A 111,539-nucleotide genomic window follows, 5' to 3' on the forward strand; every position below is an offset into this window, starting at 1 on the left:
ACAAGAACTCGAATTCGAAATACGCGGTGAGCAAGGCCGAGGGCGAAGCGGCCGTGCTCGCGGAATTTCCGTCCGCGATCATTGTCCGCCCGTCGATCGTCTTCGGGCCTGAGGATCAATTCTTCAACCGGTTTGCGGCGCTCGCACGCGTAAGCCCCGTCCTACCGCTGGTCGGCGGCGGGCGGACAAAGTTCCAGCCGGTCTTTTCAGGCGATGTCGGCGAAGCTGTCGCAAATGCCGTGACCGGCAGCGGCAAGGCGGGCGAAGTTTATGAACTCGGCGGCCCGCAGGTCGTCACGTTCCGCGAGATCCTCGAATCAACGCTGCAGTATTCCGGACGCCAGAAAATGCTGTTGTCGGTGCCCTTCTGGATGATGAAGCTCCAGGCCTTGCTGACCTGGCCGCTGCCCAACTCGATCCGTCCGGTAACCGTCGACCAGCTGCGGCTGCTGAAGCTCGACAACGTCGTCTCGGATGCGGCCAAACGCGAGGATCGTACCATCGCGGCGCTCGGCGTTCCGCAACCGGCTTCGATCGAGGCGATCGTTCCGCAATATCTCGAGCGGTTTAACCCGAAGGGGCAGTACGCGAGCTATCGCGTCTAAGCTCGTAAGCTCACCGGAAAAACGTCGAGCCGCCCGATGACGAGCGGCTCGTATTGCACGGCTACTTTGAAGCCTATCGCGCGGTTAGTTCAGCGGCGCGATGGCAAGTTCGTCCTCGTGCGCATGACCGATGGCGGCCTGCAGCGTATCCGTCAGCGCGATCGGCGTGCCGTCGGCGGCGTGCAGCGAGAACAGCGGAATGCCCTTCGGCAAACCTTCGATCTGCGGAAACATGTTCAACGCCTCGTCCGAGGTCAGCGTCTTGATGTACGCAACCTCACCGCCGCCGAGACGTGCGAGTTCCAGCTCGGTCATGACGGGCGGCACAACATGGTCAACTGTGGCTCTTGCGGTGGTCTTGTTATTCATGACGCTCTTCCTCCTGGTGTCGAGGCCGGGCTCCAATCACATATCCGGGAGTTGCTGCCATTTGCTCAGGCTGGCCGGATAGCTCGTGTTCCCTGATCCTCCGACGATTCGGTCGCGAGGGCTGTGACGAGAAAGACTCTCTAGGTCCGGGTTTTGATCCGTCCAGGCGGTCCGATCTCTATTCGTCTAACGAGCCGCTCAGGCTCCAACCGTTGCAAATCGATCGCCAAAAGGCCGTTTGCCAGATCCGCGCTTTTGACTTCGATGCCGTCGGCAAGGACGAAAGTCCGCGAAAACTGTCGCGCCGCGATCCCCCGATAGAGGTACTCGCGCGTCTTGTCGTCCTGCTGCTTGCCGCGAATTGTCAGCTGCTTGTCCTCGATGGTGATTTCGAGATCGTCTCGAGTGAAGCCTGCAACCGCCAGCGTGATCCGCAACAGCCCGGCCTCTTCGCCGTCCGCGGCAATGCGTTCGATGTTGTAAGGCGGGTAACCGTCGCTTCCACCTTTGGCGGCGCGATCGATCAGTCTTTCGATTTCCTCAAAACCCAGCAAAAGCGGGTTTGAAAGCGTAGCCATGCGTGTCATTCGAAGGCCCTTTTCTAAGCGACCGTCTTCGGGGCGCCGAACCGGCCGCCCCTTCGGGCCCTAGCATCGCTGCCTAGGACCGTTTGATGAAGATATGGGAGGCGATGGGCCGTCTTCAAGCGGCAGACACAACTCTCTGAGAGCATTGCCACAATGGCGGCACGGTGGGGCGGCGTTTCGCCTTAGTCCCGCCCGTCTGCGGGGGCATCAAGCAGGCCTGATTTGGACCGTCAGCGAGGGATTTTCGATGGCCGCGACGAAGAAGCGTGGGGCGCTACGCACAGGACTTCTAGTGCTCGGAATGGCGATGGCCGTGGCAGCCAACTCGGCGGTTGCAGCGGACCCAGATAAGTCGATCGATGCCGACGTCAACCTCACGCCGCAGGAAACGGCGGAGAAAGAGGCGCGCAAGGCGTGCAAGGTCGACATCTGCAAGGCGCTGCATTCGAAGGACGCGTCCGGCGATATCGCCTGCCATGTGATCAAAAGCTGGCGCAAGGAACAGCTCGTCAAGCTTGTCGGCAAGCTGAAGGTCACCTGGCCTTACGACGGCGCGCAATGCGCGATGCAACTCAGCGTAAAGCGCGATGACCTCGTCCGCGCCATGACGGAGCCGAAGGTCGAAATCGAATTTCAGAAGCACACCGTCACGTGCACGATCGCGAGCGAGAAAAAAGGCGCGACGGATTTCAAATTCGATCTGACGCCGAAGGTGACGTTCGAGAACGGCAAGGCGACGAAGGCACGTGCGAACTGGGGCAAGATCGAAGCGCCGACGTTGATCAAGAGCGCCATGTGGACGGCGACCGCCGCCGACAACACCGTCAATCTGCTCTCAAGCACGATCGTCACGGAAGTTAACGACTTCGTGTCCAGGCGTTGTGATGAAGTGAAGGATCAGTGGGCAGCGCAGCATTAGCGCAAAATCGCTGGCGGAGAATGAACCGTTATATTGTTATTAGCCCCGCTTATCGCGCGGTAACGCAAATACGATTGGCGTTTATTTCACAAGCCAATTACATAAGGCGCCGTAGTGAAGCTTTGCACTGACACTCTTGGAGGAACCCATGAAGACGTGGTCGAAGCCTGAAGTACGCGAGCAGGAAGTTGGTCTCGAAGTGACCAGCTATCTTCCGGCTGAAATCGACGTCATCTGAATTCGGATGGTGTTGACCTAACGGTCGAATATCGGGCGGTGACCGATCCTTCGGTCACCGCTTTTTTATGTCCGGCTTCGACTGCGATTATCCCGCGTTCTCGATTGCGGCGCGCTTTTCTTCGAGTTCAAGCCACTGCGTCTCGGCGGTTTCGAGCTGCTGCTGCGCATCCGCGAGGCGTGCATTCGTCTTTTCGAATGCGGAACGGTCACGCGTATAAAGTCCTGCGTCCGCGAGTTTTGCCGACAGCGTTTTGATTTCAGCTTCGAGCTTGGCGATTTCATCCGGCAATATCGAAAGCGCGTGCTTTTCCTTGTAGGAGAGCTTGCCTTTCGCGGCGGCCGGTGCGCCCGCCGGAGCATCGTCAGAAGCTTTGCGCGCCACCGTCGTTGCTTCTTGTTTCGGTGCCTTTTTCAGATCCTCGCCATTGCGCTGGGCAAGCATGTCGGAATATCCGCCCGCGTATTCCGTCCATCGGCCGTCGCCGGTCGGCGCAAGCACGCTCGTGACGATGCGATCGAGAAAATCGCGGTCGTGACTGACGAGCAGCAGTGTCCCCGGATAATCGGCCAGAAGCTCTTGCAGCAGATCGAGCGTCTCAAGATCGAGATCGTTCGTCGGTTCGTCGAGCACGAGCACGTTGGAAGGTTTTGCAAGCGCGCGCGCCAGCATGAGCCGAGCCCGCTCGCCGCCCGACAGCACGCGGATCGGCGACAGCCGCTGCTCCGGCAAGAACAGGAAGTCCTTCATGTAGCTCGCGACGTGGCGCGCCTTGCCGTTGATGACCACCTGATCGCCGCGCCCGCCCGTCAGCGCATCGGAAACGGTCCAGTTCGGATCGAGTTCGTCGCGCCTTTGATCGAGCGCGACGATTTCGAGATTGGCGCCGTGGCGGATCGTGCCGCTGTCCGGCGCGAGCTGCCCGGTCAGCAGTTTGATCAGCGTTGTCTTGCCGGCGCCGTTCGGGCCGACGATGCCGAGCCGGTCGCCGCGCATGACGCGCAAGTTGAGGTCGGACACGATCTCGCGACCGTCATAGCCTTTCGAGACGTTCGAGGTTTCCACGACGAGCTTGCCGGAAATATTGCCCTCCGCCAGGTCGAGACGGGCTGCGCCGACGACGAAGCGACGGTCGCGCACCTCCTGCCGCATCGCACGAAGCTCGCGCACGCGCCGGACGTTGCGTTTGCGACGGCCCGTGACGCCGCCATGCATCCACTGATCTTCGCGCACGATTTTGCGGTCGAGCTTGTGGCGTTCGATTTCTTCTTCTTCGAGAACCTTGTCGCGCCAGTCCTCGAACGCTGCGAACCCCTGTTCCAGACGGCGCGTCTTGCCGCGATCGAGCCACACGGTCGCGCGCGACAGCGTTTCGAGAAAGCGACGATCGTGGCTGATAAGAAGCAGCGCCGAGCGGCTCGCCTGCAGCGTCTTTTCAAGCCACTCGATAGCGGTGAGATCGAGATGGTTCGTCGGCTCGTCGAGCAGCAGAACGTCGGGCTTCGAAACCAGAACGCGTGCCAGCGCGGCGCGGCGTGCTTCGCCGCCCGAGAGCTGGTCCGGATTATCGTCGCCCGAAAGCCCAAGCTCGCCGATCAGATATTCCGCCGAATAGGGATCGTCCGTCGGGCCGAGACCGGCTTCGACATACGCGCGAACCGTATCGAAGCCGTTGAAGTCGGCTTCCTGCGGCAGGTAGCGGATGCTGGCGCCCGGATGCGCGAAACGCTCGCCGCGATCCGGCGTCACGAGCCCCGCCGCGATCTTCAGCAACGTCGATTTGCCGGAGCCGTTGCGCCCGACCAGACAGATGCGGTCGCCGGGCGCTGCAGTCAGCTCCGCGCCTTCGAGCAACGGCGTGCCGCCGAAGGTGAGATGAATGTCTTTGAGCGTCAAAAGAGGAGGTGCCATGCCGGACCTCGTAGCGGTCGCGGAAGGCGCAATCAACTGCGACCGAACGGAATCAGCAAAACGCTGCAGGGATCAGCAGCAGCGGCTGACCTTGCCGCCGTTTTCGCCATACCGGCTCGCCTGGCGTTCGCGGAAGAACTCTTCGTAGGTCATCACCGGCTCGCCCGGATGCACTAGCCGCCGATGTGCAACATAAGACTCGTAATCCGGTACGCCGACCATCAGGCGCGCGGTTCGGGCGAGCGTCGTGCGAAGCATGCAAAATAGGGATGTGTCGGATTTCAGCATCGTTCACTCCGCCGCCACGATGGCGGATTCGCGAGCAGATATATTCGGGTTCGCCAGCGCCTTCGAAATCGCAGCCACGGCAAATCCGAACATCGCGATGACCAGCGCGATCAGCAACGCGGTCAACGTTGCGTTGACGTAATCGTTGAACACGATGCGGCTCATGTCGGCCATCGACTTCGCCGGAGCGAGGATCTGGCCTGCGTCCGACGCGGCACCGAATTTCTCCGCATGCGCCAGAAATCCGATGGCCGGGTTATCGCTGAAAATCTTTTGCCATCCGGCCGTCAGCGTGCAGATCGCAACCCAGACGGCGGGCAGAATGGTCACCCATGCGTAGCGCTCGCGCTTCATCTTAAAGAGCACGACGGTGCATAGAATGAGCGCAATGCAGGCGAGCATCTGATTGGCGATGCCGAACAGCGGCCACAGCGTATTGATGCCGCCAAGCGGATCGACGACGCCCTGGTAGAGAAAATACCCCCAGCCCGCGACCGCAATCGTCGTCGCCACCACGTTCGCGGTCCACGAGCGCGTGTCGCGAAATACGGGCGTAAACGTGCCGATCAAATCCTGGATCATGAAGCGCGCGACGCGCGTGCCGGCGTCGATCGTCGTCAGGATGAACAATGCCTCGAACAGAATGGCGAAGTGATACCAGAAGGCCATCATCGCCTTGCCGCCGATGGCGCTCGAAAGAATTTCTGCCATGCCGACGGCGAGCGTCGGAGCGCCGCCGGTGCGCGACAGGATCGTGCTCTCGCCGACGTCCGCCGCCGCTTGCCGCAGCATGTCGGGCGTCACGGTGAAGCCCCAGCCGGAGATCGCGGCTGCGGCCGTTTCCGGCGTCGTGCCGATGATCGCCGACGGGCTGTTCAGCGCGAAATACAAGCCAGGCTCTAGCGTCGTCGCTGCGACGAGCGCCATGATCGCGACGAAGCTTTCCATCAGCATCGCGCCGTAGCCGATGAAGCGCGCGTTGATCTCATTGTCGAGCATCTTCGGCGTCGTGCCGGACGAGACGAGCGCGTGGAAGCCGGAGATCGCGCCGCACGCGATGGTGATGAACAGGAATGGGAAAAGATTGCCAGCGAACACCGGCCCCGTGCCGTCGACGAATTTCGTCACGGCGGGCATCTTGAGATCGGGCAGGACGAAAAAAATGCCGAGCGCCAGGCACGCGATCGTGCCGATTTTGAGAAACGTCGAGAGATAGTCGCGCGGCGCAAGCAGCATCCAGACCGGCAGCACGGACGCGACGAAGCCATACGCGATCAGCATCATCGAAAGCTGCTCGCCGGAATAGTCGAACATCGCAGCGAGCGCCGGATCTTCCGCAACGTGACGGCCGTAGACGAGCGACAGCAACAGCAACGCAAAGCCGATGAGCGACATCTCGCCGATGCGGCCTGGACGAAGATAGCGGCCGTAGACACCCATCAGCACGCCGATCGGGATCGTCATCACGACGGTGAAGGTCGCCCACGGACTTTGCTTCAGCGCCTTGACGACGACGAGGGCGAGAACGGCGAGCAGAATGACCATGATCAGCAGCACGCCGATCATCGCGACGGTACCAGCAAGCTCACCAAGCTCCGAGCGGATCATGTCGCCCAATGAGCGGCCGTCGCGGCGCGTCGACGCCCAGAGCACGATGAAGTCCTGAACGGCGCCCGCGAACACGACACCGATGACGAGCCACAGCGTTCCGGGCAGGTAGCCCATCTGCGCCGCGAGTACGGGGCCGACGAGTGGGCCTGCGCCCGCAATCGCCGCGAAGTGGTGGCCGAAAAGAACGGTGCGATCCGTCGGACAGTAGTCGAGCCCATCGTTGAAGCGCTGCGCGGGCGTCGGACGGCTGGCATCGAGGCGCACGACGCGGTCGGCAATGAACAGACTGTAAAACCGGTACGCGAGCAGATACGAGCAGATCGCAGCGAGGACGAGCCATATGGCGTTGATCGTCTCTCCGCGTGACAGAGCGACGATGCCAAGCGACATGGCCCCGAGGATCGCGATCGCCGTCCAGGCAAGTTTCGCTCGAATGCCGGTCATCGCGTTTTGTCCCCCGGTGCTCATGTTTTTGTTTGGCGCACGTCTGCTGCGCAACTCAGTCCGGCGAAGACTACCCAAAAAGCTTCCGCTGGTCAGCCGCTCACGACAGCAACGCTGCGCGATTGGCAGCTGCAGGACGGCGGATTCTCAAGAGCGGCGCTCCATTTACGGTCTTCCTTAGCGGCTTGGTAACTGCAACCGGCTGACAAACAAGCATGGCCAAAAAACCTAGCATGCTTGACGACTATCATCGGCAAGGTCAGGAAGCCGCCGCTCGACGCAACCAATCGTCGCTTGGATTGGCGAAGGCGCGCTTCTCCTTGCGCGCACTGAAACCGTATCTCCTCAGCCGTTGGACGGCTTGGGGGCTGATGATCGGAACCTTGCTCGGTCTCGCATCCATTTCACCTTGGACGCCGACGCCCCCGCTTCTTCATGCACTCGCTCGGAGAAATTGCGCGACTGCAAGCGAACTTGGCTTGGCGCCGGCACAGCGTGGCGAGCTTGGGTACTGGGAAAGTAACGACAGGGACGCCGATGGCATCGCCTGTGAAGCGTGGCCGCGTCGGCACAATTAAAATCGCACTGTGGGTATGAAGTCGCGCTGCGAGGAGGGGATCAGTCCGCCTGCGTCGCCTTTGGCAACTTCGGCGTGACATCCTTCGCCCTTCAGCCTCGGCTCGCCGAGCCGAAGCCCGCAGGGCGTAACGCGCGCAGGGTTGGCGTGGCGGCTGCGCGCCAAAATAAAATTGGTGGAGCCAAGCGGGATCGAACCGCTGACCTCTTGCATGCCATGCAAGCGCTCTCCCAGCTGAGCTATGGCCCCAAACCTTTGGGAGCGTAGGAACGTGTCAGTCCGCTACGCAGAACCCGCCTGATAAGTCGTTCAGCGGGAAACTTCAAGAACGTTTGTTGACGGCGATCAGGGCTCTTCGTCGCCCTCACCCGCCGGGCCGCCGATGATGTTGGAAACATCGCCGCCCTCTTCCTCTTCTTCCTCGAGGAAGGTCTCATCGTCGTCGGTGCCGCCGGCATCATCGGTCTCGACGTCGGCGAGCGCCTCTTCGCCCTCGACTGCCGGCAATTCGCCCTCGTCATCAGCCGGAACCGGCTTCTTTGCCTTCTTGGCTGCGAGATCGCGCTGTTCCGCCTGCAGCGCCGCAAGGGCCGCCGGTGACGAGGCGATCACATATTTGCTGCCGCAGAACGGGCAGACGATCGGATCGTGACCGAGATCGTAGAACCGCTCGTCGCAGCTCTGACAGGTTCGCTTCGTCCCGCGCGCTTGCTTGGTCGCCATTAGTCGTGCCTCGAAACTCAGGAATTGAGGGAGCCCGTCTGCCATAGCCGGTGCGGGCTGTCAAAACGAAAAGGTGGAGATTGTCCGGCGTGCGTCAAGGACACCTTGACCCGAGCGCGACAGGAGCGTTGACAGGGCGGCGCGGCGCAGGCCCATATCGCCCGCAAATCATGCGCCCGTTCAGCGCGCCAATCATCTCTTAGCCTGGATTTTCCATCTTGAAAGCCATGACTGCGAAGCCCCTTGCCGTGATGCGTGCGTCTCCGTTGAAGGGCCGCATCCGGCTTCCCGGTGACAAATCGATTTCGCACCGCGCCCTGATTTTCGGGGCGTTGGCGACCGGAACGACACGCATTCGCGGCCTTCTCGAGTCCGAAGACGTCGTCAACACGGCGCGCGCTGTCTCGGCCTTGGGTGCGCCTGCGGAAAAGCGCGGCGACGTGTGGGAAGTGAAGGGGCGCGGCCCCGGCGGACTTCGCCAGCCCACAGAGCCGCTAGATTTCGGCAATTCCGGCACCGGTGCGCGGCTGATGATGGGCGTCATCGCCGGGCATCCGATCACGGTCCAAATGACAGGCGACGCCTCGTTGTCGCGGCGTCCGATGCGTCGCGTGCTCGGGCCTTTGATGCAAATGGGCCTTGAGGTAATCGAAACCGGCAGGGAAATGCTGCCGTTGACGCTGCGCGGAACCAGCGAGCTGATCCCGATCGTCTATCCGTTGCCGGTGCCATCCGCGCAGGTGAAAAGCGCTGTCCTTCTTGCCGGTCTGCATGCGGCGGGCGAGACCACGGTCATCGAGCACGAAGCGACGCGCGATCACACCGAGCGGATGCTTCGCCACTTCGGCGCCAACGTCCGGATCATGGACAAGGAAGGCGGCCGCGCCATCACGATCAGAGGCGATGCCGAGCTGTCCGGACGCGACATTCTCGTGCCTGGCGACCCGTCGTCCGCCGCGTTCCTGGTGGCCGCCGCGTTGATCGTGCCCGGCTCCGACATCACGATCGAAGGCTTGCTCATCAATCCGACGCGCACCGGGCTTTACACGACGTTGCAGGAAATGGGCGGCGACGTCACGCTGTTGAACCAGCGCGAGGAGGGCGGCGAACCCATCGCCGACATTCGCGTTCGCGCGTCCGAGCTGAAGGGTGTCCGCGTGCCGGCCGAGCGTGCGCCGTCGATGATCGACGAATATCCAGTGCTCGCCGCGATTTCGGCGTTCGCGAAGGGCACGACGCAGATGGATGGCCTCGCCGAGCTCAAAGTCAAAGAGAGCGACCGCCTGCAGGCGACGGCGACGGGCCTCGAAGTCAACGGCGTCACGGTACGCATCGATGGCGATAGCCTCATCGTCGAAGGCAAGCAGCGCCTCAAAGGCGGCGGCCTCGTCGCGACACACCTCGATCATCGCATCGCCATGGCGTTTCTGACGGCGGGCCTCGCGAGCGAAAAGCCGATCACCGTCGACGATACGACCATGATCGCGACCAGCTTCCCGGAATTCCGCGGACTGATGGAAACGCTCGGCGCGACGTATCAAGAGGCGCCGGAGCAATGAGGCCTCGCCTGGTCATCGCGATCGATGGGCCGGCGGCGTCCGGCAAGGGAACGGTCGCCAAGAAGCTCGCCGAGCATTTGGGCGTGCCGTATCTCGATACCGGATTGCTGTATCGCGCCGTCGCCCGCGACGTCGAAGCACGGGGCGGCGAGCTTGAAGACGCGGCAGCAGCGGTCTCAGCCGCTCAGTCGATCGATGCGCAGAGCCTGGGCGATCCGGGCTTGCGCGGGCCGCTCGCGGGCGACAAGGCCTCGATCATCGCGAAAATTCCCGCCGTCCGCGCAGCCTTACTGGATTATCAGCGCAACTTCGCCAGAAGCTGCGGCGAGGGCGCCGTCCTCGACGGACGCGATATCGGAACGGTGGTTTGCCCTGAAGCCGACATCAAAATTTTCGTAACGGCCTCGGACGAGGCACGTGCTCAGCGGCGCTATCTGGAACACCAGGGTCGCGGCGAGAATGTCGCCTATGAAGTTGTGCTTGAGGATTTACGCCGTCGCGATGCGCGGGATCGCGATAGAAGCGTGGCGCCGCTCGAAGCCGCAAGAGATGCACTTCACCTCGATACCACCACTCTCGATGCGGATGCCGCATTTGCGGCGGTGCTCGCGTTGATCGCAGCGCAAATAACACGCTAGTCAAACAAGAAGGCGCCCCGTAGGGCGCCTATCCGTTATTTTCCGTTTTCTCTCTTGTACTGGGCGATGTCCTCAGCGGTGACTTCGCTGGAATTGCCGAGCGCTTTGATGCATTCCGACGCGAGCTTATGGCGGTGCTCGCGCATGCACGACTTGAGAGCAGGTGTGCCAAGTTTGAAATTGCTGCAAAACGCAACATAGTCTGCGCTGCAAGCGTCTCTTACGACTTTGCTCACTGCGAACGCCGAGCCCGTAGAAAGCAAAAGCGTGACCGCCGCGAAAATCGCGACTTTCTGCATATCCGTCTCCTTGGAATAAATCATGGCCCTTAACGCCGGCGCGGCGACCGCGGTTCCCCTCGATGCGAACGCACTTTGCAGTGATTCAGATGCATTGCCAAATTACTTTGTGAAATGACGGCGATGAGTTTTATGCAAGCATGTCCGAGAGTTCGCGCGTGCGAATGACTGGCCGATGCCGTCGCCTTTGCGCGTCCAGCCGACGCCCGCGAAACTGATCGCGCACCGCCCCTTGGCTCGATTTCTCGATGCTCGCACATGCAGCGAGTTTTGCTTCAGGTGCTGTCGTGGGGCCTGCTCGTCTTCATTGCGGGACATGCTCATCGCGACGTCGAGCGCCTGGGATGAGCGGCCCGAAAGCGAGCGGCAATTCGCGAAGTGATGGATTTTTGCAACGGCCTCCGGGTGAACCTTGTTTTGATGGTCCGTAGGCGGAATATCGGGGATCAGAGACGTTTCATCCGCTGGGAATCGATAAGTAATCACCCTTTCGAGCTAAACGCATCCGCTGAGTAAGCAGGCGGATAGCGTTCGATCGAGGGGGTGGGCAATGAAGCGCGTGCTTTTATCGATCTTCCTAGCCTGCCTCGCTCCAGCGGCCGGTCTTTGCGATACGGCGGCCGACGATCTGAAGCGCTTCGATCGGTTCGCGACTTACGATTTCAAAACGCAGGAATGCGACGCCGACGAACAGGGGCGATTCCAGTACTCGTGCAAGAACATCGAAACCGGTGATCTCAGCGGCTATCTCAACGCCGACACATTCAAGAAGAGCGCGACAGGCAGGTTTCTCGAAAAATATTGGGGCACGGGAGATCGCCTCAAGTTCATCGGCATCGCCTGCGGTCGCGGCGACACCGAGAGCGACGCCAAGAAGACGGCGACCTTCCGCGCGCACGAACTGGTGCGCCACGCCATCGAAGGCATGGAAACGAATGTTCTCATCGGAGACTTTCAGCCGCTCGGATACCGCAAGGACGAGGAGCGCTATCGCTGCGTCGCAGTCGAGCGCGGGAAAGATACAGCAAGCAACGAGTCGCCGCCGCCAGCCGCTGATACGTCATCGGATGCCGATGACGACACCTCAGCTGCCGACGCGGAAGCCGAGCGGCTCGCAAGCCAGCGCAGAGAGCGTGAGGAACGCCAGCGCATCGCGGCCGAGCGTGAACGGCAAAGCACGACGCTCGTGTTCGACGTCAAAAGCCTCGACAAATATGCAGTGGAATTGTCGTTTTTCTCTGAAACCTATCGCAATCGCGTCTGGCCCGGCGGCTCGCAGATCTACCTGCTGAAAGACAGCAACGTGCACACCTACCGGCTCAACTGCCGCAAGGGAGAAAAGATCTGCTATGGCGCATGGCGGCGCGGCAATCCCAACTCGTGGTGGGGCACAGGCTATGGCGGCCAGAAGGGCTGCACGAACTGCTGCCATATCTGCGGCGGGTCGGCATTTCATACGCTGATGGCCGGGGCCGAAACGCCGTCCGGCGGCGGTTCCGGTGGCAACACGGCGAATGCCCTGGTCGACATCCTGGGCGGTGTCGCCGCTGGTATCGGCGCCGCAAACGCCGTTCGGCCGCAATCAGCTCCTGTTTATCGGCCAACGCCCGCGCCGACGCCCCAGGGCTTGAACCGGCGGCAAAGCACGATTTCGGGCGGGCGCTGAGGCCCGTACTATAAGCCTCAACCCGCCGGATGCCCCTTGCGCGGGGCTACCACCTTCGCTATACCCTCGCGCATTCGACGTCGCCGTCGGATTGGTCATGAGGAAGATCAGCCGGTTGGGACCTGTATAGCAGGCCCGAATTTTGACCGGCAGGGCTGCGGCCCATCACGGCGGCATCATACATCCGACATCCGCGCCCATCGAACAGGCATCGCGCTCGCGCGGGTCTGCTTATTGGCGTTCCAACTGCAATTCGCAGCCTGTTCAAGCAGGCAGTTCAACAACCAGGAGAACGAATGTCCGCCGAAGTATCACGTGAGATGAACCCGTCGCGCGAAGATTTTGCCGCGCTGCTCGCCGAGAGCCTTGCCAAGGACGACCTCTTCGAAGGTTCCGTCGTTAAGGGCAAAATCGTCGGCATCGAAAAAGATATGGCGATCATCGACGTTGGCCTGAAGATGGAAGGCCGCGTCGCGATGAAGGAATTCGGGATCGGCGGCAAGCCGGGCGATCTCAAGGTCGGCGACACCGTCGAAGTCTACCTGGAGCGCGTCGAGAATGCGCTCGGTGAGGCTGTGCTGTCGCGCGACAAGGCCCGCCGTGAAGAAAGCTGGACGCGCCTCGAGCGTCTTTATGAAAAGGGCGAGAAGGTCACCGGCGTGATCTTCAACAAGGTCAAGGGCGGCTTCACAGTCGACCTCGACGGCGCCGTTGCGTTCCTTCCCGGTTCGCAGGTCGATATCCGTCCGGTTCGCGATATCGGGCCGCTGATGCATCAGCAGCAGCCGTTCCAGATCCTGAAGATGGATCGCCGTCGCGGCAACATCGTCGTCTCGCGTCGTTCGGTTCTCGAAGAGAGCCGCGCCGAGCAGCGCACGGAGATCGTCGCGCGTCTCGCCGAAGGCCAGATCATCGACGGCCTCGTCAAGAACATCACCGACTACGGTGCGTTCATTGACCTCGGCGGCATCGACGGCCTGCTGCACGTCACCGACATGGCATGGCGTCGCGTCAATCATCCGTCCGAGATCCTGAACGTCGGCGACACGGTGAAGGTGCAGATCATCCGCATCAACCCGGAAACGCAGCGTATCTCGCTCGGCATGAAGCAGCTGCAGTCGGATCCGTGGTCGTCGATCGAGGCGAAGTATCCGGTCGGCGCACGCGTCAAGGGTACCGTCACGAACATCGCTGACTACGGCGCGTTCGTTGAGCTGGAGCCGGGCGTCGAAGGCCTGATCCACGTCTCGGAAATGAGCTGGACGAAGAAGAACACGCACCCTGGCAAGATCGTCTCGACGAGCCAGCAGGTTGAGGTCCAGGTTCTCGAGGTCGATCCGCAGAAGCGCCGCATCTCGCTTGGTCTCAAGCAGACGCAGGAAAATCCGTGGGATGGTTTCCTGACCGCGCATCCGAAGGGCTCGATCGTCGAAGGTCCGATCCGCAACATCACCGAATTCGGTCTGTTCATCGGCCTCGACAACGGCATCGACGGCATGGTCCACCTTTCCGACCTCGACTGGCAGAAGGCCGGCGACGAAGTCATCAAGGACTACAAGAAGGGTGACAACGTCAAAGCCATCGTGCTCGACGTCGACGGCGCTAAGGAGCGCATCTCGCTCGGCATCAAGCAGCTTGCCGGCGACCCGGCCGATGCCATGGCGAAGTACAAGAAGGGCGACGCCGTGACCTGCACGGTGACGTCGGTCAGCGAAGCCGGCATCGAAGTGAAGATCGCCGACAGCGAATTGACGTCGTTCGTCAAGCGGGGCGACCTCTCGCGCGATCGTTCCGAGCAGCGCCCCGAGCGCTTCAACGTCGGCGACAAGGTCGATGCGGCCGTTATCTCGGTCGACAAGGCGGCACGCCGGATCGCCGTTTCGATCAAGGCGCTCGAGCTTGCCGAAGAGAAGCAGGCGGTGGCTCAGTACGGATCGTCGGATTCGGGCGCTTCGCTCGGCGACATCTTCAAGGCCGCCATCAAGAAGCGCGAAGGTGCTGAAGACGGCGAGTGATCGTTGCCTCTTCAACTGAATTACAAGGCGCGCGGCAATCTTTGTCGCGCGCTTAACTTTATCCGCGGGGCTTCGAGGCGCCTCGGTTGCCCGCGGCCTGAACCTTGCCTACCTTTCGCTCCTTAGAGCGCTTCTTTTATATTTTGCCACGAAATGACGCGTCGTCCGTTGATGGAAAGGCACTCCCCCAATGCTTGAGACGGAAACAGTTTTGGATCGCCGCAGGCTGCGCCGTTCGGTGTCGCTGTGGCGCGCTGCCGGACTAGCCGCGGTTCTCATTGCCATCGGCGCGCTGACGCTTGGCGGCGACAAACTCGCGACGCTCGCCGGCGAAAAGCAGATCGCGCGCATCACGATCGAAGGCACGATCTCGGAAGACCGCGATCAGCTCAAGATGCTCAAGGACATCGCCGATGACTCCAGCGTCGCCGGCGTGCTCATGTATGTGAACAGCCCCGGCGGCACGACGACGGGCGGCGAGGCACTGTACGAAGGCCTGCGCGCGCTCTCGGCAAAGAAGCCGATCGTCGCCCAGTTCGGCACGGTCGCGGCATCGGCCGCCTACATCGCTGGCATCGCCACCGACCACATCGTGGCGCGTGGCAACTCGATCACCGGCTCCGTCGGCGTCATCGTCCAGTGGCCCGAATTCGTGCAGCTCCTCGACAAGGTCGGCGTCAAGGTCAACGAGGTGAAGAGCGGCGTGCTCAAGGCGTCGCCGTCGCCGTTCGAGCCGCTGACGGAAGGCGGCAAGCAGGTTGCGCAGGGCATGGTCAACGACGGCTTCAAATGGTTCGTCGGCCTCGTCGAAACCCGCCGTGGCGTCAAGGCTGCCGACATTCCGGGCCTTCTGGACGGCCGCGTTTTCTCGGGCCGCGAGGCGCTGCAGGCCAAGCTCGTCGACCAGATCGGCGGTGAAGACGAGGCCGTTAAATGGTTGAAAGACGAGAAAAACGTGCCGCAGAGCGCCAAGCTCGTCGACTGGAAGCCCTCGACCCCCAATAGCTACGGCTTCGCCGGGATGTCGGGCCAAATCGCCGGATTTTTGCTCGGTTCCAGCGCCGGAGACCTGGTAAATTTCCTCAGCCAGGAGCGCTCGTTTTCGACGCTTGGTCTTGACGGTCTTCTTTCAGTTTGGCATCCTTCTGAAAAATAAGGAGAAATGATCGCTGTTGCTGGGGAGCGAGACGTGATCAAATCGGAACTCGTACAAAAAATTGCGACTGCAAATCCGCATCTTTATCATCGCGATGTGGAACGCATCATCAACGTGATCTTCGATGAGATCGTTGACGCGCTGTCGCGAGGAGATCGCGTCGAGCTGCGTGGGTTCGGTGCTTTCACGGTGAAGCATCGCGCGTCTCGTCAGGGACGCAATCCGCGCACGGGAACGACCGTGGCGGTGGCTGAAAAGTTCGTGCCGTTTTTCAAAACCGGCAAAGAGCTTCGCGATCGTCTGAATACGCTCAACGGTCAACACGCCGCGTAAGCTGACGTCGAAAGTAGCGAGGTAGAATTGTGGTCAGGCGTTTATTGGCGCTCTTCGTTGCGTTTCCTCTTGGGGCCATTCTCATCGCGATCGCCGTTTCGAACCGGCAACCGGTCGCGCTGATCCTCGATCCGTTTGTGCCGGAAAATCCCGCGCTTTCGATCGAGCTTCCGTTCTATGCTTATCTGCTCGGCGCGCTTGTCGTCGGCGTCATTCTCGGCGGCGTCGCGACGTGGATGGGACAGAGCCGTTGGCGCCAGACGGCTCGCGCGCAAGGTCAGCGCGCACAGCGCTGGCAAGCCGAAGCCGATCGTCTGACGCGCGAGCGCGACACCAGCGCCACCGCAACGAGATCCGACCTCGCAATCGCGGGCCGGTGAAGCAGTGAGACTTCCATGACGTTCGACGCGTTGACGCTGTTCGGTCTCGTCGCCGTATCGTTGATGCTGCTGTTCTACACGTTCGAGGAGAGCAGCCCTTGGTGCATCTTCGGTTTTGCAATCGCCTGTGCGATGGGATCGATCTACGGCTTCCTGCAGGGCGCGTGGCCGTTCGGACTGGTGGAAGGCGTTTGGACATTCATCGCACTGAAGCGCTGGCAAAAACGTCGCCTGGTCGGCGCGCCCGCCGCGTAACGGCTGACTTATGACGACCGAAGCCAAGATTTGCGGAATCAAAACGCGCGAAGCGTTGACGGCTGCCCTTGACGGGCACGCCGATTACGTCGGCTTCGTCTTTTTCGCGCCGAGCCCTCGCCATCTCGATATCGCGACGGCGCGACGCCTCGCGGACGAAGCACGTGGCAAAGCCAAAATCGTTGCACTGACGGTCGATGCGGATGACGCAACGCTCGACGAAATCTCGAACGCAATCGCGCCGGATTTCTTCCAGCTTCACGGTCACGAAACGCCGGAACGTGTCGCCGGCGTGAAAACGAAATTCAGACGCAAGATCATCAAGGCGATTCCCGTTCGCACGTCGGAAGACGCAGCACGCGCCGAAGCTTATACGAAAGTCGCTGATCTGATCCTTTTCGACGCCAAGGCGCCAGCCGGTGCGACGCGGCCCGGAGGACACGGACAGGTGTTCGATTGGACGCTTCTCGACGCCGTTTCCCGTGATATGCCGTTTATGCTGTCGGGCGGCCTCACGCCCGGCAACATCCAGGAAGCGATGCAGGCGACACATGCGCAAGCCGTCGATGTTTCCTCGGGCGTTGAATCGGCGCCGGGCATCAAAGACGCGGAGCTGATCCGCCGCTTTCTTCACGCCGTAAAGACGGCTAAGCAGGGCTGACAGGATCAACGCGATTTCGCGGCTTAGGTAGGTTGATGGCGACGACGCAAAAGAAGGCCGAGGAAGCGAAGCTCAACAGCTACGCGACCGGCCCGGACGACAAAGGCTTCTTCGGTATTTTCGGCGGCCGCTTCGTGGCTGAAACCTTGATGCCGCTGATCCTCGATCTCGAGCGCGCCTACGACGCCGCGAAGGCCGATCCCGAGTTTCAACGCGAGATCGATTTTCTCAATCGCCATTACGGCGGCCGCCCGAGCCCGCTCTATCACGCCGAGCGTTTGAGCGCCGAGCTTGGCGGCGCAAAGATCTATTTCAAGCGCGAAGAGCTGAACCACACGGGCTCGCACAAGATCAACAACTGCCTTGGGCAAATCCTGCTCGCGCGGCGCATGGGCAAGACGCGCATCATCGCCGAGACGGGGGCCGGTCAGCACGGCGTCGCCGTCGCGACCGTTTGCGCCAAATACGGAATGCCGTGCGAAATCTACATGGGCGCGACCGACGTCGAGCGTCAGGCGCCGAACGTCGCGCGCATGGCGTTGCTCGGCGCGAAGCTCAACCCGGTGACGTCCGGAGCAGGCACGCTCAAGGACGCGATGAACGAAGCCTTGCGCGACTGGGTGACGAACGTCCGCGACACTTATTATTTGATCGGCACCGCAGCCGGTCCGCATCCTTATCCGGCGATGGTTCGCGACTTTCAGGCGATCATCGGCAACGAGGTTCGCGCGCAGATGCTCGAAGCGGAAGGGCGTTTGCCGGACACGATCGTCGCGTGCATCGGCGGCGGCTCGAACGCGATCGGAATTTTCCATCCCTTCCTCGACGACAAGGACGTCGCGATTTACGGCGTCGAAGCCGGCGGTCACGGGCTGAATGTCGAGAACGGGCACGCCGCGTCGATGAACGGCGGATCACCGGGCGTTCTGCACGGAAACCGCACCTACCTTTTGCAGGATGGCGACGGGCAGATCCTCGAAGGCCATTCGATTTCGGCCGGACTTGATTACCCGGGCGTCGGACCGGAGCACGCCTGGCTGAAGGATATCGGCCGCGTGACCTACGTTCCCGCAACCGACACGGAAGCGCTCGACGCGCTTCGGATTTGCACGCAGCTCGAAGGCATCATTCCGGCGCTGGAGTCGAGCCACGCATTGGCCTACGTGATGAAGCTCGCGCCGACGTTGCCGAAAGACAATCTGTTGGTGGTCAACATTTCGGGCCGTGGCGACAAGGACCTGGCCACCGTCGCCAAACACCTCGGCATGAAGATCTGAATGATGACCCAACCCACTCGCATCGACGCGCGCTTCGCGGCGCTAAAGACAGAGAAGCGCCCGGCTCTGATCACCTTCGTCACGGCGGGCGATCCCGATCTCGAGACGAGCAAGACCATCCTCGCGGGGCTCGCGAACGCGGGCGCCGACGTCATCGAGCTGGGCATGCCGTTCTCCGATCCGATGGCGGATGGACCGGCGATTCAGGCCTCCTCGCAACGCGCGTTGAAGGCCGGCCATACGATGGTCAAAACGCTGCAGATGGTGCGCGACTTCCGCGCCAAAGATGATGCGACCCCGATCGTATTGATGGGCTACTACAACCCGATCTACGTCTACGGGAATGAACGCTTCATCGCCGACGCGAAGGCTGCGGGCGTTGATGGCTTGATCGTCGTCGACGTGCCGCCAGAAGCGGACGACGAGCTTTGCCTGCCCGCGCTGCAGGCCGGGCTGAACTTTATCCGCCTCGCGACCCCGACGACCGACCAGCACCGTCTGCCGACCGTCCTCCAGAACACGTCCGGTTTTGTATATTATGTCTCGATCACCGGTATTACCGGCGCCGCCGCCCCTGTCGTAAACGACGTTCAGAAACAGGTTGCCGCGATCAAAAGCGCCACACCGCTGCCTGTGGTTGTAGGATTTGGCGTCAGATCCGGCGATCAGGCCCGCGCCCTGGGACAAACCGCCGATGGCGTCGTCGTTGGCTCGGCAATCGTCTCGAAAATCGAGAAATCCTTGGGGGCAAAGGGCGAAGCCACCCCCCGGACGACCGAAGATGTGCTGGAACTGGTGAAAGAGTTAAGCTCAGCCATACGCGGCGGCTAGCACAGCGAGGCGTTTGGCTCTATTGGAAGGCCACCGCTGAGACCCCATTTTTGTGCAGTGCCCTAGCGCAAGCGGAACGTGTGGCGCTAAATTAAAGCTGCCGCCCGGCCGAGAGCCTGCCAAACGCGCTCTGAGCAGAAAGGCGCTGGGCACACTGCATAGGACGACGAGGAGCCTACCCGCGTGAATTGGATCAACAACGTTGTCCGCCCGAAGATCAGCGGGCTGTTGTCGACAGCAAAGCGTGAAGTGCCGGACAATCTTTGGGTGAAGTGCCCAGAGACGGGAGAGATGGTCTTTTACAAAGACCTCGAGGCCAACCAGTTCGTCGTTCCGGGCTCCAACTATCATATGCGGATGGATTCGCAGCAGCGCCTGCGCCATCTGTTCGACGGCGGCGACTATCGCACAGTCGCGATCCCGGCCGTGCAGCAGGACCCGCTGAAATTTCGCGACGGGCGGAAATATACCGACCGCCTGAAAGACGCGAAGGCAACGACGAAGCTCGAGGATGCAGTGCTCGTCGGCGAAGGCCAGCTCGACGGGCAGCCGGTCGTATCTGCCGTCCAAGATTTTCGCTTCATGGCCGGTTCACTCGGCATGGCGGCGGGCGAAGCTCTCATCACAGGCATGCTCCGTGCCGTTGAATTGAAGACACCCTTCATCCTGTTCGCCGCGTCCGGCGGCGCGCGCATGCAGGAAGGCATCCTGTCTCTCATGCAGATGCCGCGCACGACGATTGCAGTTCAACGCCTGAAAGATGCGCGACTGCCCTACATCGTTGTGCTCACCGATCCGACGACCGGTGGCGTAACTGCTTCATATGCAATGCTCGGCGACGTCCACATCGCGGAGCCGGGCGCGCTCATCTGCTTTGCCGGGCCGCGCGTCATTCAGCAGACGATCCGCGAGCAATTGCCTGACGGCTTCCAGCGCGCCGAATACCTGCTTTCGCACGGCATGGTGGACATGGTCGTGCATCGCCACCAGTTGCGCGAAACGCTGTCGCGCGTCTGCAAGCTTTTGATGGGCGGCACGCAGTTGGCGAAAGCCAAGGACACGCACAAGATGAACGGCAAGCCGTACATGAATGGCTCGCCGGTCGACAGCAAAGTGGTCGAGACGGCTGCGCGCGAAAGCGGCGCGGTGGTCGAGCCCGAAGCCGTCCCGAACAGCCAGCGCTTCGAGCCCGGCAAATCCGACAAGAAGCGCGACGAGCCAGCCTCGTCGCAGCAAACCTCCAAAGACGCGCCGCACGGCGCCTGATCCGGACAACAATCAGCAGAACACGCACGGCAGCCATCATGACCTCGTCGAAGACCCGTCCGTCGAGCGACGTTCTGCTCGGCGATTTGATGCTTCTCCATCCGAAGCTCATCGATTTGTCGCTTGGCCGTGTCGAGCGCTTGCTCGCCAAGCTTGGCCATCCCGAGAAAAAGCTGCCGCCGGTCGTCCACATCGCCGGCACGAACGGCAAAGGCTCGATCACCGCGTATCTCCGCTCGTTCATGGAAGCCGCTGGCAAGCGCGTTCACGTCTATACGTCGCCGCATCTCGTTCGCTTCCATGAGCGCATCGTGCTCGCAGGACCGGACGGCACCGCGCGTGCGATCGACGAAGACTCCCTCGTTGATGTTTTGATGCGCGTGCAGGCCGTCAACGACGGCGAGGACATTACTCAGTTCGAGATCACGACGGCGGCAGCATTCCTCGCGTTCTCCGAAACGCCCGCCGACATCCTGCTGCTTGAAGTCGGTCTCGGCGGCCGTCTCGATGCGACCAACGTGATTTCCGATCCGGCGCTGACGATCATCACGCCCATCTCGATGGATCATGCCGAAAAGCTCGGTCCGACGATCACCAAGATCGCGTCCGAGAAGGCGGGCATTCTGAAAAACGGCGTCGAAGGCGTCATCTCACAACAGTCGAACGAAGTCCTGTCGGTCATCGAAGCGCGCGCACGCGCCGTCGGCGCACAACTGACGATCTTCGGACGCGACTTCGACGCCTATGAGCAGACCGGCCGTCTGGTCGTTCAACGTCATGAGCGACTGCTCGATCTGCCGCTTCCCGCGCTGGTCGGAAGACATCAGATCGGCAATGCTGGAACCGCTGTCGCGGCGGCGCTGGTTCTCGGCGAACGCGTCCCGGCGCTGAAGCTCGACGAGAAGGCGATTGAAATCGGGCTCAGAACCGTCGAATGGCCTGCGCGCATGCAGCGGCTGTCGTCTGGCCCGCTGCCTGCCATCCTCGGCGAGGAAGCTGAGTTGTGGCTCGATGGCGGCCACAACCCTGCTGCTGGCGATGTGATTGCCGACACGCTCGCCGCGCTGGACGAGAAATCTCCGAAGCCGGTTTACCTCGTCGTCGGCATGATGGGGCAGAAGGATGCGCTGGGCTTCCTGGCGCCGTTCCGCGGCCTGGTGCGCGCCATCTATACCGTGCCGATCCCCGGCGCCAACGAAGCCCCGCACACGCAAGAAGACCTTGCCGAAACCGCACGGGTCGCGGGCATGCAGGCGACGGATCGCGAAAACGTGATCGACGCCCTCAATACAATTGCTGCACTGCCGAAAGGACCGAAGCGCGTCCTCATCTGCGGCTCGCTTTATCTTGCCGGCCACGTCCTGGCGCTTCAGCAGCAGTCATAATAGCGTCGCATCGCGAACCGTTTATACGCGTGGGCGCAGCATCTTCTTGTCAAATGATGCAGCGCAGCCTTTTTGCGGCACTAATCTGCGTCTGGCGCAAGCGTAGAGCTTCGCCCTACTAATGAACAAGACGGCCGCTATGGCTTGACGAGGCGCGCCTGGGTTATCACTTCGCTCAAGAAGCTGCCCCAAGCACAATCAATCGGAGGAGACCAGCGATGCAGCACGTTGCTATGGATAAGCTCAAAGGCCGCCAGGTCATCAAGGCGCGCTACGACAACTTCATCGGCGGCAAGTGGGTTGCCCCCGTGCGCGGGCAATATTTTACCAACGTCACGCCGATCACCGGTCAGCCCGTTTGCGAAATCGCACGCTCGACGGCGGAAGACATCGAGCTGGCTCTCGATGCGGCTCACAAGGTTCGTGAGTCCTGGGGCAACACTTCGCCCGCAGAGCGCGCTCGCGTCCTCGCGAAGATCGCGACGCGCATGGAAGAGAACCTCGACGTTCTCGCCCTCGTCGAGACGATCGACAACGGCAAGCCGATCCGCGAGACGACGCACGCCGACGTGCCGCTCGCGATCGACCACTTCCGTTATTTCGCGGGTTGCCTCCGCGCGCAGGAAGGTTCGATTTCAGAAATCGATCACGACACCGTCGCGTATCACTTCCATGAACCGCTCGGCGTCGTCGGTCAGATCATTCCCTGGAACTTCCCGCTGCTGATGGCCTGCTGGAAGCTGGCCCCTGCGCTCGCCGCCGGCAACTGCGTCGTGCTGAAGCCCGCCGAGCAGACGCCGATGTCGATCATGGTTCTGATGGACATCATCGGCGACCTTCTTCCCGAAGGCGTCCTCAACGTCGTCAACGGCTTCGGCGTCGAAGCCGGCAAGCCGCTCGCACAGAACAAGCGCATCGCCAAGATCGCCTTCACCGGCGAAACGACGACCGGCCGCTTGATCATGCAGTACGCGTCCGAAAACATCATTCCGTGCACGCTCGAACTTGGCGGTAAGTCGCCGAACATCTTCTTCGCGGACGTGATGGACGCTGACGACGAATACTTCGACAAGTGCCTCGAAGGCTTCACGATGTTCGCTCTCAACCAGGGAGAAGTCTGCACCTGCCCGAGCCGCGCGCTCGTCCAGCGTTCGATCTATGAGAAATTCATGGAGCGGGCTCTGCAGCGCGTCGTGAAGATCAAGCAGGGCCATCCGATGGATGCCACCACGATGATCGGCGCCCAGGCTTCGAACGACCAGCTCGAAAAGATCTTGAGCTACGTCGAAATCGGCAAGGGCGAAGGTGCTCGCGTTCTGACGGGCGGCAAGCGTGCCGACCTCGGCGGCGAACTATCGTCCGGCTACTACGTTCAGCCGACGGTTCTCGAAGGCCACAACAAGATGCGCGTCTTCCAGGAGGAAATCTTCGGGCCGGTTCTCGCGGTCACGACCTTCGAAGACGATGCGGAAGCGCTCGCGATCGCCAACGACACGCTCTACGGTCTGGGTTCGGGCGTGTGGACGCGTAACGGCACGCGCGCGTATCGCATGGGTCGCGCCATCCAGGCTGGCCGCGTGTGGACGAACTGCTATCACGCCTACCCGGCACACGCCGCGTTCGGTGGCTACAAGATGTCGGGTATCGGCCGTGAGACGCACAAGATGATGCTCGATCACTATCAGCAGACGAAGAACCTGCTCGTCAGCTACAGCCCGAAGGCGCTCGGCTTCTTCTAAGGCTTTAGCACGCTGGAGTTTTGGCGGGGCGCGTTCGGTCATCGGATGCGCCCCGCTTTCGTTTCGGTTTCAGGAATTGAGCGGTTAGTATCCGTCAGCTCTGCGAGCCCATCGGAACGCGAGGCGCGAATGTCGCCAGTTCAGATCTCAGCAACTCCCGAGGCATGCGCCGCCTTGCGTCGCGCCGCGACGGAGCATGGCCCGCTGATGTTTCACACCAGCGGCGGCCGCGTCGGCGGGCGGCAATATCCGATCTGCCTGCCAGCAGAAGCCTTGCGTCTCGGCGCGCGCGATCATCTGCTTGGAGAAGTCGAAGGCGTTCCGGTTTACGAAATGGAAGACAGGGATGGCAGCGTCGCGTGCCGCGCCGCCGCCTATGTGCTGGACGTCGCCGCTGGGCCGGCGATCGGATTTTCGATCGGAGCGGCGCCAGGCAGGCGCTTTACCCTGACGCCGGTTGCAGAAAGCGCCTGCACCGATCATATCAAGAGAGAAAAATCGTGAAGTTGCTCGATATCGCGAACCGAAATCTATCGTTTGCCCGGACATTCGCGATGCAAGGCATCCTTGGAGGAAGCGCATGTCCGTTGTAACCCCGGAAAAGTCCGCGACGACGGCGACGCGAGTCTCGTGCACTCAGCCGTCGCAAGATCTGATCAAGAAGCTCGAAGGGCTTCACGGGCCGTTGTTGTTCCATCAGTCGGGCGGCTGCTGCGACGGCAGCTCGCCGATGTGCTATCCGCGCAAGGAATTCAAGGTCGGAGCGCAGGACGTTTACATGGGCGAGATCGGCGGTCAGCCGTTCTACATGGGCCGGTCGCAGTTCGAATACTGGCAGCACACGCACCTGATCATCGACGTCGTTCCGGGACGCGGTTCCGGATTTTCTGTCGAGTCTCCCGAAGGCGTTCGTTTTCTGACGCGGTCGCGCGTATTTACCGATGCGGAGAACGACGAGCTTGATGCCCAGGGCCCCCCGCCGACGGGCGCAGAGCATCCGCCGGTCTGATTTGGCGGCGAGCAATTATTGAGAAAACAAATAACTAGGGAAGTAACGCATGACTGCTTCAAAGACCCTTCGCGAGATCACGGGCATGGGCAATACGCCGACGACCGTTGGAAAATCCGCCCTTGTGCTGATCGATTGCCAGAACACGTATCGCGAAGGAATCATGCAGCTTGAGGGCGTCGAGCCCGCACTGGTCCAGTGCGAGAAGCTTCTCGCGCGCTATCGCGATGCGGGCCGGCCCGTCATTCACATTCAACACGACGCCGGCGCTGGCACGCCTTACGACGTCAAAGATCGCATCGGCGCCATTGCCGACCCTGTGAAGCCGCGCGACGGCGAGCCGGTCATCGTCAAGAACTATCCGAGCTCATTCGAGAAAACGAACCTCGACGAGATTCTCAAGGGCTATGGAGTTGAGGACGTTGCGCTCGTCGGCTTCATGACGCACGTCTGCGTCAACTCGACGGCGCGCGCCGCCTTCAATCACGGCTATCGCCCGACGGTCGTCGGCAACGCCACGGCGACGCGCTCTCTGCCGAGCCCGACCGGAGGCGTCACGTCAGCCAAGGACTTGCACGAAGCAAGCCTGACGGCGCTGAACGACATCTTCGCCGTCGTCGTGCCGAGCGCGGACGACATCTCGAACTAGCTCCGAAACGTTCGGAAGCATCCCCAAAAATGAAAAGGCCCCGCACCTGCGGGGCCTTTGTCGTTCTGCGGAACGTCGCGCGGATTTATACGGACGCTGCAACGCTGGAATTGATCCAGTCTTCGAGCTTCTTCTTCTGGACGATCGCGCCGGTGTGCTGCGCGGCGACCTTGCCAGCCTTGAAGATCAGCAGCGTCGGCATGGCCCGAATGCCGTAGGTGCCGGTCACGCGCGGATTCTCGTCGACGTCGACTTTGACGACCTTGATCTTGCCGGTCATCTCCTTGGCAACCTGATCGAGAGCTGGAGCCATGGCCTTGCAGGGTCCACACCACGTGGCGTGGAAGTCAACGAGCACCGGCTCGTTCGACTTTAAGACTTCGTCGTCGAAGCTTGCGTCTGTTACTGCGTTAGCCATTGTTTATTCTCCATTTCGGGCCGGGGGTTGGGGGAAACCGGACCCGCTTAGTAGCGCTCGCGCGTACCCTTAAAACTGATCCCAGAGGTAGGTACTTCGTTAGGAAGCGTCAAGACTCTGGACATCGAGGTCCCAAAGCCGTGATTGGTAACCGTCGAGCACATCGGCGGGAACTTCCATGAGGCGCGGCCCATCCGTCCAGAGCAGCGCTGCCTTGACGCGGCGGCCGGGATAAATCTCCCCAAGCGCCAGCCTGTAGGCCGCTAGCTGGTAGAGATAGGCAGGCGCGACAAACCGGACTTCCGAGGGCGGCGGACGGTTGGTTTTATAGTCGACGATCAAGACCTCATCGTCGGTCACGGCCAACCTGTCGATCTGGCCCGAGAGGTCCAGCGCCGGCCCCGAGCCGCTAGGACGCGGAATGACGGCCGCGATCGGAACCTCGGCCATGCTGTTGGGGCCGAACAGGGGCGCGAAATCCGCCGACGACAGAATAGCCAGCGTCTCGCGGACGATGCCGTCGCGCGCCTTTCGCGACAGTACAGCGCCGCGTTTGGCGACGAACGCGGTTGCGATGGCCTCGCGTCCGCTCGCTGCCACGGACGGAAGATGCTGCAACAGCGCATGCGTCAGCGTCCCGCGCAGGAAGCGATGCTCGCTGTTTCCAGCGAGCGGCGACGGTGCATCGTACGTGGCGGCGGCATCGGCTTTGGCTGGCATCACTGGCTCACCTTCCGCATCCGGCGCGTAGGGCTCGAGACGCGACGGCGCGAGTGGCACCGACAGTTTTGGTTCCGGCCGCGCACGCTCCGACGCGAAGGCAGGTCTTTCCTCGCTTTCGAGCTGACGAGTTTTCTCGCCGCGCGATTGGTCGAGTTCGGCGGTCTGCGCCGTTTCGATGCGCCACACCTTTTTGCCGTTGTCGTCGATCTCTTCCGCGACAGGGAGGAGCGCTTCCGAAATCGCATCGTACCAGCAGGACTCGGCGCGGCCTTTCTTGCCTTCGAAGCCCGCGATGTAGAGCCGGTCGCGCGCGCGCGTCATCGCCACGTACAGCAGACGATTGCGCTCCTCGTGCTCGCGCGCTTCGCGTTCGCGCCGCGCGATGGTGACGGCTTCAAGCCGCGACGTGCCCTTGACCGTCCACACGATCGGCTCAGGAATGTGGTCGGGCCGCGGAAGGCCGGACAACCGAACGAGGCTCGCGGCCGAGAGGTCGCCGGATGCCGTCGTGCATGTGTCGGGAAGGAACACGATCGGAGCTTCGAGACCTTTCGCGCCGTGCACCGTCATGACGCGAACTTCGTCGCGGCCATGATCCATGTCGCGCTTCACTTCCGGCGCGATGGCGCGCAACTCGGCAAGAAACTGCGTAAGCGACGGCGGCGTGCCGTCATCATAGCTCAAGGCAAGATCGAGAAACTCGTCGATGACGTCGGCGGCTTCCGGCCCGAGGCGGCGCAGCATCTTCTCGCGCGCCCCGTCGCGATCGAGCACGCTCGAGAAGAACTCGAACGGCGGCGTGAAGTCGGCCTTGGCGCGCCATCGCTTCAAGGTCTCCGCCGCATCCTTGTATTCGGGTTTGACCCCGGTGCTGTCGAGCAGGGCCGACCAAAGCGTCTTGCTTTTGCGTCCCGGCGCAATCGCCAGCAGATCATCGTCATCAAAACCGAAGATCGGACCTTTCAGGACAGCCGCGAGCGCGAGATCGTCTTCGGGCAGGATGAGAAAGTCGCCGAGTGCCATGAGATCCTGCACGGCGATCTGATCGGTGAGCGCGATGCGATCCGATCCCGCCACTGCGATGCCGCGCCGCTTCAAGGCCGCGACCATTGGCACGGCGAACGGATAGCGCTTGCGCACCAGGATCAAAATATCGCCGGCACGGATTTCGCGTCCCTGCGACTCCAACCGTTCGCCGCGATCGAGCCAGCCTTTGATCGTGTCCGCGATGCGTTCAGCAAGCCGGTTGGCGGGCGAGTGCTCGCTCGTGTCCGACAGCGGCGCCCACGGATCGGCGGCGTTGAGGTCGTCGGGTTTTTCGGTCGGCCACATTTCGACGAGACCGGCATGGCCAAGTCGAATGGCGTTGTGCTTCGGCGGCGGTCCTCCGGCCGTCAGTCCTGGCGTCTTCGCGGCGTCGGCGAACACCGCGTCGACGGCCGCCAGAACCGGCGTCACCGTGCGGAACGACATCGTGAGTTCGATCGGCTTCCAGATGAGGCCGGCATCGCGCGCAAGAGCTGCGAATCGGATGCCCGCGTCGGCGAACATCTTCGGATCGGCGCCCTGGAACGAATAGATCGACTGCTTTTCGTCACCGACGGCGAAGACTGTCCGAGGCGAACCGTCACGCGTGGCGGCTCCCATAAAGAATTCGTGCGCCAGCGCTTTGACAATGTCCCATTGTTCCGGGCTTGTGTCCTGCGCTTCGTCGACGAGGATGTGGTCGAGACCGCCGTCGAGCTTGAAGAGCACCCATTGCGCTTGCCCGCCGTCGCCTTCGAGCAGCGATTTTGTCTTCAGAATGAGATCGGCGAAATCGAGCGCACCCGCGCTGCGGCGCGCTTCCGTGTAGCGGTGCAGGATGATACCGGCAACGACGTAGAGCGCCATCGAGGATTCGACGAGCGACAGAGCTTTCAGTTCTTTAGAAAGCGCGAAGAGACGCTGCTGCGCGGCGAGACAGCGATCGTTGAGGCCGGGTTTCGCCGACGCAAGCGCCTTCGTCATCAGCGATTTGCGCGGCTCGCCGGTCGCGGTGAGAAAGTATCCGGAAAGCGCTTCGAAGCGACGCTGCGCATCCGTCAGCCCGGCAGCCATTTGCAGCGTCGGCACGTGGCCAGTATCGTTCGCCTTGCCGGTCGCAAGGTGCTCGGTCAGCTCCCGCAGATCGCTTTCGGAAAGAACGTACGCGCATTCCTCGTGCAGCTCTCGAACCGCAATTGCTGCGCGGACGCCGAGACTCTGACGCAGATGCCTTTCGATCTCCGCGACGTCGGCGAGCGTCGCGCCAGCTTTGGCCTCGCGCCGGTTCGCGACGTCCAGCCAGCGGCGTTCCTCGACGGCATTGCTGATCAGCTTGTCGAACTGCGTATCCGTCGCATAACGCACGATCACGTCGAGCGCGCGTCCGAGCGGCGTCTCAGGCTCGGACGTGGCGTCGAGCAGTGTCTGCTCGATGGCGCGCGCCTTGAGATCGCCGGCGGCGGCGTCATCGAGAATTTTGAAGTCGGGCGGCACACCGGCTTCGAGCGGAAACCTTTGCAGCAAACGTTCGGCGAATGCGTGGATCGTCTGAACCTTGAGGCCGCCCGGCGTTTCGATCGCGTTGGCGAAAAGCCGCCGCGCCAGTTGCAGCGTTTCGACAGACACGTCGCCGCCGGTCACTTTGCGAATGTCTTTTTCCAACTCTTTTTCGTCCGCCGTGACCCATCCGGCCAGACGATCGAAGACGCGGCGCGACATCTCCGCCGCGGCGGCTTTCGTATAGGTGAGGCAAAGAATTTTTTCGGGCGACGTTCCGGCGAGGAGCAAGCGCAGAACGCGCAACGTCAGAACGTGCGTCTTGCCCGTCCCCGCGTTGGCCCTGACCCACGCGGAGGCGAGCGGATCGGCGGCGTTGCCCTGGTGGCGGTCCGTCTCTGCGCGCAACGCATCGAGCGAAAGACGTTTGGTTTCGAGGTTCATTGTGCCGCCTCCTCATCGACATGGGCGGACCATTCGGCGACGCGCGCCAATTGTGCGTAGGCATCATAGTCGTAGCTGTAGCTTGGACGGCGAAGCGCGCGATAAGGCGTCGCCGGATCGTCGAATTCGGCAATCAAACGTTCGAGACCTTGGCGCGCTTGCGCCGCGAGCGTTCCGATATCGTTCGACTTGATTGCGCGTTCTTCGCCCGCCGGTTCACCACCCGACGCGCGAATGTAGCGAAGCGCCTCGACCGTGCGTCCCGCGAGATTGGGAAATCCGGTTTCTCCAAGCGCGATCGCGGCTTCGAGCGGCAACTGCGGCGAGCGTCCATTCTCGACCCACTCCTGCTTCGGAATGGCGCCGGTCTTGTAATCGGTGATGATGACGGCCGAGCCCGTGTCGTCGATCCTGTCGGCGCGCGCCGTGAGCGTGAACGGTTCCGGCGTCGGCGCAAGCACGAGGGCTCCGGAGATTTCGGCGATGACGCTGCGAACGCCCTCGCGCCGTTTCTCTTCGCCCTCCGCGAACCACGAGAGAAAGCGTTTCAGCCGCGGCATCCAGAACGCGGCGATGCGCGCGTTGCCCGTGTAGGTTTGCAGCACGTCCGCCGCGATCTTTTCGAGTTCCGCGAGCGGATCGTCCGGCAGACGATCCGGAAACGCGTTGGCGAACTGCGAAAGAACGTCGTGCACGAGCGCACCGCGCAGGCTCGCGTCCGGCGACGCGCCGAGAGGCGGCAAGGGTTCGAGCTTCAGGATATGGCGCGCATACGTCGCGTAAGGATTTGCGATCCAGCGTTCGATGTCGGTGACGCTCATCCGGCGCGGTCTGAGCGCCAGCACGGGGCGCGGTTCCGGCGGCTTGATGGCGATGCGCTTGCCAACGATCCGGTCGCGCGCGCGCGCCCAAGCAAGCCAGGGCTTGTCGGCGGCGAGCACGCTCTCGAGCTTCATGCCCTTGAGCAGCGCGCGCATGCGCATCAGCCAGCGCGACGGCACGGTCGGCACGCCATCGACCTTTTCGGCGCGCGTCAGATAGATCGTTTTCGCTCCGAGCAGCGAGGTGAAATCGTGCGCGGCGCGGCCGATCTCTTCTTCCGGAGACGGCAATCCGAGATCGCGCCGCATCGGACGATTGAGCCACGCGCCGGGCTCCGCGGCTTCCGGCCAGGTTCCCTCGTTGAGCGAACCGAGCACGAGAACATCCGGTTGCTGCAGACGCGCCTCGAACGGTCCCCAGATGGAAATGCGCGGATGAACCGCCGTCCGCTCGCGTACGTTCTCGCGGGCCAGCAGCGTCGCGTAGAGATCGGCATAGTCGGCTGCCGAAATGGCGACGGCTGGCGTTGCGTCATCCAGAAGCTTCGCAAAAAAGCGCGACGCCGTATCTCCGGCCTCGCCTTGCCAGAGCGGATTGGCGGATGCCTCTGCCGCAGCGTCGTCATCCGGCAGCTGCGCAAGCGCCTCCGCGGCTTCGGCATGCGCACGCGCGAATTCCGCTAACGTCCGCTCGCCGCTCGCCGCATATAGGTCGGCCAAGGGTTGAAACGCAGAGGCCAAACGCGCGACAAGCTCGCGCGCGCCGTCGCAATCCTCGGCCCAGAGCCTGCGCGCGGCCGGGTGCATGCGTTTCTTTTCCGCGCGATCGCGGTCGGCAGTTTCGAGCGCCGCCTGAATGCCGTCGAGTCCATGCCCGAGGTACGACGTCCGGAACGCGCTGATCTCCAGCGCCCGCGCATATTTGCGGATGTCGAATGCATTGAATTTCAGCCTGCACAACGGGTGCCGGAGCAGGGCCATCGTTTCCGCCGGAGCGAACTCGCTGACCATCGCGCCGATGACGAGCGCCAGGAAAGCTCCGGGCGCCGTTTTCGCGAATGGCCGTCCGGCGCTGTCGTCGACGCGGATGCCCCACGCTTCGAGTCGGATCGCGACACGCCGCGCAAGAAGACGATCGGGAGAAACGAGAGCGGCAGTCTGGCCAGGCGTCTCGATAGCTTCCCGCAAAATCAGCGCAACGGTTTCAGCTTCATCCTGAGCCGACGGCGCTTCGATCAGAGATATCCCGGCAAGGGCTTTCTCGAGCTGCGCTTTGTCGGCGGTCGTCGCATAGCGATGCCATTGATCGGTCGAAGACGACGGACGCATGGATTCGCTGACGAAGGCCGAGCGCGTCCGGTCAACAGCGCCAGCCTCAAATCCCGGTAGCGTGAGCACCGCGCCACGTTCGACGTCGAGCCCGTCCAACAATTTCTTCAAGCCGAATTGCGGATGCTCAGGATGGCCGGAAACGATCGCGTTCCAGCTGGCATCGTCGAGCGATTGATCCAGCGCGGGAAGCACGATGGCGCCCGACGGACGAGCGGCTACCGCGCGCATCAATTCAACGGTCGCGGGTATTGACCCCGTAATGCCGGCGACGATTACGATCTCGTCCGGCGCGAGCTTCGTGATGCGCTCGGCCTCGGCGAGGATCAGCGCGTTGCGGCGTGCTTCGGGCGAGGTCATGCCGCTGGCTTCGAGATGCGCTGGCCAGAACTCGGTCACGATCTTGAGAAAGTCGACAGTCTTCTGCCAGTGCTCGGCGTAGGTTTCCGGAACCAGATTTTGAATGTCCGAGAGCGAGACGTTCTCACGCTCGATGTCGTCCATGAGCTTGCCGAGTTCGGCCGCGAGACGCGCAGACTGGGCTGGCGTCGAGCCAGAACTTCTGTCGGCATCCGACTGCGCCATCGTCGCGCGCCAATGGCTGATCAGCTGCATCAGAATCAGCGTTCGGTCGAGCGGATCGATTGCGGGCGGTTGATCGAGCGCCGAAGCACTCGACAGACCATCGCCTGCGAGAGACGAGATCAGCGAACGATCGTCATCGCCTTCCGAGATCGGCCGGATGCGCGGCATGATGATCGCAGGCGTGTTCGCGACCGACAGAAACGCGTCGCGTGCAGTCCGGGCGGCGCGCCGCGTCGGCAGAAGCAGCGTGATGTTCGGCAGCTTGAGCAGATCGGGTGCGGCGCCGCCCGGTGCAGGAAGGTCGCCGTTCAGGATAGCGCGTGCGACGGCCTTGAGGAACGGCACGCCGGGAGGCAGCGTGAAAATGTTCGCAGCCATCAGTCTTCTCCCGGAAGCGTCGAGCCTGCCGTCATCGAATTCGCGATCGCATTTTCTGCTTCGGCGATTGCGGACGGCGTTCCGACGTGCATCCAAATTCCTTCGAGCCGCACGCCGAACAGTCGACCTTTCTCGATGGCGGTATTCCAGGGCCGGTTGAGCGAGAATGCGCTCTTCGGCGCGCCGTCGAAAAGCCTCGGATGCGCAATCGAGACGCCCGCAAAAACGAACGGCGCGAGACGCGCGCCGGTCTGCCGCGTCAGTCGTCCGGAAGCGTCCATCTGGAAATCGCCAGCGCCGTCGTAACCGACGCTCGTTGCGATCGGCGCGACCAGCATCAGGCTGTCCATCGTCGCGTCATCCCAGGCGTCGATCAGACGGTCGAGATTGGACCCCATGCCCTCGACCCAGATCGAGTCGGAGTTGTGAATGAGGAACGGTGCGTTGCCCAACTTCGGAAGAGCCTTTGCGACGCCGCCTCCGGTATCGAGCAATTCGCCGCGTTCGTCGGAGATGGTGATCTTGGGAGTCTTGCGGGTTCGAAGATGGTCCTCGATCTGATCGGCGAGGTAATGGACGTTGACGATCGCGTCCGTGATGTGCGCATCGGCCAGACGATCGAGCACCTGATCGATCAGCGGCGTTCCGGCAACCGGGACGAGGGGCTTCGGCCGTGTCTCCGTCAAGGGCCGCATCCTCTCGCCTTTTCCGGCGGCGAGCACAAAGGCGCTGGTCGGGCGCTTCGTGGAGGTCATCGGCGAGTTCTCCGGAATTCGGTTAAATCGTCAGTGGTTGCGCCCTGAGCTTCGGAGGCAGGTTCCGGTCATACCACGCCAAAAGTGTCAGCAACCCCTCATGCCGGAGATCGCGTTCGAGATACCCCCAGATCCTTGGCAGATGCGCGAGGTATTGCCGCTTGCCGTCACGCATCGCGAGGCGTGCGAAAATGCCAAGGATTTTCGTGTTCCGCTCGGCGCCGAGGGCCGCATAGGCGAAACGGAATTCCTGCGAATCGAAAGCGGCGTCGCGTTTCGTCATCGCCGCGAGATAATGCTCGAGCAGATCCCGTTCGATGTCCTCGGCAACATCGATTCGCGCGTCCTGCAGCAACGAGACGAGGTCGTAAGCCGCCGGTCCGCGCATCGCGTCCTGGAAGTCGATGATTCCAACATCGCGCGGCGCTGCGCGGTCATCGAGCGCGATCAGGTTCGGCGAATGATAATCGCGCAGCAGCCATGAGCGCGGCTGTTGCAAGACGCGTTTGAAAACGCGCCGCCACTCGGCGGTGAATTCATCTCGTGCGGCTTGAGGCGCCGGGCTTCCGTGCAACGCGGGCCAATACCAGTCGAGCAGCAGTTGCGTTTCGATCTCGAGCACGGCTTCGTCGGCGTCGGGCAGCGTGAAGCTGGAGCCGTCCAGCAAGCGAATGTGTTGCTGTGGCGGAACGGCCTGCAAAGCTATCAGCGCATCCGTTGCGCGCCGCCACAGAGCTTTCTGGTCCGCGCCACGCTGCACTTCCGCACCGAAAACCTTGTCGCCGAAATCCTCGACGATCAGCAGACCTTGCGCATAATCTTCGGCGAGGATTTTAGGTGTCGAAACTCCAGCTTCGCGCAACGCATTGGCGATGGCGACGAACGCCGTCACATCTTCCGCGAGATGCGCGATGGCGCTGTACGGCTTTCCGTCGCGGATCGGTGGGCCATCGGGGCGGCGAGGGGAATCGACGAGAAGCGCGCGTGCGCCATCGGCCTTGGTGAGGCGCGCATAACGCCGGGGCGAAGCGTCGCCCTGCAAGTAGACGAGGCGCGTTTCCGGTCCGCCCCATCCCGAGACTTCGACGAACGCGCGGATCGCAGAGAGCCGCTGTAGCCGTTCGATGAGCGACGCTGCCGACGTGATGGTAACCGTTCGCAGAGTTTCGCTGTCGCCTTCTTCGAGCAGCATCGCGACGTGATCTTCTGGGATGCGATCGCCGCCGCGCGACGGCCATTCGATAACGGCAACGCCTCGGGTCAACGCGGACTCGAGTCCAAGCTCGTCGATGTCTTCCGGATCGGTGAGGCGGTAGAGATCGAAATGCGCGACTTCGAAACGCGGCGTCTCGTAGCTTTGCGTCAACGTGAAGGTCGGGCTCGGAACGTCGAGCGAGGGATCGCCGGACAACGCGCGGATCAGAGCGCGTGCGAACGTGGATTTGCCCGCGCCGAGGTCGCCTTCGAGACACAGCGTATCGCCGGGCTGAAGAAAAAACGCGATCTCGTCGGCGAGGCGGACGACATCGTTCTCGGACAGATCGCGAAACTGAAATGAACTCATCGGACCTTGAACTTAAGCTGCGCGCCCGCCGCCTGCCAGCCACTCCGGAACGTCGCCGGTCGGACTGACCGGATGTTCCGGAAGCCGCACCGTTACGCGCGTGCCGCGGTTTTCCTCGGAAAAGACTTCTATCGTGCCGCCGTGCAATTCCACCAGGCTTTTGACGATAGAAAGGCCGAGACCTGCGCCGCGATGATCGGAGCCGTGGCTTTGACTTTCGAAGCGGTCGAAAATGCGGCCGATACGGTCTTTCGGAATGCCGACGCCGTCATCTTCGACCCGGAAGATGATGGTGCCGTTTTCGCTCCAGCAGGCGAGCCGTACCGTGCCGTTAACCTTCGAAAAGCCGACCGCGTTCGAGAGCAGATTGTAGAGGACCTGCCGCATGCGTGCTTCATCGGCGACGAATTCGTTCACTTCGTCTGCGACTGCGATCTCTATGGTGAGGCGGTTGCGAACGGCGCGCTCGCGGATGCCGAGGATGGCGGCGTCGATCAACGCGCGCACGCCGACGGGTGTCGGCTTCAGCTGCAGCGCGCCGGCGTCGATGGTCGCGAGATCGAGAATGTCGTTGATGATCGCGAGCAGCGTCTTCGACGACGACATGATGTCGGCGAGATATTCGCGCTGCTTGGCGTTGAGATCGCCGAAAAGCGGACTCGCCAGCATGTCGGAAAATCCGATGATGCTGTTGAGCGGCGTCCGAAGTTCGTAAGAGATGTGACCGATGAAATTCGTCTTCAGGCGGTCGGCGGCAACGAGTGCTTCGTTGCGTTCGACGAGGGCGCGTTCGGCGCGCTTCGCGTCGGTCACGTCGGCGAACGTCATGAGCGTCGCGCCATCGGGGAGAGGCATCAAGGCGTAATCGACCACGACGCCGTCATCGCGCGTCATCTGTCCTGAGAACGTCTCGCGTTCGTCCAGAAATGCCGTGACCGCGTGTCCGATGCGCCGCCACGTATCGTTATTGGGATGAAGCGTCTGCGCGGCGGCAATGACTTCGCCGACATGCGGTAGCTCGGCGAGGCGCTTCTGCTGCATGTGCCAGATGTTGCAGAAGGCTTTGTTGAACAGCTTCAAGCGGCCGTTGGTGCCGAACACCGCAACGCCTTCCTTGAGGCTGTTGAGTGTTTCGCGCTGCACGTCGATCAACGCGTTATAACGGCTTTCGAGCGACAGGCGTTCGGTTTCGTCCGCGAACAGGAACGTAACGCCGCCGTCCGGGCGCTGTTCGGCCATGACATGAAGAATGCGGCCGTCCGTCAAATTCCAGGTGTCGTCGAACGGCGTTCCTGTCTGGTAGCAGGCGAGGACTTGCGCCTTCCAATCGCGATGATTGACGACCGGTTCGAGCACGCCGATCTCGCGCAGCCGGTCGAGAATGACGTTGTCGCTCGGATGCGACGCGAGCCAGTCCGTATCGAGCGACCAGAGCTTTGCGAAAGCGGCATTGTAAAATGCGAGCTTGTGATCGGGGCTGAAAATCGCGACGGCAGTCTCGACGCGATCGAGCGTGCGGTCGTAAGCCGAGCTTTGCCGCTCCAATTCGCCTTGCGCACTTTCGATGTCCGTGACGTCGACGGCGGCGCCGGCGGTCATGCCATCGACGGGAAGCACGACGACCTCGTGCGCCTTGCGTTCGCCGCCCGACACGAGGTGAATGCGCGATCGGTACGTCTGCCCAGCGGCGAGTGCGCGTGACACCGACTTGCGCTGCCGGCCTTCCAGTAATTCGATTTGATGTTCGAGGACTTCGATTTCGCTCTTGGCGTCGACAGCCTGGACGTAGGCGGCATTCACCCAGATCAGGCGGTTATCGACCCCGCGCAGCCAGACGGGCATCGGCAAGGTGTTGAGAAGCGCGCGGCTCGATCGGATATCGCGCGCAAGCGTTGCGTGCTGATCTTCGATGCGAGCGATCTCGAGCTTGTAGCCGGAGACTTCCTTGAGGCGCAGAACCGCCCGACCGCCCGCCGCCCGTCCTTCAGCCTCGATGATGCCGCCTGCGATCGTCTTCAGAATGATGCTGAATGAGCGGCCGTTGACGAAAAGCTTGTCGAGCGCGGCTTTGAGCGAATGCGCCGACGTGCTTTCGAGCCACTGACCGAAACGCAGGATCTCCGCGTGATGCTCCGGCAACCCTGGAACGCTCGCGAGCGTATGCGAAACGATGCGGACCGCCTGTCCTTGCTCCCAGAACACCAGTACTTGCGGCTCGGCGCGGATGATCGCATCGGCGGCGGCAAGATTTCGGCGCAGGTGCACGCTTTCGGACTTCGCGGCTCGTGCCTCGCGCCGCGCGACGCTGCCCATGCGCCAGATGACGCCGATAGCCGCAAGCGCGCCGACAGCGACCGTTAGGAACAACCACGTGTGACGGAAATCGAAGTCGACCGAGCCGATGCCGTGCCCGTTCACAAAACCCGCCAGCATCATCGCGACACAGGCCATGGCAGCGATGAGCAACAGCGCCAGCTGCAGCCGCGTGGTCAGCTTCGGATCTTGAGGGTATGAAAGGCGCATCCGTCCCACTGCAGCCGCATAGGCGCCCGCGCGCCTGAGATGGGCGGCACGAACGCTTTATCGCTTCGAACGACGCAGTACGAATCAGCGGCAGTATGGGGCGCGCCGGGCGGTATCGCCAGCGCGGTCAAGCCGTTAGGACGAAACGGTTCTTAAGTGTTTCCCCCGCGCCGCGATGGCCGAGTGCGGCTGGCGGCTGCAAAAGAAAAGGGGCTTCAGCAGAAGCCCCTTTTCGAAGTCTGATGCGGATCACCCGGCGCCCCGCTTGGCCTTAGTAGCGGTAGTGGTCGGGCTTGAACGGGCCTTCCGTCTTGACGCCGATATAGGCCGCCTGATCGGGACGCAGCTTGGTGAGGTTCACGCCGATCTTCGACAGGTGCAGCATGGCGACCTTTTCGTCGAGGTGCTTCGGCAACGTATAGACTTCCTTGTGATACTTGCCGTGGTTCGTGAACAGCTCGATCTGCGCCAGCGTCTGGTTCGTGAACGACGCCGACATGACGAACGAGGGATGTCCCATCGCATTGCCGAGGTTCACCAGCCGTCCTTCAGACAGGAGGATGATGCGGCGGCCCGTCGGGAACTCAATTTCGTCGACCTGCGGCTTGATGTTGTTCCACTTGAAGTTTTTGAGACCCGCGATCTGAATCTCGTTGTCGAAGTGGCCGATGTTGCAGACGATCGCACGGTCTTTCATCGCCCGCATGTGGTCGACCGTGATGATGTCCTTGTTGCCCGTCGCGGTCACGAAGATGTCGGCGCGCGGCGCGGCGTCTTCCATCGTCACGACCTCATAGCCTTCCATCGCCGCCTGCAGGGCGCAGATCGGGTCGATCTCGGAGACCATGACGCGGCAGCCGGCGTTGCGCAGTGATGCGGCCGAGCCTTTGCCAACGTCGCCGAAGCCCGCAACCATGGCGATCTTGCCGGCCATCATGACGTCGGTGCCGCGACGGATGCCGTCGACGAGGCTTTCACGGCAGCCATACAGGTTGTCGAATTTCGACTTCGTGACGCTGTCGTTGACGTTGATCGCCGGGAACAGCAGCGTGCCGTTCTTCTGCATTTCGTAGAGACGGTGCACGCCCGTCGTCGTTTCTTCCGAAACGCCCTTGATGTTGGTTGCAACGGTCGCGAACCAGCCCTTGGGCTTCTCTTTCAGCGTCTTCTTAATGAGCGCGAAAAGAACCTCTTCTTCTTCCGAGCCCGCCTTGTCGAGGAAGCCGGTATCGCCGGTTTCGGCGCGCAGGCCGAGGTGGACGAACAGCGTCGCGTCGCCGCCGTCGTCGAGGATCATGTTCGGCACGCCGCCGTCGCCCCACTCAAAGAGCTTGCGCGTGTAATCCCAGTATTCGACGAGGCTTTCGCCCTTCCAGGCGAAGACCGGAATGCCGGCGGCGGCGATCGCGGCGGCCGCATGGTCCTGGGTCGAATAGATGTTGCACGACACCCAGCGGATGTCGGCGCCGAGGGCTGCGAGCGTTTCGATCAGCACGGCGGTCTGAATCGTCATATGAAGCGAGCCCGCGATGCGAGCGCCCTTGAGCGGCTTCGAGGTGCCGTACTCCTCACGCGTCGCCATGAGGCCGGGCATTTCCGTCTCGGCGATCGCGATTTCCTTGCGGCCCCACTCCGCCAGGCTCAGATCCTTGACGATGTAGTCCGTGAACTTCGAACTCATGTGTGCTCCTCAGCGCGGTGGCCGGACCGGACGCTTGAAGCGCGCGGCCGTGATGATCCTCTCGCCGCAAAAATGTCGCATCCGCTTTTTTTTGGGGCTGGTCGGAGCACCGTATACCGAACTCGGCCGGATGGCGCAACAACATATAAACAAGTCTTTATGTCTCTGCGAGCCCCGGATCAGACCGACGACCGCTCAGCATCAAATTTGTCAGTTGGGCCAAATGATTGTTTTTATTTTACTATGCAGTAATGATGTATTTTAAGTTATATAAAAGTATAAAATTTGAAATGAATTGTATTTAACAGGATATCCGGCTGTTAAGCTCACTCTAATGGTGTATTTTCGTATTAATTCGCTTTAAATGACTTCGTCGTTAGCCTCCGCGAAAGTAAAACGCTTAGGAGACGGCGATGACAAGCGGTCGTGGTTCCAGGTGGCCGGCGCGAAAACCGTATGCCGCCATTGTTGGTTTGAAAGTTGCGGGCAGCCGCGCGATGGAGAAGTTCTCGCGCGATACGCGCGGTGACGTTGCAATTCTTTTCGGACTAATGGCGCTCGTCCTGTTTGCGATGATCGGCCTCGCGGTTGATTACGGACGCTTCGTCAACGCACGTAGCCAGACGATCGCGGCGACCGACGCGGCTGTTCTTGCGGGCGCCCGCGCACTGCAGACGAATGGCGGCGATCAGGCGGCGGCTCTCAAGGTCGCGCAAAGCTATTATGCGCAGGCGACGAAAAATCGCCTCTCCCTGACCAACGACACGATCAACTTCGCCATTGCGGACAATGCCACAGCAATGGTGACGACGGGCAATGCGGTCATCACCACGCCATTCATGGGGCTAGCCGGTACAGGATCGCTGCCGATCCTGCGCAAGGATGGGTCGGATTATTCGAAGGCCGTTCTCGCAGTCGGCGGCAACGCCGAACTCAATCTCGAGATCGCGATGATGCTCGACATCACGGGCTCGATGAGGGGGCAGAAGCTGACGGATATGAAGGCCGCGGCCAGCGACTTGCTCAACATTGTTGTCTGGACGGACCAAAGCAAATTCACGTCCAAGGTCGCAATCGTGCCCTTTGCCTACGACGTGCGGCTTCCCGCTGCCGCCTTCAAGAAGGCGACCGGAACCACCTCGACAACGTATCCGTGCGTGGTCGAGCGCACTGGAACTGAAAAATATACCGACGCCGCTCCGGCTTCGGGAAAATACGTGATGGTGCACAACACCAGCTCGACGAAAAATGGCAAAACGACCTACAGCCCGACCTGCGACGTGGCATCGAGTGCCGAAGTCCTGCCCCTGACGAGCGATAAGTCGACGTTGCTTTCGAAAGTGAACGGCTTGTCGACCGCTGGCAGCACGGCGGGGCACATCGGCACGGCCTGGGCCTGGTACATGCTTGCGCCGAACTGGTCGTCGCTGTGGCCCTCGGCGTCCAGCACGCCGGCGGCGTACAATACCGACAACCTGCGCAAAATCGCAGTGCTCATGACGGACGGTGAGTATAATACTCAGTACACGACCAACGGCGTGCCGGACAATTCCAGTTCTCTGACGAAATGTCCGAGTGCCGCGAACGGTGTTTGCTCCAGCGCGCAGGCCATTTCTCAGTGCACCGCTATGAAAGCCAAAGGCATCGAGGTCTACACGGTCGGATTCCAGCTCGATAACCAGACCGCGATCGACACGCTGTCGAAGTGCGCCACGGACTCATCGCACTTCTACAACTCGACGACGGGCGATGCCCTGAAAGCCGCATTCCGCGACATCGCGTTGAAAATTTCGACGCTTTATCTGTCGCAGTAATCCGGAAGCACACGAAACAAAAACAAAAGGGACGCTCATCGGCGTCCCTTTTTGTTATGTGAAGCTTCGCGTGGCATCAGGCGTCGCCGACACACTCCTCGTCGAAGCCCGCTTCGACAAGACAAACGAGCGCCTGCAGAGCTTCCGGCCCTTGTGGGCCGATGGCGACGATGTGCAGTTCGGAACCCGGACTTGCGGCCAGCATCATCAACCCCATGATGGAGGTTCCGCCAACCGATTGCCCGTGATGCGTGACGGTTACGGTCGCATCGTAGCGCTCGGCGCATTTCACGAACTTGGCCGATGCGCGGGCGTGCAATCCCTTGATGTTGCGAATAGTGACGACGGCTTCGGGTCTAAGGGTATTGGACAGTTCGGGCATTGTTTTCTCGCGCATCAACCGCCGGAAAGCTCTTGGCTCGCGACCTTGATGTATTTCTTTCCGGCGTCGCGCGCCATGATCACCGCCTCGGGCAGTGGGACCTCGCCGCGGACGCTGGCCAGTTTGACCAAAATCGGAAGGCTGATGCCTGCGATCACCTCGGCCTTCGCTTCATCCATCACCGAGATCGCAAGATTCGATGGCGTGCCGCCGAACATGTCCGTCAGGATGATGACCCCGTCGCCGCCGTCGACCGAGCGCACGGCATTGAGAATATCGATCCGGCGCGCCTCCATGTCGTCCTCGGGGCCGATCGCGATCGTTTCCATCGCGGTTTGCGCGCCCACCACATGTTCCAGCGCGTTGCGGAATTCCTGGGCAAGGCCGCCATGCGTGACGATGACAAGTCCGATCATGAGCGCCGGCCGTTAAACCTCATTCGGCGACAGCTTCGTATGCTTCGCCATATGGCGCGGAAGGTGGCAACTGTTCGCCCCCCGCGCAAGGGCTTTGTAGGCGAACTTACTCCTTAACCTCGATACGTGGCAGGCCGGCCATGTCAAGAGCGGCGAATATTTTCAGCGGCGCTGAGCTTTCAAAAGGTAAAAGCCGGATGGCGGGGACTTTGACGCCGCACAGCACGACCGTGGGCCACGGGTCCGGATACCGCTCGATCGAGCCTTCGCGCGCGATATCGGCGATCAACACGATGTCGACTGCAGCGCGGACAGCAACCTCCAGGATGCCGACGCCACGAACTTCGATCTTGCCGCGAAGTGTCTGAGGGGCCGTCGCGCAAAGGCGTGACGAACCGTGCGACCAATCGCTCTTTAGAATAACCTGGTCGTCAGCGACGAGCTGCACGGGATCGCGCAGCAGCGCCGAGGGGCCGTGCGCGAGACATCGAAGTGCGAGGTCGGATTTCCCGGAACCGGACGGGCCGCGGATCAGCACGCCGCGATCGCCGACTGCGATAGCCGTGGCATGCACGCGATCAGCTTCGTCGCGCAAGGCCGTCTCCAACATTCGCGATGAGCGGCAAGCGCACCGTGAAGCGTGCGCCGCTCATGCTCGCCGATCCGTTCTGTGCCCGGTTCTCCGCGAAAATCTCGCCGTGATGACTGACGACGATCTCGCGCGAAATCGAAAGCCCGAGCCCCGAATTCTTGCCGCGCTTCGCATCGGTTTGCGGCCGGTCGCTGTAGAAGCGGTCGAAGATCTGACCGAGTTTGTCGGGAGGAATGCCGGGCCCTTCGTCTTCGATGGTGATCTCGATCTTGCTCCCGTTCGGGCGTGCGCGCACGGTGATCTTGCCGCCCTCCGGCGAGAAGGACAGCGCGTTGTCGATCAGGTTCGTGAAGACTTGGCCGAGCCGGCCGTCGTTGCCGCGTACCTTGTAGGAGGACGGTGGCGCCGGATCGATGATGAGGGCGATCTTCCGGTTGTCGTCGGCAAGCATGTCGGTGAACAGGCTGTTGACGCTCTCCAGGACGCCACGCACGTCCACGGTTTCCATATGCTGGCGCGCCAGCTCTGCATCGAGCCGCGATGTGCTCGAGATGTCGTTGATCAGCCGGTTGAGGCGCTTCAGCTCGCTCTGGATTTCGGTGACCAGTTCCATCCGGTCGGCATCGGTCTTGGCGTAGGCCATCGCTTCGGCAGTCGATCGGGCGGCGGCCAGCGGATTTTTCAGTTCGTGCGCCACGTCGGCGGCAAATCTCTCGCTGCCCTCGATGCGCCGGTAGAGCGCGTTCGTCATCGCCACGAAGGCACGGCTTGTCTGGCCGACCTCGTCGCGCCGTTCCGTCAGATCAGGAATCTCCTGACGCGCAGAAATGTTCTGCGTCACGTCATACGCGGCTTCCGACAATCTCCGCATCGGCACCGCGACCGTTCGTTCGAGCACCAGCGAGCTGCCGATAGCGACGAGCAGCGCCATCGCGGCGATCTGAAGGATCAGCCAGCGCTCGTCCCAGAGAACGTCGTCGATGTCGCCGGGCTTTGTTGAAACGAGCAGCACGCCGAGGATCTTGTTGCCGCGCTTGATCGGCTCTGCCATCGACACGATCTGCTGCCCGCGTTTGTTCAGCAGCAGAATCGGCGTTTCGACACCGCGTTGCGCGGCGTTCTTGACTTCCGGATAAAGGAAGCCGTTCGTCGTGCCGAGTTCGCGGTAGACTTTCAGTTCCTTGTTGATCACCCAGTAGTTGAGCCGCGTCCAGAAGTTCTTGAGACGCGGCGTCTGGCTGTTATCCGCGCCCGTATTGGATTTCGGATCGTCGGAGAACAGCGTCTCGCTGTTGAGGATCAGCGTGCCTTTCGTGGAATAGATGCGCGCCTTGAGGCTCGCCGGTCCCACGAGCTTTCTCAGCACGACGGCGGCCTGATGCGGATCGATCGGCAACTCGAACGCGGCAAACGCGTCGTCGCGCTGCGCCCACGTCGTCGTCTTTTCCGGCAGCCGGTTCGGATCGAAAATCGCGCGCTCGTTGACTGCGCGATACGCAATCGCCTCCGACGTGATGCGCGACACCGTTTTGACGACGTCGACTTTCGCATCAAGAAGCCAGCCGTGATGCAGGCTGAGATAGAGCATCGCGAACAGCAGGCCGGCAAGGCCGAGCAGGTTCGCGAGCAGGATGCGCCGCCGCAGGCTCTTGCCGATGGCGCGTGAGATCCACCCGCGCGAAATCAGCCGGCCCGCGCCGCTCAGCGCCGACTTGAAGACTTGGCGGGCGTCGAGGCGAGGCTCAGCATCGGTCGCGGACTGCTGCGGCGCGTTAGCGCCGGCAATCGTCGCGCCTACAGCTATGTCATTGCTGTCGAGCGCCATCCAATCCCCATTGACGGCGGCGTGCCCACTATTCTTTGAAGCGGTAGCCGACGCCGTAAAGCGTCTCGATCACGTCGAAATCGTCATCGACCTGTTTGAACTTCTTGCGCAGCCGCTTGATGTGGCTGTCGATCGTGCGGTCGTCGACATAAACCTGATCGTCGTAAGCGGCGTCCATCAGAGCGTCGCGCGTTTTGACGACTCCCGGCCGTGTCGCGAGTGCCTGCAGAATGAGGAATTCGGTCACCGTCAGCGTGACGGGCTTGCTGTCCCAATGGCAGGTGTGACGCTCCGGATCGAGCTTGAGCTTGCCGCGCTCGAGAACGCGCTTGGCCTCGTCTTCGACTGTCGCACCATCCTTGGGAGAAACGCGGCGCAGAACGGCTTTCACGCGCTCGACGATCAGGCGCTGGGAAAACGGCTTGGCGATATAATCGTCGGCGCCCATCTTGAGGCCGAACAGTTCGTCGATTTCCTCGTCCTTCGAGGTCAGGAAAATCACCGGCATCGTCGACTGCTGACGAACTCGGCGGAGCAATTCCATCCCGTCCATGCGTGGCATCTTGATGTCGAAGATGCCGAGATCCGCCGGTTCTTCCGTCAGCGCTTCGAGCGCCGAAACGCCGTCGCCGTAGGTCCGAACCTTATAGCCTTCCGCTTCCAGGGCCATTCTCAACGACGTCAAAATATTCCGCTCGTCGTCGACGAGTGCGATGGTGCTCTTTTCCTTCATATTTTCCTCTCAAGCCCCGGAGCGGTGGTCCTCGCCGCGCCGCATCTGGCGCTTATGGCGGGATGGTGGACCAATTGTGGCGCTACGTCCAATGGACGCCAAAGGCTGAATGCGACCTGAATATGCGACCTAAGTCGTAACCGCAAGCAAAGCCGAACGAATTCTTGCGCAAAATTTTGCAGTGACCAAAACATTACTCGCTGCATTGCGCCTGTTGCTCGACATACAGTCTTCGAATATTTTAAGCGGTAACATAGTGTTACATTTTCTGTCATGCGGCAGGACGGCTAAGACCATCGCACAGCTTGAGAATGCCGTTTTGGTTTCTTAAGCAGCTGAACTGTCTTGTTAGGCCCGTAGCACACGCACCAGCGTTCGAACCGAATGCATCCGTGTCATTTGCGAAATGATCGTCCGGCCGGCACTCCGCCGTGTTCGGACTGGCAGGGGTAAACTCCGTAATGACTATCCAATTGTTTCCGATCGCGCCAAGTCAGAAGATTCGTCGGAATTTGCGCGAGGCGGAGCTGATCGAAGCAATCATCCGGCGAGATGAAGGACGTTTAGCTGCCAGCGGGGCCGTCGTCGTCGAGACCGGCCAGCACACCGGACGCTCTGCCGAAGACAAATATATCGTGCGTGATCGCGAGACCGATCAGGCGATCTGGTGGGACAACGCCAAGGCAATGACGCCGGAGCAATTCGACCGTCTGCTCGCGGATTTCATCGCATTTGCCGCCCATAAGGAAATTTACGTCGAAGATCTGTTCGCAGGCGCCGATGCCGGTCATCGTCTGAATACGCGCATCGTGACGGAATACGCGTGGCACTCGCTTTTCATTCGGCATCTGCTGCGCCGACCGGAAGCCTCCGAACTTGAAAGTTTCGTTCCCGAATTCACCGTCGTCGATCTGCCGAGCTTCCGCGCCGCGCCGCTCTATCACGGCACGCGAACGGAAACCGTGATTGCCTGCGATTTCTCGCGGCGCATCGTTCTGATTGGCGGCACCAGCTACGCTGGCGAAATCAAGAAGAGCGTGTTCTCGTTCCTGAACTACATTCTCCCGTCCAAAGGCGTCATGCCGATGCATTGCTCGGCGAACGTCGGCAAGGACGGCGATTCCGCCGTGTTCTTCGGCCTTTCCGGCACTGGCAAGACGACGCTCTCCGCCGACCCGCGCCGCGAGCTTTTAGGCGACGACGAACACGGCTGGTCGGAAAAAGGCATCTTCAATTTCGAGGGCGGCTGCTACGCCAAGACCATTCGCCTGTCGAAATCCGCCGAGCCCGAGATCTGGCAGGCATCGAACCGTTTCGCGACGGTGCTCGAAAACGTCGTCATCGATCCGGTCACGCGCCTTCCCGATTTCGACGACAATCGGCTCGCTGAGAACGCGCGATCGGCCTATCCGCTCGAAGCTATCGCCAACGCCAGCCCGACGGGCACCGCAGGCCATCCGAAAAACATCGTGATGCTGACCGCGGACGCGTTCGGCGTGCTGCCGCCGATCGCAAAGCTGACCCCAAGCCAGGCGATGTATCATTTCCTCTCGGGCTTCACGGCGAAGGTTGCGGGGACCGAGAAAGGCATGGGTAACGAGCCCAAGCCGACGTTCTCGACGTGTTTCGGCGCACCCTTCATGCCGCGCCATCCGAGCGTCTACGGCAACCTGCTGCGCCAGCTGATCGCCGACCACAAGGTCGACTGTTGGCTGGTCAACACCGGTTGGACCGGCGGCAAGTACGGCGAAGGAACGCGCATGCCGATCAAGGTCACGCGTGGGCTCCTCGATGCCGCGCTCTCGGGCGCGCTCAAGGATCAGCCGATGCGCGTCGATCCGGTCTTCGGCTTCCAGGTGCCGCTCACTCCTCAGGGCATCGACCCGAAGGTCATGACGCCGCGCGAGACCTGGGCCAATCCGAAAGCCTATGACGAGGCCGCAGCGAAACTCGCGGCGATGTTCCATGAGAACTTCGCGAAGTTTGCCCGTCACGTCGGTGCCGACGTTCTCAACGCGGGACCATCCGTCGGCCGCGCCGTCGCTGCGGAGTAAGTTCCAAGATCGATCCCGTGGCCGGGCTTGACCCGGCCATCTTGCGTCCAAGGCCGTACGGCCGAGCAACTTGCTCGCTGTACGTTGATCATTGCCGCTGTCGCGAATAGAAAATCCGCAGACGACGCAGCGGCTTGGAGACAGCGGCAATGGGTACTCGGATTTCCTTCACGCGCCCCGACGGCAAGACGGGCGACGGCTATCTCGCGAAGTCGGCGGCAGCGAATGCGCCCGGCGTCGTCGTCATCCAGGAATGGTGGGGACTGCAGGACCAGATCAAGGGCATCTGCGATCGCTTTGCGCTGGCGGGCTACGATGCGTTGGCCCCCGATCTCTACGCCGGCACGGTCATTCCCTATCACGACACCGACGCCGCCGGCCGCGAGATGAACTCGCTGAACTTTCTCGAGGCGACCGATCAGCTCGTGCGTGGCGCCGCGCAGTATCTCCTGGTTTCAAGCCCCAAAGTCGCGGTGTGCGGCTTCTGCATGGGCGGCGCGGTGGCCGTGCTCGCCGCCGCGCGCGTACCGGAATTTTCGGCCGGCATCGCGTTTTATGGATTGCCGCCCGACACGGTCGCAAAGCCGGCCGACGTCAAAATTCCTCTGCAGGCGCATTTCGCGAGCGAGGATGATTTCGTCACGCCCGAAAAAGCCGATGAGTTCGAGGCGGGCATGAAGGCCGCCGGTAAACCGTTCGAGGCCTTCCGCTACGATGCAAGCCACGCCTTCATGAACGAGCAGCGCTCAGTGCACGACCGCCAGTCGGCTGAGCTTGCCTGGGGCCGCGTCCGCAACTTCCTGACGAAGCATCTAGGCTAGCGCGGCGCCGCTTGCTTCAATTGGAACCTGACTAGCTTAGCCAGCCCAGCGAGCGGCTCAATTCCCCTCCCCAACGGGGAGGGGCCAGGGGTGGAGAGAAGATGCAGACGTGATCGTCGAGTTTGACTCCGCACGCCGCTGGCGCATTTCGATGAGCACACCCGGCCCGACTTAGCTGCGGAAATCTTCCAGCGTCAGAAGTGGCGTGAACAAAAAGCCCGCGTCGGAGAATGTCTGCATCGCGCCGTCGAGCCGATCGACAATGGTGATGACGCGCACGACCGTCGCGCCCTCCGCCTTCAGCGCTTCCGCAGCCTTGAGGGCCGAGCCGCCCGTCGTCGTGACGTCCTCGACGACGATGACCTTCTTGCCTGCCAGATGCTCGGTCTTCGCGAGACCTTCGACCAGCGCCCGCGTGCCGTGCTCTTTCGCCTGCTTCCTGACGAAGAACGCCGGCAGCTTGCGTCCGCGCGTATGGGCGATGGCCGCAACGCTCGACGCGATCGGCACCGCGCCCATCTCGAGCCCGCCGATCAGGTCCGCGTCGACGCCTTCGATCTCGTCCAGGATCAGAGACGCAATCAGAAACGCGCCCTCGCTGTCGAGCATGGTCGGCTTCATGTTGAAGTAAAACGGCGAGGTCTTGCCGGACGCCAGCTTGAACGCCGGCCCCTCCTGGAACGACCGCGACTTTATGAGCTCGATCAGGCGCGCGCGCTTGCCCGCGGCGTCAGACGGTTTTTCTGCCATGCGATAGAAGCGCCTCTTGCGTTTTTCGGTTCAGGATGCGCAAACAGCCCGGATCGAAAAGCCTGTCAAGATTTGGGAGAATATTGTGGTGGAGCGTCGCCGCTCGTTAACCGACGGATGGGCCGCGCTGGCCTCACGCCCGCAGGCGGCGTCGATGGTGCTTCTGCTGCTGTGTCTCGCCGTTTATCTCCCAGGATTTGTCCGCCTTCCGGCCGTCGACCGCACCGAAGCCATATATGCCGAGACCACGCGCGATATGGTTGCGCGCGGTGACTGGTCCGATCCGCGCTACGGCAGCGCGGTTCACCAATATCGCCCGATCGGCACGTTCTGGGCTCAGGCGCTGAGCCGGTCGGCGGCGGGAGAGGAAAACGCCCGCGACATCCGCGTCTATCGGCTTCCCTCGCTGATTTTCGTGACGCTTGCGGTGCTGGCCGTCTTCTGGCTCGGAAGTCTCATCATCGGAGCGGAGGCGGCGCTCATCGCTGCGGCGCTGTTCGCAGTGGCGCCGCTGACCGTGCTCGTCTCGCAGCTTGCAATCGCCGAAGGGCTGTCTCTGCTTCCGGCAACGATCGCCATGCTGACGCTTGCATGGTTTTACGTGACGGCAGGGCCGCCGGTTGCTTCTGAGGCTCTCGCCAGCCATCCACGCCGGTTCTCCGCGCGCGGAGAAACATGGCTCGCGCTGCTGTTCTGGACAGCGGTCGGCGCCGGGATGCTGATCAACGCGCTGCTGGTTCCGATTCTCATCGTCTCAACGCTGGCAGCGCTCTTTGCATTCGATCGTGATTTTTCGTGGCTGAAGCGGCTGCGCCCTCTGTTCGGCGTGCCGATCGCGCTCGCCATCGCAGCTCCCTGGCTGCTGGTGCGCGCGCATCAGGACGGAACGCCGTTTGCGGGATTGAGCTGGCCCGAATTCCTGGCAGCGCTCGGTGGCGCGCAGGACATGAAGCTGCGCGCGTTTCCGGGCACGTTCGCCCTTGCTCTGCTGCTCGGCTTTCTGCCGGGCACGGCGCTGCTCGGAGTGGTGTTCAAGCGTTTCTGGCCCGCGCGCGACCAGCGATTGCCGAGCTTCCTGCTCGCTTGGGTGATCGGATATCTGATTTATCTCGAAGCCCTGTCGTCGAAGCCCGGCACTTACATGGTTCAGACGATGTTTCCGGCGCTGGCGCTCGCCGTTGCGTCGGTCGTCGTCAGCGAGACGGGGCACGGAAAGCGGCCGGAAGGCGGCCTGCTCGTTTGGCCGACGGCTCTCGCGGCGATACCGCTCGCCGTGTTCGCGGCCGTCTACGGCTTCGCGAATGAAGCGCCGGACATCGTGCCGGCCGTGCTCATCGCAATCATCGCGGCGCTGTTCATCTGGAGCGGCCGGCTGATCCACGAAGGACTGTTGCGTGGCTGGGCGACCATCGGCGTCGCGGCGCTGGGATTGTTCGCGATTACGCTTCTCGGATTTGTGCTGCCGTCGATCGACAAGATCTGGCCGTCGGCCGAACTCAAGCGCGCCGTCGCGGCGTGCCCCGCGCATGACATCGATCTCGTCGGTTTTCGCGAGCCGTCGAGCCGCTTGCTGCTCGGAGTTTCGCCCGACCGCCAGGCCCCGGAAGCCATCGCCAGCGAGATATCAGGCTACGGTGCGAAACTTTTGATCGTCGAGGATCGTTGGAGCAACCGCATGAACATGGCCCTGACGACCAGCTCGAAGCCTCCGCTGCCAAGTCCGAGCGGCTGCGTGTCGGCATACAACGTGATGCGCGGATGCCCGGTTCATTTTCGGATTTACGATTTGAATCCCGCTCAGCCTTGTAAAATTCCGGCGAACTTCGCGTGCGCGCCAGACGCTGCGCCCGCAGGTCCGCAGAAATCTGGAAATTGTGATTGATTGCGTGCGGGCCGACACGCCTGCACTTCAGCCGTCGCGACTGCTATATACCGTTAAGGTCATTCAAGGATCATTCGATGTTCAACCCCGAACACCCGCCCGAGATCATCGCGCAACGCTGGCTGAATTCCGACAAGAAGCGCACGCTGAAGGCGGAGAAGGGCAAAGTCATCGTCATCGCGATCTGGCAGCTGGAATGCCCCGGCTCGCAGAAATTCGGCTTACCGCAGGCGATGCGGCTCCGGCGTGCATTCGAGGAGGACGAGGTCGCCGTCTTCGGCCTGCATATGCCGTTCGAGAAATTCGCCGAGCAGACGCCGGACAAAGTCGAAGCCTATCTCAACGAGAACGAGATCACGATTCCCGTCGCGCTCGACAAACCGAACGGCGAAGAATTGCCCGAGACGATGAAGGCCTACGAGCTTCAAGGCACGCCGGCGCTGCTGATCTTCGACCGGCAGGGACGCCTGCGCCGCCACTATCTCGGCGCGGTCGACGATCTGCGCCTCGGCGCGGAAGTCATGGGGCTGCTCATCGAGGACAAGGACAGCCCGCGCGAGATGGCGATCGCGATCGAGCATAAGCTCGGCGCGGCGCTCGTCGATCCGGAAGCGCATCACCATCACGAGCACGGTGAGGCGTGCGGCTGCGGCCACGATCACAGTCATGACCACGATCATCAGCACGACCACGGCGCCGCCCACGGCGAGCCGGGTCACGTGCATGGTCCGGGTTGCAAGCACTGATGGCCGAAAAAGCGCCGAAGGACGGCGCGTCGGCAAAGAAGGACGAGCCTGGAACTTCGGCGCAAGACCCGCCTCCGGGATCGGGCCTCAGCCGCAAGGAGCGGCAGCAAGTCCGCGAGGGCGTCCGCCATCGCCCCGCGGTCGTTTACGAGATCATTCGCGTCCAGGGCGAGATCGAACTCCGGCGACCGTCGTCGGCGCTCTGGTGGTCGGGCGTCGCGGCTGGCATTTCCATCGGCTTTTCGTTTTTGACGGACGCGGTTCTGGCCGCGCATCTCCCGGCGTCCGAATGGTCGCCGCTGATCGCTAAGCTTGGCTATGCCGTCGGCTTCCTCATCGTCATTCTTGGACATCAGCAGCTATTTACTGAAAACGTTCTGACGGCCGTGTTGCCGGTGATGGCGCGCAAGCAGGTGCATTGGCTGCTGAAGATGCTGCGGCTCTGGGGCATCGTGCTCGCCGCGAACATCGCCGGATGCCTCATCTTCGCGTCGGCGATTGCCTACTTGCCCGTCGTTCCCTCGAACGTCACCCCCGCACTCGCCGACATCGTCACCAAGGTGATGAGCAACACGCCGTGGGAAATGTTTGCGAAGGGCATCGGCGCGGGCTGGCTGATCGCGGCGCTGGTCTGGATTTTGTCTTCGACCGAGCATGTCGAGTTCATCGTCATCACGCTGCTGACGTATCTGATCGCACTGTTCGGCTTCACGCATATCGTGGCGGGCAGCGTCGAAGCGATCTACGGCGTCGCGACGGGCATCATCAGCCTGGAAACGGCGGTGTTCCGCTTCTTCCTGCCGACGCTGGCGGGCAACGTGTTCGGCGGAACCATCCTGTTCTCGGTGCTGAGCTACGCGCAGGTGCGCGAGGAAATTTACGCCGACACCTCGGAAAGCTGAACCGCCCGGACTTACGAACGCCACCCGAATCACGCTTTTCTCCGCCCTACAAGTCGAGGCGGAAGCGAGGCGGCCGATGGTCGAGCGGGTCAACAACAAACAACGTCGTCGTACAGGCAGCGACAGCGCTGGCGGCCGGCTCGCGGAACGCGAGTCGCCAGCGCCAAATGATGCTCCCGCTCATTCGCTCGGTGTCCGTAGCAAGCCCGGCGCTGGCGGCCGGCTCCGCGAAGCGGAGTCGCCAGCGCCAAATAAAAAAGTCATCGCACTTGTCTACGACTTCGACGGCACGCTCTCGCCGAAGCCGATGCAGGAATATGCCTTCCTGCCGAAACTCGGCATCGATCCGAAATCGTTCTGGGCAGAGTGCACGCGCGTCTCGCAGGCCGAGCGCGCCGACGCGCTGATCACCTACATGCATTTGCTCTACAAGAAGGCGAAGGAGAAAAACGTGCGCATCGACCGCGCCGATCTCGTCGCGCAGGGCAAGCTCGTCGAGCTGTATCCGGGCGTCCCGACGTGGTTCGACGCAATGCACGCGTACGTGAAAAAGCGCGCGGGCGACAGCGGCATCACGGTGAAGCACTATCTGATCTCGTCGGGTCTGACCGAGATCATCGAAGGCACGAAAATCTACCCGCACTTCGCCAATGTGTTCGCGAGCGAATACTGGTTCGACGCCTATGACCTGCCGTTTCCGAAACGGGTCATCTCGGACACCGGCAAGACGCAGTTCCTCTTCCGCATCAACAAGGGGCTGGAGGACTTGAGCCAGAGCATCAACGCGCACATGCCCGAGGCGCAGCGGCCGATCCCGTTTTCGAATTTCATCTACTTCGGCGACGGCGACACCGACGTGCCGTCGATGGCGCTTCTGAAAAAGAACGGCGGGCAGGCGATTGCCGTGCACGGCCCCGACGAGAGCGAAGCGAAATGCGTCGAGCTTTTCAAAGCCGGCCGCTGCGATTTCTACGCCGTCGCCGACTACCGCAAAGGCTCGGATCTATGGAAACGTACGTGCCTCCTGCTCGACCGCATCATCGCGGACGTGCGTGTGCGGGAAGAGGTGAGGGGGTTGGGTTGAGGAACGTCGAAACGACGCTGTTTCAACAATGGCAATTCGCGATTGCGACCGTCGTTAAGGCCATTACAGTCCCACGTCGTCATCCCCGCGTAGGCGGGGATCCGTCCAGCCAAGCGACTGTTCATTGGCGGACTTGGACAGATCCCGGCCTTCGCCGGGATGACGTCCTCTACCGGTTATGTTGCTCACGTCGTCGAACTAGGACGTCTCGGCCCATGAAGCGCCCGTGTGTCTACATCCTCGCAAGTAAGCCATATGGGACACTCTATGTAGGTGTGACCAGCGATCTGCCACATCGAATGGCGCAGCACGACCAAGGTCTAATCGACGGGTTCACAAAGAAGTATTGCGTTAAGACGCTCGTCTACTACGAGATGCACGAAACTATGGATGCTGCGATCGTCCGTGAAAAAAGACTAAAGCGCTGGCAGCGTACATGGAAGTATCGACTTATCGAGCAAATGAACCCGGAATGGGCCAATTTGTTTGATCCAGCGACAGGTGAGATTGAGTTCGGTTCGATAGATGCACCAAACTTAGTTCCAGACTCGTCAAGTAACCTGGATAGATCCCCGCCTACGCGGGGATGACGTTTCGAGCGATGGCTTTCGTATCGACGGATGCGGCGATCTCCGGAATTTTTTCCGTCATCCTCAGCCGAGTGAGCAGCGCGAACGAAGGCTGGGGATCCAGCGCAAAGCGCGTCGCAGACGCAATATTGAGCCTTCGGCAATTGTAATGCTGGATCCCCGAACGGCCTCGCAGGCTCACCCGTTCGAGGATGACGGTCGTGTGCAAACAGCGCGCATCATTCAACGCAATAACGCATCTCGGCAGCGCCGCTCACCGACCCTCGATCTTCACTCCGGGCAGATCGATCTTCACTTTGGTCTGGTTGGCGTCGTAGAGCAGGTAGCTCAGCACGCCGACGGCGACCAGAAGCACGCCGATGATGAGCGATTTCGTATCCATCGTGATGGGCCTCCACGCCTTCGTCCGAATCCAAATTCGATATTCAAACGCCACGCGGACAATGCCAAGTCAAGCTGCGCCGCCAGCACGGTGCCGCCGCCGTCGCGTCCGCAGCTACGGAAAATGCCGTCCTCATCATTGGTCTGATTGCTGGCGGTCAGCGAGGCCGCGGCCGGATCACCTCAGCGTCTGCACTTCGCGGTGAGAAGCGGAACCGCGCCGAGCGCCACGAGCGCGCCGCCGCCACCCGCCAGCGCCACGTTGAGCTGCCCGTCTCCCAAGGTCGCGACGATCGCCGAAAACACCAGCGCGAAGATGGCCGCATCGGCCATCGCGTAGGCCAGCGGCCAGGTACGCATGTCGGCGGCATCGAACGGTTCATCGAGGCGCATCAGTCGCAACTTGCGTAGAATGACCCACGCGCCGATGCTGAGCAGCATCAGCACGGGAACGATGACGGCGCTCTGCAGCAGAAATCCATGGATGACATCGAGCATGGCGGCTCTCCTTCGCGAGCGCATATCGGAGCCCGCGCGAGGAGCAAGACTTGCACCATCGCCGTCCCGCCGCTGTTCCTCAGGGAACAGGCGAGCGAACGATAGAGATAGGTCAATTCGCCGGAGGTGCGTGCGCGGGTTCCTGCTGAGCATGCTGCGGAGGCGCGGCACGCGGCGGGGAATCGTCCACGAAAACATATTTCGAAAGCCGTTCGCGCGCCTGGATCTGCCGCGCCTGATCGATTTCATTATTGCTGTCGGCCTCGATCAACGCCGACATGACGGTGTCGTAGTACTGCGCGGCATCGGAAAGCAGCAGCAAGTCGACGCCCGCGTTGACGGCTTTGACCGCCGCACCGCCGAGACCGTCCTTCGAGCGCGTCACCGCGCCCATGCCCAGGTCGTCGGTGATCAGCAGAACGTCGCCCTCCGTGCGGGCACGAATGAACGAGTTGATGACTTCGCCCGAATAGGACGCTGGCGTGTCCTTGTCGGCCGCGGTGACCCGCACATGCCCGATCATCGTCGCGATGCCGGGCTTGCCCATGAGACGGCGGAAGGGAAGCCAGTCGCTGAGTTCGAGCTGCGCGGTGGTCGCCGAGATTTCACCCGTCACGACATGCGTATCGCGCGCCACACGCCCCAAGCCCGGGAAGTGCTTCAGCGTGCAGATGATGTCGAATTTCGTCAGCGTGTCGCAATACCAGCCCGCGACTTTGGCGACGAGATACGGGTTGCTGTCGATGGCGCGCCAGAAGAGCTGTGTTTCGCCGTCGTTGCGGCGTGACGTTCCAAGTCGGAGGTCGACGACGGGACCGAAGTTCATCGTGACACCGAGCCGCTCGAGCCCCTGCGCCTGCACTTCGGCATAAGCGCGCACGGCCTTCTCGCGGTCTTCGTCGTTTTTCAGCTTGGCGACGAGCGTGCCGAGCGACGGCTGCTGCTTCAACGGCGGCGACAGGCGCGACACGTATCCGCCTTCCTGGTCGGCGGCGACGATCAGCCGAGGCAGTCCTTGCGCTTTGCGAATGTCCTGGAGGCTCTGAATGTCCTTTGCGACGTCATCGGCCTTGCGACCGCGAACATTGTGATCGGTGATGAAGATGCCGGCGATGCCGCCCTTCTCAACCAGCGGCCGCACTTCGTCGAAGCTTTGGAAGCCGACGATGATGCGCCGTCCGAGACGTTCGAGCCTGGCCGGATCTGATCCGAGAATGTCGGCGCGCGTCAGAAGTTTTAGAGGTCGCTTCGGGGGCAGTGGCTGACCGGGTGTGGCAGCTTGTTGCGCAACGGCCGGAACCGCTTTGCGGGCTCGCATTGCGGCGCGTTGCCGGGCCTTGTTGCGCGCCCAATACGTTTTCTTCTTCGCCGAGACGTGGCTGCGATACGCTCGCGCGCCGGCGGCATCCGGAGGCAGCGCCAGTAGCGTTGCGAGGAAGCCAAGACCTATGACAGCGGCGGCAAAGCTACGGAGCATCACCGCCTATACTAGCCTGCAGACGGATAAGATTGAGGCAGAGCATCGAATTTGGTTGCTTTTCCGATACCGGCGTCACGCAACGCTTAAGGTCAATAAATTCTGACGGGAAAATATCGTTGCACAAGCTCCTCGAACCGGCCGGATGCCCGCACCCGGTCCAACCCTTTGTTGAGCAGTAGCCTGATCTGGGGATCGTTTTTGGGAACGGCAATAGCTAGCCCGTCGCCGAAAAACTTGGGCTCGAGATAAGGCCCGCCGCGCATTTCGCAGCACTGGCGTGAAAGCGTGCCGTTTAACCAGAAGGCGAGCGATATCCCGTCGTCAAAGATAAAGTCGGCCTTGCCCCCTGCCAGCGCTTCGCGTGCAAGGTCGGCGTTTTCAAAAACGACGAGCGGGCTGTCGCGGAAAAATGCCTTGAGGTACGCCTCGTGCGCCGTGCCGCGCGCCACCGCGATACGCTGCCCGTCGAGCCCGCTCGGCGTCATCTCGACCTTGGGCGAATCCTTCCGGCCCGCGAACCGGCCCGGCGTATGGAAGTAGCGGTCGGTGAATTCCACGTCTTTGAGCGCCGCCGGCGTTACTCTGTGGGCAGCGATGACGGCGTCGGCCTCGCCGTTCTTCAGCCCACCGAACAACTCGTCCCACGGCCGGGCCTTGATATCGCACGACGTGTTGAGCTCAAGGCAGATCGCCCGCGCGAGATCGACATTGAAGCCGATCAGAACGCCGTCTTCGTCGTAGAAATCAAACGGAGGGAAATCGCTGTCCGTCAGGAAGCGGATAACGACGCGTCTGGATGCGGCCTCGGTCTGCTGCGGCGCAACCCGGGTATCGCTGAGCGATGGAAGAGTCTTTGCATTTTGAGCGACGGCCCAGCCTGCCGAACCGGCAAGCGCCACCGCGAGCGCAGCGCCGAACAGTCGAGGAATGCGCGATCCGGTTTTCATATGCACCGCAGTATACGGAAGGTCTTTCGACGAAAATGAGATTCGCAGTCTTAGTCCCGTTGCTGGTTCTAAACTAGAGCATATACTCCGGCCCGGCCGAACGTCGGAACCGCCGTCGGCTCGGGGGCGTGCATGTCAACGGTGGGGAACGATAAGCCGCGGTCGGCGCTACGGCGACGGCAAAAGCCGCCATCAGCGTCGCCTCCGGCGCCGGTGCCTTGGGAATCTTTTTTGCGCGTGATCCGGCGGCTCGATCGCGCGGTCAACGATTTGCGTCGGCGCACCCCGGATTTTTCCGCCGCAACCCCGTTTCCGGTCTGGCAGCAGACAGTGATGCTCGCCATTCCGGCGATTTTTACGGCCGCACTGATACTGGTCGATGAAGAGGCTCTGATTCTCTGGTGGGTCGTTCTCGCGCTTCCGTTCCTTATGATCGCGACGGTTCGGCTGGTCGCCGTCTGGTATGTGATCAGGCGGCAGCCGAAACACTGGCGCGGACCGCTCGATGACCGCCGCTTCGACGCCCGCCTTCCGACGTTTTCCGTGCTGGTGCCGGTGTACAAGGAAGAAGCCGTCGTGCCGGGTCTCGTTGCCGCCATGCGCCGCATCGATTATCCGCCCGATCGCGTCGAAATTCTTTTTATAACGGAAGAGCACGATCAGCCGACCCGGCAGGCGTTGCTCCAGAGCAATCTCGCCCAAAACATGCGCGTTCTGACGGTGCCCGCTGGGCATCCGCAGACCAAGCCGCGTGCGTTGAATTTCGCGCTGCAGGAAGCCGGCGGAATTCTCGTGGCCGTCTACGACGCCGAGGACATTCCCGACCGCGATCAGCTTCGGCGCGCCGCTGCCGCTTTCGTCGCTGGAGGACCGCGGCTCGCCTGCGTGCAGGCGCAGCTTACGATTTATAATGCCAAGCAATCATTCTTCAGCCGGCAGTTCGCGCTCGAATACAAGGCGCTGTTCAGCGGTCTGTTACCGGCGCTCGCGTTCCTCAAGCTGCCGATCCCGCTTGGCGGCACGTCCAATCACTTTCGCCGCGACCTTCTCCTGAAGTGCGGCGGCTGGGACCCGTTCAACGTCACCGAAGATGCCGACCTCGGCATTCGCATTGCGCGACTGGGTTACGATGTTGGCGTCATCAGGTCGGAAACCTCGGAAGAAGCCCCCACGGAATGGCGGACGTGGTGCGGTCAGCGCACACGCTGGATCAAAGGCTGGATACAGACGTATCTGGTGCACATGCGCCATCCCTTGAGGCTCTGGCGCGACCTCGGAACGTGGCAGTTCATCGGCTTCCAGATCATGATCGGCGGAATGATCCTGTCGATCCTCGTACATCCCTGGTTTTACGTTCTGCTCGTGAACGGAGCGATGAGCGGCGCTGCTGTAATGCCAGCCGGTGCGGCTTTGCAATGGATATTCAGCGCGCACTTGATGATCGGATACGGCGCCGCATGGCTACTGACCATCGTGACGGCACGAGGATCGATTTCCGGACTTTGGGCCGCGGCGTGGCTGCCAGTTTATTGGCTGGCGATATCATGGGCCGCCTATCGCGCCGTCATCGACCTGATTTTCAGGCCGTTTCATTGGGAAAAAACCGCGCACGGCGCTGGCGCAAGCCACCGGATCGCATTGCCGAAATCCTGATGCCCCGTTTTGCGTCCCGACAAGTCCGCGCCCAACATGTCTGCGTCCGACATATTGGCTTCGAGTTCTAAGCCGGACGGCGGAAAACTTTTCGCAACTCGTCCTTCGCGCGATCCAAGGTATGCCGGCGGCTCTGAGACAAGTTCTTGCCGGCACGATTGATGTAGAACGTCAGCATCGACATTGCCGACTGGAAAGGCGTGCCCTTGCGACGGCGGCTTTGCAAAGCAGAGCGTTTCAGCGACCTCGCGATGTCCTCCGGCTTACGCTTATTGAATACGCTGTCTTCCAAATCCAGCGCGTCGCTGTTGCGCGTCACGTCCGCCGACCAGCGCTTGGATTGGCTGCGCGCCGACCGGTGCGAGCCTGCTGACGAACGTTTCTGAGCAGATTTTTTCATCATTATCGCCGCTTTACCATTGAGCTGCGGTTCGCGAATGCCGAACTATTAGACTTGGACAACAGCATGAGAGGCGCTAGGTTCCTCGAACCGAGACGCCGTGGAACCTGCTGGCGCCGCGCAAGGTTCAAATCGCGACGCAGCATCGAATGCTGAGGCGATCGACATGAAGCTCGCACTTCAATCTCTGATCAACAGCTGTGTTCAGCGCGGGTCATTGACCCTTGTCTTGCCGAGCGGCGAACGGCTGCAAGCTGGTGATGGTTCCGGCACTCCGTTGACCCTGACCTTGACGGATCACCGCGCCGGGCGACAGCTGTTCCTCAATCCCGAGCTGGCTTTCGGCGAGCTTTATACGGATGGCCGACTGCTAGTTTCCGGCGGCTCCATTTATGACGTTCTCGAGCTTCTGGGACATAACCTTGATGCGTTGTCGCCGCCGCAGATGGGACGAATTCGCCATGCGCTGCGCACGGCGTTCGATGGCTGGCGGCACCGCAACTCCGAGAAACTGGCGCGCCATAACGTCCATCATCATTACGATATCGACGATCGCATTTATTCGCTGTTTCTCGATTCCGATCGGCAGTATTCGTGCGCGTACTTCGCCTCCGAAAAGGAAAGCCTCGAAGAAGCCCAGCTCGCAAAGAAACGTCACATTGCTGCGAAGCTTCTCGTTTCGGAAGGCGCGTCGGTCCTCGATATCGGCAGCGGCTGGGGTGGCTTGGCGATCTACCTCTCCGACGTGTGCGGAGCGGACGTTACGGGCCTGACGCTTTCGCCCGAGCAGCTCAAGGTCGCCGAGCGGCGTGCGAACGAACGAAAACTCACCGACCACGTCCATTTCCGTTTGCAGGATTACCGCGCGCTCGAGCAGACGTTCGATCGCGTCGTTTCCGTCGGCATGTTCGAGCATGTCGGCGCGCGCGATTACGACACGTTTTTCAGTGTCGTGCGGCGAAGTTTGAAAGACGACGGTGTTGCGCTTCTGCATTCGATCGGCCGCCTGGATGGCAAGAGCCCCACGAACCCCTGGTTCGAGAGATACATTTTTCCGGGAAGTCACGTGCCGTCGCTGGCTGAAGTCCTACCCTCGATCGAAAAGTCGGGACTGATCGTGACGGACATTGAAATCCTGCGCCTGCACTACGCCGATACGCTGGCCGCGTGGCGTAGCCGCTTCCTCAGCCATCGCAAAGAGGCGGAAGCTGTTCTCGGCGATCGGTTCTGTCGCATGTGGGAGTTCTATCTCGCGTCCTCAGAGGCAGGGTTCCGCTATGGCGGATTGATGGTGTTTCAAATCCAGCTGGCGCGAAAGCTCGACACGGTTCCGCGCACGCGCGACTACATCGGAGCCGAGGAAATCCGTCTGCGCCAGTCTGAGCAGGCGAGAGCCACTTACGCGATTGCGGCAGAGTAGCGGTAGGAGCGGTAGGTGCGCACGCGGAACGCGTTCACAGAGCCAAAGGCGCATCGCTCGCCTGCTGATCTGACTGCTTCGCCAGTGCGTAGGCGCGCGCTGTAACCGCATTCAGCGAATTTTCGACGGCCAAGCGTGCCTTCTCCATCGCCGCGTCATCCGCATCGGCGGCGACGAAAATCGGATCGCCGCCAACCACCGCAAGCTTCGAAAACGGCATGTTCACCGTCATCTTGCTCCACGTATTGAGCACCGCGTAACGTGACGTCGCCGCCGCCACCGGTATGATAGGTCGGCCGGAAAGGCGCGCGAGCGTAACAATGCCGTCTCCAGCGACGCGCGGCTTGGATGCAGGAACGTCTGCCGTCATGGCGACGATCGTTCCCTGCTCCAGGGCGTGATGAGCGGCTCTCAGAGCATAAACACCGCCGCGATTCTTCTTCCGCCGTCCCGCTCCAGCGCCGCGAATGGCGGAGATGCCGAATTTTTTGAGAACGTGCGCCATGATCTCCGCATCCCCATGACGCGCGACCATCGCGGACACATTGAATTCCCGCGTGTTGAGATCCGCGAGCATCATGAACTGGCCGTGCCACATCGCCATGATGAACGGCACTTGCGCACGCAGGCGTTCGATGAGATCGGGGGGCTCGTGGACGGTTCGGGATGTTGCTTTGACAGTCCGGATGAGGCCAGCCGCCATGGGCGCCGAAATTTTTGCCAGCAACGTGGTTCGAACAGATCTCTTCATCTCAGAAGGGTGCAGTGTGGGGCCGAAAAGCAGTGAATCTTAGTCGTCTTGGACCTCCGAAATCAACCGCCTTAAAACCTCTGTTGGATATGATCGACATTTGTGCAACCCGGTATGTCATTGGCCTGACGGAACGTCTCGCATCGCTTCCCGGAACAGCGAAAGCCGCATGATCCGGTCGCCCTCTTCATCGGCCATCATCTGCAACGTCTGCTTCTTTTCGAGAATGTACGCAGGCGCCGCATCGGCGTCGTACTCTATGAGGTAGCGCGTGTTATCGATGAGATCGGCAAGCTTGATGAGCTTCGCCTCCCACGGCGCGCGCGCAAGCCGCCACGCCGACATGAGCTTGCGAACCTTCCGTGTGCCTTGATCGTCATCAGTCAGCCAATAGACGAGCCGCGCGACGTCGGTGCCGAAGCCGTCGATAATCTCGCCCATACTGGTATCGGTCTTCTCGACCGTATCGTGCAGATACGCGGCGGCAATGACGACCGGCTGCGCGATCCCATGACTCCGCAAAATCTCAACGACGCCCTCGATATGCACCGTATAGGGAAGGGAATCGTGTTTCCGGGTCTGATGCCCGTGCTTTCGAGCCGAAAAGGCCTGCGCGTCTTGAACCAACGACGTCATTGGCTCTCAAATCCATTCATCAGCTTGGGCACAAAGGCCGGATCCGGCGAGTGTCAATACCGGCGCATTTCTTGTCGTCAAGCGATCAGCGCAAATCCCAATCCGATCATAATCGCGACGGTGGAAAGCAAAAACGCGGAGATCAGCACGATGAGGAGAAAATAGCCGTCCGAATCGTCATCCTCGTTCACGTTTAGCTGATGCTTTAGTGGGTTGTGCATTGTCGAAACTCAGAGCGCCTCAACTTGGCAAACAGTCGTTTGAAACGTCGGCAGGCCGATGAAGTTCCCTGGCACCCCGCGCCAAAATTAATTGCGCGAACGTAGTGCGCACATGTGTCATGTGCGGCGTTCTTAATTCTCGCAACACGCTGCGCGATCTCAGCGTTCCGGCGCCGTTCATTCGAAAAAAACACCGTTGCTCAGGAACTTGCGCATGGCGGAACGCGTGAGATTAAGCGCGGGCCTTCGCACGGAAATTCACTCAATTGGAGCAATCACGCACAAATTCAATGCAGATATGTCTGTCCCCGGCGCGTTCGCCGCAAGACCGCCGCGTCAGGTCGTAGTATCGATAAGTTCAATCCGATTGAGAGGTTTCCTGATGGGCGTTTTGACTGCGGCCTCCGAATTGCTGGAACTCAGCACGACGCTGCACAAGCTCATCCCGCCTCGCACGGGCGATGTGGATCGGACACTGGAATTGAGAGAGCAGAGATTCCGCCGCCTTCTTCGTTACGCCAATGCAAATTCCCCTTTTCATCGGCGGCGGCTCCAAGGCCGAGATCTCGCAACCTGCCGGATCGAAGATCTGCCGACTCTCAGCAAACCTGAGATGATGGCCAATCTCGATGACGTCTTTACCGACAGGTCGCTTCGCCGTGCGGACATCGAAGCCTTCATGGCCGATCACGCCAATCTCGGCGTATACTTCAAAGACAAATATGCGCTCTGTCACACATCAGGCAGCCAAGGTCAGCCGGCGCTGGTCGTCCAGGACAAGCACGCCATCATCACGAGCTTTGCGGCGCAGTTCGCTCGCGGCAACAAGATCAAACGCAGATTCTTGCCGCATATCGGGCGGCTCGTGAATCCGGCGCGCATGGTCATCATCACGCAGCGGCCGGGATTCTATCCGAGCAGCACGTTCTTTAATTATTTCCCGCGCGTCGCCACGCCCTATATCAAACTGCAGCGCATGTCCGTCTTCGATCCGATCGAGGAGATCGTGCAGCGGTTGAACGATTTCCAGCCGACTTTCATCACGGGCTACACCAGCTCGCTGGAATATCTCGCGCGCGAGCAGGAAGCCGGGCGGCTGAAGCTTCGCGAAGGCGGCAAGCTCGAGCAGATGAACAGCATGAGCGAGCCGCTGCCTCCGGCCGTCGCCGAGCGCATCGAAACGGCTTTCGGCGTGCATGTCACGAACAGCTACAGCATGGCGGAATGCATGGCGCTCAGTTGCGGCTGTCCTGTCTGCCGCGGCAGCCATCTCAACAGCGACCTCGCAATTCTCGAAGTCGTTGACGCGGACAATCGTCCGGTCCCGAAAGGCACGCCCGGCAGCAAGGTCCTGCTGACCAACCTCTACAACCTCGTGCAGCCGATCATTCGCTATGAGATCGACGACATCGTCACGATGAGCGAGAGCTCGTGCCCCTGCGGAAATCTTTTGCCGCTGATCGAGTCCGTCGGCGGCCGGGCGAAGGATCAGCTCTGGATCGAGGTCGACGGACAGAGCCGCGATTTGCCGATCTACGTCTTCCTCGCGGCGCTCGACAACGAAACCAATCTCGCCGAGCACCAGATCCTTCAGACCGGGGTCAATACCTTCGTTCTGCGCGCTGCCGCCCAGGCCGGCAAGGAGTTGTCGGCGGAGCGATTGCGCGCCTACGTGCATCAGTCGCTTGCGAGCGAAGGTATTGCCGATATCATCAAGCTCGACGTTGAGCTGGTCGAGAGGATCTTGCCGGATAAGTCCGGTAAGGTCAGCCGCGCGAAAAATTTATATGGCCAGGCATCCGGCGCAGGCCAATCGGTCTCTGCGTCATGTGCCATCGTCTGAGCAACCTGATCGGCGGCGCTCACTCCCGCCCGGCTTGACAAATTTCAACAAGCGCCCAATTTATAGGCATGTCCAAGGTTCGCGCCACATTTCTTCGGATTCACCGGCTCGCGGAAGCGTAGCCCCTGGTGCTCGGCCGTGCGCGCCCCGAGCCTAGGGGTACGTGCTTAGCCCGAGCGGAGCGCAGCCTCTCCCGAGGCATCCCACACAAAAAACATCGATGTGACCGGTCCGGCGCAGTGTCTGCGCTGGATTATCCGCATGTCATTTCAGGAAAGATAGGACGCCATGGTCCAATCAAATGAAGGCGCCGTGAAGCCTCGTATTGTCGTCAGCGACAACGATTTCAAGCGGCTGACCGATCTCGCGCTCGGCGCTATCGACCGGTTTCCGGAGGTTGCCCAAGAGCTTGAAATCGAGATGGGCCGAGCTGAGGTCGTGCAGGAGGCGTCGGTTCCGGCCAACGTCGTGCGTATGGATTCGACCGTAGAGTTCCGCACGGATTCCGCGCAGCAGCGGCGCGTGAAGCTTGTCTTCCCGGGCGAAGCCGACATTTCGCAGGATAAAATTTCTGTCCTGACGCCAATTGGCGTGGCGCTCATTGGTCTCGCCGCCGGTCAGTCGATCACCTGGACCGCCCGCGACGGCAAACAGCATACGCTGACGGTCATCGCGGTCGAACAGCCAGGCGCGGCTGCGAGCATCGTCGCGTTTGCCGATCGGAGAAAAGCTGCTCGATCGGCGACGGCTGACGATGATCCCGAACCGCCGCGCGCCGCCTGAGCGCGCAAGGAAATTTTCTCGACGTGATCAAGCCATAGGTTAGGGCGCGTGCATTGCATTCGCCCTTTTTCGGCTGCCGCGTTTTCGCGCTCCGGCCTACCGGCCCCAACGGTGACCCGTACGCCGCAATTCACGAAATTCTTGCACGCGCGAGCATTCTCAAATTGACACCGCAACCTGGGCATGGAGCTATCCGCCCAATATGTAAAACGGGGAGTATCCTATTCATGTATCGACATTTGTGTGTTGCACTGCTCATCGGCCTCGGTATGGCGGCTCAGACGACCAGTGCCGACGCGCGCTGGAACAAGCGCGGCGTGTGCAAGCCGGTTTTGGAAGGCGTTGCAACAGGCAAGGGATTGTTCGGCGAAGGCAGCGCGCGTGCGCGTCAGGCCGCCGTCGACAACTGGGAAGCCGCCGTCGAGAACCAGTACGGCCGCGCCTTCGCGAACTTTGACCGCGCCGCGAACGTGCGCTGGGATTGCGCGAAGAACGCACTGATCACAGCGAAATGCGTGGTGCTTGCACGCCCGTGCGCATCGCGCATCAGCGGCTAAGACAAGATCTGCCGAGGTCGGCGCGCTGATCGGATCGGCTTCACGCCGTTGCGATCAGCGATGCCGCCTTGGCATCAAGAACCCGAACGATCTGCTTCGGATCGAGCTTGATCTGAAGCCCGCGCTGACCGCCGTTGACGAAAACGGACTCGAGAGCGAGCGCCTGCTCCTCGATCACTGTCGGAACGCCGCGCCGTTGCCCGAACGGGCTGATGCCACCAACCTTGAAACCAGTGATGCGCTCCGCATCGTTGGGCTTCATCATCTCCGCCGACTTCGCTCCGAGCGCCGCCGCGAATTTCTTCATCGAGAGTTCGCAGTCGGACGGCAGAATTGCACACGCTGGCTTATTGTCGGCCATGATCATGAGAGTCTTCAGGACCTGAGCAGCCGGCACGCCGAGGGCGAGCGCCGCCTGCACGCCGATGCGATCCGCGCCGGGATCGTAGTCGTAGGACTGCAACGCATACGTGACGCCGCTGCGGTCCAGCATTTCCGTCGCGCGGGTCGCTTTTGACATTTGGCGTTCCTGAAGGGCTTGGTCGGCCGACGGCCGGTGGAGACTTGATGGCGAGGCGAGAGCTGGGCAATCTGCCGCCAGCTACGCCATGTGAGTCGGACGCATTTCTGACGTCAACCGGAGAGAGATCGGAAATGACAGCTTGGATCTTCGCAGCCTTGGCGTTCGGAGCGGCGGCCGCACTCCTCACGATGCGCAGACGGCGCACGGAAAAGCGCGAGTTCGACGAGCGAAGCGACGTCACCAAGATCGTATTAGCCGCCGACCGCCGCCGCAAGGATGCCAATGCCGCGGTGCGCTTCATGCGCGAGAAATAAGAGCGGCGATCTAGCGGAGGCCGTCGGCACGCGGCGCTAACAACATCGGGCCATAGTAGGCGACGAAGATTCCGAAGCTCGCGATCCACAGCACGCCGGAAAGCGAAATGAGCGGCGCGTAGAGAGACGGCAGGCACGCGGCTGCTATTCGCGTCAGCGTCGCAAGCGTGATCGCGGCATAAGCCATCGTCGTGATCGCGTCCGCGTGAAGCATCCGGCCGGTGTGCCCGAGAGACACCCGGCTCATCACGGCAAGCACCATCGTGCCCATTGCGCCGGCTGTCAGAGCGTGGATGGCCGCCGGCTCCGGAACGTGCTCGCCAAGGATGCTGGCGCCGAGAAGCGCCGCGCCGACGACGATCCAGAAATAGGCCACATGCAGGATCGCCAGTAGCGGCTCTGCAGTGGTTGCGAACCCACGCCAACGCAGCAAGCGCACGCCATTCAGTGCAGCCGCAGCCAGCAGAATGGCGCCGGATACGACGGACTTGGGGAAAAACACCCAGCCCAAAAGGCCGAGCGCCAAAGTCGCGACGGCAACGGCGTCGAAGCGCCCGGCGGGAGAGGGGAGCTTCTCCGCTTTGCGCATCATCAGCCAGTTGCGCGTGAAGGCCGGGATAATTCTTCCGGCGATCACCGACATCAGGAACACCACCGCCGTGATGCCGAGACGCCGTCCGAGGCCTGACGGAACCTGAACACCCAAAGCTTCGAGATGCGTAAGAATGTTCGCAATCAGAAGCACGGCGATCGGCACCGGCATTATGAGATTGCGATAGTTCCCGGCCAACACGATCTCGCGGGTCACGACGAGGCCGAGCGCCAACAGAAACACGCTATCGACAGCAACGCCCATCCAGACGGGCAGCAAAGCCGATGAAAAACAGGCGATCCGCCCGGCCACCCAAAGCGCGACAAGACCGATCAGCGGCAGTCCACGGACCGGCGCGCGCCCCGTCCAGTTGGGAATGGCCGTCAAAAGAAATCCCGCGATCGCCGCAGGAATGAATCCGAACAGCATCTCATGCACATGCCAGTCGATCGGAGCGAAACGGCTCGGCAAGGCCAGACCCTGCGTCAGGACAAGGACCCAAACAGCCAAAGCCAGTGCCGACCATAGGCTGGCGGCAAGAAACAGCGGACGAAATGCGATCGTCCAAACCGTCATGCTTTTTTTGTCTGCGACCGCCGCCCTTTGCACCGCGCGTCCCTTTCTGAGTTTCGACAGGAAATCTGTTCCTGCCTCACGGATAGGGGCATCGATACGGGGTCGCTTTGTTGCTCCGCAAACGGCGAGGCAACTCAGGCGGTCTCGTTGTCGCCGACGCGCTGGATCTCGGAAATCTTCGCAATCGTCAGATGCTGATCGCGTGTCGCAAGCCAGCCGGCCTTTTCCCAGGTCGTCAGCACGCGGCTGACGGAAAACAGCGTTGTTCCGCAGATGTCGGCGATGTCCTTGCGCCGTAATGGAAAACTGATCTTCACGCCGTCTGGAGTATCTCGGCCCGCCTGCTTGGAGAGGCGCAGCAGCGTATGCGCAATGCGGCGCTCGACGGGCTGCGTCGCGAGTTCGCGCAGCCGGTTTTGCGCTTCCTGGATGCGCTTCCCGACAATTTTGAGCGCGTTGATCGCGATTTGCGAATGGGCGCTCATGAGCTTGAGCAGATCGGTTTCGCTCCAGCTGAACTCGATGGCGTCGGTCAGTGTGTCAGCGTCGGCCGGATACTTCCCATCGGTAAACAAGGCCACCGTGCCGAACATTTCGCCGGGTCCGATGAAGCGCACGACGATCTGCCCGCCGTCGCTTCCCGTCTGCGCAATCCGGACGCTGCCTTCGACGAGGAGATGCGCCCTGACGTAGCCGTCGCCCTGATTGAATATCCGGGTATCGCGGGCCAGAGCACGGCAACGGGTAACGGCGATCACCTCGTCGAGAACGGACGGTGAAAGTCCCTCGAATAAATCGAGCGATGACAAGTCGTTGCGGGAAAACTGCGGGCCGGGCTTCATTGTGAAAGCACCCTAGCCGCTTCCTCTCGTTCTGGGGAGGCCCTTTGCGCCACCGCAAATGGACGAGCCGGGGAACGACCTAGCCTGCGAAGGCCCCTAGGCTGAACCGGTAAACGGCGGTGACATGATGAACGACGTGATTTTAGCCCGCGCGCTGCATGTCCTTGCCGTTGTGGTCTGGATTGGGGGCGTTGCAATGGCAACTAGCATCGTCATGCCGGCGGTCCGCCGAGGCGATCTCGGGCCCGACCGGGTCAAGGCGTTCAGCGCTATCGAAAGCCGTTTCAAATGGGTGGCCCGCGCAATGGTGGTGATCGTGGGCCTGACCGGGCTCTATATGGCTGAACGGCTCGAGATTTGGGACCGCTTCATGTCAGCCGGGTTCTGGTGGATGCACGCAATGGTCCTGGTCTGGCTGCTATTTGCCTTTGTGCTGTTCATCGCTTCGCCGTTCATCCTGCACGGCCGGTTCCGGCGCTGGGCAACCGAGCGGCCGGACGTCGCCTTCTCCTGGCTCGAGAAGGCACACTGGGTGCTTCTTGTGCTTGCGCTGATTACGGTTTTTGGCGCCGTAGCCGGAAGCCACGGCTGGTAATGGTCGAGCCGCGCCGCCGCCGCACGCAAAGCATCCGAAATTGCAACACTTATGAATAACCTTGCCGGGTGGAGGAACCTTTGCCCACCTTGACGCATTGAACGCCTACCCCCCTGGCACGCTAAGTCCTGGAATGGGGATGAGGGTGTAGATGACGGACGCGGCTCTTGCAGAGATGAGGGGGGCCTCACCGAATTTTCGGATACTCCTGGTCGAGGACGAGATTTTGATCCGCCTTGCGATGGCGGATGATCTCCGCCACGCCGGGTTTACTGTCGTTGAGGCGTCCAACGCCGACGAGGCCCTCCATGTTCTGAGCACGATGCCCGACATTGCGCTCGTCGTGACGGACATTCGCATGCCCGGACGCATGGACGGGGTAGGTCTCGCGAACTGGATTCGCAGCAACGCACCACTGGTCAAAATCGCGATTGCTTCGGCCAGCATCGAAACCGGCATGGACCGGACCTTCGATGCCGTATTGAGCAAGCCGATCCTGCCGTCGCATCTGATCGCCAGCGTACGAAAGTTGCTGCCGCGGGCGGAACAGACGGACGAGGAAACTCGTTAGTCTCCCTGTGAGCGAACCAAACCCAAAAAATGTCGACGCGACCGTTCTGGTGATTGAGGACGACATCCTCATTCGCATGCCGATCGCGGCTTACCTTCGCCATTGCGGGTATCGCGTGATCGAAGCATCCGGTAGCGCGGAAGCTTTGACCGTTCTGAACCAGGTAGATTTGAAGATTGACGTTGTTCTCACCGATTCTGAGCTGGAATCCGGAGCAGGCGGCTTTGCGGTCGCAAGGTGGATTCGCGACAACCGGCCGAATATCGACGTCATCCTCGCAGGCTCGCCGAGACGCGCGGCCGAGCAGGCTGGCGAGCTGTGCTCGAAAGGCCCTCACCTCAGGCAGCCTTACCAACACACGCAGGTGGAAATGGAAATCCGCACGTTGTTGGAGGGGCGCCGGAAGCGTTCGCAAGAATCCGAAACATCCGGCTCCGCTTAAATCGGAGAACGCCTCGGGGCGTCGCCCTGCTTTTTCAGAAGCAGCACGAGAGGGATGAGCAGCAGGAAGCTCAGCGTCACGAAGCCGAACGCTTCCAGGAAACCGATCATCGTCGCCTGCCGGCTGAGTTCCAGAGCCAGAACCTGCATCGCGCCCGGATCTGGCACAGTCAGCCCAGTCGCGTCCTGCCACTGCGCCAGCGCCGGGTTATAGGGATCGATCCCGGCGCCGAGGGTCTGCCAATTGGAATGGCTTGCGCGCGTCAGCACGGTCGCAGCGATGGCGATCCCGATCGAACCGCCGATCGTGCGCGCGAGATTGAAAATGCCAGCCGCCTGGTCCGTGGCGTCTTGCGGCAGCGTTTGATACGCGAGCGTGGAAAGCGGCACGAAGATCATGCCCATGCCGAGGCCTTGCACGATGCCCGGCGCGATAATCCAGAACACGTCGACGTCCAGATTATACCACGTGGTCGCGTACGTCCCCGCGGAGGCAAGCGTCAGGCCGATGAGTACGAGCCATCTGGGTTCGAACCGATTGATGGTCGTGGCGACGAACACCATGCCCATCGCGACCGCGATTCCGCGCGGCGCCATCACGAGCCCCGCCGTGCTTGCAGGATATCCGAGCAGATGCTCGAGGAATAACGGCTGCAACGCGATCGTGCTGAGCATTCCGACGCCGAACGCCATGATCATGAACGTAGCCGTCGAGAGATTATGGTCGCGCAAAAGGCTGAGTTTCAAAATGGCGTCGGACCGCTTGTAGCTTCTGACCGCGAACGCGACGAGGCAGAACGTCGAGACGAAAATCAGCGCGATGATGAAATTCGATTGCAGCCAGCCATCGCCGTTGCCGCGATCGAGCAGCATCTGCAGACTGCCGACGCCGACGGCGAGCAGCAGCGCCCCGATCCAATCCGCGACCGCGCTCGATTTCGGAGTCTGCTTCAGAAACACGAGGATCATCGCCAGATTGACGAGGCCGATAGGCACGTTGATGTAATAGACCCATCGCCAGCCCAGATGATCGGTAATGAAACCGCCGACCGTCGGGCCCATGATCGGGCCGAGCAGAATGCCGATGCCCCAGATAGCCATGGCCTTGCCACGGTTCCGCGCTTCGAACGTGTCGACCATGATGGCTTGCGAAAGCGGGACGACGCTCGCACCGAACGCGCCCTGCAGCAGCCTGAAGATGACCATTTGCGCCAGCGTCTGCGCCTGGCCGCAGAGCATCGAGGCAACCACGAAACCGGCGACGCTCACGAAGATGACGCGTTTGCGTCCGAAGCGCGCGGCGAGGAAGCCACTGGTCGGAATGACGATGGCTTCGGCAACGATATAGGAGGTCAAAACCCACGTGATCTGATCCGGCGTCGCGCCGAGCGCACCCATCATGTGGGGCAACGCGACGTTGACGACGGTCATATCGAGAATGACCATCAGCACCGCGAGAAGCACGGCCGACGCAGTCAGAACCTTGCTGGCCGTGCTCTCAGAAGCGGTATCACTGAGCGCCACTGCCGGAGCCCTTGCTCGTGGTGTCGACGGTTACTGCTGCCGAGGCTCCGATCCGAAGCTCCGGATCTCCTGCCTTCGGCGTCAGTCCGATCCGCACCGGGAAGCGCTGGGTTGTCTTCACCCAGTTGCCCGTCGAGTTCTCCGCCGGCAGAAGCGAGAACGACGCGCCGCTGGCCGGGCTCACGGCTTCGACTTCGCCGTTGAATTCATGTGACGGATAGAGATCGATCGTCACGGTGGCTTTCTGGCCCGCCGCGATGCGCGACAGGTCCGTCTCCTTGAAGTTCGCATCGACCCACCATTTCGACGTGTCGATGAGAGGGAAGAGGCTCATGCCAGCTTTGGCGATTGATCCCGGCCGCACGCGAACCTTGCCGATGATGCCGTCAACCGGCGCTTTGATCGTTGCATGATCGAGTTCGAGGCGCGCCTCATCGACGCCAGCCTGTGCCTGATCGACGTTGGCTTTGGCCGCAGGCGACTGCGCTGCTGGACCCGTTGCCTGCTGCTGCGCGAGCGTCAGTTTCGCTTCCGCCGCTTTGAGTGCAGCTTCGAACGGTGCGGGATCAAGCCGAACCAGAACGTCGCCCGTCTTCACCGTGGTGAATTCCTTGGCGTTGACCTCGGTAACGAGGCCGGACGCGAGCGGAGCGATCGGAACGATATTGGCCTGGATGTAGGCATTGTCCGTCGACGGATGAAGCACGGAATGTTGCCAGTAAGCGTAACCAGCCGCGATCGCCGCGAGCGTCGCGACAAGACCGGCGATCGCTGGCCAGCTGCGCAACACGTCTTTCTTCTGAGCCCCGGAAGTTGTTATCGCCGCCGAGGAGGGATTGGCGTTGGGCCGAGGTTTTTGTCCTTGCTGCATTTTCGCGTTCTTTTGATTTTGCGGCACCTTCGAAGATGCATCTTGCATGCGGGCCTCGTTCGGCTTGTTTTCGGCAATCGCTGAGAAACGAAAGATGCCTTTAGTTCAACGGCGACCTTGTGAGTATAGAGCGGAGAATATGAAGACGTTTATGACGCGCTCGGCTTTCTATACTTCATCCGCGGCGGTGGCTGGGATCTATTCGTCGCATGGTGTCCGGATAATGTCCGGTCGCCGGGAACCTTCGGAGCGTCCCTTGCGTCTAGCGTCGGTCAGACGAATGGGAGCCCCGTCCGATGCCGCGCGCTTCAAATCCCGGTCGCCAAGATCAGCCTGAGAACGCTTTTTGGCGTCATCGTGCGCGAAATATTAGGGCTTTCCTGAATATGCGCGTCTTCCGCCGCCAGCAGTCGGCACCGTCCAAATTAACGTTTTCGATTGCTGACCGCGCCAATGGAAGACGCAGCCGATTGCAAACGTGCTGCGAGCGAGCACTCGATGCTCACACGGTCGAGGATGCAATCTTCTGGCATAGTGAAGTGATTAACGAACTCTCGGTCGAGATTTTTTCGATTTCGGCGATGCCTTGGTCGCAAGCGAAAAAGGAGCGAATACTCGCGGAATTGGCCGATCTGCAAAATCGGCATGGCGCCATTCTTCACCGATTGACCGGGATTGTTGCGCGCAGCGAACAGCTTGTCTGGCAGCCCGCTTCAATCTGCAAAAAGTAGAGGCGCTTTTTCTCACGTAGGGTCGTCCCGCCCGTCGCCGCGTTACCGCGTGAACACCTTTTCCATGAGAACCTGCCGGCGATGTGATTTGGCGCGCTGCTCGTCGTCGCCAAGAACCGCGCGAACCTCATTAAGCTTCGACTTGAGCACTTCGTAATCGGCTTCGATCGCAGCTTTCGCCAAGCGAATTTCGCGAAATGAGCGCTCACTCGACGGATCGGAATCGCGAGAAATATGCGCTTTTTGCAGGCGGCCCACCGACTGGATGAGACTCTCCAGGCGCGACAGACACGTCGCTATCGCAGTCTCGGGGTTGCGCATCGGCATTGATCTCCGGCTTGCTGTCACGCAGCCTTCGAAGTGCGAAAATCCGATGCATAAACTTCGTCGAGAACCTGATGCAGTTGGTGGCGAGCCTGTTTCAGATGCTCCGAGCAATCCTCACGATTGACCGTAGCCGAGAGCGCGCCCTTTTTGAGATCGCGTTCCAGATCGCAGACCGCTTTGAGCACATGATAAACTTGATTGATCGCTTTCGTACGCATGTCGCGCTCCCATGTCGTTCCCTTCGCTAACGGCGCAACGCGCGCTCGGGTTCCTCTTGCGCGCGAGAGTGCGGCGCGACAGGGCCCATGAAATCTTGATCACAATGTCAGTGCCAGCCGCAACTCGGCCGCATTTGAAATCCGACGTGCAAGGAACCAACGCAGGCTCGCGCTTGCGAGCGATCAACGGAATGCCGACGCCATTCTGCGTTCCGTGCACCTCCCCGTTTACCCGGGGGCGGCGGGGAGGTGTGTTGCCGCGCTGGATCGTGCCGCGCTGGCGTCCCCATCAGCATCAGCATCATGAGATCGCCGATAAAAATACCCCGGCGGACGAAGCCGCCGGGGCTACACCAGCTAGGAGATTGCCGGGCTGGAGAGCCCTGGCAGAAACCATATTATCGAAATGCTGCCGCCCCGCGAGCCGTGAATCGGCTAGCTATCCATCAAGCCTATGCCTTTCGTACTATACGCAGCCAACTCACCGAGAACTATTGGCGCATGCAGTACTTCGTATCGGCGACAGCTTCGGCTTCTTCCAGCAGCGCTTCCGCGAGATCTTCCGCTTGTGAAACGCTGAGACCGTACGCGGGCTCGTCTTCGAACCGAAGCATGACGACGGGTTCGTGGCGTCCGTGCCCGACGGCATAGCGTTTGGGAAGTTTCGTGAGCCGGGCTGCTCGCGCTGCGTCCGCAGGCGCCGCTTGCGACGCGATCGCGATGAGTGCGGCGAGTGCATCAGGACCAAGGCTCACGGTCTGAACCTGTCCGGCAGCATCCGAAAGCGCGATTTCCAGACGCGCGTTTGCCCCATCCATCTTGGAGTTGGCAATCATGTCGGCGAAAAACGTCTTGGCCATCGCTGCTCTCCCCACCGTCGGGAGAATCGCTAACAAGATTCGCGCGGAGTGTGTGGCGCACGCCGATCGGACTCACAAAAAAGAAAGGCCCGCGAACGGACCTTTCTCTGGAAACTGGGGACAATTACGGATCAGAGACCCTTCGACCAGCTGTCGATTTCCTCTTTCGCCTTGTCCTTGGCGTAGCCATAACGCTCCTGAAGAACGCCTTCGAGCTGTTCGCGATTTCCGTTGACGCGAGCAAGATCGTCATCGGTGAGATCGCCCCACTTCTCTTTGACCTTACCGGTGAACTGCTTCCAATTGCCTTCGATGCGATCCCAATTCATTTGCATCCTCCTCTGTTGCGACAACTTCGGACAAGCAACGTTTTGAGTGCGCGCAAGTTCCCTTTTTGCGCACGCAGATCGCGTCGGCGTGTGGTGGTCGCTGTGTTGAATTGGGTTTAGTGATCGTGTTCGTCGATCATTTATTTCAAATGTTGGGACGCAAGCGCGCACGTCGACTGCGGTGGCGCTCTCATCGGAACAAAATGGCATCCTCAGGCATTTTAGTTTCCCGAAGCATAATTGCACCCGTCAGGCCGTAGTGGCTGAGATCATCACTTTGCGCCGGGTGCGAAAGGAGGCCGCTGTGCATCCCTGGTTAGCAGTATGGATATGGTCCGAGGCCATATCGCGTATCGTTCGGGATTCCATTCTTGGCGTTTCGAACAACGGCGTCGCGGTTCAGCCTTTCGAGGCGGCCCGTCGACCGATCCGTCTCGGCGATTACTTCCAGACGGAGATCGTCACGCATCCTCTTCCTTCGAACCTGCTCGACCGTCTCGCCGACCTATATTGGACTGAGCGGGAATCCGAACTTCCAATTTAACAGCTGACGAACGTGATATGAAAAAGCCCCGGTCTCATAAGTGAGACGCGGGGCTTTGTTCATTTCGCCTTCGGACCTAATCGCAGTAGCGATAGCCGTTTCGCCAATAGCAGTCGCGTTCGTAGGCACCTGCTGCGCCCGCTGCGATGGCAGCTCCGATTCCGAGCGCGATCCAGCGACCATTGCGCCAGTATCCGCGGCCCCGATGATGATACCGTCCGTAGCCGTGGTGTCCGCCACCGTACGAATAGTGCTTGCCGCGATAGTGACGTGGCCCTGCATCGGCCGCAGGAACCGCCGCAGTCATGACAAATGCCGCCGCTCCAAGAGCAGCAAGCGAGCAAACATATTTTTTCATTTGTGCCTCGTTGACTAGCCAGGAACGTCGCTCCCGGATCTGCAGTCAAAACGCTTTGCAGATCGAATAGTTGCGGTGAGAGGGCAGCCCAATCGCGAGATCCGTTTGTTTTAACTCAATTTGTATGGTCCTCGCGCGTCAAGGGATCTGACGGCTTCCCGCAACCTCCTTCCCCAAAAACGAAATCCAAAGGATGCACATCGGTGTCGTAATACCCATGTCGTAATGGCTGATACGCATGATCGTGCATTGTCGTCGGCCGCACCTCGCGGCAAATCTCCGGCCGAGATGAATTGGGAGTAGATCGCAAAATGATAATCGACAAGCGAAGTCTGGCTAAGGCGGCAGCGATGGTTGTGGCGGCGGGATTTTTGATCTCGACCGCTTCCGCTGAAGATTTGAAGCACGTCGCGCTGCCCGGAAACAGCGTCTATCCGGAAAGCATAGCCGCGGCATCAGACGGAACGCTTTATATAAGCGGACTTGCTTCGGGTGGCGTCTTTCGCGTCAAGCCCGGGGCTTCGGTAGCAGAAGAATGGATCAAGCCCGGAGCCTACGACACGCGCTCGACATTTGGCGTGCTGGTCGATGAAGCGAAGGGATTGCTGCTCGTTTGTTCGAACGACGCGTCTGGCATCGGCGTGCCGGGGCCGGGTGCGGTCCCAGGGACTTTCATCAAAGGCTTCGATCTGAAAACGGGTGAAGGCAAGCTCAGCGTCGCGTTCCCGAAAGCCGGCAGCATCTGCAACGATTTTGCGATCGCCGAGGACGGATCAATTTTCGCCACGAACACATCATCACCGCAGATTTTGCGACTGAAGCCCGGATCGAACCAGCTTGAAGTCTGGCTCGAAAGCGCGGACTTCAATCAGCCCAAGGAAGGCGCGGGCCTCGATGGCATCGCATTCGGCGGCGACGGCAATCTCTATGTGAATACCTACACCAACGGCGAACTGTATCGCGTCGATGTGAAAGACGGGAAGCCGGGCAACATCACGAAACTCAAGACCTCTCGCCCGCTGAAGCTCGCGGATGGTTTGCGTTCGACGGGCGGGCAATCCTTCATCATGGCCGAAGGAAGCGGCAGCATCGATCGCCTGACGGTGAATGGCGACGAGGCCAATGTCGAGACGATCAAGGATGGTCTTGCCGGTCCGACATCTGTCGCGCTCGTCGGAAATACGTACTGGGTGCCCGAAGGCCAGCTCGCACACCTCTTCGATGCCAAAAGCGGTCCTCCGACCCTGCCTTTCCGGATCGTTGCAGTTTCAGCGGGCGAGTAATCTCCGTTGATCACGACGCTTGAAGCGAACGAAGCAAGGAGTCGTAAGATGGCTATTCGAGTATTGAGCCGCGGTGCGTATTGCGCGGTTCTCGGCGGAGCATTGTTTGCGGCGCAGCCGCTCTCTGCTCCCGCCGCCCACAGTCAGGAAAAAGACTGCCCCGCATCCGAAGTAGGCATCACGTTGCCCAAAGGCTTCTGCGCAACGATCTTCGCGGACAAAGTTGGCCACGCGCGCCAAGCCGTGGTTGCGCCGGACGGCACGCTGTATCTGAACACCTGGAGCGGCGTCTATTACAACAACGACACCCCGCACGAGGGCGGATTTCTCGTCGCGTTGAAAGACACGAAAGGAACGGGCGTAGCGGATGTCGTCTCCCGCTTCGGCCCGACCTTCGCCGAGGGTGGTCACGGCGGCACGGGCATCGCCCTTTATAAGAACTGGCTCTACGCCGAGATCAACGATCAGATCGTTCGCTACGATATCAGCGAAGGCGCGCCTGCGCCCGACGCCAAGTCCGAGACGATCCTGAGCGGCATGCCAATTACCGGCGATCATCCGATGCATCCGATTGCGATCGATACCGACGGCAATCTGTTCGTTGCGATGGGTTCGGCGACCAACACATGCGAAATCAAAAATCGCATGCCGCACTCGCTCGGCTACGATCCTTGCACCGAGATGGAAACGCGTGCCGGCATCTGGCGCTATGACGCGAACACGCCGGGACAGGTTTTCTCGGCGAAAGAGCGTTATGCGTCCGGCATCCGCAATCCTGAAGGCTTGGATTTCGACGCCGCGGGCCGCTTCTATTCCACGCAGCATGGCCGCGATCAGCTGCATGAGAATTGGCCGAAGCTGTACACCGCCGCGCAGGGCTTCGAGCTTCCCGCTGAAGAAGTCATGATCGTCAAGAAGGACGCGTGGTACGGCTGGCCCAAGTGCTATTACGATCCGGTCCAGAAGAAGTCAGTTCAGGCTCCCGAATACGGCGGCGATGGCGGCAAGAAAGTCGGCGACTGCGATAAAGCGGAAGGACCGATCGCGGCATATCCCGCACACTGGGCTCCAAACGATCTCAAGATCTACAAGGGCTCGCACTTCCCGAAAGCCTACGTGGGCGGTGCGTTTATCGCTTTTCATGGATCGTGGAACCGCGCGCCGTCACCGCAAGCGGGCTACAATGTCGTGTTCCAGCCCCTCGCGGACGGCAAGCCCTCGGGCGATTACGTTGTCTTCGCGGATGGGTTCGCAGGCCGTCACAAGGATCCGGGACGCGCAGCGCATCGTCCGTCTGGACTCGCAGTTGCACCAGATGGTGCACTGTTCATAACGGATGACGCAGGCGGCCGCGTCTGGCGCGTGACGTTCTCAGGTGATGCGGGCGTTGGCGTCCAAGCGGCGCCGGCTCCTGCGGTCGCAGCTGCGACGTCTCCCGACGCAACGCCACCGGAAGGCGTGCATCCCAATGCAGGCAAGGAAGCCGCGCTGCCCGTTCCGGAAGGCGCGACTGCCGAGCAGGTCGCGCTTGGCAAGAAAATCTTTCACGGCGAAGAAGCTGGCGCGACCTGTTCCGGCTGCCACGGAGCCGATGGAATCGGAACGCCCGTCGGCCCGGCGCTGAACACCGCCAAATGGCTTTGGAGCGACGGCAGCTTTGCCGCTCTCACCAGCACCATCAAGGACGGCGTGCCCGAGCCGAAGCAGCATCCGGGTGCGATGCCCCCGATGGGCGGCGTGACGCTTTCAGACGGCGATCTAAAGGCTGTTGCGAGCTACGTCTGGGCCATCGGGCACCGGCAGTAGGTGCCGCTAAAGCAGAACAACCGAGCCGGGCGGGACCGCGAACTCCTGCCCGGGTGCGGGATCGGCCGGGTCGTGTATGATCATCCGAGCGCGGCGTTTGATGCCGCCTGGGACCGACGCCGAGACCGATCGAAACCGACGTGATGCAGACATCTGAGCTAGAGGACACGCAGAAAAAAGGCGCGCGATCGCGCCCCGAGCGCATGCAGGCGCTCGCGACGTTGCCCGTATTCTTCAAGCTCGCTGGCAAGCGCGCCGTCGTCGCCGGCGGCAATGAGCCCGCGCTCTGGAAAGCCGAGCTTTTAGCCGCGACGGGCGCTCACGTCGAAGTCTACGCGGAAACCTTTGTCCACGGCTTCGAAGCACTCGCGTCGACGCCGCCGAACGGTTCTGTGAGACTGAATAGAAGGCGATGGACGCCGGCTGATCTCGCAGATGCCGCGATCGCCGTCGGCGCCAGTGAGGACGATGACGACGCCGCCGCCTTCGCCGCTGCGGCGCGTGCCGCGGGCGCGCCTGTCAACGTCGTCGACCGTCCGGCATTCTGTGATTTTCAGTTTGGTGCCATCGTTAATCGCTCGCCGCTGGTTCTTTCGATTTCGACCGACGGCGCCGCGCCGGTCTTGGCTCAGGCGATCAGGTCGCTCGTCGAAGCGCTGTTGCCGGATGGTTTGAAGCGCTGGGTCGAGGTGGCGAAGGTTTGGCGCACGAAAGGCGGCCAGCTCGGCGACACGCCCGCAGCAAAGCGGCGATTCTGGAACCGCTTTGTCGATCTTGCCATGCGTGAGGCGCAGCGCGAACCGCGTGACGCCGACTTCGACGAGCTTGCGCGTTCGCCCGGCAAAGCGCCGCCCTCCGTCGCGATCGTCAAAGTCGGCGACGACGCAGATACGCTGACACTCCGCGCCCTGCGCGTCCTTCGCATGGCCGACATAATTTTCTTGGACGCGGCGGTTCCGCCCGCCGTTCTCGATTTTGCACGCCGTGAAGCGCAGCGGGTCTCCGTTGATCCCGGCGCAAGCGGTACGACGGTCGAGAGGATCGTTGACGCGGCAAGAAACGGCGAACGCGTCGTTCGCCTCATTGCCGTATCGTCGGGTGCCGCAGAGGCGTCTGCCGGCGCGCTGTCGCGTGCTTTGCGCGACGCAGGATTGGAGACGCCGGAAATCACGTTCGCACCATCTCCCGCCAAGGATGCGACCTGATCCGCCGTCAGCAATTACGCCCGCCGTGAACACAATTCGCCATGACCGCCGCGCCACACTTCGCGAGCGCAGTTGCGGGCGGCATAAAACGGCCAAAAATATCACATAATTTCAGTGCGTTATAGGAAGTTGGCTCTTCCAGCCTTGGCTTGGAATGGTGTCGGCTCTTGTTTATAGTGCCTGCGGGGGTCCGCTCGGTTCAAAGTCCAGCCACGGGTCGGGCGATAGGCACATCGCTCTTCTTGGTGTGGGGCATTGGCCGCACGGTCGTGACTCCGCGTTGCCTTTTGTTTCGGAGTCGCGTGCGAATGCGCTGCAATCCCCTCTATTGGCTATTGGGCATTGTCCCGATTGCGGCGCTGAGCTGGGTGGCTGTGCAAGTCCAGCACGAAGACATCGAAAGCGATCTCGCGCGCCGCACCTCGGAAGCATTGAAGCGCGCCAATCTCACCTGGGCGACCCCGCACGTCAGCGGCCGCGATATCGTTCTCACCGGCAAAGCGCCCGAGGAACGCGGCCCGATGCTGGCCGAAGGATATGCGCGCAACGTCTGGGGCGTGCGCGTCGCATACAACCGGTCGGGGCTCATAGAGCACGTCGCAAATTATCATTGGTCGGTGGCCTCAGATGGCGCGGGACGGCTCAGGTTGGCGGGCGACGTTCCTTCGGAACAGGCGCGACGCTCCTTGCTTGATACGGCGAAAGCCGCGTTTCCGTCTGCGGCCGTCAGCGACGGCATGCGCCTCGCACGCGGCTCGGTCGATCCCGATGCGTGGCTCGCCGGCGCGCAGTTCAGTTTGAAGACGCTGGCCGGGCTGAAACGGGGCGAGGCCGAACTCGCTGAACTCGATCTCTCGATGCGAGGCGAAGCCGCAACGTCGGATGCGTACCGTCGCGCAAAGACGGCGCTCGCCAAGCAGAGGCCGCCCCGCGTCGCGCTTGCGGATGAGAAAATCAGCCTGCCGATGGCGCGGCCCTACACCTGGAACGCGCGCAAGGGCGGTGACGGATTCCTGATCGAAGGCTACGCGCCGGGCGATGACGTTCGAGGCCGGCTGGTTGCGCGCGCCAAGACGCTCTTCGGCAAGATGTCATTCACTGACCGCACCGACATCGCCGACGGCGCGCCCGATGGCTGGGAAAAAGCCGTCGTCATCGCGCTCGAGCAGCTGGCGCAGCTAAAATCGGGTGACGTCGCGTTCAGCGGGAGAGACCTGACGTTCTCGGGAGAAGCCGCCGACGAGCAGGTGGCCGCCGCCGTGAGCCGCTCGCTGAAACTCGACGTGCCGCAGAACTTCAAGATCGTCGACCGCATTCGCTATCCGAAACCCGATCTCTTTCCTGCAGGCTCCGGCTACGTGATGGGCATCGTCAATAATGGCGCGGCCATTGATGTCATCGGCATGACGCCGAGCCAGGCGGCGAGGGCGGCGCTCGTCGATGCGGTCAAGGCACGCTTCCCGGGACGCGCGGTGAACGACAAGACGCAGGTGGCGCCTGGAGCCCCCGAGGGCTGGCAGCAATGCGTCGTCGCAGGCCTTGCATCGCTCTCGCGGCTGACCAAAGGCAAGTCGCTGCTCTCAGATCGCAAGCTCGAGCTTACCGGCGAGACGGACGACTACGCGACGTCGCAATCGGTGGCCGGAGACGTCAAGGCGGCGGCCGGACAGACCTGCGAAACGACGGCCAACGTCACCTTCGTCGGCAAGATGAAGACTGACCTCGCCTGGAAAGCAACGCGCGCGCCGAACGGCATGATCACGCTCGAAGGCGATGCGCCGGACGATCCCGCCCGCGTGCGCGTCATCGAGACGGCACAACGCATTTATCCCGGCGAAAGCATCACCGATCAGATGAAGATCGTCGGAGCCCCGCCCGAACCGTGGCAAGCGGCGACGCGCGTCGCGCTCGAACAGCTCGCGCGGCTCAGGCGTGGCGATGTCCAGATGTCCGGCAAAGAGGTGATGATCCAAGGCGCTGCGGAAAGCGAACGCGTCGCCGATGAAATTCGCAGTGTCCTGTCGACCGATCTGCCGCCGGGCTTCAAAGTCCGCGACGCGATCACCGTGATGACCGGCGAGGAAAAAGCGGCCGACAGCTGCCAGACGCTGATGCGCCAGACATCGGCGAAAGGAACGATCAACTTCGAGCGCGCCAAGGCGGATCTGACCGCCGACAGCACGCAGACGCTGCGCGATCTCGTCGAAGTCGCCAACGAATGCCCGGCGTTCAGCATCGAAATCGAAGGTCACACCGACGCCGAAGGCACCGACGAGCGCAATCAGCGGCTCTCGGATCGCCGTGCGCGAGCGGTCGCCGATTTTCTCACTCAGAATGGTGTGAGCGCACGGCGCTTGTCGACGATCGGCTACGGCGCAACCCGTCCGGTCGCCGATAACGCGACGGAGACGGGCCGCGCCAAAAATCGCCGCATCGAATTCAACGTCAAAGTCAATTGAGCAGGCACAGTCGCTTCGAGGACCGGGTTCATGGATTATCTGTTTGTGAAGCTCATCTGGTGGATCGCGCTGGCGTTCGCGCTCGGACTGGTCACGGGTTGGCTCGCATGCCGGGAGGAATAGCCTTGAAACGTGCGATCGCCTTCATGGTTGGCGGCATGACGGAGCCCGTCCGGACATGACGTATCTGCTGTTGCAAACGTTCCTGCTTCTGCTCGCGTCCTATTTTCTCGGCGCGTTCGTCGCGTGCACGGTGAAGCGCGCCCTAATGGGCTCGCGCCAGACGGAAGTTGCTTACGCCGGAGTTCCGGCGGAGTTCGACGCGCCGCATTATGCGCCTGTCGCAGCCGCCGCGCCGCGAGCGATGCCGACCAAATCCTTTGCTCCGCCGGTCGTTCCGAGGCCGATCGATCCCGTGCAGCCGAGGATCGATGTCATCCGCCGTCCCGAGCCTCGGCCGCTGCCGAAACTCGTCGATCCGTCGCGCTTCGAACGCGCGCTGATGGGACCTGATCCGAACGAAGGGATGCCGCGGCGAGCGATCCCCGAAATTCGCCCTGCCGTTCTGAAGCCCGTGACCGGGGCCTATCAGTCTGGGACCTACGGCCCGCCGCCGGAGCCGGAACCCGAACTGCCGCCGCCACCGCCCGAACCGATTGTCTTCGAACCCGAGCCAGAACCAGAACTCGAACCGGAACCCTACGAACCGGCAGCCGAAGCCGCCGACATCGCGCGCGAGCCCGAACCTGTCGTCGAAGTACGCGAAAGACCGGCACGCCTCGCCTCGCGACTGAGCGATGCAACGACCTCGGCGGCCGCAGCCGCGGTTGCTGCCGCCAAGGCAGCCGCGGCGGCTTCGATTAGCTCGTTCGCAAGACGGCCTGCTCAAGAGCCGGCATCTGAACCCCAGCCCGAGCATGAGGCCAAGCCCCAGCACGAGGCAGAGGCGCAGCAGGAGCGCGAGCCGCAGCACGAAGCCGAGATCGCTCAGCCGTTGAGCGTCATCGAAAAACGCGACGATGAGCCGGAAGATATCGTCTACGAGGAAATCGAAGACCGCGTCGAAGATCGTTACGAAAAGCCGATCGACGCCGATCACGACGAGATGATCGAAGACGAAGAACCCGAGCACCAAGACGTCGAAATCGAAGAACCGGAAGCAAACGAACCCGAGCAGGCTGAAGCACCTGTTCCTTCGGTGCCTCTGATTGCCCCGAAGCCGGTCATCCGTCAGCCGATCGAAGGCGGCGATGATTTCCAGCGCATCCGCGCCATCGATGCCGATCTTGAGCAACGGCTGAAGCACGAAGGCATCGACAGCTTCGAGCACATCGCCGCGTGGGGCGCTGCGGACGTTAAACGCGTCAGCGGATTGCTCGATATTCCCGGCCGCATCGATCGCGAACAGTGGGTCGAGCAGGCGCAAATTCTGGCGAAGGGCGGAGAGACCTACTACTCGCGCAATCGTATCGCCGCGCTCAAGGCCGCAGCCGCCGAAAAGCTGGCTGCCGCGCCGATCGCAGATGCGCCCGCCTCGCCAGCGCCCAAGACGGTCGAAGATAAACAGCAATCGTCATCGAACGAGGCATCCGCATCCGAGGCGAACAAATCTGCGCCGGCGGTTACCGAGCAGGACTCGGAACCTCAGCTTTCCGGTGTCGCCGCCGCAATCCACGGCCGCTCGGTAGCGGAAATGGCCGCCGCCGCCGCTGCCGCGATCGCCGCTGCATCAGCAAGCGTGACGCGCGGCCTGAAGCCGATCGAACCGATTTCGCCGCTGACCAAGGTCGATCCGAAAATTTCGATGCCCGCGAAGCTGTCGGACGCCATCAAGGTGAAAGAGGCAGCCGCAGCACAAACGACATCCGAGAGCGAACTCGAGCCGCCGAGGCCGATGCCGGCCGCAAGCCAAGGTCCGCAAGATGACCTGAAACGCATCCGCGGCGTTGGCGTCTTGATCGAGAAGCGGCTCAATGCGATGGGCATCACGCGCTACGATCAGATCGCGAACTGGACGAGCGGCGAAATCGATCGCGTCAGTCAGATCTTGGAATTCAAAGGCCGCATCGAACGCGAGGGCTGGGTCGAGCAGGCGCGGATTCTGCTGAATGGCGGTCAGACGGAATTCTCGCGCCGCGTCGATCGCGGCGAGGTCGACACCAGCCGCGAGACGTGACTGAAATCGCTGCGGGTCAAAATTCCATAGCGCCTGTCGGCGTTCGCTTCGTCTGATTGCGCGAAGAACGACGCGATCGCGGAGATCGTCGGCTCGTCGCGCAGCAGCGGTGCGTGGCCTTCGTTCGGCGCGGTGACCGACGTCATGCGCGGATGCCGCCGCCGCATTTCTTCGACCGTTGCTTCGGACAGGAGGTCGGAGTTGCCGCCCCGCACGACGAGCAGCGGCACGCGCTTCAACGCTTCGAATTGCGGCCATAGCTGCGGCATCGGACCGTCGAGCACCGACAGGCATTTGGCGAGCTTCGCGTCATAGCCGCTGACCGGCTTGCCGTTTTTCTCGTTGAAGAGCTGCCGCGCGACCGCTTCGGCGTCGGCCTCCGAAAGGTTCGGAAAATCGCGTCGCGTCAGATCGAGAACGATGCGCGTCGCGTCCGCCCAGCTTTTCGGAACCGGAACGCGTCCGACATAACCAGCGATACGCGACAGCCCGTCCATTTCGATGACCGGACCGATGTCGTTGAGTACGACCGCGCCGATAAGCGACGGCTGCACCGCCGCAAGCACCATCGCGATGAGCCCGCCACGCGACGTGCCGATAATGCCTGCGTCTCTGAGCCCGAGCATGATCATGTAGTCGATCACGTCCTGCATCTCGATCGGGACGGCGTAATTCTTCCAATCGTCGTCGTACTGCGAGAAACCGCGGCCGCGCGTATCGAGCGTGAAGACATCGCGCTGCGGGCTGCCGCTGCCACTCAGTGCCAATGCGATCGTGTGAAAGTCGCGGCTGTTTCGCGTGAGCCCGGCGAGGCACACGATCGGCCGCGCACCGCTCGGGTTCAAAGCCGGATAATGACGGCCGTAGAGGCGCAGCCCGTCCTGGGACGTGAAATAGATCTCTTCAAATCCTTGAGCGGCTGCCGGCATCGTCGCGTCGTCTCCCCCTGAAGTGCTTCCGGAAAGGCTCTAGCCTTCGTTGTCGCTGGCGGTGTTCGTGCGCATCTGGCTGCTGCTCGGAGCTTTCCCATGATCCGGTGCGCGAACGAGATCCTGCTGCAGGCGAAGCGCGTTCTTTGAAAACCCGAGGCGCGCGCGATAGATCTGGATGTTCGCGAGAACCTTCGTCACGTAATCGCGCGTCTCGGTAATCGGAATGCGCTCGATCCAATCGACGGTGTCGACGCGGGCTTCGCGTGGATCGCCGTTTTCTTTCATCCATTGGCGCGCGCGCCCGGGACCGGCGTTGTAGCCTGTTAGCCCAAGCACGTACGAACCGTCAAAGTCATCCATGCGGTCGGCGATGTAGGCCGATGCCAGGGTGACGTTGTAGCGTGTGTCTGAGAGCAGGCGCGAGAGATCGCATTTCATTTTGTAGTCGCGGCAAACGTGGCGCGCCGTGCCCGGCATGATCTGCAGCAGGCCCTTGGCTCCGGCACCGGAGACGATCTGCGAGTCGAACTCGGTTTCCTGACGTGCGAGGCCGAGCAGCAGGGCGAGTTCCGGTGGCTTGCGCAGCGGCTTGTAGCCCGGGAACGCTGTTACGGGATACGCATATGTCAGCAGGTTCTGGCCTTTGGCGACGGCGGTTTTGCCGATGCGCAGCGACATCTGCGGATCGCCGATCGCGCGCGCAACGTAGGCGACCATTCCGGCTTCGGCTTCGTTTGACGTCGCGGAGTGCAGGGCGACGAGGAAGCTGCGCGTGTAAAGGCGGGACAGCTTCGCTTTCGAAGCCAGCACCAGCGCCTTCGTCGCGTCATCCGCCATGAATTTGCGGATCTGGTCGGGCGACGGATACGCGGGCGGCTTGATCTCGAGCGACGTTCGTCCCGGCTGCAACATCTGCATCGCGAGCAGTCCGTGGAATGTGTCGGTGTTCTGCGCCGCGAGCCGGTAAGCCTTTGTCGCGGCAGCCTTGTCGCCCCGCGCATCTGCAACGCGTCCGAGCCAGTATTGCGCCTTCGCTACGCTCAGCGGTCCGTCAGCGGCTGCCGCCATGGCGCGAAAATGCTTCTCGGCGGCGTCGATATTGTTCAGGTAGCGGAACGCGATCCATCCCGCCATGAACGTCTGCTCTTTGAGCGGATTGACCGTCAAAGGACCGGCATCGCGGGTGAGGCGATAGGCAAGCTTCGCCTTGCCGAGCTTCAACGCGCCGTAGGCCAACTCGCGGCGCTCCGCCCACCACTCGTCAAGTTCCGCGATCTTTTTCGGATCGGGCGGCACCGAGAGAATGAGTTCGGCCGCTTCATCGATATTGCCTGCTTTGCGTAGAACCTGCGCGCGATGGAACGTCAGTCCCGCGTCGCTGTCGTCGTGGTCGGCAAGCGCGCCCATCAGCGCATGCGCATTCTTGGCTTTGTCGAAGACTGCGAGCCGCGCGGTCGCTTTTTTCTGCTCCGAGTTCGGCAACAGCGGAATGAGACGGCGTGCGGCGGCAACGCGCGCGGCGCGATTGTCGGCAAAACGCACATCATCCGTGACGAGTCGATCGAAGCGCCATTTGTGATCGTCAGCCGTCAGGAGCTTGCCGAAGCGCGCGAGAAAGCCGTTTTCCAATGCCGGAGGCAGTGTCGTCTCGCGCCACGTCTTGGCGGCGAGAGATCGCGCCTTCGACGTGTTGCCTTCCGCGAGATAGGCGGATGCGAGCGCTGCAGTCCCGGCACCCGTCTGCGGTTCCTCGCTTGCGAAATAGCTTTTGATCGCGCCGGAGCTTCCACCCTTGGTGAAAAGCGCCTCTTCCAGACGCTGAACGAGCATCGCCCGCGATGGCCAGCGCGGATTGTTTTTCAGAAAAGCCTGATACTCGGCCGGATCGCCGAGCCCCGCGCGCAGCCTGATCCAGTCGGCGAGCTTCCGCGCTACGGGGTCGGAAATATTGGCCTTGGCGGCATTGAACCGGTCGTCGTTCTGAGCGCCGACCGCTGCAACGGCCTCCCGCAGGCTTTTGGCGTCCTCGGCGGAGGGTTCGGCCGACAACACGGGGGCGAGCGCCGAGCGGAGCTTATCGAGCTGCTTCTGCTCATCGGGAAGCGGCCGGGGCGCTGCGACATCGCTCCAGGGTGAGTCGGCGAAAACCGGCGGCGAAACGGCAAGGCAGAGCGACGCCAGACAGCATGCCGCGGCGCTCACCAGAGCGCCGGCACGAAGGAGATTTGGCGTTGCCACGGCAGGGTTTAGAGGCATCGTCTCTCATTCGGTGGGACGCAGGGATGCACGATCTTGCAGCAAGCCTGACGAGCGCCTAATGTCATTTTGCTTGCGCCTAAAAGGGTTCGTCCGGCCGCATTAAGCGGGGGGATGACTGCCGACGCAAGCGCTTAACGGACGAGGTCGCACGCCGGTGCGGCAACAGCGTGGCTCGCGTTGACGGGGCTATTTAGGACAAGTTCATCAGTTGACGCCTACAACCGGGGTTCGTCGACTCTTCCGGAAGCACCTCGCTCCGGGACGCAAATCAAGGCGCATGCATGTTTAAAGGTTCGATTACGGCGCTCATCACGCCTTTCAGAAATGGCAAGGTCGATGAAGCGGCCTTCACGCGGTTTGTAGAGTGGCAGATCGCGGAAGGCTCGCACGGCCTCGTCCCGGTCGGAACCACAGGCGAAAGCCCGACGCTCGACTTCGATGAGCACAAGCGCGTCATCGAACTGTGCGTCACGACCGCGAAAAAGCGTGTGCCCGTCCTCGCCGGAACCGGCTCCAACTCGACGGACGAAGCTGTCGAGCTTTCGCAGTATGCTGAAAAGGTCGGATCGGACGCGGTTCTGATCGTGACGCCCTATTACAATAAGCCGAGCCAGGAAGGGCTTTATCAGCACTTCAAGGCGATCAACGACGCGATCAATATCCCGATCATCATTTACAACATTCCGGGCCGCTCCGTCGTCGACATGTCGGTGCAGACTATGGCGCGTTGCTACGAGCTGAAGAATGTTGTCGGCGTGAAGGACGCGACGGCCAATCTCGCGCGCCCGTCGCAGACGCGCGCGGCGCTCGGGCCGGATTTCTGTCAGCTCTCCGGCGAAGACGCGACCGCGCTCGGCTTCATGGCGCATGGCGGCGCGGGATGCATTTCCGTTGCCTCGAACGTTGCGCCGCGCCTTTGCTCCGAGTTCCAGAACGCCTGTCTCGCCGGCGATTTCAAGAAAGCACTCGCGCTTCAGGATCGCCTGATGCCTCTGCACGAGGTCATGTTTATCGAAAGCAATCCGGGGCCGGTGAAGTACGCGGTCTCGAGATTGGGCTTCGGGACCGGTGAGATGCGCCTGCCGATGGTTCCGATTTCGGACGCCGCGCGCAAGGCCGTCGATAAGGTGCTGAGCGATCTCGATCTGATCGACGCCCGAGCGGCCGAATAGAACGCGCCTGGAGTTTGTTGAACGATGGCCGCGAAACGCGACGACGGCAGCACGCTTGTCGCCGAGAACCGCAAAGCACGGCACGAATACTTCATCACCGACAGCTGGGAAGCCGGTATCGAGCTGCTCGGCTCGGAGGTGAAGTCTTTGCGGCGTGGTCAGTCGAACATTGCCGAAAGCTACGCGTCCGTTGAGGATCAGGGGGTCTGGCTGATCAACAGCTACATCGCCGAATATCCGGGTGCTTCGCTGTTCCCACACGAGCCGCGCCGCAAGCGCCGCCTGCTGATGCATGCGAAAGAGATCCACAAGATCGCGATCGCCGTCGAGCGCAAGGGCATGACGCTCGTGCCGCTCGAACTTTATTTCAACGAGAAAGGCAGGGCGAAAGTCAAAGTCGGTCTCGCTCAGGGCAAGAACCAATCCGACAAGCGACAGGACGCAGCCAAACGCGATTGGAACCGGGAGAAGGCGCGCCTCATGCGCGACCGGGGCTGAGCCATGTCGCAGACATCCAAGACGAACGATGCTTGGCCGTGGCCTGCGCCCGTCGATGATGGCGCGGCTAAACACATCATCGCCGGAACGCGCCTGCCGGACGTTTCGCTGCCCGCCACACGCGGCGCGAACGTCAACCTCGCACGTTATCAGGAGCGCGCCGTCGTCTTCGTCTACCCGATGACGGGAATGCCCGGCACGCCGAACCCGCCGAACTGGGACACCATTGCAGGCGCTCACGGTTCGACGCCCGAAGCGGAAGGCTTTCGCGATTGTTACGCCGAGTTCGAATTGCTCGGCTACGAGGTCTTCGGCCTGAGCGCGCAATCACATGCCGAGCAGCACCAATTCGCTCTTCGCGCCGGAATTCCCTATCTGCTGCTCAGCGACGAACATCTCGCATTCGCCGATGCGCTGAAACTGCCGCGCTTCGAAACGGGCGGCGCGACGTATCTCAAACGGCTGACGATGATCGTGAAAAACGGCGTGATCTACCGGGTGGTTTATCCGGTACATCCCCCGGCGACGCACGCGCGCGAGCTGCTGCAGTCGCTCAATCAAGCGCGCGCCTGATATCCTCGAACACGGCTTCGAACATCGCGGGCGTCAGCCGGCCCGTGTTGGTATTGTAGCGCGAGCAGTGGAAGCTATCGAACAGCACGCGCCCCGGTTCGATCTCGTGCCGCGCCCCGTGCGCGAACGGAAATAACGCCTTGCGCTTTCCGAGCGTCGTCAAAACCTGATCATGCGCAATTCGTCCAAGCGCGAGCATGATCTCCATTCGCGGCAGATGACCGAGCCGCGATTGGAAAAACGGGCGGCAGGTCGCGATCTCTTTGGGTTCGGGTTTGTTTTCCGGCGGAACGCAGCGCACCGCGTTCGTGATCATGCAGTCGACGAGCTTCAGCCCATCGTCGCTGCGAGCCTGGTAGTTGCCACGCGCAAAACCGTAAGCCAGCAGCGTCGCATAGAGAAGATCGCCAGCATAGTCGCCGGTGAAAGGCCGTCCGGTCCGGTTGGCGCCGTTGCGTCCGGGCGCCAATCCCACGATGAGAAGCCGGGCCTTCGGATCGCCGAACGACGGCACCGCGCCATTGAACCACGTCGGCTCTTTGGCTTCGTTATCGCGGCGATACGCGACAAGGCGCGGACAGCGTCCGCATTTGACGGGGGCCTCGGGTCCAACACCGTCAGCCGTCAGCGCGCCCGCCATGCGTCAAAGACCTTCCGAGAGGGCCGGTCGCTCAGACTTCCTCTTCCGCGAGATCATCGTCTCCGAAATAGCTGGCATCGCGGGGAGACTGAGACGGTCCCCGTCCTGCATAGCTCCGCGAGCCTTCACGCGGTCCACGACCATTCTGCGCCCTGCCGACCTGATCCTCTAAATCCGCAAGATCGATAAATTGATCGGCCTGACGGCGCAACTCGTCGGCGACCATCGGCGGCTGCGTTTGCAACGTCGAGATGACGCTGACGCGCTTGCCCTTCTGCTGAAGAGCCGCAACGAGGCTGCGGAAATCTCCGTCGCCCGAAAATATAACGATGTGGTCGAGGCTGTCGGCGAGGCGCATGGCATCGACGGTGAGCTCGATGTCCATGTTGCCTTTGACTTTGCGACGGCCGGTCGCGTCGGTGAATTCCTTCGTCGGCTTCGTCACCATCGAGAAGCCGTTGTAGTCCAGCCAGTCGATCAGTGGGCGGATCGAGGAATATTCCTGCTCTTCGGCCAGCGCCGTATAATAGAGAGCCCTGACGAGCTGGCCCTTCTGCCGGAACAGGCCGAGCAGACGCTTATAGTCGATGTCGAAACCGAGTGACTTTGCGGTCGCGTAGAGGTTAGCGCCGTCGATGAATAGCGCGATGCGTTCTGTAGGATAAAAATGCATGGCCGATCCCTGATGCCATTTCGAAATTAAACAATGTCCAACAACGTCGCCGGAAGTATCGATGGAAGAAATTCTTCCTCTTTCGCAACGAACGCCGTGCCGGGCAGGGAGTCAAAGCGCTTCTACAGCGTAGACATATCGATATCAGATTATCGTCACGATTAACAATTGTGACATATAGTCTGCTCAATTTGGCTCGAAACCCGGATTGAAGCAACGACAACCTGGGCCGTCGCGCAACGATTTCGGTCAAGTGAGCTTGCGTTTTTCACGATAAGATGCGAAAGAAACCGGCACATGGCGCTGTAAAGCGGTCCAAGAGATTGTTTGCGCCCTCATTCCAATTGAGCAGCCGATAGTTAACCAAGGGAAGGTCACCCCTCATGGCTCGCGTTACTGTCGAAGATTGCGTCGACAAAATTCCTAACCGTTTTGAGCTGGTTCTCCTTGCGGCACACCGGGCTCGCGCCATCACCAACGGCAGCGCCATCACGATCGCGCCCGACGACGACAAGAACCCCGTCATCGCGTTGCGCGAAATCGCCGAAAAGACCCTCTCGCCCGACGACATGCGCGAGACGCTCATTTCCTCGATCCAGAAGAACACTGAAGTCGACGAGCCGGAAGCCGTCGCCGCGCCGCTTCTGCCGCCGGATCGCCGTGCGCCGATGCTGGGTCGCGATGACCTGTCGACCGATACGCAGGTCGACGTCATGACGGAAGAACAGCTTCTGCGTGGCCTCGAAAGCATGACCCCGCTGGAGCCGTCCGCAAACATCGGATCGGGGGCAGGCCCGCGGGAGCGCGAACGTGACCGCGATCCGCGTGACCGCTCGCGCTAAATCCTGTGGCGGGTATCGTTCCGTCGCATAGCCGCACCCCGTTTGACTTTAAACTGCACCGCAGATTCAGGTACGCTTGCGCCCGGAAGGAGTGCGGCGGAACATGATGCGGCAGTACGAACTCGTCGAGCGGGTTCTCAAATACGATCACACAGCTGACGAGGCGCTGCTCAATCGCGCCTACGTCTACGCGATGAAGGCGCACGGCAATCAGAAGCGTGCGTCCGGCGCGCCGTATTTTTCGCATCCCCTCGAAGTTGCCGCCATCCTTACCGAGCTGAAGCTCGACGATGCCACGATCGCGACGGCCCTGCTGCATGACGTCATCGAGGACACCGACGCGACGCGCGCCGAGATCGATCAGATGTTCGGGGCCGAGATCGGCAGCCTCGTCGACGGCCTGACGAAAATTAAGCGCCTCGACCTCGTTTCGAAAAAGGCCGAGCAGGCCGAGAATTTCCGCAAGCTGCTGATCGCGATCTCGACCGACATCCGCGTTCTGCTCGTGAAGCTCGCGGACCGCCTTCACAATATGCGCACGCTCGAGCACATGAAGCCCGAGAGCCGGCAGCGCAATTCCGAGGAAACGCTCGACATCTACGCCCCGCTCGCGGGCATGATGGGCATGCAGGCGCTGCGCGAGGAGCTGGAGGATCACGCCTTTCGCTGGCTGCATCCACAGGCCTATGAGATCGTAACCGAAAAGCTTACCGAACTGCGCCAGCCCAACCGCGGTCTCGTCGAGGAAATTCGCCGTGCCATCGCGCTGAAATGCGCCGACGCCGGCATCAAGGCGGAAGCGACAGGACGCGAGAAAAAGCCTTACGCAATCTGGCGTAAGATGGAAAACAAGCAGATCAGCCTCGAGCAGCTCTCCGACATCTACGGCTTCCGCGTCATCGTCGACACGATCGAGGACTGCTATCGCGTCCTCGGCATCGTTCACACCACGTGGAGCACGGTGCCCGGCCGCTTCAAGGACTACATTTCCGCGCCTAAGCGCAACAATTACCAGTCCATCCACACGACCGTTTACGGCCCGCGCCACCAGCGCGTTGAGCTGCAGATCCGCACGCACGATATGCAGCACATCGCCGAGTACGGCATCGCGGCGCATGCGCTCTACAAGGACCGTCAGTATCACGCGAACGGCCGCGACGGCGACGAGGATACCGACGACAGTCCGTACGGCCGCCTGCGAGCCATGATTTCCTCTCTGCTCGAAGCCGCCAATCCGGAAGAGTTTCTCGAGCACACCAAGCTCGAGCTTTTTCACGATCAGGTCTTCTGCTTCACGCCGAAGGGACGCCTCATCGCGCTGCCGCGCGGCGCGACGCCGCTCGATTTCGCTTACGCCGTCCACACCGACGTCGGCAACGAAGCGATCGCGGCCTACATCAATGGCCGCCACGTGCCGATCGACACGCATCTGCGCAATGGCGACGAAGTCGTGATCGAGACGTCGAAGAATCATGTGCGCTCGGCCGCTTGGGAAGCCTTCGCGATTACCGGTCGCGCCCGCGCCGCCATTCGACGAGCGGCGCGCGAAGCCGAGCGTAAGCGTTTTGTCGAGCTTGGCCGTCAGCTCGTCGGCTCGACGCTGGCGGGCATGGAGATCGATTATTCCGAGGAGAAGATAAAGGCCGCCGCACCCAAGATGGGCTTCAAGTCGGCCGATGAGCTTCTGGCCGCCGTCGGCCGCAACGAGGTCGCACTGCCTGATATTCTCTCCGCCATCGTGCCGCAGGCCGGCGTCGGCCCGGTCGAAGAAGGATATAAGCCGAGCCGCCGGTTTGGCCGCGCGCAGGCGCAGGACGGCTGGTTCAATATCGAAAAAATCCAGAGCCTGAAATTTCGCACCGCCGAAATCGATAATACGGCAGCGATTTCAATCGGCGGTCCGAGCCAGGAGCTGCCGGTTCGCTTCGAGCCGGGTGGCGCCGTTCCGGGCGACCGCATCGTCGGCGTCATGGCGCCAGGCGAGGGCATCCGCGTCTTCCAGATCCATTCGCCACGCCTCAAGGAGTATGAGGAAGCCCACTGGATCGATGCCACATGGGATGTCGATCCGGAGCATCCTCAACGATTTCCCGCGCGAATCAGCGTAACAGCCGTCAACGCACCGGGATCGCTGGCCGAAATCGCCAAGATTATCGGCGAAACCGGCGGCAACATCGATAATATCAAGATGGCGAAGCGGGCCGCAGACTTCACCGTCATGCATATCGAGCTCGAGGTCTTCGATTTGGTGCATTTGAACCACATCATCTCGGGCCTCAGGGCGAAATCCTCTGTCGCCAAGGTTGAACGTCTGTTCGAGTAGCTTAATCTGCGGATAGGTCTCTGGCGTACAGGAGAGCCGGCACAAGGCGCACGATGGTGGATCGCAGTTTGCGAGACAGGTTGTCAGTTGCTTCGGATGTAGCCGGCAGGTGGGCGCTGAAGCTGGTGCCCTTGCGCAAGCGTCTCAACTATTATTGGCGGCGCATTCTGCGGCTTCGCGCGACACCGCATGAAGTGGCGCTCGGGTGCGCGGCTGGCGTCTTCGCCGCATGCACGCCGTTTCTCGGCTTCCAGATGGCGCTCGCCGGTGCAATTGCATTTTTGCTGCGTGTCAGCATTCCCGCCGCCCTGCTCGGGACGTTCATCGGCAATCCGTTGAGCTGGCCCGCGATCTGGAGCGCGTCGTACGTGGCCGGTGTCTGGGTGCTGGGCGACGATCCGGCTGACGCCGCCGAGCACTTCGTGCAGAGCGCGAACAAACTCAGCGCGACACTGATGGCCCCGTCGCGATCGCTCGACAGCGCCGTCGTCAGCCTGTCGCCGATTATCGAGCCGCTTGTGATCGGCGGACTTCTCGTCGGCTTGATCGCCGCCGTCTTTAGTTACTATCCTACGCGACAGGCCGTGCGCGTTTTCCAAAAACGTCGTAGGGCACGCTGACCGGCCGCTGCCGGTTCTCCATAACGACATTGATGGCCCAAGATCGTGCCTGCTCCCCATAAACCTGGAAAATCCTCAACGGCTCCTGGCCGCCGCGCTCCGCTGCGTCTCGGCGTCAACATCGATCACGTCGCGACGTTGCGAAACGCCCGCGGCGGCGTGCATCCCGATCCGCTTCGCGCCGCGCATCTCGCGATCGAAGGCGGCGCCGACGGCATCACCGCGCACCTGCGCGAAGATCGCCGCCACATCTCGGATACCGACATCACGCGTCTCAAAAATGAGCTGACGCGGCCGCTTAATCTCGAAATGGCGGCGACGGACGAGATGCTGAAAATCGCGATCCGGCATGTGCCGAACGCCTGTTGTCTCGTGCCCGAGCGGCGCGAGGAAAGAACGACCGAGGGCGGCCTCGACGTTCGCGGTAGCGTCAAAACGCTGAAGCCGTTCGTCGCCAAGCTTCAGGATGCAGGCATTCGCGTTTCGCTCTTCATCGAGCCCGATATCAAAACCATCGAGGCCGCCGCGAAGGTAGGTGCCGACATCGTCGAACTCCACACCGGACGCTATTGCAATCTGGCGCTCGAGCATGACGCCGTCGGCGTTGCGCGCGAGATCGAACGCCACGCGACGGCGGTGCGGGCCGCCGCAGCAGCCGGTCTCGAAGTTCACGCTGGGCACGGATTGACCTACAACACAGTAAAGCCGATCGCCGAGATGCCGGAGATCGTCGAACTCAACATCGGGCACTTCCTGATCGGGGAAGCGATCTTCGGTGGGCTGTCCGGAGCCGTCCGGCGCATGCGCTTGCTGATGGACGAGGCGCGCGACGATGTTCTGCGAGCGGGCCGGTCCGATCGATGATCCTGGGTATCGGCAACGATCTCTGTGATATCCGCCGCATCGAAAAATCGATCGAGCGATTTGGCGACCGCTTCCTGCTCCGCGTTTTCACGGAGGAGGAGCGGCGTAAAGCCCTCTCTCGCGCGCATCCTGCCCGCACGTTCGCCAAACGCTTCGCGGCCAAGGAGGCCGCGACCAAGGCGCTGGGCACCGGCTTCAGCAACGGCGTCTATTTCAGCGACATCGGCGTCGTTAACGCACCGAGCGGCCGCCCGACCTTGGCGCTGACCGGCGGCGCCGCGCGGCATCTGGCGCTGCTCACACCGAAAGGCTTTACGGCCCGCATCGACGTGACTTTGACGGACGAATACCCCCTGGCCGAGGCCTTTGTCGTCATATCGGCGGTGCCGATCGAGACACCGTCGGGCTGAAGCTCAATTCCTAAAGTCGCGCGTCGAAGCCCGGCTTCAGGCATGCGCCGGCGAAAGGGTGCGACCTGCTGTTTTTACTTACGTTTTCGTCATGTTGCCGCGTTTCATTGCGGGCCTTTGGCAAACTCGCTATAGCGAACGGCTGACACAAATCGAGTCCGGCCGATGCTGCTCGGCGGCGCAGAGGAACTTCCCTGAATGAGCATTGGTACGAAGACGTCGGGATCGAGTTGGTCGGAAACCCTCATCATCGTCGTCGAAGCACTCGCGATTGCGATGCTCGTTCGCATCTTTTTCTATCAGCCGTTCAATATTCCGTCGGGCTCGATGAAAGAGACGCTGCTCGTCGGCGATTATCTCTTCGTGTCGAAGCTGTCCTACGGCTACAGCAAGTTTTCGTTTCCCTTCAGCCCCGATCTTTTCTCGGGCCGCATCTGGGGCGCGGAGCCGAAGCGAGGCGACGTCGCGGTGTTCAAGCTGCCGCGAGACAATTCAACGGATTACATCAAGCGCGTCATTGGCCTTCCGGGCGATGAAATCCAGATGAAGAGCGGCCAGCTGTTCATCAACGGACAGGCTGTGCCGAAGGTGCCGGCAGGCTCGTTCACGACGCGTGAAGAAGGCCGCGAGCGGGCCATTCCGGTCTTCCAGGAAACGCTTCCGAACGGCGTCAAATACAACGTCCTCGATAGCGATCCCGATGGTCCCTACGACAATACCGCGGTCTATAAGGTGCCGCCCGGCCATTATTTCATGATGGGCGATAACCGCGACAACTCCACCGACAGCCGCGTTCAGTCGGCGCGCTACGGGGTCGGATTCGTCCCCTACGAGAACTTCATCGGACGCGCCGAAATCATCTTCTTCTCGGCCGATGTCGATGAGCCGGACGCGTTCCGCTGGTGGTCGCCTTGGACATGGCCATTTGACATCCGCTGGAACAGGTTCTTCCATCTCGTGCGGTAAACCGCTACCGGCACAGTCGCATGTTGAGACCTCGGAAATTCAAGGAGCTTGAGACCAAGCTCGGACACCGTTTCAAAGACCCCGGTCTTTTGGAACGAGCCCTGACGCACGCCAGCGTTCGCGGCGGAAAAATCGCGCGCTTCGACAACGAGCGCCTGGAGTTCATCGGCGATCGCGTGCTCGGTCTTGCGATCGCTGAGATCCTCAATCAGCAATATCCCGAGGCGAGCGAGGGTGAACTCGCCCGCCGCTACAACCGGCTGGTTCGCGGCGAAGCCTGCGCCAAGGTCGCGCGCAATATCGGTCTCGGCGCACACCTCATTCTTTCGGAAAGCGAAGCCGACAGCGGAGGGCGCGACAAGACGACGATCCTTGCCGACGCCGCGGAAGCGCTACTCGGCGCCGTGTTCATCGACGGTGGTTTCGAGAAAGCGCGCGCCGTCGTCCGAAAACTGTGGCAGGAACAGTCGGAGCCCGTGCCGGAAGTCGCGGTCGATGCCAAGTCCGCGCTCCAGGAGTGGGCGCAAGGTCAGGGTTTGGCATTGCCGAAATATACCGTCGTCTCGCGCAAAGGGCCGGATCACGCGCCGCGCTTTACCGCCGAGGTTATTATTGCAGGCCGCGCTCCGGCGCAGGGCGAAGGCGCATCGAAACGCATCGCGGAACAAGCGGCGGCAACGGCGCTTTTGACCCGCGAGGGTGAAGGAGGCCGTCTTGGCGACGCCTGAAGAAGCACACGGATCGTCCGAAGCCGGTGACCGGCGCTGCGGATTTGTGACCGTGCTCGGCCCGACGAACGCCGGTAAGTCGACGCTCGTCAACGCGCTCGTCGGAACCAAGGTGGCGATCGTCTCGCACAAGGTGCAGACGACGCGCGCTCCGATCCGCGGCATCGCCGTCGAAGGCCAAAGCCAGATCGTATTTCTCGATACCGCCGGCATCTTCAACCCGAAGCGGCGGCTCGACCGCGCCATGATCGACGCCGCGTGGAGCGGCCTCGAAGATGCGGACGCCGTGCTGCTGGTCATCGACGCCGCTGCCGGACCGGACGACGATGTCATGGCGATCGTCCAGCGCTTGAAAACGGCGCGCATGAAACGCATCGCCGTGCTGAACAAGATCGATCGCGTCGAGGACAAGCCGAAGCTGCTGGCGCTGGCGAAACGTCTCGATCAGGAATTGGCCTTCGACCGGATCTTCATGGTGTCCGCGCTCGATGGCAAAGGCGTCGCCGATCTGCGCACGTATCTGGCAGGCGCGGTCCCCATCGGACCGTGGCATTACGGCGAAGACGACGTCACCGACGTGCCGATGCGCACGCAGGCCGCCGAGATGACGCGCGAGTGCATCTATCGCTATCTGCACCAGGAGCTTCCTTACACGACGACCGTCGAGACGATGAGCTGGAAGACGCTGAAGGATGGCTCGGCGCGCATCGAGCAGACGATCTACGTCGAGCGCGACGGACAGAAAAAGATCGTTCTCGGCAAGAACGGAGCGACCATCAAGCAGATCTCGAGCGCCGCGCGCCGTTCGATCGAGGAGATGGCGGGCCACCGGGTGCACCTGTTCCTCTTCGTCAAAGTGCGCGAGAATTGGGAAAGCGACCCGGAACGCTACCGCGAGATGGGCTTGCCCTTCCCGAAGTCGTGAGGCGCACCACAATCTCCGAATAGCGTCTCCGAATGACGAACGCTGCATTATGCAATGGACGGATGAAGCCATCGTTCTATCGGTCAAGCCGCACGGTGAAACGGCGGCGGTTATAGAACTGTGGACGCGGACGCATGGCCGCCATCTCGGCCTCGTCCACGGCGGCCGGTCGCGGCGCCTCCGCCCCATCCTGCAACCCGGCAATCACGTCGACGCGACGTGGAAAGCGCGGCTCTCCGATCAGCTCGGCCACGTCACAATCGAAATGCGTCGCGCCTTTGCGGCCGAAACGCTCGACGATGCCGCAGCCCTTGCGGCGCTCTCGACGCTGACGACGCTGACGCATCTGCTGCCCGAGCGCGATCCGCATCCGAACCTCTATGAAATCACCCTGTTCGTTCTCGGCTTCTTGAATGATGCAACGGTTTGGCCGGCGCTTCTCGTGCGCTGGGAACTGGCGCTGCTCGAGGAACTGGGATTTGGCCTCGATCTCAGCCAATGCGCGGCGACGGGGAGCAACGATCAGCTGATCTATGTCTCGCCGCGCACGGGACGCGCCGTGTCGGCGTCCGCTGGCGAACCGTACCGGGACAAGCTGCTTCCGCTGCCCGCGTTTCTGACCAAGCATCGTTCCGGCCATGTGACGGACGACGATATCCGGCTCGGTTTCGCGCTGACCGGACATTTCCTGGAAACGCGCGTTTTACTTCCGCGCGGTCAAAGCCTGCCGCAGCCGCGCTCGCGTCTGTTGGCGCACCTCCCGCAATGATCTCACTCGAGTAGATGCTTTAAGAATTCGGCGACGGAAACTCCGCGCGCGTCCGTTCAAACGTTGACTGGGTGCGAAAGGATCGCCGGATCGTTCGACACGCAGTCTGCCATCGCTTTGCGGAGATTTCCCCCTCTCCGCAAAGAGTCATCTAACGGTCTTTTACGTTCGCGCTCCGAACCTGCAGACGTGATGGGCCGGATCTGGCCCGTTCGGCAGCCCCCCGCCGGACGGGCCATGAATTTTGAAGGGCAGCGATCGCCAATCGTTCGCGCGACCTCGTGGGTCAGGGTCTTCCTGCTCCGACATTAAAAATAGGAAATGCCGTGCGTTGCTCGCATCCTTCAGCAACGGTTCATCGGCGATGTTGGAAATAGAGCCTCATAGCGCTCAACATGTTTTCCTGTTGCGCTTGCGGGAGCGCGGCAGGAATGAACGAGGATCGCAGTGCAAGCTGCGATCCTCGATCCCGCGGTGGTCGCGCCGTTACCTCCAAGCCTCATTCTGGCCATCGTTTAGTTTTCGCCCAACTTTTAATCAGCGATTAAGCATACGACCCTAGTCTGCCCTGAGTTCGGCGCTTGGGGTTGGGTTACCGATGAGTGGGTTGCAGTCGCTTCCGGTTGGGGAAATCGTAAATCGCGGACGCCTTGATGGCGCTGATTTACGCGCCTTAAGACAGGTATTTTACGAAGACGGCATCGTCACCGCGGAAGAGGCCAATCTTCTTTTCGATCTCAATGACGCGTGCCGTGAGCGCCCGGCCGACTGGGCTGACTTTTTCGTCGAAGCCATCACCGACTACGTCGTCTTTCAGGAGAGGCCGCAAGGCTACCTGACCGCCGACAACGCGCACTGGCTGATCGACCGCATCTCTCATGACGGTCGCGTCGACAGCAAGACCGAGCTCGAACTGCTTGTGAACGTTCTCGACAAGGCGCGCTGGGCGCCGGTCAGTCTCGTCAAGTTCGCGCTTGAGCAGGTCAAGGCCGCCGTTATTCATGGCGATGGTCCGCTGCGGGCTGGGAAGTCGCTTGTCGCCGGCACCATCAGCGAGGGCGAAGTCGATCTGCTCCGCCGCATGCTTTATGCGTTCGGTGGCGATGGCCACGTCGCGATTACGCGCGCCGAGGCCGATGTCCTGTTCGATATCGACGAAGCCGTTGCCGATCAGAAACCCAATCCGGTCTGGACTGATTTTTTCGTCAAGGCGATCGCCAACGTGATGATGGCGGCCTCGGGCTACCGCGTTCCCTCGCGCGAGGAAGCGCTTCGCCAGGAAGCGAGCCTGCACGAGCCGGATCAGCAGACATCCGTTCTTGCCGCGCTGCTCTCGATGGTTAGCGCAAACCTCGCGTCGATCCAGGACGCTTATCAGGATCAGACGACTGAAGAGCGCGCGCTGGCCCGCCTCGAGCACCAGCGAATCGAGATCATTACAAACGAAGAGATCACCGAGGCCGAGGCGGCCTGGCTCGTCAGCCGCCTGGGCCGCGACGGGCGCTTGAGCCCGAGCGAAACCGCGCTCGTCAAGTATCTCGAGCAGGAAAGCCCGAAAATCCACCCGTCGCTGAGCGAAGCCGTGGCGCGCCTGGTCCACGCCGCCTGAGAGCAGTGCCGGGAAACGGTGCCAGATCGTTGCCAAATCGGTGCGACCAAAGTCGCGGCTAAAGTCCTTATGCGGCAGGTGATCGCAGGCTAAGGCGGTCCAGCGCCGCCTTGCGTTATTTACGTCGTTCCCGCCACACACTAGAACGGCTCGTTGCATTCCCATAAGCAGCGAAACAAGCAATCACGGCAAAGACCGGGGACGGCCCATGTTCAAAAAAATTCTGATCGCTAACCGCGGTGAAATCGCCTGTCGCGTCATCAAGACCGCGCGCAAGATGGGCATCAAGACCGTGGCGGTCTATTCGGACGCCGACCGCGACTCGCTTCACGTCGAAATGGCCGACGAAGCCGTGCACATCGGCCCGGCGCCGGCCGCGCAGTCCTACCTGATCATGGACAAGATCATCGAGGCCTGCAAAGCGACGGGCGCCGAGGCGGTCCATCCCGGATACGGATTTTTGTCCGAGCGCGAAGCATTCCCGCTCGCCCTGCAGAAGCACGGCATCGTCTTCATCGGCCCGAACGCCAAGGCGATCGCCGCGATGGGCGACAAGATCGAAAGCAAGAAGGCGGCAGCCGCCGCCAAGGTTTCGACCGTTCCGGGCTATCTCGGCGAAATCGGCGACGCGAAGCAGGCGGTCAAGATCGCCAACGAGATCGGCTACCCGGTGATGATCAAGGCCTCCGCCGGTGGCGGCGGCAAAGGCATGCGCATCGCCTATAACGCCAAGGAAGCCGAGGAAGGTTTCCAGCTCGCACGTTCCGAAGCCAAGTCGTCATTCGGCGACGATCGCTGCTTCATCGAAAAGTTCATCGAGAACCCGCGCCACATCGAAATTCAGGTGCTGGGCGATAAGCACGGCAACGTCGTCTATCTCGGCGAGCGCGAATGCTCCATCCAGCGCCGCAATCAGAAGGTGCTCGAGGAAGCTCCCTCTCCGCTGCTCGACGAAAAGACCCGCAAGGCGATGGGCGAGCAGGCCGTCGCGCTCTCGAAGGCGGTCGGCTACGACAGCGCCGGCACCGTTGAGTTCGTCGCCGGTCAGGATCGGTCGTTCTTCTTCCTGGAAATGAACACGCGTCTGCAGGTCGAACACCCGGTCACCGAGCTCGTGACGGGCATCGATCTCGTCGAGCAGATGATCCGCGTCGCGGCCGGTGAAAAGCTGCCCTTCAAGCAGGCGGATATCAAGCTCAACGGCTGGGCCGTCGAAAGCCGCGTTTATGCGGAAGACCCATTCCGCAACTTCCTGCCGTCGATCGGACGCCTCGTGAAGTATCGCCCGCCGGCGGAAGGCAAGAAGGACGGCGTCACGGTTCGCAATGACACCGGCGTCTTCGAAGGCGGCGAGATCTCGATGTTCTACGATCCGATGATCGCCAAGCTCGTGACGCACGCGCCGACCCGCGCCGCCGCGATCGAGGCTCAGGCCGGGGCGCTCGACGCGTTCTATATCGATGGCATCCAGCACAACATGCCGTTCCTGGCTGCAATGATGCAGCATCCGCGCTGGCGCTCGGGCAAGCTCTCGACCGGCTTCATCAAGGAAGAGTTTCCGGACGGCTTCGAGCCACGCGCTCCGGAAGGCGCCGATCTGATCACGCTGGCCGCGGTCGCCGGTGCGATCGATCACCTCGGCAACGCACGCCGCCGCGACATCACTCATCAGATGGCGGGCCGGTCGATCAGCTTCGCCAAGCGCCGGATCGTCAAGGTCGGCGATGCGACGGTCAAGCTCGAGGCGATGGGAGCGATCCCCGGACCTTATTACATCTCGATCTTGAACGATGAGGGTGAGCCGACCAAAACGCTTGAGATCACCTCCGAGTGGTGGCCGGGCGAGCCGGTCTGGCACGGAACCGTGGAAGGCGCCGAAGTCGCCGTTCAGGTCCGCCCGATCGCGAACGGCATGCTGCTTTCCTATCGCGGCATGCAGGCGCCGACATTCGTCTACACGGAACGGGAAGCGGAACTCGCCGCTCTCATGCCGGTCAAGGTCGCGGCCGATATGTCGAAGTATCTGCTGTGCCCGATGCCTGGCCTCGTGAAGGCGATCAACGTCACCGAAGGCCAGGATGTGAAGGCGGGCGACGCGCTTGCAGTCGTCGAAGCCATGAAGATGGAAAACATTCTGAAGGCCGAGCGCGACGGCAAGGTGAAGAAGATCAGCGCCCAGGCCGGCGACAGCCTCGCGGTCGACGCGGTGATCATCGAGTTCGCCTAAAAATAAACGACGATCAAAAAAGACGCGCTGTAGCGCAAGTGCTTCCGGAAAAGTGGGTACAGGTTTTCCGATAAGAAGCACGGCAAAACAAACGCCTAGAGCTAATCCGCGATTCAACGAAAAGCGGATTGGCTCTAGCTGAACTTGGCTGCGGCGCGCCGAAGTCCGCGAAGAATGGGCTCGAACGCCTCTTCGTTCCGCGTCTCCGGATAGACCATGTAGACCGGATAGACGAACTTGCGGGCGCGTTTCGGCTCTCTGACGCGGCCGCGCGCGATGAGCTTTTTCACCATTCGCGCCGGAAAATACCCCGAACACTCATTCGCCAGCAGGTAGTCGAGCGCCATCGGACCGAGATCGAGGCTGATGGCGGGATTGGCATGTTCGGGGAATGCGGCGGCATGATCCTGCACGAAATCGATTCCCCAATCGACGAGAAGATAATCGCTGACGGTGCGCCGGCTCCCGGCTTTCGCCGACGAGACGAGGACGAACTCCTCGTCGAACAGATGCTCGATCGTCAGTCCCGGCGGCAGCGACGGGCGATACATGACGGCGAGATCCAGCGTTCCCTCGATCAGTCGCTGGCTCAATTGGGAAGAGGCGCCCGCCGTCGCCGACAGCGCGATGCCAGGAATTTTCGCCCTCAGTCCCGACGCCCACTTCATCAGAAAGCCGTTCCAAAGACTGAGCGGCGCGCCGACCGAAATGTGCTCCGGATGCTGATCTGCAAGGGAAACTTGAAGCTGCGCCTGTTGCCAGACGCGCACCAGAGCCAGTGCATGCTTCTGAAAGAGTTCCCCAGCGCCGGTCAGTTCGACGCCCGACTTCGATCGCGTAAACAGCGGTCGCCCGAGCAGATCTTCGAGACCTTTGATGCGCGCGGAGACGGTGGACTGAGTGATGTTGAGCTTACGCGCGGCATCAACGAAGCTGCCCGTTTCAGCAACAATCAGAAATGTGCGAGCGAGATTGACGTCCATCGGCTTCGAACTTCACCTCTGCGATAAAAACTCATCTATCGACATTTTCGATATCACCAAACATCAAATTTCGTTTGTGCAACGTCTTGAAGTTTATCAATGTCGAAAATGACTCGACTCGAGTCGGGTCGACAGACGCACGCGTCTGTCAACGATCAAAACGGAAGGACGATCCACAATGGCTAAAGCTGCAAAGAAAGCCGCCAAGAAAGCTCCTGCCAAAAAGGCAGCTAAGAAGAAAAAGAAGTAAATGACTTTTTGCCGTGATCGTAGAAGCGGCCGTATCGAATTTCCAACTCATACGGTTTGCGCGATCGCAGCTCTTCTTATGACCTCGGCTGCTAACGCGGCCACGATTACCAACCGCAGTGATAAGGACGTCAAAATCACGATCACTGAGGGGCCCTCTCGCCAAGACGAGTTTTTGCCGTCCGGCAAGATGATCGATGGGGTCTGTCGGAAGGGCTGCATCATCCGCCTCAACGACAATTCGAAAGACGAGTACGAGCTTCATGGCTCGGAAAGCGTCTCGGTCGATGGGGGATTTCTCTATTATGATTCTTCGAAAGTCGAGGTAGCGCCGACCGGTGGCAGCGACACGACCAACGGAGAGCGAAGTAACTAGAGATTTGATTGCGGCACGTGCATCCGGCGCTTGTATCCCCTCAGGATACAGGCGCCTTTTCTTTTTCAGGTCAGAAACTTAGTCGTCACTTCGCGGGAACGGACTCGACACCCGGAGCCGGCGGCTCGACCCGCTTGGTCGCTCCGAACGTGCGCTCGAAATTCGTGCGAAGCGCAACGTCGACATCATACTGCGTGACCGGCAGGCCGAGGTTCGCAAGACTGGTGACGCCGAAGTCGCGAATTCCGCACGGAACGATCCCGCCATAGTGAGACAGGTCGGGATCGACGTTTATGCTCAAGCCATGCGTCGTGACCCCGCGGCTGACGCGCAGCCCGATCGCGGCGATCTTGTCTTCGGAATTTCCACTCGCCAAAGGGCGCCTGACCCAGACGCCGACTCGATCCTGCCGCGTCTCGCCCTTGACGTTGAACTGAGCCAGCGTGCCGATGATCCAGGCTTCGAGCTGAGTGACGAACGCTCGGATATCGCCCCCTCGCGCTTTGAGGTCGAGCATCACGTAGACGACCCGTTGCCCTGGCCCGTGATAGGTGAATTGTCCGCCGCGTCCCGTGCGAAAGATCGGCAGCGTCGATGGATTGAGCAGGTCCTCGTCTTTCGCTCCCGTGCCGCCCGTGTAGAGCGCCGGATGCTCCAGGAGCCAAACGAGTTCGGGAGACCCGTTGTCGCGGATTGACGCAGCTCTAGCCCGCATCGCCTCGATCGAGAATGGATATTCGACCGGCCGATCGCTGATCGCCCAATCGATCGCGGGCGTGGAACGTGAAACAGCGCGGGAATCGCCGGAAAACATAGTTATTATGTATGGCAGCACGTGCGCTTTCGCAAAGCCTGCTTTGGTCTCGCGTGATCGAATGCGTGCGCTGCCGGTCCCGCGTGCTCTGATCGCGCGCCCTGTTTTTCGGCCCATATGATCGGGAATGCCGATAGAGCCAATCTGGCGCTTGCGTTCGTCAGATCGCTCTGTTACGTCGGGCGTCTTCGCAGTTGGGATCGCTTCGGCGGTTCTGAAACTTGCGATACCCGGGCGTCAGGCCCGGTCTGCGGTTGTGGCGGAATTGGTAGACGCACTACCTTGAGGTGGTAGCGCTGGAAACGGCGTGAAGGTTCGAGTCCTTTCAACCGCACCATTTGGCTCGCCAGCCAATGGTCATCCCGGAAGCCCCCGCCTTCCAGGTTCAGAAGCCCTTAACAGGGACTATCCCGAGGCGCGCTCGCAACGCCGCCGATAGCGCGCTCGCGCAGGCAGGCTTCGCGCTGATAGCATGGGCGTGGCCAGCGTTTGCTTCTCTTCGAGAAATTGGCCTGAGCGCGCGAGCGCCTTCACCGAGGCGGCTCGCAACACGTCTCTGCGCGGGGACGGCTGCTCAGTTGAACAGATTGAACTGCCAGAACGGTGTTTCGTCTTTCGCAGCCGCGGGGGCGCGCGTCTTTCCCTGGGACGAAGGCGCGGTCGCCGGCACGCCGTCGACGATCGCCGGTTTGCCCTGAACCTTCTTGACAGCTCGCGCCCTATGCTTCGCGTCGGGAGCCGGCGTCATCGACCAGACGAGGGAACGCTCCGCCATCGGATCAGCGGCCTTTGCAGCGGTCTTCGACGCGATCGCCTTTTCTGCAGCGGCATCGTAGGAGGCGATTGTTGCGACCGGCGCCTTTGCGACGAGGTGGACGACCTTGAAACCTTTTTCGTGAAGCGCGGCAAGCAGGCCCGGCAGCATCTGTGCGGTCCAGGCGTGAATGTCGTGCATCAGGATGATGCCCTTCTTGCTCGTCGCGAGCTGCGCGAGAATGCGGTTTTTGACGACCTCGGGATTACGCGTGAGGTAGTCCTTCGAGTCGACGTCGACCCAGACCGCGGCGATGTTGCGGTTCTTGAGATACGCTTCCGCCTGGCGGCTCGAGCTCAGGTAGGGAAAGCGGAACAGCGGAGCAATCGGCGCTCCGTTGGCTTTCGCCACCATGGAGACGGCGCTTTCGATCTGCTGGTCAATCGCCTTGGTGTTGGCGAACCGCATGTTCCGATGCGACCACGTGTGGGTGCCGATCGTGTTTCCACCGGCGGCGACCTCGCGAACCATTGCGGGGTCTGCGAGCGCCATCTGTCCGACCATGAAGAAAGTCGCCTTCGTGCACTGGTCGGCGAGCGCTTTCAAAATGGCGCGCGTGCGGGATTTCATCGGGCCGTCGTCGAACGTCAGAACGACCTCGCCGTCGTTCAGAAGCTGCAGCGCGCGCTTCTGATCGCCACCGATTGCAGGTCCGCCGGTGGTATCGATCTCGATCGTGCGAGACACGCCGAGCGTCTTCCCATCGTCCGCGCACGTGTCGGCTTTAACCGCGCCGCCGGCTTCGATCTCAGCATGAAGCGGAGCTGTGGCACCCAGCGACAGCAGCGCAGCAACAGCGATGACAGGCAGAGAAGCGTGCCGCATGAGTTCCTACTTGTTTTCCGGTTCGAACCGGGGATTTGTAGGGGGGTGATTATGAACGTTCAACAAATGCACGGCCCTCTCGCGGCTATCGGCCCGCTCCCTGTGACCCAATAGCCGCGATCCATCGCGGTTTATGGAGGATTTGCGCCGTTTGCGCGACGCCCCGCCGCATCTGAAGGCTCAGGCTGTGCGCCCGCGAAGGGCAGGCGTCGGGCGCTGTTATATTGACGAGGGACTATCAAACAAATGGCCGACATCGACACTGGCTCCGCGACAATCGAAGTTCGCGCGGTCACCGCGGATGATCATGCGGAGTGGCTTCGCCTGTTTCGCGATTACATCGCGTTCTACGAAGAGGATGTTCCCGAGGACGTGATCGCCACCACGTGGCGGCGCTTACTGGCGCAGGAGGACAACATGATCGCGCTCATCGCGATCGCAAACGGCCGTGCCCTCGGCATCGCCAATCTGGTCTTCCATCGATCGACCTGGGCACGCGACTGGTATTGCTATCTGGAAGACTTGTTCGTCGTGCCGGACGCGCGCGGAAAAGGCATCGGCCGGGCGTTGATCGAAGCGGTCTATGCCGAGGCCGACCGGCGCGGCGCATCGCGGACATACTGGGCGACGCAGGCGAAGAACGCGACCGCTCGCGCGCTTTATGATCGCCTCGGATCGCTGACTGAATTCGTCCAGTACCGCCGCTAGCTAGTGGTGCCCAGCGGGAAGCAGGCTGCCGATGTGGTCGAAGAGTTCGACCGCTTGCGGGTAGGCTTGCAGGATCTGCGACATGTCGTTGGAAAGCTCGCGCAGCCGCGCCTTCTGCGTCGGCGTCGGAGTTCCAGCGCGCATTAACAGCTCAAGCTCTGAGAGACGCTGTTCGAGATGTTGCGTGTTGGGCTGGCGCGCATAGAAGCGATGCATCTCGACGATCGCGGAAAGCACGGTGCTGTAGTCGACGAACGCGCTTGCTGGTGGAGACGCGGCGCCGTTGGAGGGCGAGGGAAGAGCGGGCTGGGTGCGGACCTGTCGCGGCGCGCCGCGCGGAGCCTCGGTCGCCGGCGGACGAGTCCTGGGAACGTCGTGCTGCTGCGCAACCCGTTCGCTGGGCGCGGCGACGGCAGCTTGCGCATGGCCCGCGCCGTTCTGAGCGCGCTGCGGCGGCAAACTGGTCTTGCTTCCCGCGAGGCTCTCGATCTGCCCGTTCTCGAAATCGATAGCGAACGCGATCGAGTCGTCTCCGCGATTGATCTTCTCGGTCAGGATGCCGCGAACTTCGTCAAGGATTGCGCTATCGGGCGCCGTGAAGCGAGACAAAACCCCATCATTCGACGAGATGAGCAGATACGGCGTCTTGTCTTGCGGCTTCAGTGCCAGCGCCGCGAAGGCGAGCATGATGAAGCCGAGGAGCACGGTGGCGCCGGTCGGCGCGAGCGGGCCGAACGACAGATCCGGGCGCATCGATCCGAATGTCATCACTAGGAAGAGCGCGGCAAGGCCCCAATAAAGAAGTGTCGGCTTTTGTCTGACGTGGGTGCCGACGGAGACGCTTGCGATGTTCGCAATCGGGATGGTGCGCGACGGCGTGGTCAGAACGCGGCCCTCGATGCGAAGCGCGTCAAACGTCTTCGTCGCCGCGGCGCTCTCGGGGATGCGTCCGTGAAATATCATTATAGGAGTGCTCACTTTCGGAGCTGTCGCACTAGTTCTCGCGCGGAACATAGTCGATCCGCGCCGCAAACAGAAGTCCAGCGAACGGACGCCTGTTGATAGCGCGCTTAGCTCGCCGGAGCATCGAGCTTGCGCGTCAAGTCCTCGAACTCTTTCCGCAGTTCCTCGTTCTTGAAAATCTGATCGAGGCTCGGCGATTCGAGCTTCTGGATCGCCTCGAACGACGTGGAGCTCTCGCGCATCAGATCGCGAAGCTGCACGCTGGCTTCGACGGTTTCATACGTATTATCCGCGATTTTCAGGTCATGCGATGCCTTGAGCCGCGCCTTCGCGATCTGCTCGCGCTGTTGCTGCAGATAGCGGCGATAGCTCTGCGCAGCCGAGTCGGCGATCTTCTGGCTGTCGCGATTCGATTCGAGCGCCCGCTGCTGGTCCGGGCGATTCTCGGCTTTGAGCAGATCGGCCGTCCGCCGCCGCGCCGCCGCGATATCCGAAATGATGGCTTCGAGCTTCGGCAGATACTGCGTATCGATCTTGGCGATCGTCGCGTCCTGCGCCTGCACGAGCATCGCGAAAAGCGCCGCATGCATCGCAAAATAACGCCGCGCCGCGCCCATGTTGTCGCCCGTCGAGCCGATGAGCTTCGCCAGCTGCCCGTCGATCATCTTGGCGGCGTTGAAGACGGCGACGAGGCGGATGAGATCTCCCGAGAGCACGCTGTCGAGCAGCAGATCGACTTGCTCCGGCTGCAATTCGATGCCCGCCGCCTTGAGTGCCGCGGCGATCTCGCCTTTTTCCTTCTTGATCTCAGCGCGGTTGGCGGCGATGCGCTTATTATTTTCCGCGATCTGCGCTTCGATCGAGTCGACGGTATCCGTCAGAACGCCGGGAAAATTTGCGTCCTTGGGCGCGACGAGCTGCTTTTCCTTCAGCTTGACGTTCTGCTCTTCGATGTCGCGAATGTTGTGGCGCAGCACGTCGAGCCGCTTCTGGACGTCGACGACCGGCGCGTTCGTGACGATTCCGAGGGCCGCGTCGAGAAGATCGCGCACCTTGGTGTTGCGGTCTTCGCGCGTTTCCTTCCAGAACGGCGGGATGATGTATTCGTCGCGGCTCGGCAGCTTGCTCGCCCCCGCGCGGGAATCGGCGGCATCCTTGAGCACCGCATCGACGGCCGCCATCAGCGCCTTGGCTTGCTCGTACTGAATATCGCCGTCGCGCGGATCTTGCGCCGCAGCTTTCGCGGCAGCCGCAGCCGGACTGAGCGTGTCGCTCTTCACGGAGGGATCGATCGGCGACGGCGCGTTGGTTTCGCGCGCCTTCAGCCAGTCTGCGATGGCATCGCGCTTTGCCGCCTGCGCGGCCGCAGCGGTTGGAACGACCACACTTGCAATAAGCGCGAGGCATAAGGCCGTCGCGGGCCGTCGCTGAACCGACATGAGCGCCTCCGTCGGCGTCAATGGCACTGAAAATTCTGGCAAATCAATGTTGCGGCAGCGTCGCCGATGCAACAAATCCGAATGCATGCTGGGTTTCTGCGACGTTACAGCCGTGCCGCGATCCTGATCAACCTTAGAAAATCCTCGTCGATGCTGCGCGCATCGTCGAGCAGCAGCATATCCGAAAACGTGGATAGGGATTTGTTAACGGCATCGGCGGGCTTGGCGCGATGAATGCCGGCCGCGCCGAAATTGGCGTAGAGCCTGAGAGCCTTCGGCGACGGAAGCAGAGCCGCGAACGGCGCCGGTGTCCCAATGATGATCAACGGGCTTCGCGCGCTGAACTCCGCCCCAGGAACGGCGCGACCGATTTCGCGTAGAACGAGATCGGCAAGCGGACGCAAACCCTTGGCGTCGGAAAGCAGGCGTTCGATGTCGGATCGCGAGGCCGCGACGGGGGGCGCTGAAGGCGTCGGTGGAGCCGGCGGCGCTGTCTTCGGCACGGCGTGAAATGGGCGACGGTCTAGTTGTCTTGTTGCCTCCGGCGGTCGCGGACGTGCTAGCGGGGGCACGTTGCCGACATCGTCGCCATAGACCAGCCGCCCGCCGTTGTGATGGATGCGCTCCAGCCAGGAAGCCCACGAAAATTGAAACCCCTGATGCCGTAGCCAGTCGATGATTTCGTTGCGATCGCTATGGCCGGAGTGTCGGATGGCAATCATCCAGCCGTCGAGATCGCGGCCGGTGTCCTCCTTGAGGCTGGCGACGAAGTCCCGCTCCATTTCCGCGTAATCGGTGCTCATCAGAGGTCTGCATCAAATCCAGCGTCGCGAGCGCGCTTTATACTCGAGGTAGGCGTCACCGAATTGACGTTCGAGGTGACGTTCCTCCGGGATGA

At 61.5% G+C, this 111,539-nt stretch carries 110 protein-coding genes and 2 tRNA genes (1 of these 112 running past the window's edge); 62 read left to right on the forward strand and 50 right to left on the reverse strand.

The features are described 5' to 3' along the window. The coding region (locus HYPGJ_RS17590) for an NAD-dependent epimerase/dehydratase family protein (RefSeq protein WP_046848538.1) at positions 1-605 on the forward strand (605 nt) is incomplete at its 5' end. Positions 606-689: 84 nt separating this feature from the next. Here the strand turns inward: HYPGJ_RS17590 and HYPGJ_RS17595 are convergent. Both HYPGJ_RS17595 and HYPGJ_RS17600 read right to left on the reverse strand, forming a co-directional pair. Then, the gene (locus HYPGJ_RS17595) at positions 690-974 is read right to left on the reverse strand and encodes a DUF1150 domain-containing protein (protein WP_013216293.1); all 285 of its coding nucleotides are present in this window, start codon (positions 972-974) and stop codon (positions 690-692) included. Positions 975-1,114: 140 nt separating this feature from the next. Next, entirely contained in the window at positions 1,115-1,561 is a 447-nt protein-coding gene (locus tag HYPGJ_RS17600) for an Hsp20 family protein (protein ID WP_046848539.1), read from the reverse strand. A gap of 247 nt (positions 1,562-1,808) precedes the next feature. On the opposite strand from HYPGJ_RS17600, the gene HYPGJ_RS17605 reads away from it, so the two are divergent. Both HYPGJ_RS17605 and pqqA read left to right on the forward strand, forming a co-directional pair. Continuing rightward, on the forward strand, positions 1,809-2,480 hold the full coding sequence (locus HYPGJ_RS17605; protein WP_046848540.1) for a hypothetical protein: 672 nt from the start codon (positions 1,809-1,811) through the stop codon (positions 2,478-2,480). A gap of 148 nt (positions 2,481-2,628) precedes the next feature. Then, the gene (gene pqqA, locus HYPGJ_RS17610; protein ID WP_015598624.1) at positions 2,629-2,718 is read left to right on the forward strand and encodes a pyrroloquinoline quinone precursor peptide PqqA; all 90 of its coding nucleotides are present in this window, start codon (positions 2,629-2,631) and stop codon (positions 2,716-2,718) included. Positions 2,719-2,805: 87 nt separating this feature from the next. Here the strand turns inward: pqqA and HYPGJ_RS17615 are convergent, their stop codons facing one another. The 3 genes from HYPGJ_RS17615 to HYPGJ_RS17625 all read right to left on the reverse strand — a co-directional run bounded on the left by HYPGJ_RS17615 (position 2,806) and on the right by HYPGJ_RS17625 (position 6,972). Beyond that, complete coding sequence (locus HYPGJ_RS17615; RefSeq protein ID WP_046848541.1) at positions 2,806-4,629, reverse strand: ATP-binding cassette domain-containing protein; 1,824 nt, start codon at positions 4,627-4,629, stop codon at positions 2,806-2,808. Positions 4,630-4,701: 72 nt separating this feature from the next. Continuing rightward, positions 4,702-4,917 (reverse strand): YbdD/YjiX family protein, encoded by a 216-nt coding sequence (locus HYPGJ_RS17620; protein WP_083984203.1) that lies wholly within the window; start codon positions 4,915-4,917, stop codon positions 4,702-4,704. Positions 4,918-4,920: 3 nt separating this feature from the next. Beyond that, positions 4,921-6,972, reverse strand: a complete 2,052-nt coding sequence (locus HYPGJ_RS17625) for a carbon starvation CstA family protein (protein ID WP_046848543.1) — start codon at positions 6,970-6,972, stop codon at positions 4,921-4,923. A 215-nt stretch (positions 6,973-7,187) separates the two neighbouring features. On the opposite strand from HYPGJ_RS17625, the gene HYPGJ_RS19520 reads away from it, so the two are divergent. After that, positions 7,188-7,550 (forward strand): excalibur calcium-binding domain-containing protein, encoded by a 363-nt coding sequence (locus HYPGJ_RS19520; RefSeq protein ID WP_052750966.1) that lies wholly within the window; start codon positions 7,188-7,190, stop codon positions 7,548-7,550. A 172-nt stretch (positions 7,551-7,722) separates the two neighbouring features. Here the strand turns inward: HYPGJ_RS19520 and HYPGJ_RS17635 are convergent. After that, positions 7,723-7,798: transfer RNA gene (locus tag HYPGJ_RS17635), tRNA-Ala, on the reverse strand. A gap of 96 nt (positions 7,799-7,894) precedes the next feature. Continuing rightward, positions 7,895-8,272: a TIGR02300 family protein gene (locus tag HYPGJ_RS17640; RefSeq protein ID WP_046848544.1), complete on the reverse strand. Its 378-nt coding sequence runs from the start codon at positions 8,270-8,272 to the stop codon at positions 7,895-7,897. A gap of 218 nt (positions 8,273-8,490) precedes the next feature. Between HYPGJ_RS17640 and aroA the strand changes: the two genes are divergently transcribed. After that, on the forward strand, positions 8,491-9,831 hold the full coding sequence (gene aroA / locus HYPGJ_RS17645) for a 3-phosphoshikimate 1-carboxyvinyltransferase (RefSeq protein WP_200185785.1): 1,341 nt from the start codon (positions 8,491-8,493) through the stop codon (positions 9,829-9,831). Positions 9,832-9,839: 8 nt separating this feature from the next. Beyond that, positions 9,840-10,469: a (d)CMP kinase gene (cmk, locus tag HYPGJ_RS17650; RefSeq protein ID WP_046848656.1), complete on the forward strand. Its 630-nt coding sequence runs from the start codon at positions 9,840-9,842 to the stop codon at positions 10,467-10,469. A 35-nt stretch (positions 10,470-10,504) separates the two neighbouring features. On the opposite strand, the gene HYPGJ_RS17655 is transcribed toward cmk, so the two are convergent. Beyond that, entirely contained in the window at positions 10,505-10,792 is a 288-nt protein-coding gene (locus HYPGJ_RS17655; RefSeq protein WP_244466281.1) for a hypothetical protein, read from the reverse strand. A gap of 526 nt (positions 10,793-11,318) precedes the next feature. Here HYPGJ_RS17655 and HYPGJ_RS18510 point away from each other — a divergent pair. From HYPGJ_RS18510 to HYPGJ_RS17735, 15 genes are all read left to right on the forward strand, one after another. Further along, positions 11,319-12,434 (forward strand): hypothetical protein, encoded by a 1,116-nt coding sequence (locus HYPGJ_RS18510; protein ID WP_052750967.1) that lies wholly within the window; start codon positions 11,319-11,321, stop codon positions 12,432-12,434. Positions 12,435-12,730: 296 nt separating this feature from the next. Next, positions 12,731-14,449: a 30S ribosomal protein S1 gene (gene rpsA / locus HYPGJ_RS17670; protein ID WP_046848547.1), complete on the forward strand. Its 1,719-nt coding sequence runs from the start codon at positions 12,731-12,733 to the stop codon at positions 14,447-14,449. 190 nt (positions 14,450-14,639) lie between these two features. Then, positions 14,640-15,605: a signal peptide peptidase SppA gene (gene sppA, locus HYPGJ_RS17675; protein WP_046848548.1), complete on the forward strand. Its 966-nt coding sequence runs from the start codon at positions 14,640-14,642 to the stop codon at positions 15,603-15,605. Positions 15,606-15,638: 33 nt separating this feature from the next. After that, on the forward strand, positions 15,639-15,938 hold the full coding sequence (gene ihfB, locus HYPGJ_RS17680) for an integration host factor subunit beta (RefSeq protein WP_013216279.1): 300 nt from the start codon (positions 15,639-15,641) through the stop codon (positions 15,936-15,938). Between the two features lie 29 nt (positions 15,939-15,967). Then, entirely contained in the window at positions 15,968-16,318 is a 351-nt protein-coding gene (locus tag HYPGJ_RS17685; RefSeq protein WP_046848549.1) for a lipopolysaccharide assembly protein LapA domain-containing protein, read from the forward strand. A gap of 15 nt (positions 16,319-16,333) precedes the next feature. Then, on the forward strand, positions 16,334-16,573 hold the full coding sequence (locus tag HYPGJ_RS17690) for a hypothetical protein (RefSeq protein ID WP_046848550.1): 240 nt from the start codon (positions 16,334-16,336) through the stop codon (positions 16,571-16,573). Between the two features lie 10 nt (positions 16,574-16,583). Then, the gene (locus tag HYPGJ_RS17695) at positions 16,584-17,234 is read left to right on the forward strand and encodes a phosphoribosylanthranilate isomerase (RefSeq protein ID WP_046848551.1); all 651 of its coding nucleotides are present in this window, start codon (positions 16,584-16,586) and stop codon (positions 17,232-17,234) included. Between the two features lie 35 nt (positions 17,235-17,269). Beyond that, complete coding sequence (gene trpB / locus HYPGJ_RS17700) at positions 17,270-18,511, forward strand: tryptophan synthase subunit beta (protein WP_046848552.1); 1,242 nt, start codon at positions 17,270-17,272, stop codon at positions 18,509-18,511. Between the two features lie 3 nt (positions 18,512-18,514). Beyond that, a complete protein-coding gene (gene trpA, locus HYPGJ_RS17705) occupies positions 18,515-19,342 on the forward strand; it encodes a tryptophan synthase subunit alpha (RefSeq protein WP_046848659.1) in 828 nt (275 codons plus the stop codon). Between the two features lie 183 nt (positions 19,343-19,525). Further along, positions 19,526-20,608: an acetyl-CoA carboxylase, carboxyltransferase subunit beta gene (accD, locus tag HYPGJ_RS17710; protein WP_046848553.1), complete on the forward strand. Its 1,083-nt coding sequence runs from the start codon at positions 19,526-19,528 to the stop codon at positions 20,606-20,608. Between the two features lie 38 nt (positions 20,609-20,646). Further along, positions 20,647-21,993, forward strand: a complete 1,347-nt coding sequence (locus HYPGJ_RS17715) for a folylpolyglutamate synthase/dihydrofolate synthase family protein (RefSeq protein WP_046848554.1) — start codon at positions 20,647-20,649, stop codon at positions 21,991-21,993. Positions 21,994-22,211: 218 nt separating this feature from the next. Next, the gene (gene adh, locus HYPGJ_RS17720; RefSeq protein ID WP_013216271.1) at positions 22,212-23,732 is read left to right on the forward strand and encodes an aldehyde dehydrogenase; all 1,521 of its coding nucleotides are present in this window, start codon (positions 22,212-22,214) and stop codon (positions 23,730-23,732) included. 129 nt (positions 23,733-23,861) lie between these two features. Continuing rightward, a complete protein-coding gene (locus HYPGJ_RS17725) occupies positions 23,862-24,236 on the forward strand; it encodes a DUF779 domain-containing protein (RefSeq protein WP_046848555.1) in 375 nt (124 codons plus the stop codon). Between the two features lie 76 nt (positions 24,237-24,312). Continuing rightward, positions 24,313-24,741, forward strand: a complete 429-nt coding sequence (locus HYPGJ_RS17730; RefSeq protein WP_013216269.1) for a DUF779 domain-containing protein — start codon at positions 24,313-24,315, stop codon at positions 24,739-24,741. A 49-nt stretch (positions 24,742-24,790) separates the two neighbouring features. Next, positions 24,791-25,390 carry a cysteine hydrolase family protein gene (locus HYPGJ_RS17735; protein ID WP_046848556.1) on the forward strand — a complete coding sequence of 200 codons (600 nt, stop codon included), beginning with the start codon at positions 24,791-24,793 and terminating at the stop codon, positions 25,388-25,390. A gap of 85 nt (positions 25,391-25,475) precedes the next feature. Here HYPGJ_RS17735 and trxA read toward each other — a convergent pair whose 3' ends face one another. The 7 genes from trxA to ahcY all read right to left on the reverse strand — a co-directional run bounded on the left by trxA (position 25,476) and on the right by ahcY (position 39,134). Further along, positions 25,476-25,808 (reverse strand): thioredoxin, encoded by a 333-nt coding sequence (gene trxA, locus HYPGJ_RS17740; protein ID WP_013216267.1) that lies wholly within the window; start codon positions 25,806-25,808, stop codon positions 25,476-25,478. A gap of 99 nt (positions 25,809-25,907) precedes the next feature. Then, positions 25,908-29,498 (reverse strand): double-strand break repair helicase AddA, encoded by a 3,591-nt coding sequence (gene addA, locus HYPGJ_RS17745; protein WP_046848557.1) that lies wholly within the window; start codon positions 29,496-29,498, stop codon positions 25,908-25,910. Continuing rightward, the gene (addB, locus tag HYPGJ_RS17750) at positions 29,495-32,611 is read right to left on the reverse strand and encodes a double-strand break repair protein AddB (protein WP_046848558.1); all 3,117 of its coding nucleotides are present in this window, start codon (positions 32,609-32,611) and stop codon (positions 29,495-29,497) included. Before addB ends, addA begins: the two co-directional genes overlap by 4 nt. Next, entirely contained in the window at positions 32,611-33,366 is a 756-nt protein-coding gene (locus HYPGJ_RS17755; RefSeq protein ID WP_046848559.1) for a nucleotidyltransferase family protein, read from the reverse strand. Before HYPGJ_RS17755 ends, addB begins: the two co-directional genes overlap by 1 nt. 22 nt (positions 33,367-33,388) lie before the next feature. Further along, entirely contained in the window at positions 33,389-34,930 is a 1,542-nt protein-coding gene (gene tsaE, locus HYPGJ_RS17760; protein WP_046848560.1) for a tRNA (adenosine(37)-N6)-threonylcarbamoyltransferase complex ATPase subunit type 1 TsaE, read from the reverse strand. A gap of 12 nt (positions 34,931-34,942) precedes the next feature. Further along, positions 34,943-37,453, reverse strand: coding sequence for a PAS domain-containing sensor histidine kinase (locus tag HYPGJ_RS17765; RefSeq protein WP_046848561.1), 2,511 nt, complete (start codon positions 37,451-37,453; stop codon positions 34,943-34,945). A gap of 271 nt (positions 37,454-37,724) precedes the next feature. After that, on the reverse strand, positions 37,725-39,134 hold the full coding sequence (gene ahcY / locus HYPGJ_RS17770) for an adenosylhomocysteinase (RefSeq protein WP_046848562.1): 1,410 nt from the start codon (positions 39,132-39,134) through the stop codon (positions 37,725-37,727). Positions 39,135-39,547: 413 nt separating this feature from the next. Here ahcY and HYPGJ_RS17775 point away from each other — a divergent pair, with 413 nt between their 5' ends. Further along, positions 39,548-40,948, forward strand: coding sequence for a TadE/TadG family type IV pilus assembly protein (locus HYPGJ_RS17775; RefSeq protein WP_046848563.1), 1,401 nt, complete (start codon positions 39,548-39,550; stop codon positions 40,946-40,948). 76 nt (positions 40,949-41,024) lie between these two features. Here the strand turns inward: HYPGJ_RS17775 and HYPGJ_RS17780 are convergent, their stop codons facing one another. The 5 genes from HYPGJ_RS17780 to HYPGJ_RS17800 all read right to left on the reverse strand — a co-directional run bounded on the left by HYPGJ_RS17780 (position 41,025) and on the right by HYPGJ_RS17800 (position 44,896). Continuing rightward, positions 41,025-41,330 carry an HPr family phosphocarrier protein gene (locus tag HYPGJ_RS17780; RefSeq protein WP_013216259.1) on the reverse strand — a complete coding sequence of 102 codons (306 nt, stop codon included), beginning with the start codon at positions 41,328-41,330 and terminating at the stop codon, positions 41,025-41,027. A 14-nt stretch (positions 41,331-41,344) separates the two neighbouring features. Next, positions 41,345-41,746: a PTS sugar transporter subunit IIA gene (locus tag HYPGJ_RS17785; protein ID WP_013216258.1), complete on the reverse strand. Its 402-nt coding sequence runs from the start codon at positions 41,744-41,746 to the stop codon at positions 41,345-41,347. A gap of 106 nt (positions 41,747-41,852) precedes the next feature. Beyond that, positions 41,853-42,341: an HPr kinase/phosphatase C-terminal domain-containing protein gene (locus HYPGJ_RS17790; protein ID WP_083984208.1), complete on the reverse strand. Its 489-nt coding sequence runs from the start codon at positions 42,339-42,341 to the stop codon at positions 41,853-41,855. Next, positions 42,325-44,163, reverse strand: coding sequence for a stimulus-sensing domain-containing protein (locus HYPGJ_RS17795; RefSeq protein ID WP_046848565.1), 1,839 nt, complete (start codon positions 44,161-44,163; stop codon positions 42,325-42,327). Before HYPGJ_RS17795 ends, HYPGJ_RS17790 begins: the two co-directional genes overlap by 17 nt. A gap of 28 nt (positions 44,164-44,191) precedes the next feature. After that, positions 44,192-44,896 (reverse strand): response regulator transcription factor, encoded by a 705-nt coding sequence (locus tag HYPGJ_RS17800; RefSeq protein WP_013216255.1) that lies wholly within the window; start codon positions 44,894-44,896, stop codon positions 44,192-44,194. A gap of 461 nt (positions 44,897-45,357) precedes the next feature. Here HYPGJ_RS17800 and HYPGJ_RS17805 point away from each other — a divergent pair, with 461 nt between their 5' ends. Both HYPGJ_RS17805 and HYPGJ_RS17810 read left to right on the forward strand, forming a co-directional pair. Beyond that, on the forward strand, positions 45,358-46,950 hold the full coding sequence (locus tag HYPGJ_RS17805; RefSeq protein WP_046848566.1) for a phosphoenolpyruvate carboxykinase: 1,593 nt from the start codon (positions 45,358-45,360) through the stop codon (positions 46,948-46,950). Positions 46,951-47,099: 149 nt separating this feature from the next. After that, complete coding sequence (locus tag HYPGJ_RS17810; protein WP_046848567.1) at positions 47,100-47,771, forward strand: dienelactone hydrolase family protein; 672 nt, start codon at positions 47,100-47,102, stop codon at positions 47,769-47,771. Positions 47,772-47,942: 171 nt separating this feature from the next. Here the strand turns inward: HYPGJ_RS17810 and pyrE are convergent, their stop codons facing one another. After that, complete coding sequence (pyrE, locus tag HYPGJ_RS17815; protein WP_046848568.1) at positions 47,943-48,521, reverse strand: orotate phosphoribosyltransferase; 579 nt, start codon at positions 48,519-48,521, stop codon at positions 47,943-47,945. Between the two features lie 88 nt (positions 48,522-48,609). Between pyrE and HYPGJ_RS17820 the strand changes: the two genes are divergently transcribed. The 5 genes from HYPGJ_RS17820 (at position 48,610) to HYPGJ_RS17840 (ending at position 53,725) form a co-directional block, all read left to right on the forward strand. Beyond that, positions 48,610-50,403, forward strand: a complete 1,794-nt coding sequence (locus HYPGJ_RS17820; protein WP_244466283.1) for a glycosyltransferase family 39 protein — start codon at positions 48,610-48,612, stop codon at positions 50,401-50,403. A 77-nt stretch (positions 50,404-50,480) separates the two neighbouring features. Next, positions 50,481-51,149 carry a TlpA disulfide reductase family protein gene (locus HYPGJ_RS17825; RefSeq protein WP_046848569.1) on the forward strand — a complete coding sequence of 223 codons (669 nt, stop codon included), beginning with the start codon at positions 50,481-50,483 and terminating at the stop codon, positions 51,147-51,149. Next, complete coding sequence (locus HYPGJ_RS17830; RefSeq protein WP_046848570.1) at positions 51,149-52,051, forward strand: formate/nitrite transporter family protein; 903 nt, start codon at positions 51,149-51,151, stop codon at positions 52,049-52,051. Before HYPGJ_RS17825 ends, HYPGJ_RS17830 begins: the two co-directional genes overlap by 1 nt. Before the next feature lie 76 nt (positions 52,052-52,127). Continuing rightward, on the forward strand, positions 52,128-53,135 hold the full coding sequence (locus tag HYPGJ_RS17835; RefSeq protein ID WP_046848571.1) for an HAD family hydrolase: 1,008 nt from the start codon (positions 52,128-52,130) through the stop codon (positions 53,133-53,135). 215 nt (positions 53,136-53,350) lie between these two features. Further along, on the forward strand, positions 53,351-53,725 hold the full coding sequence (locus HYPGJ_RS17840; RefSeq protein WP_046848572.1) for a GIY-YIG nuclease family protein: 375 nt from the start codon (positions 53,351-53,353) through the stop codon (positions 53,723-53,725). Positions 53,726-53,978: 253 nt separating this feature from the next. On the opposite strand, the gene HYPGJ_RS19570 is transcribed toward HYPGJ_RS17840, so the two are convergent. The 4 genes from HYPGJ_RS19570 to HYPGJ_RS17860 form a co-directional block, all read right to left on the reverse strand. Then, entirely contained in the window at positions 53,979-54,107 is a 129-nt protein-coding gene (locus HYPGJ_RS19570) for a hypothetical protein (protein WP_013216246.1), read from the reverse strand. Between the two features lie 182 nt (positions 54,108-54,289). Then, positions 54,290-54,604 carry a hypothetical protein gene (locus tag HYPGJ_RS17850; RefSeq protein ID WP_046848574.1) on the reverse strand — a complete coding sequence of 105 codons (315 nt, stop codon included), beginning with the start codon at positions 54,602-54,604 and terminating at the stop codon, positions 54,290-54,292. A 112-nt stretch (positions 54,605-54,716) separates the two neighbouring features. After that, positions 54,717-56,081: a glycoside hydrolase family 3 N-terminal domain-containing protein gene (locus HYPGJ_RS17855; protein ID WP_046848575.1), complete on the reverse strand. Its 1,365-nt coding sequence runs from the start codon at positions 56,079-56,081 to the stop codon at positions 54,717-54,719. A gap of 92 nt (positions 56,082-56,173) precedes the next feature. Beyond that, positions 56,174-57,031, reverse strand: a complete 858-nt coding sequence (locus HYPGJ_RS17860) for a transporter substrate-binding domain-containing protein (RefSeq protein WP_052750968.1) — start codon at positions 57,029-57,031, stop codon at positions 56,174-56,176. Between the two features lie 237 nt (positions 57,032-57,268). On the opposite strand from HYPGJ_RS17860, the gene HYPGJ_RS17865 reads away from it, so the two are divergent. Next, on the forward strand, positions 57,269-58,684 hold the full coding sequence (locus HYPGJ_RS17865) for a glycosyltransferase (protein ID WP_244466285.1): 1,416 nt from the start codon (positions 57,269-57,271) through the stop codon (positions 58,682-58,684). A 67-nt stretch (positions 58,685-58,751) separates the two neighbouring features. On the opposite strand, the gene HYPGJ_RS17870 is transcribed toward HYPGJ_RS17865, so the two are convergent. After that, positions 58,752-59,087, reverse strand: coding sequence for a DUF3175 domain-containing protein (locus tag HYPGJ_RS17870; protein ID WP_046848578.1), 336 nt, complete (start codon positions 59,085-59,087; stop codon positions 58,752-58,754). A 163-nt stretch (positions 59,088-59,250) separates the two neighbouring features. On the opposite strand from HYPGJ_RS17870, the gene HYPGJ_RS17875 reads away from it, so the two are divergent. Continuing rightward, entirely contained in the window at positions 59,251-60,504 is a 1,254-nt protein-coding gene (locus tag HYPGJ_RS17875) for a cyclopropane-fatty-acyl-phospholipid synthase family protein (RefSeq protein WP_046848661.1), read from the forward strand. 34 nt (positions 60,505-60,538) lie between these two features. Here HYPGJ_RS17875 and HYPGJ_RS17880 read toward each other — a convergent pair whose 3' ends face one another. From HYPGJ_RS17880 to HYPGJ_RS19380, 3 genes are all read right to left on the reverse strand, one after another. Continuing rightward, positions 60,539-61,207 (reverse strand): lysophospholipid acyltransferase family protein, encoded by a 669-nt coding sequence (locus HYPGJ_RS17880; RefSeq protein ID WP_244466287.1) that lies wholly within the window; start codon positions 61,205-61,207, stop codon positions 60,539-60,541. Positions 61,208-61,372: 165 nt separating this feature from the next. Next, positions 61,373-61,891, reverse strand: a complete 519-nt coding sequence (locus HYPGJ_RS17885; RefSeq protein WP_046848580.1) for an HD domain-containing protein — start codon at positions 61,889-61,891, stop codon at positions 61,373-61,375. Between the two features lie 77 nt (positions 61,892-61,968). Continuing rightward, a complete protein-coding gene (locus tag HYPGJ_RS19380; RefSeq protein ID WP_200185787.1) occupies positions 61,969-62,112 on the reverse strand; it encodes a hypothetical protein in 144 nt (47 codons plus the stop codon). Positions 62,113-62,494: 382 nt separating this feature from the next. Here HYPGJ_RS19380 and HYPGJ_RS17890 point away from each other — a divergent pair, with 382 nt between their 5' ends. The 3 genes from HYPGJ_RS17890 (at position 62,495) to HYPGJ_RS17900 (ending at position 65,295) form a co-directional block, all read left to right on the forward strand. Continuing rightward, positions 62,495-63,955, forward strand: coding sequence for an AMP-binding protein (locus tag HYPGJ_RS17890; RefSeq protein WP_046848581.1), 1,461 nt, complete (start codon positions 62,495-62,497; stop codon positions 63,953-63,955). Positions 63,956-64,243: 288 nt separating this feature from the next. Then, positions 64,244-64,738 (forward strand): nucleoside diphosphate kinase regulator, encoded by a 495-nt coding sequence (gene rnk / locus HYPGJ_RS17895; RefSeq protein ID WP_046848582.1) that lies wholly within the window; start codon positions 64,244-64,246, stop codon positions 64,736-64,738. Positions 64,739-64,965: 227 nt separating this feature from the next. Next, a complete protein-coding gene (locus HYPGJ_RS17900; protein WP_046848583.1) occupies positions 64,966-65,295 on the forward strand; it encodes a hypothetical protein in 330 nt (109 codons plus the stop codon). 40 nt (positions 65,296-65,335) lie between these two features. Here HYPGJ_RS17900 and ybaK read toward each other — a convergent pair whose 3' ends face one another. Continuing rightward, positions 65,336-65,815 carry a Cys-tRNA(Pro) deacylase gene (ybaK, locus tag HYPGJ_RS17905; protein ID WP_046848584.1) on the reverse strand — a complete coding sequence of 160 codons (480 nt, stop codon included), beginning with the start codon at positions 65,813-65,815 and terminating at the stop codon, positions 65,336-65,338. 134 nt (positions 65,816-65,949) lie between these two features. Here ybaK and HYPGJ_RS17910 point away from each other — a divergent pair, with 134 nt between their 5' ends. Further along, a complete protein-coding gene (locus tag HYPGJ_RS17910; RefSeq protein WP_046848585.1) occupies positions 65,950-66,132 on the forward strand; it encodes a hypothetical protein in 183 nt (60 codons plus the stop codon). Positions 66,133-66,142: 10 nt separating this feature from the next. On the opposite strand, the gene HYPGJ_RS17915 is transcribed toward HYPGJ_RS17910, so the two are convergent. Together HYPGJ_RS17915 and HYPGJ_RS17920 are read right to left on the reverse strand one after the other, a co-directional pair. Further along, positions 66,143-67,300 (reverse strand): NnrS family protein, encoded by a 1,158-nt coding sequence (locus HYPGJ_RS17915; RefSeq protein WP_052750969.1) that lies wholly within the window; start codon positions 67,298-67,300, stop codon positions 66,143-66,145. Positions 67,301-67,434: 134 nt separating this feature from the next. Further along, positions 67,435-68,142 (reverse strand): Crp/Fnr family transcriptional regulator, encoded by a 708-nt coding sequence (locus tag HYPGJ_RS17920; protein WP_046848587.1) that lies wholly within the window; start codon positions 68,140-68,142, stop codon positions 67,435-67,437. 127 nt (positions 68,143-68,269) lie between these two features. Between HYPGJ_RS17920 and HYPGJ_RS17925 the strand changes: the two genes are divergently transcribed. The 3 genes from HYPGJ_RS17925 (at position 68,270) to HYPGJ_RS17935 (ending at position 69,750) form a co-directional block, all read left to right on the forward strand. After that, complete coding sequence (locus HYPGJ_RS17925) at positions 68,270-68,737, forward strand: membrane protein (protein ID WP_046848662.1); 468 nt, start codon at positions 68,270-68,272, stop codon at positions 68,735-68,737. A 151-nt stretch (positions 68,738-68,888) separates the two neighbouring features. Next, on the forward strand, positions 68,889-69,308 hold the full coding sequence (locus HYPGJ_RS17930; protein WP_046848588.1) for a response regulator: 420 nt from the start codon (positions 68,889-68,891) through the stop codon (positions 69,306-69,308). A gap of 7 nt (positions 69,309-69,315) precedes the next feature. Next, a complete protein-coding gene (locus HYPGJ_RS17935; RefSeq protein WP_046848589.1) occupies positions 69,316-69,750 on the forward strand; it encodes a response regulator in 435 nt (144 codons plus the stop codon). Here HYPGJ_RS17935 and HYPGJ_RS17940 read toward each other — a convergent pair. Continuing rightward, positions 69,747-71,273: a DHA2 family efflux MFS transporter permease subunit gene (locus tag HYPGJ_RS17940; RefSeq protein WP_046848590.1), complete on the reverse strand. Its 1,527-nt coding sequence runs from the start codon at positions 71,271-71,273 to the stop codon at positions 69,747-69,749. The genes HYPGJ_RS17935 and HYPGJ_RS17940 overlap by 4 nt on opposite strands. After that, positions 71,260-72,063, reverse strand: a complete 804-nt coding sequence (locus HYPGJ_RS17945; RefSeq protein WP_244466288.1) for an HlyD family secretion protein — start codon at positions 72,061-72,063, stop codon at positions 71,260-71,262. Before HYPGJ_RS17945 ends, HYPGJ_RS17940 begins: the two co-directional genes overlap by 14 nt. 377 nt (positions 72,064-72,440) lie before the next feature. Here HYPGJ_RS17945 and HYPGJ_RS17950 point away from each other — a divergent pair, with 377 nt between their 5' ends. Beyond that, a complete protein-coding gene (locus tag HYPGJ_RS17950; protein WP_143440553.1) occupies positions 72,441-72,875 on the forward strand; it encodes a hypothetical protein in 435 nt (144 codons plus the stop codon). Positions 72,876-72,917: 42 nt separating this feature from the next. Here HYPGJ_RS17950 and HYPGJ_RS17955 read toward each other — a convergent pair whose 3' ends face one another. From HYPGJ_RS17955 to HYPGJ_RS17970, 4 genes are all read right to left on the reverse strand, one after another. After that, the gene (locus HYPGJ_RS17955) at positions 72,918-73,196 is read right to left on the reverse strand and encodes a hypothetical protein (protein WP_046848593.1); all 279 of its coding nucleotides are present in this window, start codon (positions 73,194-73,196) and stop codon (positions 72,918-72,920) included. Between the two features lie 23 nt (positions 73,197-73,219). Further along, a complete protein-coding gene (locus HYPGJ_RS17960) occupies positions 73,220-73,420 on the reverse strand; it encodes a hypothetical protein (RefSeq protein ID WP_046848594.1) in 201 nt (66 codons plus the stop codon). Positions 73,421-73,911: 491 nt separating this feature from the next. Further along, positions 73,912-74,280 carry a hypothetical protein gene (locus HYPGJ_RS17965; protein WP_046848595.1) on the reverse strand — a complete coding sequence of 123 codons (369 nt, stop codon included), beginning with the start codon at positions 74,278-74,280 and terminating at the stop codon, positions 73,912-73,914. A 131-nt stretch (positions 74,281-74,411) separates the two neighbouring features. After that, positions 74,412-74,609 (reverse strand): CsbD family protein, encoded by a 198-nt coding sequence (locus tag HYPGJ_RS17970; RefSeq protein WP_046848663.1) that lies wholly within the window; start codon positions 74,607-74,609, stop codon positions 74,412-74,414. Positions 74,610-74,913: 304 nt separating this feature from the next. On the opposite strand from HYPGJ_RS17970, the gene HYPGJ_RS17975 reads away from it, so the two are divergent. After that, the gene (locus HYPGJ_RS17975) at positions 74,914-75,153 is read left to right on the forward strand and encodes a hypothetical protein (protein WP_046848664.1); all 240 of its coding nucleotides are present in this window, start codon (positions 74,914-74,916) and stop codon (positions 75,151-75,153) included. Positions 75,154-75,229: 76 nt separating this feature from the next. Here HYPGJ_RS17975 and HYPGJ_RS17980 read toward each other — a convergent pair whose 3' ends face one another. After that, positions 75,230-75,511 carry a hypothetical protein gene (locus HYPGJ_RS17980; protein ID WP_046848596.1) on the reverse strand — a complete coding sequence of 94 codons (282 nt, stop codon included), beginning with the start codon at positions 75,509-75,511 and terminating at the stop codon, positions 75,230-75,232. A gap of 311 nt (positions 75,512-75,822) precedes the next feature. On the opposite strand from HYPGJ_RS17980, the gene HYPGJ_RS17985 reads away from it, so the two are divergent. The 5 genes from HYPGJ_RS17985 (at position 75,823) to HYPGJ_RS19165 (ending at position 84,440) form a co-directional block, all read left to right on the forward strand. Continuing rightward, positions 75,823-76,794, forward strand: a complete 972-nt coding sequence (locus HYPGJ_RS17985) for a hypothetical protein (protein ID WP_046848597.1) — start codon at positions 75,823-75,825, stop codon at positions 76,792-76,794. Positions 76,795-76,842: 48 nt separating this feature from the next. Beyond that, a complete protein-coding gene (locus HYPGJ_RS17990) occupies positions 76,843-78,600 on the forward strand; it encodes a PQQ-dependent sugar dehydrogenase (protein ID WP_046848665.1) in 1,758 nt (585 codons plus the stop codon). 143 nt (positions 78,601-78,743) lie between these two features. Next, positions 78,744-79,805, forward strand: coding sequence for an NAD(P)-dependent oxidoreductase (locus tag HYPGJ_RS17995; protein WP_046848598.1), 1,062 nt, complete (start codon positions 78,744-78,746; stop codon positions 79,803-79,805). 308 nt (positions 79,806-80,113) lie between these two features. Beyond that, entirely contained in the window at positions 80,114-82,264 is a 2,151-nt protein-coding gene (locus HYPGJ_RS18000) for an OmpA family protein (RefSeq protein WP_046848599.1), read from the forward strand. 178 nt (positions 82,265-82,442) lie between these two features. Beyond that, positions 82,443-84,440 (forward strand): hypothetical protein, encoded by a 1,998-nt coding sequence (locus HYPGJ_RS19165; RefSeq protein ID WP_046848600.1) that lies wholly within the window; start codon positions 82,443-82,445, stop codon positions 84,438-84,440. Here HYPGJ_RS19165 and HYPGJ_RS18010 read toward each other — a convergent pair. Both HYPGJ_RS18010 and HYPGJ_RS18015 read right to left on the reverse strand, forming a co-directional pair. Next, entirely contained in the window at positions 84,380-85,369 is a 990-nt protein-coding gene (locus tag HYPGJ_RS18010; protein WP_046848601.1) for an alpha/beta hydrolase, read from the reverse strand. The two genes, HYPGJ_RS19165 and HYPGJ_RS18010, sit on opposite strands and share 61 nt — an antisense overlap. A gap of 39 nt (positions 85,370-85,408) precedes the next feature. Further along, complete coding sequence (locus tag HYPGJ_RS18015; RefSeq protein WP_244466290.1) at positions 85,409-87,574, reverse strand: lytic transglycosylase domain-containing protein; 2,166 nt, start codon at positions 87,572-87,574, stop codon at positions 85,409-85,411. A gap of 338 nt (positions 87,575-87,912) precedes the next feature. Here HYPGJ_RS18015 and dapA point away from each other — a divergent pair, with 338 nt between their 5' ends. Genes dapA through HYPGJ_RS18030 form a run of 3 tightly spaced genes read left to right on the forward strand, consistent with a single transcriptional unit; the run spans position 87,913 to position 89,874 of the window. Further along, positions 87,913-88,803, forward strand: coding sequence for a 4-hydroxy-tetrahydrodipicolinate synthase (dapA, locus tag HYPGJ_RS18020; protein ID WP_046848603.1), 891 nt, complete (start codon positions 87,913-87,915; stop codon positions 88,801-88,803). 24 nt (positions 88,804-88,827) lie between these two features. Beyond that, the gene (smpB, locus tag HYPGJ_RS18025) at positions 88,828-89,301 is read left to right on the forward strand and encodes an SsrA-binding protein SmpB (RefSeq protein WP_046848604.1); all 474 of its coding nucleotides are present in this window, start codon (positions 88,828-88,830) and stop codon (positions 89,299-89,301) included. Positions 89,302-89,304: 3 nt separating this feature from the next. Next, positions 89,305-89,874, forward strand: coding sequence for a peroxiredoxin (locus tag HYPGJ_RS18030; protein ID WP_046848605.1), 570 nt, complete (start codon positions 89,305-89,307; stop codon positions 89,872-89,874). On the opposite strand, the gene HYPGJ_RS18035 is transcribed toward HYPGJ_RS18030, so the two are convergent. Continuing rightward, positions 89,855-90,514, reverse strand: coding sequence for a uracil-DNA glycosylase (locus HYPGJ_RS18035; RefSeq protein ID WP_046848606.1), 660 nt, complete (start codon positions 90,512-90,514; stop codon positions 89,855-89,857). The genes HYPGJ_RS18030 and HYPGJ_RS18035 overlap by 20 nt on opposite strands. Before the next feature lie 31 nt (positions 90,515-90,545). Next, on the reverse strand, positions 90,546-91,187 hold the full coding sequence (locus HYPGJ_RS18040) for an NYN domain-containing protein (RefSeq protein ID WP_046848607.1): 642 nt from the start codon (positions 91,185-91,187) through the stop codon (positions 90,546-90,548). A 383-nt stretch (positions 91,188-91,570) separates the two neighbouring features. Between HYPGJ_RS18040 and rpoZ the strand changes: the two genes are divergently transcribed. The 11 genes from rpoZ to HYPGJ_RS18095 all read left to right on the forward strand — a co-directional run bounded on the left by rpoZ (position 91,571) and on the right by HYPGJ_RS18095 (position 103,470). Next, positions 91,571-92,029 (forward strand): DNA-directed RNA polymerase subunit omega, encoded by a 459-nt coding sequence (gene rpoZ / locus HYPGJ_RS18045; protein ID WP_046848608.1) that lies wholly within the window; start codon positions 91,571-91,573, stop codon positions 92,027-92,029. Positions 92,030-92,132: 103 nt separating this feature from the next. Beyond that, on the forward strand, positions 92,133-94,352 hold the full coding sequence (locus HYPGJ_RS18050) for a bifunctional (p)ppGpp synthetase/guanosine-3',5'-bis(diphosphate) 3'-pyrophosphohydrolase (RefSeq protein WP_046848609.1): 2,220 nt from the start codon (positions 92,133-92,135) through the stop codon (positions 94,350-94,352). Positions 94,353-94,477: 125 nt separating this feature from the next. After that, the gene (locus HYPGJ_RS18055) at positions 94,478-94,972 is read left to right on the forward strand and encodes a DUF2062 domain-containing protein (protein WP_244466292.1); all 495 of its coding nucleotides are present in this window, start codon (positions 94,478-94,480) and stop codon (positions 94,970-94,972) included. A 45-nt stretch (positions 94,973-95,017) separates the two neighbouring features. Then, a complete protein-coding gene (locus HYPGJ_RS18060) occupies positions 95,018-95,836 on the forward strand; it encodes a pyridoxine 5'-phosphate synthase (protein ID WP_046848611.1) in 819 nt (272 codons plus the stop codon). After that, positions 95,833-96,246 (forward strand): holo-ACP synthase, encoded by a 414-nt coding sequence (gene acpS, locus HYPGJ_RS18065; RefSeq protein WP_046848612.1) that lies wholly within the window; start codon positions 95,833-95,835, stop codon positions 96,244-96,246. Before HYPGJ_RS18060 ends, acpS begins: the two co-directional genes overlap by 4 nt. Positions 96,247-96,444: 198 nt before the next feature. Then, positions 96,445-97,212: a signal peptidase I gene (lepB, locus tag HYPGJ_RS18070; protein WP_046848613.1), complete on the forward strand. Its 768-nt coding sequence runs from the start codon at positions 96,445-96,447 to the stop codon at positions 97,210-97,212. A gap of 20 nt (positions 97,213-97,232) precedes the next feature. Next, on the forward strand, positions 97,233-97,940 hold the full coding sequence (gene rnc, locus HYPGJ_RS18075) for a ribonuclease III (protein WP_046848614.1): 708 nt from the start codon (positions 97,233-97,235) through the stop codon (positions 97,938-97,940). After that, entirely contained in the window at positions 97,927-98,865 is a 939-nt protein-coding gene (gene era, locus HYPGJ_RS18080; protein ID WP_046848666.1) for a GTPase Era, read from the forward strand. Before rnc ends, era begins: the two co-directional genes overlap by 14 nt. A 49-nt stretch (positions 98,866-98,914) precedes the next feature. Further along, positions 98,915-99,634 carry a DNA repair protein RecO gene (gene recO, locus HYPGJ_RS18085; RefSeq protein ID WP_046848615.1) on the forward strand — a complete coding sequence of 240 codons (720 nt, stop codon included), beginning with the start codon at positions 98,915-98,917 and terminating at the stop codon, positions 99,632-99,634. A 598-nt stretch (positions 99,635-100,232) separates the two neighbouring features. Then, on the forward strand, positions 100,233-101,243 hold the full coding sequence (locus tag HYPGJ_RS18090) for a hypothetical protein (RefSeq protein ID WP_046848616.1): 1,011 nt from the start codon (positions 100,233-100,235) through the stop codon (positions 101,241-101,243). Between the two features lie 208 nt (positions 101,244-101,451). After that, on the forward strand, positions 101,452-103,470 hold the full coding sequence (locus HYPGJ_RS18095) for an acetyl/propionyl/methylcrotonyl-CoA carboxylase subunit alpha (RefSeq protein WP_046848617.1): 2,019 nt from the start codon (positions 101,452-101,454) through the stop codon (positions 103,468-103,470). 134 nt (positions 103,471-103,604) lie between these two features. Here the strand turns inward: HYPGJ_RS18095 and HYPGJ_RS18100 are convergent, their stop codons facing one another. Beyond that, complete coding sequence (locus HYPGJ_RS18100) at positions 103,605-104,453, reverse strand: LysR family transcriptional regulator (protein WP_013216193.1); 849 nt, start codon at positions 104,451-104,453, stop codon at positions 103,605-103,607. Between the two features lie 328 nt (positions 104,454-104,781). On the opposite strand from HYPGJ_RS18100, the gene HYPGJ_RS18105 reads away from it, so the two are divergent. Then, positions 104,782-105,078, forward strand: a complete 297-nt coding sequence (locus HYPGJ_RS18105; RefSeq protein WP_244466293.1) for a hypothetical protein — start codon at positions 104,782-104,784, stop codon at positions 105,076-105,078. A gap of 85 nt (positions 105,079-105,163) precedes the next feature. Here the strand turns inward: HYPGJ_RS18105 and lipB are convergent, their stop codons facing one another. Beyond that, a complete protein-coding gene (gene lipB, locus HYPGJ_RS18110; protein WP_046848619.1) occupies positions 105,164-105,892 on the reverse strand; it encodes a lipoyl(octanoyl) transferase LipB in 729 nt (242 codons plus the stop codon). Positions 105,893-106,142: 250 nt separating this feature from the next. Between lipB and HYPGJ_RS18115 the strand changes: the two genes are divergently transcribed. Next, positions 106,143-106,229 (forward strand) — tRNA-Leu (locus HYPGJ_RS18115). 237 nt (positions 106,230-106,466) lie between these two features. Here the strand turns inward: HYPGJ_RS18115 and HYPGJ_RS18120 are convergent. Next, positions 106,467-107,531: a polysaccharide deacetylase family protein gene (locus HYPGJ_RS18120; RefSeq protein WP_046848620.1), complete on the reverse strand. Its 1,065-nt coding sequence runs from the start codon at positions 107,529-107,531 to the stop codon at positions 106,467-106,469. Positions 107,532-107,777: 246 nt separating this feature from the next. Here HYPGJ_RS18120 and HYPGJ_RS18125 point away from each other — a divergent pair, with 246 nt between their 5' ends. Further along, positions 107,778-108,239, forward strand: a complete 462-nt coding sequence (locus HYPGJ_RS18125; protein ID WP_046848621.1) for a GNAT family N-acetyltransferase — start codon at positions 107,778-107,780, stop codon at positions 108,237-108,239. On the opposite strand, the gene HYPGJ_RS18130 is transcribed toward HYPGJ_RS18125, so the two are convergent. From HYPGJ_RS18130 to HYPGJ_RS18145, 4 genes are all read right to left on the reverse strand, one after another. Continuing rightward, entirely contained in the window at positions 108,240-109,202 is a 963-nt protein-coding gene (locus tag HYPGJ_RS18130) for a DUF6232 family protein (RefSeq protein ID WP_046848622.1), read from the reverse strand. It abuts the gene before it with no gap. A gap of 107 nt (positions 109,203-109,309) precedes the next feature. Continuing rightward, on the reverse strand, positions 109,310-110,641 hold the full coding sequence (locus HYPGJ_RS18135) for a hypothetical protein (protein ID WP_046848667.1): 1,332 nt from the start codon (positions 110,639-110,641) through the stop codon (positions 109,310-109,312). Between the two features lie 104 nt (positions 110,642-110,745). Then, positions 110,746-111,444 (reverse strand): hypothetical protein, encoded by a 699-nt coding sequence (locus tag HYPGJ_RS18140; RefSeq protein ID WP_046848623.1) that lies wholly within the window; start codon positions 111,442-111,444, stop codon positions 110,746-110,748. A gap of 12 nt (positions 111,445-111,456) precedes the next feature. Then, on the reverse strand, positions 111,457-111,539 hold the final stretch of the coding sequence (locus HYPGJ_RS18145; protein ID WP_046848624.1) for an isoprenylcysteine carboxylmethyltransferase family protein. Its footprint extends 409 nt past the window's final position; 83 of the gene's 492 nt are visible here — the last part of the coding sequence; its start codon lies off the right edge, out of view; it ends in the stop codon at positions 111,457-111,459.

Source organism: Hyphomicrobium sp. GJ21, assembly GCF_001006785.1.
In the GTDB taxonomy this organism is placed as follows: Bacteria; Pseudomonadota; Alphaproteobacteria; order Rhizobiales; family Hyphomicrobiaceae; genus Hyphomicrobium_B.

Coding starts and splice junctions, on each gene's coding strand:
- HYPGJ_RS17595 (WP_013216293.1), bottom strand. CDS start 974: ATGAATAACAAGACCACCGCAAGAGCCACAGTTGACCATGTTGTGCCG.
- HYPGJ_RS17600 (WP_046848539.1), bottom strand. CDS start 1,561: ATGACACGCATGGCTACGCTTTCAAACCCGCTTTTGCTGGGTTTTGAG.
- HYPGJ_RS17605 (WP_046848540.1), top strand. CDS start 1,809: ATGGCCGCGACGAAGAAGCGTGGGGCGCTACGCACAGGACTTCTAGTG.
- pqqA (WP_015598624.1), top strand. CDS start 2,629: ATGAAGACGTGGTCGAAGCCTGAAGTACGCGAGCAGGAAGTTGGTCTC.
- HYPGJ_RS17615 (WP_046848541.1), bottom strand. CDS start 4,629: ATGGCACCTCCTCTTTTGACGCTCAAAGACATTCATCTCACCTTCGGC.
- HYPGJ_RS17620 (WP_083984203.1), bottom strand. CDS start 4,917: ATGCTGAAATCCGACACATCCCTATTTTGCATGCTTCGCACGACGCTC.
- HYPGJ_RS17625 (WP_046848543.1), bottom strand. CDS start 6,972: ATGACCGGCATTCGAGCGAAACTTGCCTGGACGGCGATCGCGATCCTC.
- HYPGJ_RS19520 (WP_052750966.1), top strand. CDS start 7,188: ATGGCCAAAAAACCTAGCATGCTTGACGACTATCATCGGCAAGGTCAG.
- HYPGJ_RS17640 (WP_046848544.1), bottom strand. CDS start 8,272: ATGGCGACCAAGCAAGCGCGCGGGACGAAGCGAACCTGTCAGAGCTGC.
- HYPGJ_RS17655 (WP_244466281.1), bottom strand. CDS start 10,792: ATGATTTATTCCAAGGAGACGGATATGCAGAAAGTCGCGATTTTCGCG.
- HYPGJ_RS18510 (WP_052750967.1), top strand. CDS start 11,319: ATGAAGCGCGTGCTTTTATCGATCTTCCTAGCCTGCCTCGCTCCAGCG.
- rpsA (WP_046848547.1), top strand. CDS start 12,731: ATGTCCGCCGAAGTATCACGTGAGATGAACCCGTCGCGCGAAGATTTT.
- sppA (WP_046848548.1), top strand. CDS start 14,640: ATGCTTGAGACGGAAACAGTTTTGGATCGCCGCAGGCTGCGCCGTTCG.
- HYPGJ_RS17690 (WP_046848550.1), top strand. CDS start 16,334: ATGACGTTCGACGCGTTGACGCTGTTCGGTCTCGTCGCCGTATCGTTG.
- HYPGJ_RS17695 (WP_046848551.1), top strand. CDS start 16,584: ATGACGACCGAAGCCAAGATTTGCGGAATCAAAACGCGCGAAGCGTTG.
- trpB (WP_046848552.1), top strand. CDS start 17,270: ATGGCGACGACGCAAAAGAAGGCCGAGGAAGCGAAGCTCAACAGCTAC.
- trpA (WP_046848659.1), top strand. CDS start 18,515: ATGACCCAACCCACTCGCATCGACGCGCGCTTCGCGGCGCTAAAGACA.
- HYPGJ_RS17715 (WP_046848554.1), top strand. CDS start 20,647: ATGACCTCGTCGAAGACCCGTCCGTCGAGCGACGTTCTGCTCGGCGAT.
- adh (WP_013216271.1), top strand. CDS start 22,212: ATGCAGCACGTTGCTATGGATAAGCTCAAAGGCCGCCAGGTCATCAAG.
- HYPGJ_RS17725 (WP_046848555.1), top strand. CDS start 23,862: ATGTCGCCAGTTCAGATCTCAGCAACTCCCGAGGCATGCGCCGCCTTG.
- HYPGJ_RS17730 (WP_013216269.1), top strand. CDS start 24,313: ATGTCCGTTGTAACCCCGGAAAAGTCCGCGACGACGGCGACGCGAGTC.
- HYPGJ_RS17735 (WP_046848556.1), top strand. CDS start 24,791: ATGACTGCTTCAAAGACCCTTCGCGAGATCACGGGCATGGGCAATACG.
- trxA (WP_013216267.1), bottom strand. CDS start 25,808: ATGGCTAACGCAGTAACAGACGCAAGCTTCGACGACGAAGTCTTAAAG.
- addA (WP_046848557.1), bottom strand. CDS start 29,498: ATGAACCTCGAAACCAAACGTCTTTCGCTCGATGCGTTGCGCGCAGAG.
- addB (WP_046848558.1), bottom strand. CDS start 32,611: ATGGCTGCGAACATTTTCACGCTGCCTCCCGGCGTGCCGTTCCTCAAG.
- HYPGJ_RS17755 (WP_046848559.1), bottom strand. CDS start 33,366: ATGACCTCCACGAAGCGCCCGACCAGCGCCTTTGTGCTCGCCGCCGGA.
- tsaE (WP_046848560.1), bottom strand. CDS start 34,930: ATGAGTTCATTTCAGTTTCGCGATCTGTCCGAGAACGATGTCGTCCGC.
- HYPGJ_RS17765 (WP_046848561.1), bottom strand. CDS start 37,453: ATGCGCCTTTCATACCCTCAAGATCCGAAGCTGACCACGCGGCTGCAG.
- ahcY (WP_046848562.1), bottom strand. CDS start 39,134: ATGAGTTCGAAGTTCACGGACTACATCGTCAAGGATCTGAGCCTGGCG.
- HYPGJ_RS17775 (WP_046848563.1), top strand. CDS start 39,548: ATGACAAGCGGTCGTGGTTCCAGGTGGCCGGCGCGAAAACCGTATGCC.
- HYPGJ_RS17780 (WP_013216259.1), bottom strand. CDS start 41,330: ATGCCCGAACTGTCCAATACCCTTAGACCCGAAGCCGTCGTCACTATT.
- HYPGJ_RS17785 (WP_013216258.1), bottom strand. CDS start 41,746: ATGATCGGACTTGTCATCGTCACGCATGGCGGCCTTGCCCAGGAATTC.
- HYPGJ_RS17795 (WP_046848565.1), bottom strand. CDS start 44,163: ATGGCGCTCGACAGCAATGACATAGCTGTAGGCGCGACGATTGCCGGC.
- HYPGJ_RS17800 (WP_013216255.1), bottom strand. CDS start 44,896: ATGAAGGAAAAGAGCACCATCGCACTCGTCGACGACGAGCGGAATATT.
- HYPGJ_RS17805 (WP_046848566.1), top strand. CDS start 45,358: ATGACTATCCAATTGTTTCCGATCGCGCCAAGTCAGAAGATTCGTCGG.
- HYPGJ_RS17810 (WP_046848567.1), top strand. CDS start 47,100: ATGGGTACTCGGATTTCCTTCACGCGCCCCGACGGCAAGACGGGCGAC.
- pyrE (WP_046848568.1), bottom strand. CDS start 48,521: ATGGCAGAAAAACCGTCTGACGCCGCGGGCAAGCGCGCGCGCCTGATC.
- HYPGJ_RS17825 (WP_046848569.1), top strand. CDS start 50,481: ATGTTCAACCCCGAACACCCGCCCGAGATCATCGCGCAACGCTGGCTG.
- HYPGJ_RS17830 (WP_046848570.1), top strand. CDS start 51,149: ATGGCCGAAAAAGCGCCGAAGGACGGCGCGTCGGCAAAGAAGGACGAG.
- HYPGJ_RS17835 (WP_046848571.1), top strand. CDS start 52,128: ATGGTCGAGCGGGTCAACAACAAACAACGTCGTCGTACAGGCAGCGAC.
- HYPGJ_RS17840 (WP_046848572.1), top strand. CDS start 53,351: ATGAAGCGCCCGTGTGTCTACATCCTCGCAAGTAAGCCATATGGGACA.
- HYPGJ_RS19570 (WP_013216246.1), bottom strand. CDS start 54,107: ATGGATACGAAATCGCTCATCATCGGCGTGCTTCTGGTCGCCGTCGGC.
- HYPGJ_RS17850 (WP_046848574.1), bottom strand. CDS start 54,604: ATGCTCGATGTCATCCATGGATTTCTGCTGCAGAGCGCCGTCATCGTT.
- HYPGJ_RS17855 (WP_046848575.1), bottom strand. CDS start 56,081: ATGCTCCGTAGCTTTGCCGCCGCTGTCATAGGTCTTGGCTTCCTCGCA.
- HYPGJ_RS17860 (WP_052750968.1), bottom strand. CDS start 57,031: ATGAAAACCGGATCGCGCATTCCTCGACTGTTCGGCGCTGCGCTCGCG.
- HYPGJ_RS17870 (WP_046848578.1), bottom strand. CDS start 59,087: ATGATGAAAAAATCTGCTCAGAAACGTTCGTCAGCAGGCTCGCACCGG.
- HYPGJ_RS17875 (WP_046848661.1), top strand. CDS start 59,251: ATGAAGCTCGCACTTCAATCTCTGATCAACAGCTGTGTTCAGCGCGGG.
- HYPGJ_RS17880 (WP_244466287.1), bottom strand. CDS start 61,207: ATGGCGGCTGGCCTCATCCGGACTGTCAAAGCAACATCCCGAACCGTC.
- HYPGJ_RS17885 (WP_046848580.1), bottom strand. CDS start 61,891: ATGACGTCGTTGGTTCAAGACGCGCAGGCCTTTTCGGCTCGAAAGCAC.
- HYPGJ_RS19380 (WP_200185787.1), bottom strand. CDS start 62,112: ATGCACAACCCACTAAAGCATCAGCTAAACGTGAACGAGGATGACGAT.
- HYPGJ_RS17890 (WP_046848581.1), top strand. CDS start 62,495: ATGGGCGTTTTGACTGCGGCCTCCGAATTGCTGGAACTCAGCACGACG.
- rnk (WP_046848582.1), top strand. CDS start 64,244: ATGGTCCAATCAAATGAAGGCGCCGTGAAGCCTCGTATTGTCGTCAGC.
- HYPGJ_RS17900 (WP_046848583.1), top strand. CDS start 64,966: ATGTATCGACATTTGTGTGTTGCACTGCTCATCGGCCTCGGTATGGCG.
- ybaK (WP_046848584.1), bottom strand. CDS start 65,815: ATGTCAAAAGCGACCCGCGCGACGGAAATGCTGGACCGCAGCGGCGTC.
- HYPGJ_RS17910 (WP_046848585.1), top strand. CDS start 65,950: ATGACAGCTTGGATCTTCGCAGCCTTGGCGTTCGGAGCGGCGGCCGCA.
- HYPGJ_RS17915 (WP_052750969.1), bottom strand. CDS start 67,300: ATGACGGTTTGGACGATCGCATTTCGTCCGCTGTTTCTTGCCGCCAGC.
- HYPGJ_RS17920 (WP_046848587.1), bottom strand. CDS start 68,142: ATGAAGCCCGGCCCGCAGTTTTCCCGCAACGACTTGTCATCGCTCGAT.
- HYPGJ_RS17925 (WP_046848662.1), top strand. CDS start 68,270: ATGAACGACGTGATTTTAGCCCGCGCGCTGCATGTCCTTGCCGTTGTG.
- HYPGJ_RS17930 (WP_046848588.1), top strand. CDS start 68,889: ATGACGGACGCGGCTCTTGCAGAGATGAGGGGGGCCTCACCGAATTTT.
- HYPGJ_RS17950 (WP_143440553.1), top strand. CDS start 72,441: ATGCCGCGCGCTTCAAATCCCGGTCGCCAAGATCAGCCTGAGAACGCT.
- HYPGJ_RS17955 (WP_046848593.1), bottom strand. CDS start 73,196: ATGCGCAACCCCGAGACTGCGATAGCGACGTGTCTGTCGCGCCTGGAG.
- HYPGJ_RS17960 (WP_046848594.1), bottom strand. CDS start 73,420: ATGCGTACGAAAGCGATCAATCAAGTTTATCATGTGCTCAAAGCGGTC.
- HYPGJ_RS17965 (WP_046848595.1), bottom strand. CDS start 74,280: ATGGCCAAGACGTTTTTCGCCGACATGATTGCCAACTCCAAGATGGAT.
- HYPGJ_RS17970 (WP_046848663.1), bottom strand. CDS start 74,609: ATGAATTGGGATCGCATCGAAGGCAATTGGAAGCAGTTCACCGGTAAG.
- HYPGJ_RS17980 (WP_046848596.1), bottom strand. CDS start 75,511: ATGAAAAAATATGTTTGCTCGCTTGCTGCTCTTGGAGCGGCGGCATTT.
- HYPGJ_RS17985 (WP_046848597.1), top strand. CDS start 75,823: ATGATAATCGACAAGCGAAGTCTGGCTAAGGCGGCAGCGATGGTTGTG.
- HYPGJ_RS17990 (WP_046848665.1), top strand. CDS start 76,843: ATGGCTATTCGAGTATTGAGCCGCGGTGCGTATTGCGCGGTTCTCGGC.
- HYPGJ_RS17995 (WP_046848598.1), top strand. CDS start 78,744: ATGCAGACATCTGAGCTAGAGGACACGCAGAAAAAAGGCGCGCGATCG.
- HYPGJ_RS18000 (WP_046848599.1), top strand. CDS start 80,114: ATGCGCTGCAATCCCCTCTATTGGCTATTGGGCATTGTCCCGATTGCG.
- HYPGJ_RS19165 (WP_046848600.1), top strand. CDS start 82,443: ATGACGTATCTGCTGTTGCAAACGTTCCTGCTTCTGCTCGCGTCCTAT.
- HYPGJ_RS18010 (WP_046848601.1), bottom strand. CDS start 85,369: ATGCCGGCAGCCGCTCAAGGATTTGAAGAGATCTATTTCACGTCCCAG.
- dapA (WP_046848603.1), top strand. CDS start 87,913: ATGTTTAAAGGTTCGATTACGGCGCTCATCACGCCTTTCAGAAATGGC.
- smpB (WP_046848604.1), top strand. CDS start 88,828: ATGGCCGCGAAACGCGACGACGGCAGCACGCTTGTCGCCGAGAACCGC.
- HYPGJ_RS18030 (WP_046848605.1), top strand. CDS start 89,305: ATGTCGCAGACATCCAAGACGAACGATGCTTGGCCGTGGCCTGCGCCC.
- HYPGJ_RS18035 (WP_046848606.1), bottom strand. CDS start 90,514: ATGGCGGGCGCGCTGACGGCTGACGGTGTTGGACCCGAGGCCCCCGTC.
- HYPGJ_RS18040 (WP_046848607.1), bottom strand. CDS start 91,187: ATGCATTTTTATCCTACAGAACGCATCGCGCTATTCATCGACGGCGCT.
- rpoZ (WP_046848608.1), top strand. CDS start 91,571: ATGGCTCGCGTTACTGTCGAAGATTGCGTCGACAAAATTCCTAACCGT.
- HYPGJ_RS18050 (WP_046848609.1), top strand. CDS start 92,133: ATGATGCGGCAGTACGAACTCGTCGAGCGGGTTCTCAAATACGATCAC.
- acpS (WP_046848612.1), top strand. CDS start 95,833: ATGATCCTGGGTATCGGCAACGATCTCTGTGATATCCGCCGCATCGAA.
- lepB (WP_046848613.1), top strand. CDS start 96,445: ATGAGCATTGGTACGAAGACGTCGGGATCGAGTTGGTCGGAAACCCTC.
- rnc (WP_046848614.1), top strand. CDS start 97,233: ATGTTGAGACCTCGGAAATTCAAGGAGCTTGAGACCAAGCTCGGACAC.
- recO (WP_046848615.1), top strand. CDS start 98,915: ATGCAATGGACGGATGAAGCCATCGTTCTATCGGTCAAGCCGCACGGT.
- HYPGJ_RS18090 (WP_046848616.1), top strand. CDS start 100,233: ATGAGTGGGTTGCAGTCGCTTCCGGTTGGGGAAATCGTAAATCGCGGA.
- HYPGJ_RS18095 (WP_046848617.1), top strand. CDS start 101,452: ATGTTCAAAAAAATTCTGATCGCTAACCGCGGTGAAATCGCCTGTCGC.
- HYPGJ_RS18100 (WP_013216193.1), bottom strand. CDS start 104,453: ATGGACGTCAATCTCGCTCGCACATTTCTGATTGTTGCTGAAACGGGC.
- HYPGJ_RS18105 (WP_244466293.1), top strand. CDS start 104,782: ATGACCTCGGCTGCTAACGCGGCCACGATTACCAACCGCAGTGATAAG.
- lipB (WP_046848619.1), bottom strand. CDS start 105,892: ATGTTTTCCGGCGATTCCCGCGCTGTTTCACGTTCCACGCCCGCGATC.
- HYPGJ_RS18120 (WP_046848620.1), bottom strand. CDS start 107,531: ATGCGGCACGCTTCTCTGCCTGTCATCGCTGTTGCTGCGCTGCTGTCG.
- HYPGJ_RS18125 (WP_046848621.1), top strand. CDS start 107,778: ATGGCCGACATCGACACTGGCTCCGCGACAATCGAAGTTCGCGCGGTC.
- HYPGJ_RS18130 (WP_046848622.1), bottom strand. CDS start 109,202: ATGATATTTCACGGACGCATCCCCGAGAGCGCCGCGGCGACGAAGACG.
- HYPGJ_RS18135 (WP_046848667.1), bottom strand. CDS start 110,641: ATGTCGGTTCAGCGACGGCCCGCGACGGCCTTATGCCTCGCGCTTATT.
- HYPGJ_RS18140 (WP_046848623.1), bottom strand. CDS start 111,444: ATGAGCACCGATTACGCGGAAATGGAGCGGGACTTCGTCGCCAGCCTC.